The organism is Bradyrhizobium centrosematis (assembly GCF_045571495.1).
GTDB lineage: Bacteria > Pseudomonadota > Alphaproteobacteria > Rhizobiales > Xanthobacteraceae > Bradyrhizobium > Bradyrhizobium centrosematis.
The window spans coordinates 1,783,011-1,895,978 of record NZ_CP120703.1 but is presented as its reverse complement, the minus strand read 5'-3'; the positions used below and the strand labels follow the sequence as shown (position 1 = coordinate 1,895,978).

The following is a 112,968-nucleotide window of genomic DNA, read 5'->3' as shown; positions in this document are numbered from 1 at the left end:
CGACCTCCTCGCCCCATTCCGGATGCGGCCGACCAATCACGGAGACTTCGGCGACGGACTCATGCCGCAGCAACACCTCCTCGACCTCGCGCGGATAGATGTTGGTGCCGCCGGAGATGATGACGTCCTTGGAGCGGTCCTTCAGTGTGAGGAAGCCATCGGCGTCAAAGGTGCCCATGTCGCCGGTATAGAGCCAGCCGTCACGCAACGTGTTCGCGGTGGCGTCCGGGTTCTGCCAGTAACCGGACATCACGGTATCGCCGCGCACGACGATCTCGCCGATCTGATCCGCCGCAACATCGCGTCCCGTCTCGTCCACCGTGCGCACCTGCACGACGCCTTGGGCGATGCCGACCGAGGCGAGGCGCTCCTCATAGCGCGGATGCCCGACCTCGACATGCATCGACCTCGGCAGATAGGTGATGGTCATCGGCGTCTCGCCCTGACCGTAGATCTGGACCAGCTTCGGGCCGAACGCGTCGAGCGCCGCCTTGCAATCGGCGACATACATCGGGCCGCCGCCATAGATGATGGTCTTCAGCCCCGGCGCCGTGGCGCCCGCAGCTTCGGCGGCGACGGTCAGGCGGCGCACCATGGTCGGCGCGGCGAAGAAGGAGATGCCGTCGCGCCTTTCCGTCAACTCAAGAATCTCATCCGGCTCGAAGCGGCCGCTCTCCGGAATGATCTGCGCGCCCATGCCGAGCACATGCGGCACCATGTAAAGGCCGGAGCCGTGCGACATCGGCGCGGCGTGCAGCAGCGCCTCGCCAGGCACGATCGGATTGACCTCGGCGAGATAGTTCAGCGACATCGCCAGCAAATTGCGATGGCTGAGCACGGCGCCCTTGGGCCTGCCGGTCGTGCCGCTGGTGTAGAAGATCCAGGCCGGATCGGTGATCGCGACATCGGCGATGGCAATGGCGTCGGCCTTCCCGAGCCCGCGGTGCTCGGCCGATCCGATTTCGATGATCCGTGGCTTGGCGGTGCCGAGCGCCAGCGCCTCCGACGCGACATTCGCCATGTCTTCGGTCACGAAGACGAGTGCGGCACCCGAATTGTCGAGGATGAACGCGACCTCGCGCGGATGCAGCTTGGCGTTGATGGGCACGGCGACCAGCCCGGCATGCCAGCAGGCGTAGAGGCAAGCGACGTAATCGGGCACGTTCTTCATCAGCAGCGCGACGCGGTCGCCTTTGGCAAGACCCAAGCGCTGCCGCAGCGACGCAGCCAGCGAGGCCACGCTCGCGGCGAGCGAGCCGTAGTCGGCGACCGGCGTCAACCCCTTCAACAGTGCCGGCGCCGATGAATTGGCCTTGGCGGCGCGCAGGAGGTGGTGAGCGAGGTTCATGGCGTTCCTGCCGACCCGTGCACAGGAAGATTAATACGATTTGGCGAGGCCAAGCACCTTTTCGGCAATGAAGCTGAGCGCCAGCTGCGGGCTGACCGGCGCGATGCGCGGGATCAGCACCTCGCGCAAGTAGCGCTCGACGTGAAACTCCTTGGCATAGCCGAAGCCGCCATGGGTCATCACAGCCTGCTCGCAGGCCGAGAAGCCGGCCTCGCCCGCGAGGTATTTCGCGGCATTGGCCGCAGCGCCGCAGGGCATGCCCTTGTCATATTGCCAGGCCGCCGACATCACCATCAGCCAGGCGGCCTCGAGCTCGACCCAGTTCACCGCGAGCGGGTGCTGGATGCCCTGGTTCTTGCCGATCGGACGATTGAACACGGTGCGTGTCTTGGCGTATTCGGTCGCACGCGACAGCGCGAGCTTGCCCAGACCGACCGCCTCGGCCGCGATCAGGATGCGCTCCGGATTCATGCCTTCGAGAATGTACTGGAAGCCCTTGCCTTCCTCGCCGATCCGATCCTCCATCGGAATTTCAAAATCCTCGAAGAACAGCTCGTTGGAATCGACGATCTTGCGGCCCATCTTCTCGATCTCGTGGACCTTGATCTTGGTGCGGTCGAAATCGGTGTAGAACAGGCTGAGGCCGTGGGTCGGCGAGCGCACCTCCTCCAGCGGCGTGGTGCGCGCCAGCAGCAGGATCTTGTGCGCGACCTGCGCGGTCGAGATCCACACTTTCTGGCCGTTGACGATGTAGCGGTCGTTCTTGGCGACCGCGCGGGTCTTGAGCTGCGTGGTGTTGAGGCCGGTGTTCGGCTCGGTGACGGCAAAGCAGGCCTTCTCGCGGCCCTCGATCATCGGCGGCAGCATGCGCTTGCGCTGCTCCTCGGTGCCGAACACGACGACGGGGTTGAGGCCGAACACGTTGATGTGCACCGCGGAGGCGCCGGACATGCCGGCGCCTGATTCCGCGATGGTGCGCATCATGATCGCAGCTTCGGTGATGCCGAGGCCGGAGCCGCCATATTCCTCCGGCACGCAGATGCCGAGCCAGCCGGCATCGGCAAGCGCCTTGTGAAAGTCGTGCGGGAAGCCGCCGTCGTGGTCCTTCTTGAGCCAATAGGCATCTGGAAAACCTTCGCAAATCTTGGCGATGGCGTCGCGAATGGCTTCCTGTTGATCGGTGAGCGCGAAGTCCATGTTCTTGATCTCCTTCTTGGGAGCCGCCAGCTCCGATCCTAGCGCCCCATCTGCGAAGGCAGCCAAAGAATGATAGACGGAAACGCCACCAAAAGCGCGATCGCGATCAGATGCGCAATGAAATGCGGGAAGGTGCCGTGAAACACTTCCGCCACCGGCCGCTTGGCGTAACGGGCGACGATGAAGCAATTCAGCCCGACGGGCGGCGTGATCATGCCGACCTCGGCGGTGACGATCTTGATGACACCGAACCAGATCGGATCGAAGCCGAGCGTCTTGATCAGCGGCAGCACGATCGGCACGGTCAGCACCAGGATCGCGATCTGGTCCATGAAGGAGCCGAGCACGATATAGCCGAACAGGATCAGCGTGATGATCACCCAGCGCGAGGTCTGCAGAGATCCGATCCAGGCGACGAGATCCTGCGTGACGTGGGTGAGCGTGAAGAAGTAGCCGAAGATCGAGGCACCGACGAGGATCGTCACGATCATGCAGGTGCCGTGGCAGGCGCTGAGCAGCGCCTTGTAGAGCGAGCCGGGTGTGACCCTGCCCTTGGCGATGGCAAGGGCCAGCGCACCCGCCGCGCCAAGGGCCGAGGCCTCGGTCGGCGTCGCCACGCCGAGATAGATGGTGCCGGTGACGAGCGAGAACAGCAGCGCCATCGGGCCGACCTGCCACAACAACGCGAACCGTTCCCGCCATGAGACCGGCTCGACCCGAGGGGCGCGCGAGGGATCCTGCCAGACCAGGAAATAGATCGTCGCCATGATCGTGGCGGTCACCAGCGCCGCTGGAATGATGCCGCCGATCAGGAGCTGCCCGATATTGACCTCCGCGAGCAGGCCGAAGATCACCAGCGCCACGCTGGGCGGGATCAACATCGCCAGCGTCCCCGAGATCGCGACGACGCCGGCCGCCATCTTCGGCTCATAGCCCTGCCGGATCATCGCTGGCAGGCTGGTCGACGACAGCGTCGCGGCCGATGCCGTCGAGGTGCCGCAGATCGCACCAAACCCAGCGCCGGCAAGCGCGGTTGCCATGCCGAGCCCGCCGGGGATGCGGCCGACCCAGGCCGATGCTGCCTTGAACATGTCGTCGGCGACGCCGGACAGCAGCACGAGATCTGCCATCAGCAGGAACATCGGGATCGTGATCAATTCATAGGACGAGACCGTGGAGAGTGGCGCCGTCTGCAGAATACCGAACAGCGTGCCGGTGCCGCCGACCATCAGCAGGCCGACCGAGCCGGCAAATCCCATGGCAAAGCCGACCGGCGTGCCGATCGCCAGCAGGACAAAAAGCAATCCAAGCACGAGAATGACTGTCATCGCTGCCGCCGTTATTCGAAGGAGTGGGCTTCGCCGGTCTCGTTGACAGGCGGCAAGGGAAACAGGTCACGTCCGGAGACGAGGCTGAGCACGTTTCCAACAAGCTGCAGCGCCAGCCGCAGCACGAGCACGCCGCAGCCGAACGGCACCAGCGCGGCCGAAATCCAGGTCGGCCACGCAATGGCGCCGGCCAGCACGTCGTGCTGCTCGTAGTTCTCCAGCGCGCGCTCGAACCCGACCTTGCAGATCAGGACGAAGACGAACAAGCCGGTGAGTGCGGTGACGATCTCCGACAGGCGCCGGCCCACCGGCGGAAAGCGCGAGAGCAGGATGTCCACGCCGACATGCGCGTGAACCCGCAAGGTATCGGACAAGGTCAGGAAGAAGACGGCGGCCAGGAGATACAGCCCGATCAGGTCGTAGGTGAAGGAGAATGGGCTGTTCATGACGTAACGCATGAAGACGTCGGCCACGACCAGCGCCATGATCGCAAAGAGAGCGACCGCAGCGATCACCGTCAGCGCGCGCTCCAGCACGCCGAGCACATCCGTTGCCCGCTTGATCATCCCTGGCCCTCCCGTTTCGCTGCAATCGTGCCGCTATTTCGCCCCGGCAGCTGCGAGCAGATCTTCGAACTCCTTCAGCGCTGCAGAAGCCTGCTTGCCGCGGCCGTCCAGCGCCGTCGCCCATTCCTGCGCGACGCCCTTGAGCTTCTGCTTCATTTCGGCGCGCGTGGCATCGGGGAGCGCGGTGAAGCTGATGCCCTGGTCCTTCATCTTCTGCCGCGTGACCTCCTGCTCCTTGTCGACGTCGGCGCAGGCCTTGGGCGTGATCGCTTCCGACGCCGCGTCCATCGCCTTCTTCACGTCGTCGGGCAGCTTGTCCCAGACCGATTGATTGATCGAGTAGGCAACGATGAAGCTGCCGAAGCTGACGCCTTCGGTCGCGTATTTGACGAGCTTGTCCAGGCCGTAGGCAGCGACGCTGTCCATCGGGAAGAGCAGCCCGTCCATGGTGCCGCGCGACAGCGACTCATAGGCGTCGGGCGCCGCCATGCGCACCGGCACCGCGCCGAGCGTGCGCACCGTCAGATCCTGCGCGCCGCCGGTGGTGCGCAGCTTCAAACCCTGCATGTCCTTGATCGTCTCGACCTTCTGCTTGGCCGTCCACACCTGATAGGGCGGCAGCACCACGGCCATCAGCAGCTTGATCTTGTTGGGCGCATATTCGCGGCTGGCGAGGACGCCTTCCCGTGCCGCCTTCCAATAAGCGAGCGTGCCCTGGCAACTGGTCTGGAACGCGCCCGGCAATTGCGCGACCTCGGACAGCGGCATCTTGTCCGAGACATAGGACGGCCCGATGTAGCCGATGTCGACCACGCCGGACTGGGTCAGCCGCAGCATGTCGATGGCCTTGCCGATCTGCTGGTTCGGATAATGGGTGAAGGTCACGCCGCCATTGGTGCGCTTGGTGACGTCGTCCATCCAAGGCTTCAGCATCAGGCGCACAAGATAGTGATCTGCGGGGAAGCTATCGGCGACCTTCAGCTCCAGCGCCTGCGCCGGCCGAATCGAGACCGGCAGCGAGAGTGCCAGCGCCGCGGCCGCCCAGATCCAAATCCTCTTCATTCGCTTTCTCCCTGACGCGCCCTCACGCCGAGGCGACAGCCGATCACTGCCAACCGGTCCGGCTTCACTTCTTGCTTGATGAGGATGTACATATATGTGAATTTATCTGTCAAGTATATGAACTCTGCATAGGCCGATGCCTCGGCTGGAGACGCTCGCGAATTGACACCGCTGATTTCTGAACTCTAACTCCACATATATGAACTCCCACAGAGGGCCTCATGGGACCGCTCGCCGGCTTCACCATTCTCGACCTGACCTCCGTGCTGATGGGCCCCTATGGCACGCAGGTGCTGGCGGACATGGGGGCCGACGTCATCAAGGTCGAAAGCCCCGAGGGTGACATCGTTCGCCAGATCGGTCCCGGCCGCACGCCCGGCATGGGCGGGATGTTCCTCAATGCCAATCGCGGCAAGCGCAGCATCGTGCTCGATCTCAAGAGGACGGAAGGCCGCGAGGCGCTGCTGCGGCTGGCGAAGCGCGCCAACGCACTGGTCTACAATGTGCGCCCGCAGGCGATGGCGCGGCTCGGGCTCGACTATGAGACGCTGGCGGCGATCAATCCTGCGCTCGTCTATGTCGGCGCGTTCGGCTACGGCCAGTCCGGTCCCTACGCCGCAAAGCCCGCCTATGACGACCTGATCCAGGGCGCGGCGACCATTCCGACGTTACTCGCCGCCGCCGGCGACGGCACGCCACGCTACGTTCCGGTCACCATCGCCGACCGCATCGTCGGGTTGATGATGGTCAACGCGATTCTGGGCGGGCTGATGCACCAGCAGCGCACCGGCACCGGCCAGCGCATCGACGTGCCGATGTTCGAATCGATGACGGAGTTCGTGCTGGTCGATCATCTGGGCGGGCTGACCTATGACCCGCCGCTCGACCATGGCGGCTATGCCCGCCTGCTGTCGCGCTATCGCCGCCCCTACAAGACCAGCGATGGCCATCTCTGCGTGCTCATCTACAACGACAAGCACTGGCGCAGCTTCTTCGAGGCGATCGGGCAGCCGGAATTCCTCGATCAGCCGCGCTTCGCCAACCACGCCGCGCGCACCAGGCATATCGACGAGATCTACGAGGAGATCGGCCACATCTTCGCAACACGCACCACCGCGGAATGGCGCGAGCTCCTCGAGCGCGCCGACATTCCGGTGATGCCGATGCATACGCTGGAAACGATCCTGGACGATCCGCATCTCAATGCGACCGGTTTCTTCCGGATGGTGGATCACCCCGTGGAAGGTCGCATCCGCCAGATGCGCGTACCCTCCACCTGGAGCGTGACGCAGCCGGAAGCCGCCGGCCCGGCACCGACGCTCGGCCAGCATGGCCGCGACATCCTGCACGAGGCCGGTTTCTCGACCGACGAAATCGACCAGCTCGCAGAGCAGAAGGCAGTTCACCTGGCAGCGCCGCCTTGAGCGCGTGCGCTGGCCAAATCGCACGAGACAAAGGGAGGAAACCGCGATGGCCGGACTTTATTTCGAAGACTTTTCCGTGGGCCAGGAGTTCAGGCATCCGCTGACCCGGACCGTCACGGAGATGGACAACACCATGTTCAGCCTGCTGACCCTCAATCCGCAGCCGCTGCATATCGACGCGCATTTCTCCGCAAAGACCGAGTTCGGCCAGCGCATTTTCAACAGCCTTTACACCCTCGGCATCATGATCGGCATGACGGTCTATGATACGACCTTGGGCACCACCGTCGCCAATCTCGGCATGACCGACGTCACGTTTCCAAAGCCGGTCTTCCATGGCGACACCTTGCGGGCGACGACGAAGGTGCTTTCGTTGAGGGAATCCAAATCGCGCCCGCGGGCGGGCATCGTCGAGTTCGAGCACCATGCCTTGAACCAGAACGACGAGATCGTCGGCAAATGCCGCCGCATGGCGATGATGCACAAGAGGCCGGTCTGATGCGTTCGATGCTGTTCGTGCCGGGCGATTCCCCGCGCAAATTCGAGAAGGCGAGCGAAGGCAAGGCCGACGCGCTGATCATCGACCTCGAAGATTCCGTCGTCACCGAGAAGAAGGCGGAGGCGCGCGGGCTGACGCTCTCGATGCTGAAGAGCCGCCCCGGCCCGCACCAGCTCTATGTTCGCGTCAACGCGCTCGACACCGGCATGACACTGGCCGATCTCGCCGCAGTGTTGCCCGGCAAGCCGGACGGCATCGTGCTGCCAAAATCCCAACGTGGCGACGACGTGCGCCAGGTCGCGACCTGGCTCGAAGCCTTGGAAGCCGCGGCCGGCATCGCGGTCGGCACGACCCGCATCGTCTGCGTGGCGACGGAGACCGCGGGCTCGATCTTCGGCCTCGGCAGCTACAAGGGCTGCTCCCCCCGCCTTGCCGGCCTGATGTGGGGCGCTGAAGATCTCTCCGCCTCGCTCGGCGCCACCGAAAAGGCGTCCGGCGGCGTGTTCCACAGCCCCTACCGCCTCGCGCGCGATCTGTGCCTGATGGCGGCGGCCGCGGCCGAGGTTGCCCCGATCGACACGGTCTACACCGACATCGACAATCTCGCCGGCCTCGAGCAGGAGACGCGCGCCGCGCGCCGCGACGGCTTTTCCGCCAAGGCGCTGATCCATCCCAAGCATGTCGACATCGTCAACGCGGCGTTCGAGCCGACGGACGCCGAGCGGAGCTGGGCGGAGAAGGTGATCGCGGCGTTCGCGAGCAATCCCAATTCCGGCACGCTGCGGCTCGACGGCCAGATGATCGACAAGCCGCACCTTCGCGCCGCGAAGAAGATCCTCGGCCAGCCCTAGGAAGCAGGACGCAAAGCCCGCCATGATCGTTCGCCAAGCCGCAAACGTCCTGGAGATCATGGAGTTCTTCGCGCAAGCGAGGAAGCCGGCGACGCTTGCAGAGATCGCCGATCATTTCGGCTGGCCGCGCTCCTCGACCTTCAACCTGCTCGCGACGCTGTCGGAGAAGGGCTATCTCTATGAGCCACGACCGCGCGCCGGCTTCTATCCGACGCCGCGCTGGCTCGCCATGGCGCGGATGATCTCGGAAGTCGAGCCGCTGCCGCCGTGGACGCATCAGCTGGTCAGCGATCTCTCCGCCGAGACCGGCGAGACCGCTTCGATCGTGGCGCCGGCCGGCGTGATGGCCGTGTTCATCGACGTCGTCGAATCCGCTGCCGCGATCCGCTATTTCGCGACCGTCGGTCACCGCGTGCCGATCCACGCGACCGCCAGCGGCCGCGCGCTGCTGCTGCAATATTCTCAAGAAGAGCGCGACTCCGTCTATCGCAAGATCGAATTCAAGCAATACGGCCCGTCGACGCCGATCAGCATCGAGGCGGTGGAGACCGAGCTGCGCAACTCGATCGCGCGCGGTTACTGCCAGAGCTTTGGCGACTACAGCCGCGACCTTGCCGGCGTCGCGATCCCCTTGCCGATCGGCGACCGCCGCCTCTCGGTCGTCGTCGCCGGCCCCGAGTTCCGCATCGGCCCCAAGGTCGCGGACGTCGCGGCGCTGATTGCGCGGACCGTCGAGCGGCTGCGGCCGAAGCCGTCGGCGTGACGCCGCGACTTTGGAGCGTCTTCGAGCGAAGTGGACACCGGTTCGCGTGAAGGAAACGCGCCAAAACAAGGATCGAGAGCTTCGGTTCTGATTCAATCAGAACCGAAAATGCTTTAGTCGAAACCCTGTACGGGCGGCGGCGCGCTCTGCGCCGGCACGGCAGGCGCGGCTTGAACCGGTGGGGCCGGATTGCCGGCAGCTCTCATCTCGCCGCTGGCATCCATGGCCTGGCGCGTGCGCGTCGGGCTCCTGGCCGCCCGGCGGGGCGGCGCCCGGTGCGTTGCCGACTGCGCCCCCCGCATGCCCCACGAGCGGGCGATCGAAGGTCCGGCCGTATAACCGATCAAGGCTCCGGCGACCGCCCCCACCGGCCCCAGCACGACCGCGCCAGACACCGCGCCGAGCGCTGCATCGCCCGCGCGCTCCTGCGCAACCGCGCTCACGGGCACACAAGCCAGCATTGCGACAGCAGTGATCAGAGCCTTGGTCATCGGAGTGCCTCCCTCACGGGAAATCACTCGTTCTCAAATATGGCCACACGAGGTTCGCTTGCCGGCCAACAAATGGCAATCGGCCGGCGGAACCGCCCGCGAAGCGACGATGCCGGCACCGTCCAAACGAGCCAAACGTTGCCACAGTCGGACCGTCACGAGAGCTCGTCATGCCCGGGCTTGTCCCGCCCGCGGGGCCGAAGCCGGCAGGCGGAGGCGAAGGCCCGGGCATGACGATGCGGAGAGTGCGTGCGATCGCTCCGCCGCGCCGCCAGCTAAACGATCTTGATCGACATGTCCGGCAAGCCCTCGAGCTTGCACAGCAGCACGTCGCCCTTCACCACCGGGCCGACATTCTCCGGCGTGCCGGAATAGATGATGTCGCCGGCCTTCAATTCGAACGCCTCCGACAGTTTTGCGATCTGCTCGGCCACGCTCCAGATCATCTTGCTGAGATCCGAGCTCTGCCTGACGGTGCCGTTGACCGCCAGCGAGATCGCCCCCTTCTCGAAATGGCCGGTCTTGCTGGCCGGATGAATCGGGCCGAGCACCGCGGCGTGGTCAAAACTCTTGCCGATCTCCCAGGGCTTCTTCTCCGCGGCCATGCCGTTCTGGAGATCGCGCCGGGTCATGTCGAGACCGAGCGCGTAACCGTAGACGTGATCGAGCGCCTTATCGACCGGGATATTGGTGCCGCCGGACTTCAGCGCGGCAACCAGCTCGACCTCGTGATGATAGTTCTTGGTCAGTGACGGATAGGGATGGTCGGCGACCTCGCCGATCGCGACGTTCTGGATCGCGTCCGTCGGCTTCTGGAAGAAGAACGGCGGCTCGCGGTTCGGATCGGAGCCGCGCTCGATTGCATGTGCCGCGTAGTTGCGCCCGATGCAGTAGATGCGCCGGACCTGAAACACCTCCGTCGCGCCGACGATTGGAATCGTGACCATCGGCACCGGAAAGAGCGGCTTGGGGCCGGCCTGCGCTGCGGCCGGTGCGACCTCGGTCATTGAAACGGCGCCTGCCGCCGCGGCGGCTGCAAGCAGATCTCGTCGCGTGGGTGAGGTCATCTCGGGTGCTCCCTTTGCCTTTGCTTGGGCAGCGTCATGCGCGCCGATCCGGCTGATAATCGATATTTGGTGTGCCAGCAACATGGATCAGCGCGACGAGCGAGGTGCCCCCGTGCTGCGAACCGGCTAGCGGACCAACCGATTGCCTCCGGCGACGGCACTGCTTGTTTCCGGCGCGGGCGCAACTCTCACCACGGCGGTGAGCGGGGCGCCATTGCGCAGCAAGCTGAGCTTCACCTCCTCGCCGATGCGCGCGAGGCCGATCGTGTTGCGGAGCTGGGCCGCGGTGCGGATCGGGCGGTCGTCGGCCTGCGTGATGATATCTCCCTTGCGGAGCCCCGCCTGTTCCGCCGGCGAATTCGCCGCAATCTCCGCGATGACGGCGCCCTGAGTCAGCCCCTTGTTGATCGACGGATGCAGCTCCTTCAGCGAAACCCCGATGCGGCCGCGCTCGACGCGGCCATTGGCGATGATCTGCTCCATCACCCTGCGCGCCATGTTGACGGGAATCGCGAAGCCGATGCCAACATTGCCGCCGGCAGGCGAGATGATGGCCGAGTTGATGCCGACCAGCTCGCCGCGCAGGCTTACCAGCGCGCCGCCGGAATTGCCCGGATTGATCGCAGCATCGGTCTGGATGAAATCCTCATAGCCCTGCTTGCCGAGCCCGGTTCGTCCCAGCGCACTGACCAGACCTGAGGTCACGGTCTGGCCGAGGCCGAAGGGATTGCCGATCGCAAGCACGAAATCGCCGACGTCGAGCGCATCGCTGTCGCCGAAGGGAAGCGCCTTGAGGCCGGCAGGATTTTGAATCTGCAGCACGGCAACGTCGGTCGGCGGATCGCGCCCGACCACTTTGGCGGAAAACTGCCGGCTGTCCTTGGTCGTGATCTGGACCGTGGAGGTGCCTTCGACCACATGGTTGTTGGTCAGCACGTAACCGCGCTCGGCATCGACGATCACGCCGGAGCCGGTCGCGTTGACCTCCTTTTCGATCTGCCGGGGAACATCGAAGAATTCGCGGAACAACGGGTCGCGGTAGAGCGGATTGTCTTCGCGCACGCGGCCGTGCACGGAAATGTTGACCACGGCGGGTGTGACCCGGCGCACCAGCGGCGCAAGGGTCGGCACCGAGCCGCCGGTCTTCAGATCCGGGATTTGGCCAGCGGCGGGCTGCGATGACGTGAGCGCGAGCACCAGCAGCGCCAGCGAAAGCAAACGCGCAACATTCATCTTGGTCACCTGCCGCTAAACCGGGATGTGAATGGAGAACTCTGTGGCCTCAGTCGCGCGGTGCGCCGACGAGACCGCTCATGGAAAGAAAGGGAACAGCGAAGGCTGCCGAGACCTGGCCGAGCAGCACCAGCCCCAGAACGGTCTGCGTGAGCATCATGCGCTTCGCCCCTCGGCGGCGGCCCAGGGCCGCCGCAACCGCATCGGCACGCCGCCACCACGCGGCGGGTCGTCATTGTCGTTGTCACCGTCGAGCTTGCGCAGCGCGGCGAGGATGTCGGCGAGCCGGACCGTCCGGCTCATCCCGGGGATCTCGCGCAAGCCGGGACAGGATTCAACCGCGTACATGTCGGACGCCCAGGACGACAGGATGATGCGCTTCTCCGGCGTCGAGAGTTCCTCAGCAGCCAGGACATCGGTGGGCGAATCGTAATGGGCCGCGGGGTGAAACAGCGGGTTGAGAGTGCCGGCATTGGTGTTCACGTTGGTCATCGATGGTGCCTCCCCTCATGCTCCTTTCCAAGGGACGGGTTTGATGATGACGGGGCGGCGGCGACGATCGCCGCCGTCCCGCTCGATGTCAGTGCGTGTTGATCGCGATGCGCTTGACGCCTTCGCGCGCCTTCTCGGATTTCGGCAGCGACACGGTCAGAACGCCGTTCTTGAACGATGCCTCGGCCTTGTCCTCCTCGACGCCATCCAGCGGAATCTGCCGCTCGAAGGCGCCGTAATATCGCTCGGTAAAATACCTGCCTTCGCCGTTGCGCTCCGCCTTCTTCTCGCCGCGGAGCGTCAGCACGCCGTTGGCAATCTCGAGCTGGACGTCCTTATCGGTGAGGCCCGGAAGCTCGGCCGAGACGGTCAGCGTCTTATCAGTTTCGCTGAGCTCGACCTTGGGCCAGCCGAAGCGGCCTTCCATCAGCGGCGACAGGCTGGTCGGCCCGAAGCCGCGGAAGACGTCGTCGAACAGACGGTTCATCTCGCGATGAAGCGTCAGGAACGGGTCGAAATTGTCGCGCGCAGGTCCAAGCTCCTGTTTCCCTGACCAGGGAATGAGATCACGAAAACCCATGGTTCTCTCCTCCATGCACCGGGGAGCGCGGCCCACGCATCGGCGCGCCGCGCTCCGCCCTCTCGGTTGCTCGAGCGCTTAGGCCGCTTTCTTCTGCTCGATCTGGGAAGCCGCAGGCGCGGCACCCGAGATCGGAATCCGGCGCGGCTTCATCGCTTCCGGAACCTCGCGGACGAGGTCGATGATCAAGAGGCCGTCCTGGAAGGAGGCCTGCTTCACCTGGACATAGTCAGCAAGGTTGAACACACGCCGGAACGGTCGCGCGGCGATGCCCTGGTACAGATATTCCCGCGCAGCGGTCTCGGGTTTCCTGCCCTCGATCGTGAGCGCGTTCTGTTCGGCCGTCACCGTGATATCGTTGGCGCCAAAGCCCGCCACTGCAAGGCTGATCCGGTAATGGTCCTCACCCGAGCGTTCGATGTTGTAGGGGGGATAATTGTCCTCGGTCGCCTGGCGTAGCGTGCTGTCGACGAGGTCGGCCAGATGGTCGAAGCCGATGGTGGAGCGCCACAGCGGCGCGAAGTCGAAACTGGTCCTCATAACCAAGTCCTCCTGAGAGCAAGATGGATACGAAGGAGCGCGAGACTGGGTATCAGACGGGGTCCGAAGACCGGCCCGGCGCCCGTACCGGACCCAATCTGGCATCCGGCACACCGCTCTCGCGGCGAAAAACGACTTAGAAAACCGGAAAACGCTTTCAAGGGGGCGGCAAGAAAATTTTTCAGTCCGCCGGCCACGCCCAATTGAGCGCTGCAGTCTCACCGCGTCATTGCGAGGAGCCTTTGCGACGAAGCAATCCAGTCCGCGGAGAGATCCTTGATTGCTTCGCTACGCTCGCAATGACGGTCGTTGGGTTCACTAAAACCTAACGCCATATTCGTCATTGACAAATTCATTCGCTCATATCTAATTTACCTTCCGAGCGACCAGCCGCCTTGCGGCCAATAACAGAGAGGAAACAACGATGAGAGGGCTTCTGGCCTGCGCCATGCTCGCCGGCATGACTTCGGCTGCCATGACCACAGCAGCGACCGCGCAAATCTCCGATGACGTCGTGCGGATCGGCGTGCTGACGGATCTGTCGAGCTGGGGCCGCGACAACTCTGGCCCGGGCTCCGTTGAGGCGGCCAAGATGGCGGTGGAGGAATTCGGGCCCACCGTGCTCGGCAAGCCGATCGAGATCGTCAGCGCCGACCACCAGATGAAGACCGATGTGGGCGTGCAGATCGTGCGCGGCTGGTTCGACAATGGCAAGGTCGACGCCGTCGTCGACATCCCCAATTCCGGCATCGCCATCGCCGTGCACAACATGGTGCGCGAGCGCAATAAGATCGCCCTGCTCTCCGGTCCCGGCGCAAGCTCGCTGACCGACGAGCTCTGCAGCCCCAACACCGTGCACTTCACCTACGACACTTACGCGCTGTCGAAGGTGACGGCCTCCGCCGTGATCAAGGAAGGCGGCAAGTCCTGGTACTTCATCACGGCCGATTATGCTTTCGGCCAGCAGCTCGAGAAGGACGCCACGCGCTTCATCAACGAGATGGGCGGCGAGGTGCTCGGCGGCGTCAAGCATCCGACCAACACCGCGGACTTCTCCTCCTTCGCGCTGCAGGCGCAGAGCTCGAAATCCGACGTCGTCGCCTTCGCCAATGCCGGCCAGGACACCGACAATGCCATCAAGCAGTCCGGCGAGTTCGGCCTGGTCCAGGGCGGCCAGAAGCTGGTCGGCCTGTTGATGTTCGACACCGACGTGCACGCCATCGGCCTCAAAGCCGCACAGGGCACCTACATGACCACGGCTTCCTATTGGAACATGGACGAGGCGACGCGGGCCTGGTCCAAGAAGTTCTACGAGCGCACCAAGGTGATGCCGACCATGATCCAGACCGGCGTCTACGGCTCGGTGCTGCATTACCTGAAGGCCATCAAGGCGGCCGGCACGGACGATTCCGCCAAGGTGATGGCCAAGATGCGCGAGCTGCCGATCGAGGATATCTTCGTCCATGGCGGCAAGTTGCGCGAGGATGGTCGCGTTATCCGCGACATGTATCTGGCCAAGGTAAAGACGCCCGCGCAGTCCAAGGAGCCGTGGGACTATCTGGATATCGTCAAGACCGTGAAGGGCGAGGACGCCTTCCGCCCGGTCTCCGAGTCCAAATGTCCGCTCTTGAAGAAGTGAGGTGAACGATGACCGGCAACGAGCATAGCGCAATTGAGACTTACGAGTGCGACGTGCTCGTCGCCGGATCGGGTTGCTCCGGCATGTCGGCCGCGATCACCGCGCGATATCGCGGCCTCGACGTGCTGATCGTCGAGAAGGAGCCGCGCTTCGGCGGCACCACCGCGCGCTCCGGCGGCTGGCTCTGGATTCCCGGTACTTCGCTGGCGAAGGCCTATGGCATCGAGGAGACGCCGGACCAGGCCCGCACTTACCTGCGGCACGAAGCCGGCAACAATTACGATGCGGCCCGTGTCGATGCATTCCTCTCGGCCGGCCCCGAGGCAGTCGATTTCTTCACCACCAAGACGGCGTTGCGCTTCGACATGCCGCTGGTGTTTCCCGACTATCACGCCGAAGCGCCCGGCGGCGCGCAGGGCGGCCGCTCCATGGTGACGCGGCCGTTCGACGGCCGCGAGCTCGGCGACCTCATCAAGTCACTCGGCATGCCGCTGCCCGAGCTGACCGTGTTCGGCATGATGCTGGGAAGCGGCAAGGAGATCATCCATTTCATGCGGGTGACGAAGTCGCTGACCTCGGCGGTCTATGTCGCCAAGCGGCTGTCGCGGCATTTCATGGACGTGCTGCGGCATGGCCGCGGCATGACGCTCACCAACGGCAATGCACTCGCCGGGCGCCTCGCAAAGTCTGCGCTCGACCTGAAGATTCCGATGTGGCTGTCCTCGCCTGTGCGCGAGCTGACGGTCGAGAACGGCACCGTGACCGGCGCCATCGTCTCGCGCGAGGGACGCGAGGTGCGTGTCCGCGCACGTCAGGGCGTCGTGCTCGCCTGCGGCGGCTTTCCCCATGACGTCGAGCGGCGCAGGAAGATGTTTCCGCACGCACCGACCGGCGTTGAGCATTATTCGCCCGGCCCAACGGGCAACACCGGCGACGGCCTGCGGCTTGCGGAGGGCGCCGGCGGCCGTATCGAGGATCGCCTGCCGAACGCTGCGGCCTGGGTCCCGGTGTCGCTGACCACGCGCAAGGACGGCTCGAAGGGCGTGATGCCGCATTTCATCGATCGTGCCAAACCCGGCGTGATCGCGGTGATGCGCGACGGCAAGCGCTTTACCAATGAAGGCAATTCCTACCACGACTTCGTCCAGGCCATGATCAAGGCCGCAAAGCCCGGAGAGGAGATCGCCGCCTATCTCCTCTGCGATCACAAGACCCTCCGGACATACGGCCTCGGCTGCGTGCCGCCCTTTCCGATGCCGCTCGGTCATCATCTCGATACCGGCTACCTCATGCGCGGCGACACGCTGGAGGCGCTCGCGGCGAAGGCCGGCATCGATGCCGGAGCATTGGTCGAGACCGTCAGGCAGTTCAATGCCACGGCGCCGCAAGGTTACGATGCCGCTTTCGGCAAGGGCTCGAAGGCCTATAATCGCTACCAGGGCGATGCACTGCATGGCCCCAACCCTTGCGTCGCGCCGATCGAGAACGGGCCGTTTTATGCCATCAAGATGGTGATCGGCGATCTAGGCACCTATGCCGGCATCGTCACCGATGCGAACGCGCGCGCGCTTGACGCCGAGGGCCGGGTCATTCCAGGCCTCTATGCCGCCGGCAACGACATGGCAAGCATCATGGGCGGCAACTATCCGGGTGCCGGCATCACGCTTGGGCCGGCGCTGACCTTCGGCTACATTGCCGGACGTCATCTCGCCGACAGCGCCGCCAAGCGCGACGCGGCGTAAACGGAACGCCGGGAGGCGCATGAAGAGAGAAAGCCGCGGCATCCAATCCATCGAGGTCGGCGGAGAATTGCTCCGCGCGCTCGCCCGCAGCGGCGAGCCGATGATGCTGCGCGATCTCGCACGCGAGGCCGGCATGACGCCGGCCAAGGCGCATCCCTATCTCGCCAGCTTCTCCCGCATCGGGCTGATCGAGCAGGACGAGACCACCGGCCGCTACGAGATCGGCGCGCTGGCGCTGGAGCTCGGCCTGATCAGCCTGCGCCGGCTCTCCGGCGTGCACATCGCAAGGCCGAAGATCGCTGCGCTCGCGAGCCAGATCGGACATGCGGTCTCGCTCGCGGTGTGGGGCACGCACGGCCCGACCGTGGTCCAGCTCGAAGAGCCGGCCCAGCCGGTCCACATCGTCATGCGCGCCGGTTCGGTGATGGCCCTGCTAGAGACCGCGACGGGGCGTGCCTTCGCGGCGTTCCTGCCGGAGAAGACGATCAACGCCGCGCTCGAGAGCGGCCTCGATCGTCATGGCGTCGGCTACAACCCGAAACGCGCCGTGAAGGGCGCAAAGGTTGCCGAGATGCTCGCCGAGGTGCGCAAGCATGGCCTCGCCCGCGCACTCGGCGATCCCCTGCCCGGTGTCAACGCATTCTCGGCCCCCGTATTCGATCATTCCGGCCATGTCGCGCTGGTCATCACCGCGATGGGACCGGAAGGAACGTTCGATGCGCGCTGGGACAGCCCGATCGCGCATGCGCTGCGCGACTGCGCGGGGGGCATCTCGAAACGGCTTGGTTATGGAATGACGATCGCGGCGGAGTGAGGGGCACTTAGCCCAAGACGACCACCGCTGTCATGCTCCGCGAAAGCGGGGCATCCGGTACGCCGCAGCCTATCGGCTCTATCACTGCCGTTACGGAGTACTGGATCGCCCGCCTTCGCGGGCGATGACAGTGAGTGTGTAGCGGGCGATGGCAGCGAATGAGACCCCGCCGCCCTCTAGTTCTCCTTCACCGGCACCGTGTAGTTCAGGATCAGCCGTCCGCCATCCGGATAGATCGTCTGCCCAGTGATATAGGACGCATCGTCGCTGGCGAGGAACGCCACGACGGACGCCACCTCGCTCGGCTCGCCGCCGCGGCCCGCGGGCGTGCGCGACATCACGGTCTTGCGGGCGTCTTCGGAGGTGTAGATCGAAGACGCCACCATGTCGGTCAGGATCGTGCCCGGTCCGACCGCGACGACGCGGATGTTGTGCGGGGCGAGCGCGACGGCGGCGACCGAGGTGAGCTGCTTCATGCCGCCCTTGGACATCGCGTAGGTCGCCAGCGCCGGGATTGCCAGCAGCGCGTTCACCGAGGACATGTTGATGATGACCCCGCCGCCGCCTTGCGCGATCATCTGCCTGGCAGCTGCCTGCACACCGAAGAACGCGCCTTTCAGATTGATGCCGATGATCTCGTCGAATTCCTCTTCGGTGATGTCGAGGATGTCCCGGTTCCGGGCGACGCCGGCATTGTTGACCATGATGTCGAGCCGGCCAAATTCCTTCACGGCTGTGGCGACGAGCTGGTCGACATCGGCGCGCTTGGCGACATTGCCGACGACGCTGCGCAGGGCATCCGGCCGCCCGAGCTCGGCGGCCGTGGCAGCCAAGCCTTCGGCATCGACGTCCGAGATCACGACCTTGACGCCGTCGTCCAAAAATCTCTTCGCACAGGCTTTGCCGATGCCGCGAGCCGCACCGGTGATAGCGGCGACCTTGTCCTTGAGCTTCATGTGAGGGCCTCCTGGAAGCAGAACGCCGTTTCAGGCGTCAGTTCGCCGACGACCGCGCCGCCGGCATGTAGATTTGCGCGTAACCTTCCTTGATCGCAGCGGTGATGCGGTCGAGGCGGCGGTCGATGTGCTTTTCCAGCACGGAGACGCAAGTCGCCTCGTCGCGCGCCTTCAGGCCCACGACCACGGCGCGGTGCTCGCCTTGCGTATTGGAGCGGTTGGCGCGGTCCATGTCGATCCAGCGCACGAAGCGGATGCGGGCGTTGACATTGCGCAGCACGCGCAGCATCTCGGCATTGTCGGACATCGCCATCAGCCGCTCGTGAAAGGTCTCATCGAGCTCGACCAGCTCCAGCGAGGAGCGCTCGCCGGGATCGGGGCCGGTGGCTTCGAGGAATCTCAACAGCGCATCGATATCCTCGTCCTTGGCGCGCTTGATGGCGAGGCGGATCGAGGCGACCTCGATCGACTTGCGCAGCTCGTAGAGATCGAAGATCTCGTGCGCATCGAGCTCGCGGCAGAAGAAACCCTTGCCGGGCGTGAAGCGCAGGAAGCCCTCGGTATTGAGGCGGTTGAGCGCCTCGCGCAGCGGCGTGCGGCTGACGCCGAGGCGCTTGGCCAGCTCGCCCTCGTTGAGCCGCTCACCTGGCTTGAACGCGTAACTCACGGCCATCGCCTTGAGCTGTTCATAGACGCGATCGACGATGCTGTCGGAAGCCAATTCCACATTGCTCTTCATAGGCTTCATTTATGCAAAGGCGCGCGGTCGTAGTCCAGCGTGAAACCAGGTGATCATGGAATAGATGTCATAGACCGGCAACCCGATCTCGGCCTGAAGCGCTGCCGCATAAGGCGGCATGTTGGTGCATTCGAGCACGATGGCGCCGACATCGGGGTTCTTGGCGACGAGCTCCTTACCGGCCTCGACCACGTCGCGCTCGGCCAGCGCGATGTCCATGTCCTCCTTCTCGGCCTTGATCAGGACGCGGAAAAACTCTTTGCCGTTCTCGGTGCCGACCAGCGGCGTGTCGAGCGGCACGCCGGCGCCTTCGAGATGGGCCGGCGTCAAGGTCGAGCCCGACACCGTGACGAGACCGACACGTTTGCCCGGCGGCAGGGTCGCCTGCACCCATGGCACCTGCATCAATGATGAGGTGGCAACGGGAACACCGACGGCGGCGGCGATCTCCTTCTGGAACAGCGACAGGAAGCCGCAATTGGTGGTGATGGCCTCGGCCCCGAGCCGCACCAGATCCTTGGCGGCGTCGATGAAGTCGGGCAGCAGGCCGGCCGCGCTCTTCAGCACCACCTTCTCCGGCGACGCCCCGCTCACCACGCGATAGAGCACCGGAAACGGCCAGGTCGTGCCGTTGCCCATGTCGCCGGGAATGCGGGGGAAGCGCGCTTCCAACATCAAAATGCCGAGCGGCGCGCCATAGATGGCCTTGCCGCCGCGAGCGATCCGGGACGAATGGGCTGAACTGGTCATGCTGCGACCTCAGAGGAAACGTTCGGGCGCGAAGGGGAGAAGCGGAATCTCCGGCGTCTTGCCGCTGACGAGCTGCGCGACGAGCCGGCCGGTCCGGGCCGAGCCGACCAGGCCGACATGGCCGTGGCCAAAGGCATAGACGACGTCGCGCGAGGCGCGCGCATAACCGATGCAGGGACGTCCGTCGGGCATGCTCGGCCGGTGGCCGAACCAGGTCTTGATGCGCGAGACCGGAATATCCTTCGGCAGTTTCGGGAACATGCCGATCAGGTGGTCACGCAGGATCTCGGCGCGCTTCCAGTTCGGCGCGGCCTCAAGGCCTGCGATCTCGACGGTTCCGGCGGCGCGCAGCCCCTTGTTGGTCCAGTTCACCACCATCTTCGCGTCAGATGCCATCATCGAGCTGCGCGGCCCCGATTCCGGATGCTCGATCATGACGTGGTAGCCGCGCTCGGTCTCCAGCGGCAAGGGATCGCCGACCGAGGCGGTGAGCTGCTTCGATCGCGCGCCAGCCGCGACCACGGCAGCATCGCAAGCGATCTCCCCGATGTCAGTGAGAACGGCGACGAGCTTGTTGCCGTTGAGCCTGAGGCCGGTCGCCTTGGCCCGCACGTGCTTGGCACCGCCAGCAATCGCATGATTGGCGAGCGCTGCGACATAAGCGCCGGGATCGCGGCAGCGGCCGGCTTCTTCCACTACCACGCCAAAGGTGTAGCGAGGATGCAGGTCGGGCTCGCGCTGACGCATCTCGTCGGCACTGAGCTCGAGCCATTCGACGCCGACCTTCTTGCGCAGGCGCCAGCCGAGATCGTTGTCGAAATTGCCGCGCGAGGTGAAGACATGCATCACGCCGTTGCGCTCGATCAGCTCGGGGACGCCAGCCTCTTCCGCCAGCTTCCGGTGCAGCAGCGGCGCGTCCTTCAACAGGTCGCGCAGGGCGAAGGCCGTGGTCTCGACCCGCGCTTCGGTCCAGCCCGAGAGCAGATATCTGATCAGCCAGGGCAACGCCTTCGGCAAGTAGGACCAACGGATCGCAAGCGGCCCGAGCGGGTCCATCAGATAGCCCGGCACCTTCTTCCAGATGCCCGGCTCGGCCGGCGGGATCACCGAGTGCGACGACAGCCAGCCGGCATTGCCATAGCTCGCGGCCTGTTCGCCGCCGGGCTCGCCCGGATCGATCAGCGTGACCCGATGGCCCTCCCGCAGCGCCTCGATGGCGCTAATCACGCCGATCGCGCCGGCTCCGATGATCGCTACGTGGCGACCGGCAGCCATCGCTTTAAGCCTTCACTGCAGGCGTAAAATCCTTGCCGACCGAGATCGCCCTGGGATCGATGATGCAGTGGAGGATCGACGGCTTGCCCGAGGCCAGCGCGCGCTCGAACGCCGGTGCGAACTCCTCCGTGCGCTCGACGCGCTCGCCATGGCCGCCGAATGCTTTCGCGTACATCGCAAAATCCGGGTTCTTGAGCTGCGTGCCGACGACGCGGCCGGGATAGTCGCGCTCCTGGTGCATGCGGATGGTGCCGTATTGCGAATTGTCGATGACGATGACGACGAGCGGCGCGTCATATTGCACGGCGGTTGCGAATTCCTGGCCGTTCATCAGGAAGCAGCCGTCGCCGGCAAAGGCGACGACGACGCGATCCGGATATTGCCGCTTGGCAAGCACGCCCGCCGGCACGCCATAGCCCATCGAGCCCGAGGTCGGCGCCAGTTGCGCGGCAAAGCTGTGGAAGCGGTGATGGCGATGAATCCAGCCCGCATAATTGCCGGCGCCGTTGCAGACGATCGCGTCCTTCGGCAGGCGGTCGCGCAGCCAGGTCATGACCTGGCCATACTGGAACGTGCCCGGCAGCTCGCGCGCCTTCTCGGTCCAGGCGAGGTAATCGGCGTGCGCCTTGGCGGCCTCGCCCTTCCAGGCCACCGACCCGGCGGGCTTCAGCGTCTCGACGGCCGCCGCGAATGCAGCCGGCGTCGCCTGGATCGCCAGCGCCGGCTGATAGACGCGGCCGAGCTCTTCCGAGCCGGGATGCACATGGATCAGCTTCTGCTTCGGATTGGGAATCTCGAGCAGCGTGTAGGATGAGGACGGCATCTCCGACATGCGGCCGCCGATCAACAGGATCACGTCGGCGTTGTCGATGCGGGCCTTCAGGCCCGGGCTCGGCCCGATGCCGAGATCGCCGGCATAATGCGCGTGGTCGGCGTCGATCAGCGAGGCCCGGCGGAACGAGGTCGCGACCGGCAGGTCGAATCGCTCGGCAAAGCGCGCGATGCTCTTGGTCGCTTCATCGGTCCAGCGCGAGCCGCCGAGGACGACGAGCGGCGCCCTGGCGCTCGCGAGCATCGCACCGACGCGCTCGATGTCGGACGGCGCCGGCCAGCTCACCGCCGGCTCGATGCGCATGGCATCGGCAACGGCAGCGGTCTCCGTCAGCATGTTCTCCGGGAGCGCGATCACCACGGGACCGGGGCGGCCCTGCATGGCGACGCGGAAGGCCCGCGCCACCAGCTCCGGAATGCGATCGGGCCGGTCGATCTCGACCGCCCATTTCGCCATGGTGCCGAACACCGCCTTGTAGTCGAGCTCCTGGAACGCCTCGCGCTCGCGCATGCCGGTGTCGACCTGGCCGACGAACAGGATCATCGGCGTCGAATCCTGCATCGCGATGTGGACACCGTGGCTGGCATTGGTGGCGCCCGGACCACGGGTGACAAAGCAGATTCCGGGACGCCCGGTGAGCTTGCCATAGGCTTCCGCCATCATCGCCGCGCCACCCTCGGCGCGGCAGATCACGACGTCGATCGGGCTGTCGTGCAGTGCATCCAGCGCCGCCAGATAGCTCTCGCCCGGCACGCAGGTGACGCGCTCGACGCCTTGCGCGACGAGCTGATCGATCAGGATCTGGCCCCCGGTGCGGGTGTTGCGGATGGTCATGACGGCTCCTCAAAGCATTGGCGATGCGCAGTTATTCGGATACTGGGTAGGACAGGGCGCGGGGGCGCGCAAGATCGAAAGGCCGCTCGCACCCTGCGCAGACGTCATGCCGGTCCCTGCCGTTTGCACTCCAGCTCATTCGACGACCGCTCCCTGACCGGACCGCGGACAGTTGAGAGCTTCGGGATCGTCCTGATGGCGAGCTTCGATGAATTCCCCTACGATCAGTCAAAACTGAATCGCCTGGAGCATTGGGTATGCAGACCATCGGCCTGATCGGCGGCATGAGCTGGGAGAGCACCGTGCTCTATTACAAGCTGATCAACGAACGCGTCCGCGACCGCATGGGCAAGCTGCATTCGGCCCCGCTATTGATGTACTCCTACGATTTTCAGGGCATCAAGGAGATGCAGTACGCGGGGCGCTGGACGGAGGCGGCGGCGAGCCTGGCCGAGGTTGCGGGGCGCCTCGAAAGCGCCGGCGCGCGAGCGATCGTGCTGTGCACGAACACGATGCACAAATTGGCACCCGACATCGTCTCGAACCTGACCATTCCGTTCATTCACATCGGCGATGCGACCGCGCAGCGGATCCGGGCGAAGGACTACCGCCGGGTCGGGCTGCTCGGCACCAAATTCACGATGGAGGAGGACTTTTACATCGATCGGCTGCGCGCGCATGATCTTGACGTGCTGGTCCCTCCCCCAGAGGCGCGCGCGGATGTCAACCGCATCATCTACGACGAGCTGTGCCTCGGCATCGTCGCCGCCTCCTCCCGCCGCCGCTATCAGGACGTGATGACCGCGCTGGTCGCCCGCGGCGCGGATTGCATCATCCTCGGCTGCACCGAGATCACGATGCTGGTCGGCCCCGACGACACCTCGGTCGAGACGTTCGACACCACGGCCATCCACGCCGAGACGGCCGCCGATTTCGCGATCGGGTGATCGTCTCGCCTTCCCCCACAGCCCTGCCGTAACTCTGCGTCAGGGCCCATCAGACAGCGACGCTCAAGCGCATGCCGCCTCCATTAAAGCGCACCAACGACCCCGAGCGCACCAAGCGCGACATCCTCGAAGTGGCGATGGCCGAATTCGCCTCGGAAGGCTATTCCGGCGCACGCGTCGATGCGATCGCGGCGCGGATGCGCACCTCGAAGCGGATGATCTACTATTATTTCGGCGGCAAGGAGCAGCTCTACCTCGCGGTGCTTGAGGAGGCCTATCGCAGCATCCGCGCGCTGGAGGACCAGCTCGACATTGCCAGCTGTGACGCCCGCGAAGGGCTGCGGCGGCTAATCGAGGCGACCTTCGATCATGACGAGCGCAACCCGAACTTCATCCGCCTCGTCTCGATCGAGAACATCCACCACGGCAAGCACCTGAAGCAGAATGTGCAGCTGCGCCAGCTCAACGCCAGCGTGATCGCGACCCTTGACGGCATCCTTAAGCGCGGCCGCAGCGAAGGCGTCTTCCGCGACGACGTCGACGCCATCGACCTGCATCTGGCCATCAGCTCCTACTGCTTCTTCCGCGTCGCCAACCGCTACACCTTCGGCGCCCTTTTCGATTGCGACCTCAGCGAGCCCAAGATGCTGGCGAAGAGCCGGGCGCAGATCGTGGAGATGATCCTGGCCTGGCTGGGGGCGAAGGCTTAACAGCACCCCACGCATTCGGCGCTGAGATCCGCGACTGGCTCTCCCTCCACGTCATTGCGAGCGCAGCGAAGCAATCCAGAGTTTTTGTGTGGAGGGATTCTGGATTGCTTCGCTGCGCTCGCAACGATGCTGCCGATAGAGCTTATTCCCTCACCGATGCTCGATCGCCCTGATCGCGCCGCGGAGCTCGGCGAGGCCGCGGAGGCGGCCGATCGCGGTGTACCCGGGATTGGTGCGCTTGGTGGCGGCGAGATCGTCGAGCATGCGGTGGCCGTGGTCCGGGCGGAACACGATCCTCTTGTCGGGCGAACGTCGCGCGTTCTCCTTCAAGAGCGCCTTGAGCACTGCGACCATATCGACATCGCCGTCGAGATGATCGGACTCGTAGAACGACTGGCCGTCGGGCTCGCGCTTGGTGGCGCGCAGATGGGCGAAGGCGATGCGCGGGCCGAAGCGCTCGGCCATCTCGGGCAGATTGTTCTCAGGCCGCACGCCGAGTGAGCCGGTGCACAGGCAGATGCCGTTGGCCTTGGACGGCACGGCATCGAACAGCGCCTGATAGTCGTCGGCTGAGGAGGCAATGCGCGGCAGGCCGAACAACGGCCGCGGCGGATCGTCCGGATGCAAGGTCAGCGACACTCCTAGCTGCTCGGCGACCGGCGTCACACGCGCAAGGAATTCGACGAGGTGCTGCCGCAAGATCTTTGGCGTGATGTCGCGATAGGTCTCCAGCCGATCGCGGAATTGCGGGATCGTCATCGGCTCGGTGGTCGAGCCCGGCAGCGCGCTGGCAATGACCATGACGAGATAGTCGATGTCGGCCTGGCTCATCTGCTCGAACAGCTTCTTTGCGCGCGCTTGCGCTTCCGGCGAATAGTCCTGCACGGCGGCCGGACGCTTCAGGATATGCAGCTCGAAGGCGGCAAAGCGATTCTGGTCGAAGCGCATGGCGCGAGCGCCGTTCGGCAGCTCCCATTCGAGGTCGGTGCGGCACCAGTCGACGACAGGCATGAAATTGTAGCAGATGATCTTGATGCCAGCGGCAGCAACCGCCTCCATGCTCGCGATCCACGCCTCGATCGACTTGGTCGCCTTAGCCCCAAGACGCTTGACGTCATCGGGGATCGGAATCGATTCCACCACCGACCAGGTCAGCTGCGAGCGGCCGGGCTGGCCGTTCTCGATGAAGTTCTTGCGCTCCTCGACCGCCTTGCGCGTCCAGGCCTCCCCGATCCGCACCTGATGCAGCGCCGAGACGATGTCGCTCGCCCCGGCCTGCCTGACGTCATCGAGCGAGACGGGATCGTCGGGCCCGTACCAACGCCAACCTTCGAGCATCATGCTTCGTCTCCGATCAGTTCGCGGTCAGCACGACCTTGACGCTCTGCGAGCGGTCCAGCGCGAGCCGCAGCGCGTCGGGCGCGGTCGAGAGCGGCCGCTCGGCGGTGACCAGCGACAGCACATCGACGCTGCCGTTGCCGATCAGTTCCACCGCATTCATGAACTCGAAGCCGAACCGGAACGAGCCGCGCAGGTCGATCTCCTTCGCCATCACGGCATTTGACGGCGTCGGGATCTGGCCGCCGGGGAGATTGCCGATCTGCACCACGATGCCGCCGCGCCGGACGATGCCGATCGCGCTGGCAAGGCCCGCAGCCGTGCCCGAGACCTCGAAGGCGATGTCGTAGGGCCGCGAGGCGGCCTGCGTCTTCAGGCCCTCGTCTCCACCCGAGACGTTCTCGACATGCGATGCTCCGAGCCGGCTTGCGAAAGCGAGCGGCGCCGGGGCGATGTCGGCCACGGTGATGTCGGCCATGCCGGCGCGGCGCGCAGCGAGCATGGTCAAGAGCCCAATCGGGCCGGCACCGAAGATGATGCCGCGCTTGCCCTCGATGTTGCCGGCGCGCGCGACGGCGTGCAGGCAGACCGCGAGCGGCTCGGCCAGCGCAGCCGCCTGGTAGGAGACGTGATCGGGAATCTTCACGCATTGCGCGGGGATCGCGTCGAAATAGTTGGCGAAGCCGCCCTGCATGTGCGGCGTCTTCGAGGCCGAGCCCATAAAGTAGATGTTCTCGCACAGGTTCGGCCGGCCCTCGCGACAGGCGACGCAATGGCCGCACCAGCGCGACGGGTTGACGGCGACGCGGTCGCCGAGCTTCAGATTGGCAGCAGTGCCTGCGATCTCCACGACCTCGCCCGAGATCTCGTGGCCGAGCACCAGCGGCGACTTCACCACGAAATCGCCGGTGCGGGCGTGGCGGAAATAGTGCATGTCCGATCCGCAGATGCCGCCCGCGCCGAAGCGGATGCGCACCATGCCGTCAGCGAGCTTGTCGAGCGGATGCTCGATCATGCGCAAATCTTCGGGACCGAACAGGGTTGCGGCGAGAGCGGTCGAGGTCATTTGGAGAGTCCCATGTATTTTGGCAGCCAGAGGGTCAGGTCGGGAATGTAGGTGATCGCGATCAGCGCGAGCAGCAGCGGCACCAGCCAGGGCAGGATCGCGACCGTCGTGCGTTCGACCGAGAGCTTGGCGACGCGGGCGAGCACGAACAGCACCATGCCGAGCGGCGGATGCAACAAGCCGATCATGAGGTTCAGCGTCATGATCAAGCCGAAATGAATGGGATCGATGCCGAGCTTGAGCACGATCGGCAGCAGGATCGGCACCAGGATCGTGATCGCCGCCGTGGTGTCGATGAAGCAGCCGACGAACAGGATCAGCACGTTGGCGAGTGCCAGGAACACCCATTTGTTATGGGTGATGCTGAGCATCCAGTCCGAGAGCATCTGGGCCGCCTGCGACACCGTCAGCAGCCACGCGAAGATCGAGGCGGCGGTGACGATGAACAGCACCGAGGCCGTGGTCTCGATGGTGTCGAAGGTCGCTTTGGCAACGGTGCGGAACGTCATGGTGCGGTAGCGCACGAGACCGAGGAACAGCGACCAGATCACCGCGGCGACCGCAGCTTCCGTCGGCGTGAACCAGCCGAGCGTCATGCCGCCGATCAGGATCACCGGCGCCATCAGCGCCATCACCGCCGAGAAGTCGAAGTACCAGTCGATGATCAGCAGCGTGCCGAGGCCGATGACGACCGCGATATTGACCGAAAGGCCGGCGAGCACCATCAGCCAGATTGCCAGGGGGAAGGACAGCACGATGACGATCTCGAGGCCGGCCGAGCCGAGCTGCGGCCAGGAGAACGGCGTGTCGCTGCCCCATTTGTTCTTGTGCGCGAAATAGGTGACGGTCGCCATCATGAACAGGGTCAGGACCACGCCGGGAATGACGCCGCCCAGGAACAGCGCGCCGATCGAGACGTTCGCCATCATGCCGTAGATCACGAAGGGCAGCGACGGCGGGATGATCGGCCCGAGCGTGGCGGAGGCCGCGGTGACACCGACCGAGAACTCGGTGGAGTAGCCGTGGTCCTTCATCGCCTTGATCTCGATGGTGCCGAGGCCGGCGGCGTCCGCGATTGCGGTGCCGGACATGCCGGAGAAGATCACCGAGCCGATGATGTTGACGTGGCCGAGGCCGCCGCGCATCCATCCCACCAGCGCGACCGCGAATTTGTAGATTCGCCCGGTCACGCCGGCGATGTTCATGAGGTTGCCGGCCAGGATGAAGAACGGCACGGCGAGCAGCGGAAAGCTCTCGACCCCGGCGATCATGCGCTGCGCCAGCGTGACGTCGGGCGTCACGCCGCTGACCAGGATGTAGAGCAGCGACGACGCTGCCATGGCAATCGCCACGGGAACGCCGAGCAACATCAGGACGAGAAAGCCTCCGAGCAGCAGCAGCATGATGTTATATCTCCGATCCGTCGTAGGCACCGGGACGTTCGAGGACCGAGTAACCCTGCCGCCAGTTCTGCATTGCCACCTGCACGGAGCGTCCGAACATCAGGACGAAGCCGAGCAGCACGGCGTAATAGACGAAGTTCTTGGGGAAATTGATCGTGGTCATCTGCTCGTCGCCGATGATCTGGATGTAGACCCAGACCAGCTTGGTGGCGTAGCCGAAGAAGGCGATCCGGATCAGGTCGATCCCTGTCGACAATCCACGGCCCACGGGCTGCGGCAGATAACGGTAGACGAGGTCGACCTGGATGTGCCGCGACAGCCGCACGCACATCGAGGCGCCGATGAAGACCACCCCGATCAGGCAATAGGTCGCGATCTCCTCGGTCCAGGCGTAGCTGTCGTTGAGCACGTAGCGGGTGAAGAACTGGAGGAAGACGGCGAGCGCCATCACCCAGAAGATCGCAAGCGCCACCCAGTCCTCGAACGCGTAAATGCCGAGATCGACCTTCGGCGTCGCCTCCTCCTCGAAAGTGTGGGCGATCTCGTCCGCGGTGATCTGCCGGTGGATTTCGGCGGTGGACATAGTTGCTCCTCTTGACGTCATTCCGGGGCGACGCGCGAGCGTCGGACCCGGAATCTCGAGATTCCGGGTCTGGTCCTTCGGACCATCCCGGAATGACGACTCACTACTACTTGACCGCCTGGATCCGTTCCCAGTCGGCCTTGCGATAACCGAAGGTCTCGAACGCGACGTTCTTCAGCACGGTGTCGCGGAACTCGTTCTTGTCGACCTCGGTCACGGTCAGGCCCTTCTCCTTGAAGAAGGCGACCAGCTTGGCTTCGTTCTGCTTGATCTCTCCTGTGGCCCTGGCCGCGGCCTCCTGCGCCACGTCGGTGAAGATCTTCTTGTCCTCGTCGGAGAGCTTCTTCCACAGCGCGCCGGCAATCACTGTGTTGAGGTGATCGACGATGTGGCCGGTCAGCACGATGTGCTTCTGCACCTCGTAGAACTTCTTGGCCTCGATCGTGGTCAGCGGATTTTCCTGCGCCTCGACGGTGCCGTTCTGGAGCGCGAGATAGACTTCGGCGAAGGCGATCGGCGCGGTGTTGGCGCCGCAGGCCCGCGGCATGGCGAGGTAGGCCGGCACGTCGGGCACGCGCATCTTCAGGCCCTTCATGTCGGCGCAGGTCTTGATCGGCTTGTTCGACGAGGTCTGGCGCACGCCGTAATAGGTCACCGCGACGATGTGGTGGCCGCTCTTGTCCTCATAGCCCTTGGCGAGCTCCTTGAAGATGTCGCTCTTGGTGTAGGCGAGCAGATGATCGGCGTCGCGGAAGGTGTAGGGATAATAGGTGACGCCGATCGGCGCAAAACTCTTGGCCGCGAAGCTGGAGCCGGAGATGATGATGTCGACCGAGCCGAGCGACAGGCCCTGGTTGATGTCGGCTTCCTTGCCGAGCTGCGAGGCCGGGTAGACCTCGATCTGGTAGCGCCCGTTGGTGCGCTTGCCGATCTCCTGCGCGGCCCAGACCGAGGCGGTGTGGAACGGCTCCGAGGTCTCGTAGACATGAGCCCATTTCAGCTTGGTCTGGGCCATGCCGGTACCGCTCGCCGCCAGCAGCGCGGCGGCGGACATCACCGCTGCAATCGTCATCTTCCTCAACATCGACTTTTCCTCCATCGTTCAAGTCTGCTTCTTGTTCGCCCGCCCCGGCACGGATGCAGGCCGCCCAATCTCATCGCCGCTGCGCGCTGCTGCTCGCGGAGCGCTTCTTCTTCGGCGCATGTTTCGATTTCGACCGTTTCGCCGCCGATCTCACCGAAGCCGATCCCGCCGCGGTCTCGGCACCGAAATTCTGCGCAAAGCGCTCCTGAGATCGCACCAGATGAACGCGCATGGCTTCCCGCGCGGCGTCCGGATCATGCGCGGCGATCGCGTCGCGCACGGCGCGATGCTCGTCGAGCGCGGTGCGCCACGTGCCCGGGCTCTCGAAATAATGTGCAAGCTGCGCGAAATAGGGATTGAGACGCTGGTCGAACAGCTCGCCGACCACGCGCACCAGAACGGCATTGCCGAGACTTCCGGCGATCGCGACGTGAAAGGCGCGGTCGTGCACCATTGAGGCTTCGCCGGGATGCTCGACATTCTCCATCGCCACGAGCGAGGCGTCGATGCGGGCGATATCGTCCCTGGTCGCGAGGCGCGCCGCCTGTTCGGCGATGGCGCTTTCCAGGAATTCGCGCGCGCGCAGCAGCTCGAACGGCCCCTCGATGACGGCGGCGGGGGCCGGCGCGGCGACTGCGGCGGGCTCGATCACATAGATGCCGGAACCGACCCGGATGCGCAGCCGCCCCTCGACCTCGAGCGCGATCAAGGCCTCGCGCACCGTCGGCCTGGACACTTTGAGCTGCTCGGCGAGCTCGCGTTCGGTCGGCAAGCGGCTGCCGACCGCGTACTCGCCGCTGTCGATCAGGCTTCGCAATTGATCGGCGACCTGGCGATAGAGCCGTCTCGCCTCTACAGCTTCCAGCGGCACGCTGGTCCTCCCGAAAGGGTCCGTCAGGGTCGTCCAGACCCGTGGCCCGCCAATTTTGGAAAATTGGTCTTACCAATTGACCAGAGCATTGACCGAGGACAGACAGCATGTCAAGCAGCGGCAAAGCAAAAGGGAGACGTCCATGCGCCAGAGCTCGCTGCGCCTTGGCCGCGCCAATCTCGACCGGTTGGCACCTGCCATCCGCCGTCCGGCCTATGACCGATTGCGCGTCACGCCCGGCATCGTGCATTTGGGCTTGGGGGCTTTTCATCGTGCCCATCAGGCCGTCGTCGTCGACGATTGCCTTGCCGCGGGAGCGACGTCCTGGGGCATCGTCGGCGCCAGCCTGCGCAGCCCGGATACGCACGACGCCCTCGCCCCGCAGAACCATCTCTACACTGTTGCCGTGCGTTCGGCCGAAGGCACCGAGCACCGCGTCATCGGCGCGCTGCTCGACAGCGTCGTCGCGCGCGAAAATCCGGCAGCCCTGGTCGAGCGGATGACCGATCCCGCCACTCGCATCGTTTCGCTCACCGTCACCGAGAAGGGCTATTGCCACACGCCGCAGACCGGCGACCTCGACGAGCGGCATCCCGACATCGTGCACGACCTCAACAATTTCGATGCCCCGCGCTCGGCGCCGGGCTTCATCGTCGCCGCGCTGGCGCGGCGGCGGGCCCAGGGTCTTTCGCCCTTCACCGTGCTGTGCTGCGACAACCTCGCCGCCAACGGCCACACCGTACAGCGGATCGTGACGCAGTTCGCCGCGCTGCGCTCCAGGGATCTCGGCAAGTGGATCGCCGACACCGTCGCTTTCCCCTGCACCATGGTCGACCGCATCGTGCCGGAAACCACGGATGCCGACCGCGATGCGGTGTCATCCGCACTGGGCCTGCGCGACGCCTGGCCTGTGATGACCGAGCCGTTCACGCAATGGGTGATCGAGGATCGCTTCACCGCCGGCCGGCCCGACTTTGCGGCAGCGGGTGTCGAACTCGTCGGCGACGTCAAGCCGTTCGAGCTGATGAAGCTGCGGCTGCTCAACGCCAGCCATTCGGCGCTGGCCTATCTCGGCTATCTCTCAGGCTACGAGACCATCGCCGACACCATGCAGGATCCGCATTTCGCGCGCCTCGCCGCGGAGGTGATGGACGAAGCCGCGGTGACGCTGACGATGCCCGCGGGCACTGATCTTGCCGCCTATCGCACCTCGCTGCTCAAGCGCTTTTCCAATCCGGCGCTGCATCACCGCACCTGGCAGATCGCGATGGACGGCTCGCAAAAGCTGCCGCAGCGGCTGCTTGGTGCGATGCGGGATCGCCTCGCCAGCAAGCTGCCGATCACAACACACGCGCTCGCGGTGGCCGGCTGGATGCGCTACGTCACCGGCCGCGACGAGCAGGGCCGCGCCATCGACGTACGCGATCCCGTTGCCGCCGAATTCGCCGCCCTGGCGCGCGAGGCGGGACCGGTCGCCGAGCGGCTCGCGCCCGCGCTGCTCGGGATCGAGAAGGTGTTCGGCCCGCTGGGCGCCGAGCCGCGCCTGCGCGAGGCCGTAACCGCTGCGCTCGGCCAACTCTACCGGGTCGGCGCGCGGCAGGCGGTGGAGACGCACGTCTCGGCCTGACCATAAAACGGGCAATGCTGCACTGCGTCCAAATCGACGCGAATTCGAACGGAAGTCGCGCTTGATTTTTGCCGGGCCTTGCCCCACCCGAGAGCGATGGCAAAAGACAGCAAGGTCATCGCCGCCAACGCGGCCTTTTACGCCGCGTTTTCAACCGGCGACTTCGCCGGCATGGAACGGATGTGGGCGGACGACGACAGCATTTCCTGCATCCATCCTGGCTGGCCGGCCATCATCGGCCGTGCCACCGTGATCGGAAGCTGGCGCGACATCCTGCAGAACCCGCAGCGGCCGCAGATCGTCTGCGCCGAGCCGCAGGCCATCGTCGACGGCGACAGCGCCCGCGTGCTCTGCATCGAGATCGTGGACGGCACCGCGCTGGCTGCGGCGAACCATTTGCGCCGCATTGGCGACGACTGGCGCCTGGTGCATCACCAGTCGAGCCCGATCGCGCAGATTGTCGAGCAGGCTGAGGACGATAGAACGAGCCACCGCGTCCACTGACGGTGGCGGGGGTACGGGCGCGTCCTACTGTGCATGGGGTCGTTTTTCAGTTTCTTGTCTGACGACCCCGAGTTCCGAGAGGTCGTCCAGCACGACCCGTGCCGCGCTGAAATCCTCATCGCGGAAAAACATGCTCCGGCTGATCAGGACCGGAATGCCGGCGCGTGAGGCCGCAATCAGCCCGTTTGCGGAATCCTCGATGGCAACGCAGTCCGCCGCGTCCAGCTTCAGCCGCGCCAGGGTTTCGAGATAGACGTCCGGTGCGGGCTTCTTGTGCCTGACATCGTCGCCGGCGACGATGGCGTCGAACTGCGCCGCCCAATGTGTCCCCAGCGCCCGCGACAGCAGCACATCGATATTGCCGTGCGAGGTCGTTGTCGCGATCGCAAGCCGCTGGCCGCGCGCCTTGGCCGCGGCGAGCAGTTCGGTCACGCCCGGCCTCAGCGGACAGCAGCCGGTTTCGACCAGCTCGGCATAGCGCGCGGACTTGATGCGGTGAAGCTCGGTAATGTCCGCATCGGACAAGGCCGAGGCGATTTCAAGCCTTGCATGATAGGCGCGCATGCGCTCCTTGCCGCCGGTCACCCGCAGCAGGTCCTTGTAGACAGCTCGGCCCCACTCCCAGTCGAGACCGTGGCACGCGAAGGCATGGTTGAAGGCCTGCCGATGCAACTCCTCCGTCTCGGCGAGGGTGCCGTCGACGTCGAAGATCAGCGCGGCCGCGCGCCGGATCAGCGTGGTGGCATCCGCCAGCGCTAAGGCGAGCGCCTCTGCTTGCATGATCGACGCCTCCTCCCGACTGGCCGTGACGAGCGAGCATCTCCCGCCCTGGCGGGCGAGACAAATCGCAATATCTTTTGCCCGACCCAAAAATCTCTTATGAGCAAGCGACGACGCGGACGGGAACTTTCGACCTGCACGGGAGACGCATGCGGCTTTTCATTCTTGGCCTCGGCTATAGCGCCCGGCACTTCGCCCGCAAACACGGTGGCAGCTTCTCGCATCTCGCTGGCACCGTGCGTGATCCCGCGCAGCGGAACGACCTTGCCGGCATCGAGGTGCACGCCTTTTCCGGCAGCCATCCACGGCGGGAGACGGTCGAGCAGGTTCGCGCCGCCGATGTCCTTCTGGTGTCGATCCCGCCCGGCAGCGCCGGTGATCCCGCGCTCGCAGCTTTCGGCGACGTGCTGGCGACGGGCCGGCGCAAGGTGATCTATCTCTCCACCATCGGCGTCTACGGCGATCACGCCGGCGGCTGGGTCGACGAGACCACCCCGCCACAGGCGACGCTCGATCGCACCCGCATGCGCGTCGCCGCCGAGCAGGCCTGGATGGACATTGCACGCGGCGATGCAGCGGTGCTGCGGCTTGCCGGCATCTATGGTCCCGGTCGCAACGCGCTGGTGACGCTGCGCGCCGGCACGGCACGGCGCATCATCAAGCCTGGCCAGGTCTTCAACCGCATCCACGCCGACGACATCGCCAGCGCGATCGTGGCCGCCACTCACCACGGAAATGGCGGCACGTGGAATGTCTGCGACGACTTGCCAACGTCGCCACAAGACGTGATTTCCTACGCGGCGAAGCTGATGGGCGTTGCCTCGCCGCCCGAAGAGCCGTTCGAGACCGCGGAGATGTCGGCGATGGCACGCAGCTTCTATTCCAGCAGCGCGCGTGTCTCCAATGCGAAATTGAAGCGCGAGCTCGGCGTCGCGCTTGCTCATCCGACCTATCGCCACGGCCTCGACGCGCTGTGGCGCGCAGGCGAAGGACGATAACGGTTCCGACGTTGTCAGCCCGTCTCAGACGCGCCCTGCGCGTGCTTGACTTTGTTCCTGCGCGGTCGTGATCTAGGCATCACGCGAGCCAACGCATGAGCTTGCCTGGGAGGATGTAATGAACAAGACGATCGCCATGATCGCGGCAGCGGCCGCCTTCATCACGCTCGGCGCAGCACGCGCCGCACCATTGCCCGAAGCCAGCCCTGACGATGTCGGCTTCTCCAGACAGGGGCTCACCCGTCTGGACGACTTCTTCGCGCGCGAGATCGCCGCCAAGCGCGTGCCCGGCGCGGTCGTCGCCATCGCGCGTGACGGCAAGCTCGTGCACTACAAGGCCTATGGCCTGCTCGACCCGGATAAGGGCACGCCGATGCCGGTCGATGCGATCTTCGCGCTGGCATCGATGACGAAGCCGATGGCGGCGGTCGCGGGGCTGACCTTGATGGAGCAGGGCCGGCTGCCGCTGCAGGCCAAGCTGTCCAACTACTATCCCGGCTTTGCCGACATGAAGGTCGGCGTGACCCAGGCTGATGGCTCGCTCAAGCTCGAGCCGCAGGCCTCGCCGATCTTCATCCATGATCTCTACCGGCATACGTCAGGATTGATGTATGGCGGCCGGCCGGACTCATCGAGCCCGGTCGCGCGGCAATATCCTGACGGCGTCGCGCCGGCCATCGAAGGCGACACCCAGGCGTTTATCGACCGCATCACGAAGCTGCCGCTGGCGCATCAGCCGTCGACCGAATTCGAATACGGCTTCTCGATCGACGTGCTCGGCGCAGTCGTCGAAAAGGTGAGCGAGCAGAAGCTCGGCGACTATCTCGCCGCCAATGTCTGGCAACCGCTCGGCATGAAGGATGCAACCTTCCATCCGACCGACGCGCAGCGCCCTCGCCTCGCCCGCCCCTTCGCCAACGACCCGCTGACGGGCAAGCCGCAGGCCATCAAGTTGTTGGACACGCCGACCAAGTTCGACTGCGGCGGCGCCTGCTCGTTCGCAACGATGGGAGACTATCTCCGCTTTGGCCAGATGCTGCTCAACGGCGGCGAGCTCGACGGCCAGCGCATCCTCTCGCCGAAGACTGTGCATCACATGACGACCAACCATCTCGGCCCCGAGATCAAGAACAACGTGGCGAATATCGAGCCGCATCGCGGAGGCTTCGGCTTCGGCCTTTCCGTCGCGGTCCGCACCAGCGAGGGCCTGTCGTCGGTCCCCGGCAATCCCGGCGAGTTCACTTGGAACGGCGCCTACGGAACCCAGTTCTTCTGCGACCCCAAGGAGCGTCTCGTCGTCGTGGTGGGAACGGCGGCGCCGGGCGAGCTCAGGAAGTATTATCGCGAGCAGATTCAGGACATCGTCTATGGCGCGATGGTGAAGTGAGATCGCTGCGCATCGAAAGAGGAGGGGCGGCCGATCTGGCCGCCCCTTTGATGTCCGGCGTCAGCTCAAGACGCCGTACTTCTTGAACCAGGCCTGCGCCTGCTTCCAGGCATCTTCCGCGGCGTCCTTGCGATAGCTGCCGCGATAATCGGCGTGGAAGCCGTGCGGCGCCTCGGGATAGATCTTGAATTCGGCTGTCTTCTTGTTCTCGGCCAGCGCCGCCTTCATCTGCTCGACCTGCGCAACGGGAATGCCGGTATCGGCACCGCCATAGAGGCCGAGCACCGGTGCCTTCATCTCGGGCGCGAGCTGCATGGGGCTCTTCGGCCACAGTGGATTGGCGGGATCGACCACGGTGCCGTAGAAGGCAACACCGGCCTTCAGCGCGCCGCTATGGGCGGCGTATTCCCAGACCGTGCGGCCGCCCCGGCAGAAGCCGATGATGCCGAGCTTGGCGGTGTCGCCGCCCTGCGATCCCGCCCACGCCACCGTCGCGTCGAGGTCGGAGAGCAGCTCTGCATCCGGCTTGGCATTGACGATCGGCAGGAGGTCCTTGATCTCGGTGACCTTGGTGAGATCGACGCCCTTGCGGAAATAATAGTCGGGCGCGATGGCGAACGCGCCGAGCTTGGCGAGGCGCCGCGTCACGTCCTTGATGTATTCGTGCAGGCCGAAGATCTCCATGGCCACGATGATCACCGGCGCCTTGGTGTTGCCGGCAGGACGGGCGAAATAGACGGGCATCTCTTCAGAGCCGACCTTGATCTTGGCATCGCCGGTCTGCAGACCATTGGTGTCGGTGGTGATCGCCTCGGCGCGCACCGGCCCGGCCGCAAGCGTGTAGCCGGCCGCCACGGCCGCGGTGGCGCTCATGAATCCGCGGCGCGAGACCGGGGCGACTTTCGTCAATCCGACGACGTCGGATGTCATGGTGGTTTCGAAGCTCATCGGTCTATCCCTTCCTGCTGCCTATGCTGGTATCCCCGGAGGCGACGCATTCGCCGATAGTTGCCGGCCAAACGCAAATCACCAGCCTGCGAGCACGCGCGCATTCGGGCCGGCCCTGCCGTTGGTTCAGCAGCGCAGCTTCTGGGGCCAGCTCATTACGACAAGGCGTTGCCAATCTGGATGGCGAGGAATGCCGCTGGCGATGACGCCGGAGAGCTCGAGCATGTTGCCCGGCCGTGACTGCCAATGCTGCAGGTCTGACGTCAACCACGCTGCCAGCTCGAGTCCCGATGACGTTCTGAGTTTGCGTAGATCCGCGAGGGCCGGACTTAACCGTCTAGTCGCATTGCATCGCAACATCCATTAACCGAAAAAAACGGTTCCGTCCCGGCCGGCCATACCGCCTGGCGCCGGGACGGATGCGCATGTTCGCGCATTCCACGCACTCAGCCGCAACAAATGGACGGCGCAACGGGCACAATGACGCACTGTGTTGCTCGCGCGTGTGTGCATGCCCTCAATCGCATGCGCGCAAGTCGTGATTTGATTGAAATTTTCGAAGGACTCGAGCCGTCCGGTTTACTCGAACTTTCTTTGTGACGCCCTAGTTCCACCACCGGAAGTTCCATCTCCGGCAACGGAGAAGCCCCCGGGGACTTCATTCTCGTCCACTCAGATTGCGCTGCCCAAGGCTCAATTGAATAAAGCTTTATCCGACCTGGAACTGAAATGAATTTGGCTCGCGAATCGATTGAACTGTTGGAGCAGGTCGCGCGAATCCTGTGGTTCGAAGGCACCAAGCACGGCTTGCGCGACCGCGAATGGATGGCGCTGCGATTCCTCTCCCGGGCCAACCGCTTTTCCCGGACGCCTTCGGCGCTCGCGAGCTACGTCGGCACCACGCGCGGGACCGCCTCGTTCATCATCGGAGAACTCGAGCGGCTCGGCTATCTCGAGCGGAAACGCTCGGCCACGGACAAGCGCTCGGTGATGCTGAGCGTGACGCAGCAGGGCAAGAAGTTCCTGGTACGCGACCCCGTCAACGTTCTCGTCGAGGCGATTGCCGTGCTCGACGACGAGGTCAAGATCCGCTTTCGCGACACGTTCCGGCATGTGCTGGATCAGTCGGACGCGGCCGAGCAGCGGCACCACACCGACGTCTGCAAGCGATGCATCTTCCTGCGGGAGGATCGCACCGCCACCGACAACAAGACGACGGTCGAATTCAGCTGTCGCCTGTTTCGCGCGCCGATCGCGGAGTCGGAGGTCGATCTGCTATGCACCAGCTTCGAGCATCACCGCCAATAGAGGCGGCCATCGATCAGGGCGTCGCCTTACGTGACGAATAGACGACGCCGCCGCTTGTCTCCACCACCAGACGCCCGTTCTCGTTCCTGATCTCCTCGATGCGACCGAGACCTGGCACCTGCTGTCCCAGCACGGCCTCGATGACACCGTTCGGGCTCTGCAGGATCGCAATTCCTTCATAGGCCTGGCGGACCGACCACCCCTTGATCGCCTTCCGCGGCGCCGACGCGCGCTCGGACGGCGACACCGAGCCCGTGAACTCGGGTGCCGCGACCGAGGCCATCATCGTCCCTGGCTGTGAGGGGGGCTGCGATTGAACCGTGGCAGGCGCCGGTGCCGGCGTCTGGACCTGCGCCTGGGCGAGCTTGTCGAGCTTCGCCGTCGACGACGAGCTCACCCGCTCGATGCGATCCAAATTCTCGGCGAACCGGCCGAAACGATCATTGGTCGCCTTGCTCGACTGATCGACCGCGGTGCGCAGGCCGTCGAGATTTTCGGACACGCCCGACACCTGCTTACGCAGCTGTGCGACGGTCTCACGCAGAATCCTGATCTCCGTATTGGCCGCAGCGTTGTTCTGCGCGGGCTGCGTGGTGAGATAGGCGATCACGCCGGTGCAGGCGCAGACGACAAGCATGGCGGCGACCGCCAATGTCGCGAGCGGCACAACCCAGGTCGGACGGGGCGGCGGGGGCTTGGCCACGATCACGGCCGGCTTGATCACGGTCGGGGCAGGCTTGGGTATCGCCATCTTGTCGAGACGTGCCTTGGCACGAATACGTTTGAGTCCCTCGAGCGCCTCCTTCGCGAGAGCTTCGTCGCTTGCCGCGGCCGACACTCGCTTTGCGCCCGCAGCAGGCTTGGTCGCGCGCGCCGCATTGTCCTTGATATTGCGCGGCTCGGGAGCAGGCTTCACCGTCGCGGAAACATCAGCGGTCGCGCTGGGACGAGCTTGTCCATCGGACAACATGTGAAAATGCTCCGTTCGGTTCGATCTGTCGAACCGTGACGTTATTTGTCGAAGCTTGCCTGAAACGTGCGCATCGAGAGATCTTCATCATGCGCGATGCGACGAGAAATGGTTCGAACGCGCCATGCACGTGGCGAGAGTGCGACTCGAAAGACACACACTCGCCAAGATTTCGCCAAGCTGAGTCACACTGCGACATGTGAGTCGAATTGTCGCACGCGGAAAAGAGCGCGTGAGAGTCAATCCCGGGTTGAAAACTCCCTCACATACCTGAGCCGCTGCACGGCTCGAAATAGCTGTACTTGTACAGGGATACGGAACCTTACAACCATCACGATGCAAAACTAGTTTAACTTTCAAATCAACTGATACGTTTGAATATATCAAGAAACAACTCGAAACAAACCAACAGCATCAAGCACAAATAGCAATCGCTTTATTACGCACGCTTGATCGGAAATCGGCAATTGTTACGGTCCTACTCAAGTGATTCTCGCCAGTTGGCGAGGAGACCGACACAGTTTCAGTGGCGTTCGGACGCGATGAGCAACTTGGCGCAACTGTTCTAGGTCGTTTCTCAATCCGCCCCGCGAGGTGATCCGCAAGACACCCGCCGGGCCTCACACAGTAAGCGTTCAGTATCGAGTCGAAGTACCAGGCCTGCGAGACGCGGGCGCTGAATGCGTAGGGCTGCCCGCGAATATCGAAACGATAACAACGGTTCGCGGGAAGGAATGTCGTCAAACAGCATAATTGCCGAGTCGGTGCATCACATCAACCAACCGGCCGCAACAAGTGCGAAACAGGGGCGAAAGACTGATGTATATTATCGTTGATGATCGCGAAAGCGTCGCGAACAGCTACGTCGGAGGGCTTGTTCGCGAAGGCGTGTCGTCGATCGGATTCTCCTCCAGGGAGTTCTGGGACTGGCTGCAATCCGCGAGCGAGTCGGATCTGGCAGCGGTCGACGCCTTCCTTCTCGGAGATTGCGATGCCCGCGGAAGCCTGCCGCGGGCCATGCGCAAGCGCTCCTCGGCTCCCATCATCGCCATGAGCGGCCAGAAGATGCTCAAGAACACACTTGAGCTGTTCGAATCGGGCGTCGACGACGTCGTGCACGTGCCGATACACCTTCGCGAGATACTCGCCCGAACGGCCGCCATCGCGCGCCGCCGGGTGGGCGAGCTGCCAAGGCCTTGCGAGAGCAGGATCCAGGTCTTCTTCAACGGCCGTGATCCCGAGATCGCAGGCCACGCCCTCACCCTGCCTCGTCGCGAACTGCGGATTCTCGAATATATGGTCAGCAATCACGGAAAGTGGGTGACCAAGACGCAAATCTTCAACGCGGTCTACGGCATCTTCGAGTCCACCTTCGACGAAAGCGTGATCGAGAGTCACGTCAGCAAGCTGCGCAAGAAGCTCCGCGACCGCCTCGGCTTCGACGCGATCGTGGCCCGGCGTTACGTCGGATACCGCCTCGACATCCCGGCCGGCGAGGCTCTCGATGAGCCGATGCAGGAGATCGACGAGGTCGGCATCCTCCTGAACAGGGCGCTTGCCGTCCCGGCAGCGTACCCGGTCGGAAACTGACACAGCCAAAGCCTGGCGCGAACAGACAACGGCCTCCGCGAAGCAGCTTCGCGGAGGCCGTTGCACGTTCGGCTGCACGGAACCCACGGGAAGGGCCTCGCTTCGCGGCCCCGATCGAGGTGCGTTCCCCCTTGGAGTTGGCGAACTCAATTCGACCAACCGTCGCGCCTTACGGCTTCTGCTGGAATTCTTCCTTGGAAACGTAGTTGAAATCCTCGACCAGGACGTCCTGGACGATTTCAGCCTGCATCCGCTCGTTGACGCGCTGCTTGATGGCCGTGGTCAGGATGGAGAGGTCGTAGCGGGCGAGCTTCCTGAAGTCGAGACGGTCGTCGGCATAGATCCTGCGGAAAGCCTCGTCCACAACGAACGGCTCCGGCGGAACATTGAGCTGGTGCATGGTCCGCGCCTCCACGGTGTAGACGAACCGCGCGACGATATAGCCCTGAACGTTGCCGTTCTCGACCATGGGCACGCTCAGTGCCCGCGTCTTCTGGTATTGCAGCCCTTCAAGATATTCGTCCTTGGCCGGCAGAAGGCTGCCGTTTTCCTTCCAATAGGCCACGGCATAGCTCGTGCCCGCGGTGAGAATGCAGACCCAGAGCCCGGCCAACACCAGTCTGATCATTTTCCGTCCTGCGCTGCGCGACCGGTATAGGTGCCGTCCGACTCGGCCTCCTTGATCGCCTTGACGATGATGCCGGCGACCTCGCGCACCGCGTCATAGTGCATTTCGAGGATCGAGCGGTTGCGCTCGAGCTTTTCGCGCAGCCGCTGAATCTGCTCGGTGACCTCGGCTTCGCCGCCAAGATGCATCCGCGCGCGCATCAGGCGGACGAATTCGAGCATGCTCCGGCTCTTGCGCGCGCTGAAATCGTCGAAGTCGATCTTCTTGCCGGTGGCCAGCGCGACCGTCTCCTCCTCGACAATGCTCTCGAGCCGGCGGATTGCCGCCAAGAGGCCGCGCACTTCGTCCGATCTCACCGCATCGGCGCCGTCGGCCACAGCCTCGCTGCCCACGATCGGCAGCAACATGGGCAGCAGTGCATCGTTCGCTGCCGCTTCCGTCGGCATCACCTCTGTGTCCGCGACCGGCTGTTCGATCACCATGGCCGCCGCGCCTTCTTGTGCCTGCATAGAAAATTCACCCCTCACGTCTGTTACCCATTCGCCGATCGTCATCCGGCCTTGCCCGCGCTGTCCCGCCGTTCCGGACGCGCGGCGGCGAGCCGCTCGGCGATGCCGATGCCCTTGCCCTTTGCCAGCTGGTTGCCGAGCTGCTCCGCCAGCATCGACTTCCAGACGCCGCCGGCCGTGCCCTTGCCGAAGACTTCCTCCGAATCCTTCGGCAACATCGTCTCGACGAAGGTCTGGAGGATGAAGGCCTCGAACTTCCGGTACACCTCGCCGGATGCCGGCGCCTTGATCACGCGGACCGGCGCGCCGTTCACTGCGTCCGACTGCGCCTCGGCCACCTTCGTCGCAGACTGCTCGGCGGCCGCCGCGGCCTTGCCGACTTGCGCGTCCATCGTGGCGGCGAAATTGGCATCGGAGGATTTCAGCGCATCGAGCTTTGCGGTGGCCGCGCGCTGCGTCACGGGATCGGCGGCCTCGAGCACGTCGAGAACGAGGTCGGGTGTCGCTGTCACGATCATATCTTGTTCCGGTTGGCTGGCCGTGGCGTCCAGGCGCGCACGGCAGGGCTTTGTCCCGTTATCTCCTCGAGCACGCGCGTCTCCGCGTCGCGAAGCTTGTCGGCCAGCGCCACCTTCGCGACCTCCTCGAGCTGCTTCACGCGGCGGTTCTCGGCGCGAACCTGGTCGAGCTGCTGCGCGGCCTGCGCTTGAACCTCTCGCGCACCGACGCTCGTCCTGTTCAGGCGCCGCGCAATCGATTCGCTCGACGAGCCCGCCGGCGGCTTGCCGCCATTCAGCGCTCCCACCAGCCATTCCTGCTCGTCCTGCAGGCTTTGCTCCTGCTGCCGCAGCTGCGCGAGCTGCCATTCGGACAGCCGGAGCTGGAGCTTCATGAGCGATACCATCCGGCCGAGCTTGTCCGCGCGCGAGGTCACCACCGGTCACTCCGCGAGCCAGGACGAAACGCCGAGCATGAATTGCGTCAGCAGCTCGTCGCTGGTGAGGTAGAGCAGCAGGAAGCCGCCGAACAGCACGAAGGGCACCGAGATGAAGTAAACCGGAATCGCCGGCGTCAGCTTGTTGATCAGGCCGACCGCCAGGTTGACGATGACGGAATAGACGATGAAAGGGCTGGTGATCCGCAGCGTCAGCACGAAGGCCTCCGACAGGCGGCCGACTAGCTGGTCGAGCGCCATGCTACCGCCGATCCTGTTGCCGGGCTGCCAGACGTCGTAGGAGTTCATCAATCCGCGCAGCACCTGCCAATGCTGGTCGGTCATGAAGAACAGCGTGGTCACGGCCGCCATGATCAGCGGCACCAGCGCCGGCGCCGGATCGGTGTCGCCGACCGGCGTCCCCGGGATGTTACTCAGGCCGATCGCGCTCGCCATCACGGTCGCCATAGTCTGCAGCGCGAGGAAGAACACCCGCCCGCCGAGCCCGATGACGCTGCCGACCAGGAGCTCGGAGCAGATCAGGAGCGCAAGCGTGAGCGGAGCCGCATTATCGGTGAGAGGTTTCAGGACCGCGATCAGGATCGGCGCCAGCGCAAAGGTCGTGACCAGCGCCACGAACAGGCGGACCTGGGCCGGAACGTTGACGCTGGAATAGCCGGGCACCAGCATCAGGCAGGCGCCGATGCGGCAGAACACGATGAACGTCACCAGCACGCTGTCGGCAAGGGTGCTGATCACGATATGGCTCCGAGTGCCCGGATCTCCGCGCTGCGCGCGACCTCGACATGCGACAACACCGGCAATGTCGGGAACACCCGCTCCAGGATCATGCGGACATAGGGACGCGCTTCGGGCGTCACCGCCAGCACCACGCTGGTGCCGCTCTCGGTGAACTTGCGGATCGCGGCGCTGGCTTCGGTCGCGAACTGCTCGATCAGGCGCGGATCGGCGTCGAACTCGACGACGTCGCCCTTGGCATCGCGCTTCAGGCTCTGATGGAATGCGAGGTCCCAGCGATTGCCGAGACGGACGACGTTGAGCACGCCGTTGTCGGAGAGGTCGCCGCAGATCTGCTGGGCCAGCCGCGTCCGCACGTGCTCGGCGACCTGCTCCGAGCGCCGCACATGCGGCGCGATCTCGGCGATTGCCTCCAGGATGAGATGTAGGTTGCGAATGGAGACCCGCTCGCCCAGCAGGATCTTCAGGATCGCCAGCAGGCCCGAATAGGAGATCTGCGACGGGCAGAGATCCTCGACCAGGCGTTTGTATTCGGGATCGAGCCGGTCGAGCAGCGCGCGCATGTCCTTGTAGGACAAGAGCTGGGCGAGGTTCGCCCTGATCACCTCGCTCAGATGCGTGAGCAGCACCGACAGATTGTCCACCGGCTTGCAACCCTGCCGCTTGACCTCGTCCGTGAACGCCTCGGCCACCCAAAGCGCCTTCATCCCGAAGGCGGGCTCGATCACCTCCTCGCCGGGCACGTCAGGCTTGCCGTCCTTGTCGACCAGCACGAGCACCTCGCCGAGCCTGAGCTCGCCATGGGCGACGCGGGTGTCGTGGATCCGGATCTGGTAGCCCTTGGGGTCGATCGACAGATTGTCGGTGAGCTTGATCTCCGGGATGACGAAGCCGTACTGCTTGGCGAACTTCTTGCGGATCTTGGCCACACGGTGGGCGAGCTCGGTGCGCGAGCCCAGCAGATGGACCGAAAGATGGCCGCCGAGCGCCAGCTCGATCTCGGCCGTCTTGAGAGATTCCTTGACGGATTCCTTGGCGTCCGCCTGGGCGCGCTCGTCGGCCTTGCGCGCATCCTCCTTCTGCTTCAGCGCCGCCTGCCGCTTCGGCAAGGTGTAGCCGACGAAGGCCATGACGCCGCCGAGCAGTACGAAGGGCGCCATCGGCAGGCCGGGCATCAGGGCGAGCACGAACATCATCAGCGCCGCGGCGGACACCGCGCGCGGATAGCCGCCGAGCTGGCGCAGCACCGCCTGCTCCGCCGAGCCCCTGGTGCCGCCCTTGGAGACCAAGAGGCCCGCCGACAGCGACACGATCAGCGCCGGCATCTGCGACACCAGACCATCGCCGACGGAGAGCTTGGTATAGACGTCCGCGGCGCGCGTCAGGGTCAGCCCGTGATGGGTGACGCCGATGACGATACCGCCGAAAATGTTGATCGCGGTGATGATGAGGCCGGCGATGGCGTCGCCGCGGACGAATTTCGAGGCACCGTCCATGGCGCCGAAGAACGCGCTCTCCTCTTCGAGTTCGCGGCGGCGGCGCTGGGCTTCCTTGTCGTCGATCAGGCCGGCGGATAGGTCCGCGTCGATCGCCATCTGCTTGCCGGGAATGGCATCCAGGGTGAAGCGGGCACCGACTTCGGCGATACGCGTCGCGCCCTTGGTGATCACGACGAAATTCACCGTGACCAGGATCGCGAAGATGATCAGGCCGATGACGAAGTCGCCGCCCATGACGAACTTGGAGAAGCCGGCAACGACATAGCCGGCAGCCTGTTCGCCCTCCCCGCCCCGCGACAGGATCAGGCGCGTCGTCGCGATGTTCAGCGCAAGGCGCAGGATCGTCGCGATCAGCAGCACGGTCGGGAAGGCCGAGAAATCGAGCGGCCGCTGGATCCACAGCGCGACCATCAGGATCAGCGCCGACAGCGCGATCGAGAACGCAAGGCCGAGGTCGATCAGAATCGGCGGAATCGGCAGGAACAGGATCGTGAGCATGGTCACGATGCCGCCCGCGAAGAAGGCGTCGGCCCCAAGTCGGCGCGGATTGGGCAGGCTAGCAGCTAACGTATCGGCCATGGGTCACCGGCAGAGGGGTCCGCCCCGCAATCTGCCGCGCAAAGCTTACGCGAGGGTGGTGGCCCTGGCGATCAGAAGCCGTGCTCGATCCGCGAATAGACCATCTCGGTGAAGGTCGAAAGATGCGCGCCGATGAAGGAACCGGAGACGGCAACGACCAGCAGGATGACGATGATCTTCGGAACGAAGGTCAGCGTCACCTCCTGGATCTGGGTCAGGGCCTGGATCAGCGCGATCACGGTGCCGACCAGCATCGCGGCGCCGACCGCAGGTCCGGAGGCGACGATGATGGTCCAGATCGCCGCCTGGACGATGTCGAGAGCGTCCCGTTCGTTCATGACTGGCTGATCGTGAGCCCGGGCCCGACCGCGACCTTGGTGCCGTCCTGGAGGGTGGCGATGGAGCCGTCGCTGTTGATCGCGACCGAAACGACCTTGCCGCTGAAGCTGGCGCCGGTGGAGTCGGTGAAGCTGACGGTCTTTCCGATCAGGCTGTTGGCCTGCGACAAGGACTGCGACGACAGCAGCGCGTCCAGCTTCGAATTGGTCTGCATCGCCTGCTCGACGGTCGAGAGCTGAGCGAACTGGCTCATATATTGCGAGGTGTCCATTGGATTGGTCGGATCCTGGTTCTTCATCTCGGCGACGAGGAGCTGAAGAAAGGTATTGTAGTCGACGCCGTTGCTCGACGTCGTCGTGGTGGAGCCGGTCGTGTTGGCCGACTTGCTCGTGCTGTCGGTCGCGCTGTTGACGTTCATGTGTCTCTCCGCTGTCAGGCAGCCTCGACGGGGGAAATGGTGGCCGCGCCGGCCAGAATGACCTGCTCCACCGGAAACAGGGCCCGGATCCGCTTGAGCGCCTCGAAGTAACGGGTCGCCTGGACCAGCTCGTCGATGGCGCCAAGCCCGTCCAGCATCTCGCGGTTCTCGCACACGGCACACAGCGCCGCATGATGCTGGGTATAAAGCGCCGCGGCGTCCCGGATGTCGGTCGGGTTCATCAGCATGAGCTGGACGATGAAGTAGAGCTGCCGCAGCGCCGTGGTGGCATCGGACGCCTGCATGATCTGCCCTTCGAGCAGGAACATCACGTCGTTGACGAGCTCGACGGAGACCTTGCGGTCCACGCGCAGCACCGCACCGTTGATGTAGATTCGTTCGCCCGCCCGCAATGAGACTTTCATCAAAGCGCGTCTCGGATCAGGCGGTTGATCTCGATGAGCTGCATCACGTCGTTCGATCGCTCCTCGCGAAGGCGATCGGCTTCCTTGACGACCCACAGGCCGATCGAGATGATGTCGGCGCGCAGCTTGTCCGGCAGCCCGTTTTCCGGGTGCGAGAGATCCTCGATGAAGATCGTCCACAGCCGCCGCACGTAGAGCAGGCTCTCGACCAGATCCTCGAGGCGGAACACGCCTCTCTGAAGCCGCTCGAGCCGGTCGATGCCGAGGCTGAGCGCCTGCCGCTCGCGGCCCCGCGCCTCGTAACCGCTCTCGTCGACGACCGATTCATAGGCTTCAAACGTCATTAGAAGAACCACTCTGCGCAGGAGACCTGATAACAAGACAAAGGTGCGAAGTCCGACTTTAGAGATAGTTGATCAGGCTGATCTTCTGGAGCTGCGAGGTGAGCGCCAGCGCGGTCTGGATCTGGGTCTGCAGGGTGTTGACCCGGACCGAGGCCTCGGTTGGATCGACCGCCTCGAGCTTGATGATCTGATTGTTCAGAATGTCCTGCTGCGTCTTCAGCTTTTCGGTGGCGCCGGTCACTCGCTGCTGGACCGTGCCGACGCTGCCGCCGAGCGCAGCGAGGTCAGTGATGGCATTACCGACGAGGCCGATGGCCTTGTCCACGACGACCTGGAACGTATCCTGGTTGAGGTTCGCGTTCCCGAGATCCGCCATCATGGTGTAGGCCTCGGCCAGCTTGCGGAAGCCAGTCTGGTTGGCGCTGACGGACGTGTCGGCGATCTCGGTCGTGGAGACCCGGCTTTGCATGACCTGATCGGTCGCCGTCGACCAATTGGTGTTCCAGGCCGGGCTCGCGAACTCAGCATCGAAGCTGGTGTTGAGGAAAGTCTGCATCTGGGCCGGGGTAATGCTGCTCACGCTGGCCGAGGATTGGTTGAAGCCGAAGAACGTCAAGAAATCGGAGTCGACCCGGTTCTTGCTGGCCGAGCCGGCCGCGTAGGCCGTGATCGGCTGATTCTGCGTATTGATGCCGGAGAACAGGTACGAGCCGTTGTAGGACACGTTCAGCGCGCCGATCAGATCCTGAAGGTTGGAGGACGCAGGCGGCAGGATGATCCGACCGCCGCCGTCGGTACTGCGGGCGGCGATCAGGTCCTTGAGGAAAGACGTCGCGGTCGTGTTGAGCTGGGTAATGCGGTTCTGCGTCGTGTCCAGGCGCCCCAGGACCAGCGCGTTGGTGTCGATGAGCTGATCGGCGAAGCTGAAGTCCGCCCGCAACGTGACGTCGTTTCCGGTCGTGGCGCCGAGCGTGAGGCCCACATCGGCGAAGCGCCCGGTGGTCGCCTCCTTCGACGCCTTGCTCAGCGCAGCCTGGTTGTTCGTGATCGAGGACCTCAACGACGACGACAGCATCAAGGTCGAGATGTAATTGGCGCTCATCATGACTTATTTCCCCACGGCAGCCAGCAGGCTCTGCAACATCTGGTCGACGGTCGAAATGATCTTGGACGATGCCGAATAGGTGCGCTCGACCTGAAGCATCAAGGACATCTCGTCGTCCATGTTGACGCCGCTGACATTCGACAGCGCCGCGGTGGTGCGCTCGAGCATCGTCTTCTGGTAACTCACGTTGGAGTCTGCGGTCTTGCGCTGGTTTTCGATCCAGCTGGCCGACGACGACGCGAAGTCGCCCAGACTGCCGTTTGGCTTGCCCTGCGAGGTCGCATCGAACGGCTGCGCCGCGTCCATGCCGCTGATGAGCTGTTGCAGCCGGACCGAGTATCCGCCGTTGCCGGCGGTGTTGTACTGGTAGGCGACGTTGCCGCTGATCGCGCCATCCCTCAGCAGGTTCGGATTGCCGCCCTGGGCCGGATCGACAGACGCAGCAACACTGATCAGGCCGGCAAGGCCGACCGAGACGGTGGCGCTCGCCGGCATCGTCGGCGCGCCGGGATAGGTGAAGAGACCGGGAACGTCGGGCAGCGACGCGCCGGACTGATCGCTCTCCCTGAAGGTATTGATCAGGCCACGCGCGATTTCGTCGAGCTGATCCTGATAGGTGACCGTGGCCTTGTCGCGCAGGTCAGCCAGGCCCGCTAGCTTGCCAGTCTTGATCGGCATCACCGAATTGGCGCCCGTCACAGGCACGCCGTCGATATAGACCGCGTTGCCCGTGGTGCCGGCCGTGTAGTTGTTGGTCGCCACGAAGCTGACCGAGCGCGCCGTCTTGTCGAACATGACGACGCCGCTGTCGGTATAGAGCGCGGCATCGCCGTTGGCCCGGATCGACATCGAGACGCCGACTTCCTGCGACATCTTCGAAACGATGGCGTCGCGCTGGTCGAGATAGTCGGTGATGTCGTCGCCGGAGATCGTTCCCTTCACGATCGCGGTGTTGACCTTGTCGAATTGGGTGAGCAGCTGACTGATGTTGGCGACCGAGGTCGCCATGTCGGCGTCCGCGTCCGCGCGCACCGTCTGCACGGTCTTGGTTGCCTCGTTGAGCGAGGTCGCCATGTCCTTTGCGGACGTCACTGCGGCCTGCGCCAGCGTGGCGTTGTCCGGGGCGTTGGCATATTGCTGCAGCGCCTGCTTCAGCGCATTGAGCCGCGCCGTCGGCGACTGGCCGAGTTCCGGATCGTCCACCGTGGCCGATGCGATCTTTTGCAGGCCATCGTAGATCGCATTCTGCTTGGCCGACGAAGACGTCGCGGTCAAGACGTTGTTGTAGAGACCGGAGCTTGCGGCGCGCTGGATCGCCGCGACATAGACGCCGGTATTGGGCAGGTTGTCCAGCACGGCGATCTTGCGCGAATAGCCGACGGCGCTGGCACCGGCGATGTTGCGCGAGATCGCCGACGACTGGATGCCCGACGCCATGAGCGAGGCGCGAGCGGAGTCGAGAGCGGCGGTAAGGGACATGATCTGCTCTTGGCCGGGATGCGTGCCGAACGATTCAGCGCTTCAGGTTGACGACGACGTCGAGCAGGTCGGCGCCCGTCTGGAACGATTTCGAATTGGCGGTGAAGCCGCGCTGTGCCTCGATCATCCCGGTGAGTTCGTCGGCGAGATCGACGTTGGAATCCTCCAGCGCGCCGGACTGGACCTTGCCGAGCCCGCCGGTGCCGGCGTTGCCGGCTTGCGCATTGCCGGAATTCATGTTGGTCGAATAGACGTTGCCCGGCTCGGGCGTCAGATTGTCGGGGCTTGCGACGTCGGCGAGCATGATGGTGTAGAGCGTCGTCTGCTGCCCGTTCTTGAGCACGGCTGTGACGTATCCGTTCTCGTCGACATTGATCTTGTCGATCGCCGAGGGAACGCTGCCGTTGACGGTCGCCTTGAAGCTGAAGTCGGTCCCCACCTGCGTCATGTTCGACAGGTCGAGGGTCATGGCCGCACCGCCGGGGACAGTGAGCGCGAGAGTCGTCGGGCTCGCCGCGGCCAGCGCGCCTTTGCCGGTTGCGGTCGTATCGAAGGTGAAGGTGGTGGCGGCGCCGACCGACGCACCTGTCGCGGAGTCGTAAGCCTGAATCTGCCAAGTGTCCGCGCCAGCGGCCGTCGCCGTATGGGACATGTAGACGTCGAGCGTGACGGCCTGGCCGATATTGTTGTAGGCCACGATCGAGCTCTTCGACGAATATGACGCCGGGCCGGGAGGACCAGCGATCACGGCGGCCTTCGGATCGAGATTTCCGGTCGTCAGGGTGCCCGCGGTCGATGGCACCGGCACCTGCGAGACCTGGGCGATGTTAACGATCTGCATGCCGGACAGGCTGTTCTGCGAGAAATTGGTCACTTTGCCGGGCTGGCCCAGAAGATAGTAGCCGGCCGCGTTGACGAGGTTGCCCTGAGCGTCCGGCACGAACGAGCCGGCGCGCGTCAGGAACTGCTGCGTGTTGGTCGCGTTCGAGACCACGAAGAAGCCGTTGCCCTGCACGGCGAGATCCGTGGACGACGTCGTGAATTGCGTATGTCCGGCGTCGCTGATGGCGTAACGGACCTTCGTCTCGACGGCGCCGGAGTCGTAATTGCCGGAGCCGCTCTTCAGGATCAGCGAGGAGAATTCGGTCGAAGCCCGCTTGTAGCCGGTCGTGTTGACGTTGGCGATATTATCCGAAACCGTCGACAGCTTGTTGGACTGCGCGCTCATGCCGGAAACACCGGTGCGCATAACACCATACAGGCTCATGAAAGGGGCTCCTTTGGTAGGTTGCAGCTACAATGAGAGGTCTTGCTTGCGCGGGGCTGATGGTTCGGGACCATGCACAACTTCACGTCGTCATGTCGTTTTCGGCTGACAGAACGAGCGGGCCTTGTCGGTCCAGGCGCCGAAGCCGCTCGAGACGAGGTGCGCGACGATGTGACAGACATAGCGCTTCTGCGCCAGCTGATTGTTGGGGCCGGCGTTGTAACGCGCAACGGCCATGGTCCAGCTGCCTTCGCGCTGCTTCAGCTCTTTCAGAAAACGCGCAGCATAGTCGACGTTCCTGGCCGGATCGAACATCGCCCGCACCGAACCGAACTTGTCGCCGTGATAATAATGGTTGATCTGCATGCATCCGAGATCGATCAGCTTGATCCCTTTGCCTCGCATCGCCTCGAAATTCGCCATCGCGTCGTTGATGTCCTTGGCAAACACGGTCTGGCCGTCTGTGCCGAGCGCAAACGGATGCAACGCGCCGCGCCGTCCGGTCTCAGTGAGGCCGACTGCGTAGAGAATGCCGAGCGGAATCCCGTGCTGCTGCGCCGCGCGCGCCATCTCGCGCTCGCAGGGACGCGCAGTGTCGGTCGCCGCGGCCGCGGCGCCGGCGTTACAGATAAACAGGGCCGTGGCGATTCTGCTGGCCAACGTCCTGGTCATGACGCATCTCCTGATTGGACTGGCGCTCCTGCCGGGCCTGCCTCGCGCCGCCGTCGGACTGTCCCGACGATGTGCCGGTGCCGCCGAACGGTCCTTGCGACTGCGGCGAAGGCTGTTGCTGGCCCGAGAGCTGCGGCTGGGACTGGCCGGAGCCGCTCTGGAATCCGTCGAGCGAGCCGTGCTGGACGGGGGCGACGTCGGCGACATAGCCCGCCGACTGCATGAGATCGCGGATCTGGTCGCGCTGCTGGTCCAGCATCTGGCTCGTGTCCTTGCGCTCGGCCGCAAGATGGATGGACACTTCGGTGCCGACGAGGCGCAGGCGCACGGTGACGTTGCCGAGCGCAGGCGGCTCGAGATTGACGGTCAGGATCTTGAGCGGCTGATCCGGCGCATTGGTCTGGGAGGCCGCGAGATCCGGCGCTGCGGGCGCCGCAGGGCTTGCGGAGTCGTTCAGCTCGGCGACGACCACATTGGCGACCTGTTGCGGAACGTTGAATTGCGCCGGAGGCAGATGGGTCTCCTGCTGGACCACGGTGACCTTGGTCGTCTCGGGCAGTGCATCACGCCCCGCGGCCTTGGCCGCGCGCTCGACATTGGCCGTGACCGCCTCGAAGCCGGGTGTCGCGGGCATTGCGCGCGATGGCTCGCTGTCTTGCGCAGGCGAGGATTCCGGCGCGGCCGTTGCCTGCGAAGCCGCAGCTTGCGCGCGCGCAGCGGTCGGAGCGACGCTGGATGGGGGCGCATCGGCCTTTGCCGCCTTCGCCGCGCCCTGAACCTCGCGCTTCGTGGGGGAGGACCGCTCGTCGCGCGCGGGCGTGTCCTTGTCGGGAGATTGCAATTCGAGCTGCGGCTTCACCACAGGCGCAGCGGCGATCTCCTGCCCGACCGCCACCGCAATGCCGGACTGGTCCTGGATGTCGACGTTCGCGGCATGACGGGCCGGACGTTGCCTTTCCGACGACCTCACGGCCTTCTTGTCGGAGGCCTCCTCTGCGGGTTTAGACCGCTCGTCCGACGCGATCAGCTCGGGCATCGTCGCGTCGCTGGGCTTGTCATGCCCGGTCGGGTGGGCCAGACGCGTGCGCAGCGATCCGGTCTTCCCGCTGGTGTCGCGGCCATCCTCGTTCAGGGCCTGCTTGGCGAGATTCGAGACGGTGTGCAGCAGGTCGTTGAATGAGGAGCTCGCCTGCGGTTTCGCCCCGGCGCCCTTGGCCGAGCGCATGTTGAGGCTCTCGGCAAGACCCGAGAAAACCTGTCCGGAGGTTCCACTGAGCTTGGTCATGGACGGCGGTCCTTGGTGAGGAGTTCGAGTTCGCCGAGCTGCTTGCGCGCGCGCGCGAGCGTCGCGGTCGATGACGCCAGATCGAGCCGCGCCGGCGTTGCCGGCGGCTTGTCGGCTGCGGCAGCGGATCCGCCCGGGAACGGCTTGCGGATATCGAGTGCGAGCTGCACCGTGGCGTTCAGAAGGGGCACGTCGCGCTCGGGCAGCTTCGACCGGTCGACGGCCTTCAGCTCGGCGAGCCCCCCATCATATTCGTCGGCGAGCGCTCGCGATGCACCGCGGAAGAAATGGGCCCGCTCGCGTTCGGTGGAGGCGTCTGCGCTGAGCGTCAGCGCCTGCTCGCTGGCAAGCCGTGTCACGGCCAGCTGTCCACGCACCATCGCTGCGCGCGCGATCACGAGATAGAGCTTGAGGCGGCTCGCACGATCGACCTGCTCCAGCATGGCCGCGATCCGCGCAAAACGGCGCTCGTCGAGTGCCAGGCTCGATTGCGTCAGGCCCGTCGAAAAGCGTTGCCAGAAATCGCCGGCATAGATCGAGTTGCGGTAGTGGCGAAGATAGGCCAGCGTCAGGAACTCGAACTTGTCGAACTCCTCCGCCTGCCCCACCAACAGGATCTCGCGCCGCAGGGCCGCTTCCTCCACCAGCGTGCCGGGTAGCAGCAGGCGTGCGTCATCCAGCCGCTCGATCGCGAGCGATGCCTCGGCACGAGCGAACAGCGCGCCCTGGACCAGCGCAACCTGTCCGCCCAGCCCCGAGGAAAGCATCCGCGGCTTGACGTCCTTGAGCAGCTCCCGCGCTTCCTCCTGGCGGCCCTCGACATAGGCGAGCGCACCATTGAACAGCCGCTCGTCCACGTTCATCTTGTCGCGCGGCAGCTTGCGGACGATTTGTGGCGCGCCGCCGCTGAGGAGGTAGATGACCACGGCCTGGCTGTTCTGCGGATTGCTCCACACGGCGGGATCCGCGCTGAGAAACTTGTCTCCGATCTGCCGGATCAGCGCGATGTGGCTGCCGTGTGCGGCGGTGTCGCCATTGGCGATGCCGTCCTGCACCGCCTGCAACGCGCGGACGAGCTCGTAGGGCTCGCCTGGCTGGCGCGCGGCTTGAGCATGCACGTTCGCCGCCGCGAAAGGCAGGAGCAGCAGAACGGCGCAGACGAGCGGCCTGATCAAGGGCGCTTCTCACGGATCAGGATCTCGATCCGGCGGTTCTGCGCCGCTGCCGGATCGTTCGGAAGCTTCGGCCGCCGGTCGGCGTAACCTTCGACATGCTCGATCCGCTGTGCGTCGACGCCGGAGCGAACCAGCATGTAATAGGCCATCTGGGCGCGGGCGGTCGACAGCCTCCAATTGTCGTAGTTCTCCGAGCGATACGGTCGATTGTCGGTATGGCCGCGGACGATGATCATGCCCTGGCGTTTCGTCAGCAACGGCCCGATCTTGTCGATCACGCGGATGAGCTCGGGCCGCGGCTCGGCCGAGCCGACCGCGAACATGCCGAAGCTCGCATCGTCGGTCAGGCTGATCAGGAGGCCCTCCTCGACCTGACGCACCTCGGCCGCCGGCCCGGCGCCCGCCTTGATGTCCGACAGCGCGTCTGCGATCGCGGACTGAAGCTGCTTGATCGTCGGCTGCTGGGTTTGCGCCGCATCGCGCGGCTCGGATTCCTTCGTCGCATCGCTCTGGCGCGGCTGCGCGGCGGCGTTGGCTTGAACGGTGGTTTGGGCGCTGCCCTCGCGGGAGGATTGCGCCGGCGCAGGCCCCGGCGGCAGCAAAGGCGACAGGTTTGCGGACGAGGCGTCCGCGCTCGGAGCCACGCTTCCGCCGGCATCTTCCGCCTTGGCGCGCCGCGCCTGCGGCTCGCCCTGATTTGTGCTGGGCGCGCCGGTGCGCGCGGAGGCATCTGGCTCGCTCTCGATCATGGGATCCGCATCCTTGGCCGCTTGCGGCGCCAGCTTCCAATAGCCGGGGTCGAAGGGATCGCGGTAGGCATCGCCGCCCTTGAGGCCGTCCTCTTCGGCGGACGTCAGCGCGCCGGCGCGCCGCTGGCCCGTGGCCTGGTTCGTACTGTTCGCGATCTCGGCGAGCGTCGCATAGGGATCACGAAACAGGACCTTCTCCTCGAAGGAGGCCGGCTTCTCGGCCGTCGGCGAGTCGCCGCGGCGTTCCTCGTTCGAGCCGGCTGGCTGACGCTTGCCGTCCTGCCCTTCGAACGAGGTCGGCTCCTTCTTGGAGAGATTCTTGAGGCCCTTCGGGGCCGGCGCGTTCTCCGCGAGCTGGATTGGGTTGAAATAGCTCGCGACCACCTGCTTCTGGTCCTGGTTGAGCGCGTTGAGCAGCCACATGACCAGGAAGAACGCCATCATCGCGGTCATGAAGTCCGCATAAGCGATCTTCCATACGCCGCCATGATGCGCCTCCTCGGCGAAGGCGCTGCGCCGGCGGACGATCACGAGCTCATGCTTGACCTCTTCCATGGCGGGTTACCGGCGCGCGTCCTTCAGGCGCTCGCTCCAGGCCGTGATCTGTGTCTCGATCACGGTCTGGTCTGCCACGACGCGAACCTCTAGAGTTTCGGCGGGCTCGTACACGATGCCGGTCCGCCTGGAGGCCTCGAGCTGCGTCTTCACGAGGTCGAGCAGCTCGCTCGGGCCGGTGACCTTGAACGCCGGCACCGACGAATTGCCGGTGAGTGTCGCAATCTGCTCGACCAACGATCCGATCGCCTTGTCGCGGACCGCGTCGGTGAGGAACGGCAGCAAGATCCGCGCCACGGAGCTTGCGATGTTGGTTTCGATCTCGCGGCACGCCGCCTCGAAACCGCCGACGATCGCGACCGCCTGCTGGTCGGACCATTTGGCGCGTTCCTCGCCGAGCCGGATCGCGCTGCGGACGCGCTCCTCGGCAAGCTTGGCGTCGCCTTCCGCGACGCCGGCCGCGTGGCCGCGCCGGTAAGCGTCGTCCAGGAGATTCGCCGCCGGGGCTTCGGCCTTCGGCGCCGGAGGCGGTGACTGAAGCTGCGGCTGCGGCTGGGACTCGCGCATGACCTCCTTCGGCCGGGTCAGCACGTCCTGGATCTTGGGCGGCGGAGGCGGTGGCGACTTCGCCCTGCCGTTCGCGTCGAACTGCGTCAGTAGCTTTCCGATTGCCGCGTTCATGCCGCCTCCTCCCGTCGCATCCAGTCTTTAAGGATCGCTGCTGCCTGCGCCTGGTCGAGCCGAACGATCTGCTCCAGCCGTTTTTGCGGGGTTCGCTGCATCTTGCCTTCGAGATCCTCGACGAGGTTGAGCTCGGGGTCCTGACTCTCGGCCAGTGCAAGCGCCGCGGCAGCTTCGAGCTCAGCGGCCTCGGCGGCCTCGACCTGCTCCTGCTGCGCGCGATGGGTCAGAATGCCGTTGACCGCCGGCCGCAATCCGAACCAGACCAGCATCGATGCGACGGCCAGGATCGTCACCGCGTTGATGACGCTGCCAAGCTGCTTGTTGATCATCTCGACGAAGCTGATCGGAGGCACCGGCGCCAGCTCGCGCGAGCCCTCGATGAAGTCGACGGCCGTCACCTGAATCTGGTCGCCGCGCGCCTTGTCCAGTCCGCCTGCCGTCGCGGCGAGCTGGCTGATCTCGGCGAGCTTGCTGTCGACGATGGCCTGGTTGGTCTTGTCGCCGAGATCAGCGACCAGCCGCGCGCGATTGACCAGCACGGCGATGAAGAGCTTCTTCACCGAATAGCCATCGCTCACCGTCGTCGTGGTCTTGGACGAGACCTCGAAATTGGTGACGTCCTCGCGGCGGGTCTTGTCCTCGCTCGAATTCTTGCCGCCGCCAGCGTTCACCTGCTGATCGGGCAGATTCTGCTGCACCGTCGTCGGGGTCGAGCGATCGGCGTTCTGCGACGATTCCTTCTCGCGCACGTTCCGCACCGAGCGCTCGGCACGGCTCTCTGGATCATACACGGTCTCGTTGATCTGCTTCTTGTCGGTGGAGAGCTGCGGCGCGACGCTGACCTCGAAATTGTCGAGGCCCAGATATGGCGTCAGCGCCTTGCGGATGTTCTCCTGCACCATGCCGCCGACCGTCTTCTGCAGGCTCGCCATCTTGGTCGGAGCGGCGCTCGCCTCGTCCTCTTCGGCAAGCAGCATAGAGCCGTCAGCGTCCAGCACCGTGACCTTGTCGCGGCTCATGCCCGGAATCGCGGCAGCGACGAGATGACGGATCGACTGCGCCGTGCGTGCCTCGATCGCACCATCGGTCCGCAGCACGACCGATGCCGAAGGCGGCTGCTGGGTGGCGCGGAACGAACCGCGCACCGGCAGCACGATGTGCACCCGCGCCGCCTTGACGCCCTTCATCAACTGCACCGTGCGCGCGATCTCACCTTCCAGCGCCCGGAGCTTGGTGACCTCCTGCATGAACGAGGTCAGCCCGAGCGATCCGATCTTGTCGAACAGCTCGTAGCCGGAATTGGCGCTGGTCGGCAGCCCCTTCTCGGCCAGCAGCATCCGCGCCTGCATGGTCTGGCTCGGGCGCACCGAGAGCGCGTCGCCGGCCGTATTGACGTCGAAGGTGATGTTCTGCTCGCGCAGCGCCGCGCCCATGCGCGTCACGTCTTCGCGGGTGAGGCCGGTGTAAAGCGTCTCGAACTCAGGTCGGCTCAGATAATACGCGCCACCGACGACGGTGACGAGAACGGCGAAGCCGATCAGGCCCAGGGCCATCAGGCGTCGCGGCCCAAGCTCCAGCAGATTGTTGAGCAGTTGCTGTATCTGCGCACGACTGAGCATATGACCTCGTACCAATGCGAACATATCGGACACTCCGCCGCCAACCTTGTCTGAAGGTTGCGCGGGGACACGATTGGGTCAGTTCGCACGCACGGCGTTGCAATTTTACAAGGAGATCAGATCAGCTTGGCATAGGCCGATCGGGCACGTGGCCGCGCGATCGGTTGCCGGTGTGTTGCGAGAGGTCTGATGTCGGGTGGTCGAATTGGCGGCACGCCTTGTGCCGCCACATATTCCGCTCACGGCAGGGACCGTGCTCCCATGGGGAGCACGGTCGTTTTCGAAAGCGCCGCTTAGCCGCCGCGGAACAGGGACAGGATGCTCTGGCTGTTCTGGTTGGCGATCGAGAGCGCCTGAACGCCGAGCTGCTGCTGGGTCTGCAGCGCTTGGAGGCGGGTCGATTCCGCGTTCATGTCGGCGTCGACGAGCTGACCGACACCACGGTCCACCGAGTCCATCAGGGTCTTGACGAATTCGGTGTTGGTCGAGATGCGGTTCTTGACGGCGCCGAGATCGGCTGCGGCAGAGGCCACCGAGTTGATCGCAGCGGTGACCTGCGAGATGTAGCCGTCGAGCGTGGTCTGGTCGGTCGCCGAATCGGTCAACGCCGAGATGTTGATCGTGTCGACCGACGCGCTGCCGCTCACCGTGTCGAGGATGCCGCTCGTGCTCGCGGTATAGAGCGAGTAGTTGGCGATCGTGAGGGTGATTGACCCGATCGTGGGCGTGCCGCCGACGCGCGAGAACGACGACACCAGGTTGAAGGTCGCCGGCGTGGTTGCCGTCGCGCTCAACCAGTTCACGCCGTTGAAGGTTGCCGCATTGGCCGTGCCCTTCATCTGCTGCTGGATCTGGGTGATGTCCGCCTGGATTTTCTTGCGGTCGATACCGGCCGTCTTGGCTTCAACCAGCAGCGCCTGGAGCTTGGTCAGGCCGCCGGTCTTGTCACCGACAACCGCGGTCAGAGCGGTATATTCGGTGTCGACGGTCGCGGCCGACAGACCGAGCGAGTCGGAGACGGCGGAGAGCGCGGCGTTATCGGCCCGCATCGAGGTCGCAATCGACCAATAGGCAGCGTTGTCCGAAGCAGTGGCCACGCGCTGACCGGTGGAGATCCGGTTCTGCGTGGTGGCGAGCTGAGAGCTGACGTTGCGCAGGGTCTGCAGCGCGGTCATTGCAGCGGAGTTGGTAAGGAGGCTAGAGCCCATTTTGATGTCCCTTTGGAGATTGAATGAGATTGGGGACATACCGGACTTGCACCGGTACGAGAGGGCGGCGTCATGCCTTTGGGCCGCGCAAAAGCGGATGGAGGGCCCAACCTGTCGTAGCGGAGAGGTTAGCGGCCGAAGCTTGTGCGAGGCTTGTGGCGCTGTGCCCCAGCGGCAACAGCGGACCGAAATGACGACGTGCGCATGACTTCACGCCAAATAGAAAGGCCGCGCTTCGCAGGAGCGCGGCCTTCCGCAGATCGTTTTGCAGCTTAGCGGAACAGCGACAGGATGCTCTGGCTGCTGTTGTTGGCGATCGAGAGCGCCTGAACGCCGAGTTGCTGCTGGACCTGGAGAGCCGCCAGACGCGTGGACTCCTGGTTCATGTCGGCGTCGACGAGCTGGCCGATACCGCGATCCACCGAGTCCATCAGCGACTTCACGAAGTCCGTGTTGGTGGAGATACGGTTCTTGATCGCGCCGAGGTTCGCGGCGGCGGAAGCCACCGAGTTGATCGCACCGGTGACCTGCGTGATGTAGCCGTCGAGTGTGGTCTGGTCGGCCGCCGAGTCGGTCAGCGCCGAGATGTTGATCGTGTCGACCGACGCGCTGCCGCTCACCGTGTCCAGAATGCCGCCCGTGCTCGCGGTGTAGAGCGAGTAGTTGGCAACAGTCAGGGTGATCGAGCCCGTGGTCGGCGTGCCACCGACGCGAGAGTACGACGACACCAGGTTGACCGTCGCCGGCGTCGAGGCGTTGGTGCTCAGCCAGTTCACGCCGTTGAACGTCGCGGCGTTGGCCGTGCCCTTCATCTGCTGCTGGATCTGGGTGATGTCCGCCTGGATCTTGGTGCGGTCGATACCGGCCGTCTTGGCTTCGACCAGCAACGACTGGAGCTTGGTCAGGCCCGAGTTGCTGTCGCCGAGGACCTTGTTCAGAGCGGTGTACTCGGTGTCGACGGTTGCGGCCGACAGACCGAGCGAGTCGGAGACGGCGGAGAGCGCGGCGTTGTCGGCGCGCATCGAGGTCGCGATCGACCAGTAGGCGGCGTTGTCCGCGGCCGTCGCCACGCGCTGGCCGGTGGAGATCCGGCTCTGCGTTGTGGAGAGTTGCGAGCTGACAGACCGCAGGGTCTGGAGCGCGGTCATGGCGGTCGAGTTCGTAAGCAGGCTTGACATTGCGAATGTCCCTTTATGTACGCGTTACATTTTCATCAGGGGACATACCGGGCTTTCACCGGTACGGAGGGGCGGCATCATGCCTTTGGACTGCTGTGGGTGGGGTCCAACCCGCCGTGACGCATTGCTAGCACGCCGAATCTTGCGCGCGGATTAAGATCGCCTTGAATTTCGCAAGAATATCATATGGTTAGCATTACCCTCTGCTAACCATGCCCTGGCACTTTTCGCTAACCATAACGGTTCGGCCGGCGATCGCCGCCGCTTACGAGAACGAGCGCACCAATCCGGAGGCGAGCAGATTCCAGCCGTCGATCAGCACGAAGAACAGCATCTTGAACGGCAGCGCGAGGATCGTCGGCGGCATCATCATCATGCCCATGGACATGGTCAGCGTCGCGACGATCATGTCGATCACGAGGAACGGCAGGATGATGAGGAATCCGATCTCGAACGAACGCCTCAGCTCGGAGATCATGAAGGCGGGGATGATGACGCGCAGATCGACGCGCTTGTCGTCGAACTTCTTGCGAAAGCTCTCCGCGGCGAGCGACTCGAAGGTCTGCAGATCCTTGTCGCGAACGTGGGCCAGCATGAATTCGCGGAACGGATCCGTGATCTTCAGATAGGCCTGCTCTTCCGAGATCTCGTTCTTCATCAGCGGCTGGACGCCGGTTTCCCAGGCGCGATCGAAGGTCGGTGCCATCACGTAGAAGGTCATGAACAGCGCGAGGCTGATCAGCACCAGATTGGCCGGCGTGGTCTGGAGGCCGAGCCCGGCGCGCAGGAACGACAGCGCCACCGCAAATCGCGTGAAGCTCGTCACCATGATGAGCAGCCCCGGTGCCACCGACAGCACCGTGATCAGCGCCATCAGCTGGATGATCCGGCCGCTGGTCGAGCCGTTTCCGGGCGGCAGCAGCGAGTTGAGGTCCGGAATCTGGGCGAGCGCAACTTCGGGCAGCACGACCATGATCAAGGCGAGCAGCAGGACTTTCACTCTCACTGGATCACCAACGTCTCAATGATCAATTCGCGGACCTTGCCCGACGAGCGGATGCTGGCGCGTTCGGTCAGGTCGTCGCGCAGATGCTGGAGCCCGCGCGATCCCTCGAACTGCGCAACCGTCGCGGACCGCAGGTAAGTGACGATGTCCTCGCTGATGTGGGCGGCCAGGATGCCGGCGTCCTCGTCGCTCATGCTCTCGGTCACCATGGAGGCTTCGATACGTGCCCAGTTGTTAGCCGGCGCGGCGAGGTTGGTCACGATAGGGGACAATTTCCTGAGCCGCGCGCTGCCGGCGTAGCTCGAGGCGATCGGCGGCGGGGTCACGTTCTTCTTCGCGTCGGCGGCGCGCTCGGCCGCCGCAAACAGATGCAGGCCGGCGAGCGCGCCCGCACCGATCGCGACCAGGGTCAACGCCACGATGGCCGCAATCAGGCGCATGACGCCCCCTGCCCTCGCGACACGGCCAGACCGGCGCGAACTTCAGAACGGTGCCACGGCGTCATAGATCCGATGTCCCCATCCAGGCTGCTGCACGTCGGACAGATTTCCGCGACCGCCATAGGACACCCGCGCCTCGGCGATCTTGTCGTAGGAGATAGTGTTGGCCCGCGAGATATCGCGCGGGCGCACGATGCCGCCGACGTTGAGCACGCGCATCTCGGTGTTGACGCGAAACTCCTGCGAGCCGCTGATCATCATATTGCCGTTCGGCAACACGTCGGTGACGATGGCGGCGATCGAGAGCTTGATATCCTCGGTGCGGTCGATCTGGCCGTTACCCTTGATCTGGGTGTTGGTGCTGAGGTTGGCGTTGGCCTGGCCCTTGTCGTTCCATCCCGCGACGTCCATCAGCCAGTCGAGCCCGAACTTGACCTGCGAATCGCGCGAGCGGCCGGTCTTGTTGTCGAGCTTGGCCTTGTCCTGCATCGAGATGATCACCGTCACGACGTCGCCGGTGCGCCGGGCGCGGGGATCGCGGTAGAGATCGGTGCCGTCGTCCCAGGTCGAACGGTAGCTGACGGGCGTGCGCATGCGCGGCGTCACCGGGATCGGATCGGCCTGGGTTCGGAGGCCGCTGCCGACCGGCGACATTTGCGGGCCGGTCAGGACCTCGGCCGGATCATGGAAGCAGCCGGCCAGGAGCACGGACGTCAGGATGAGCGGGAGGATGAGGATCGGCTTCTTCATCTATTTGGTCTTTCCGTCGTCGACGCGACGCATGCCGCCAAGCAGGTCGGCGAGGTGCGCCGCGCGTGCCGTATCCATCTCGTTGAAGATCGCGCTCGAGCTCCTCGGGCTGAGCTTGGCGAGAACGGCGGCGGCGGTTTCATCCGCCATGCCGGCAATCTGTGTCGCCGCAGCTTCGGGCTTCATGCGCGAATAGATCTCGACAACGCTGGCTTCAGCCTTCTTCAGGAAGTCGTCGCGAAGCTCCATCCACTTTTCATATTCGGCGCGCTTGGCCTCGACCTCGGCGATCCGTTCGCGCAGCAGGGTCTCGGCCTTCTGCAATTCCTTGAGCTGCCAGGCCAGCCTCGCATCGACGGCAGGATCGGCCACGTTGCTGCAGAACATCGCAACTTCGTTGTCCGCAGACGCGGCGGCGGGCGGCAGTGCGGGCTTCGGCGGCGCCGTGGCGCTGCCGGGCTTGGCCGGACGCACCGGTACGGGCGCAGGTGCAGGCGCAGCCGCGGGTGCAGGCGTCTCGGCAGCAGGCACCGCTCCGGTGGCCGTAGGGCCCGGATCTTCGGCCGCCCATGCCGTGGCCCGGATCGGCGCATTGTCGTTTGACACTGCCGTGACCGGCTGCGGCTTCTGCGGACCGGCCGCGCGGGCGCGCGCGAAGGACAGCAGGTTGAGCGGCTTCGACGGCTTGGCCTCGTCCAGGGCGCGCACGGGCGAGGCACTCGCGAGCACTGATGCCGCGACCAGCAGGAGGAGTGTGGCTTTGTGATCCAGCTTCAGCATCGGTCCGCGTGCGATTCTCGGTCGAGACCCGAGCATTGAGCGACCAAGCTTGCACGACGCTTATGCATCATTGCACGATGACATCGGCCTGGAGCGCGCCGGCGGTCTTGATCGCCTGGAGGATCGCGATGATGCCCGAGGGTTTCAGGCCGATCTGGTTCAGCCCGCGGACGAGGCGCTGCAGATCGACCCCGCTGAGGATCGCCACCTGCGCTCCGGCCTCGTTTGCCTCGACCACGGTCTGCGGGACGACCACCGTCTGGCCTCGCGAGAACGGCGCAGGCTGCGACACCACGGGCAGCTCCGTGACACGAACCGTCAGATTGCCGTGGGTCACGGCAACGGTCGATATCCGCACATCGCGCCCGATCACCACGGTGCCGGTGCGTTCGTTGATCACGACCCGTGCTGGCGTGTCCGGCTCGACCGTCAGCTCACCGATCTCGGACAGAAATCGAACCGGGCCGATGTGGCGCGGCTTCGACAGCACGATGGTGCGGTAGTCGCGCTCGAAGGCGATCTGCGCGCGATAGCGTCCGCCGGCGTAGCGGTTAATGGCGTCGAGGATGCGCGTCGCGGTGACGAAATCGGGGTTCTTCAGCTCCAGTACCAGGAACTCCATCTCGTGGAGACTTCCCTGGACCTCGCGTTCGACCAGCGCGCCGTTCGGGATGCGCCCGGCCGTCGGCGTGCCCTGGCTGACGTTTTGCGCCTGGCCTCCGACACTGTACCCGGCGACCGTGATCGCGCCCTGCGCCACCGCATAGACGGCACCGTCCGCGGCGCGCAGCGACGTCATGACCAGCGTGCCGCCGAGCAGCGAGGTGGCATCGCCGAGCGACGACACGGTGACGTCCATGCGCTCGCCGGGCCCGATCGAAGGTGGCAGATCCGCAGTCACCATCACCGCCGCGACGTTGCGGGTGCGCAAGGTCGTGGGACGCGGGGGATTGTTGGTGCTGGTGGTCTCGTTCCTGACATTGATGCCCATGTTCTCGAGCATCGATTGCAGGGACTGCTCCGTGAAGGGCGCGTTGCGCAGCGTGTCGCCAGTGCCGTTCAGGCCGATGACGAGGCCATAGCCGACGATCTGGTTTTCGCGCAAACCCTTGATATCCGCGATGTCCTTGATGCGGACCGCGGCTTGGGCATTGACGGCCGAAAGCAGCAGGACGAACGCAAGCAGGAGTCTCGTCATGACCCATCCACGACCTTGACGGTGCCGTCCGGCTGGACGATGCCCCTGATGATCACCCCGGTATCAGTATTGCGCACCGGGATGAGCGCGCCGGCCGCCCCCGACTGCATTGCCGAGCCGTAGGTGACGATGGACAGGCCGCTGTCTTCGACCACGACCTTGACCATGGCGCCGCGGGCGACGGTCCAGGGATCTTCCACCGCATTGCTGGGAATGGGCTGACCAGGCAACAGCGCGCGCCGCGCCATGCGGCCGACCAGGACTTGGCGTGTTTCGATGAACATGGCAACGCCGAGCAGGCTCGGCGCAAAGGCTCGCTCGGCGATCATGTCGTCCCGGATCACCTCGCCGGCGCGGATCGAAACCGCCGGCACCGGAAGCCGCTTCTCCTCGGCGACGGCGGCACACACCGAGGCCAGAATCAGCAGCACGGCGGCCAACCCGCGCATGATCAGGCCCATCCTGTTCAACATCGAAACACCGGAACTAGCGCATGCCCTTCGAGACCGTCTGGGCCATTTCGTCCGAGGCCTGGATGACCTTGGCATTCATTTCATAGGCGCGCTGGGCCGAGATCAACTCGGTGATTTCCTTGACCGGGTCGACGTTCGAGGCTTCGAGCCATTTCTGGTTGATCTTGCCGTAGCCGGCATCGCCCGGCAGTCCGACGACGGGCGTGCCCGACGCCGTGGTCTCCTTGTAGAGATTGCTGCCCAGCGGTTCGAGGCCCGCTTCGTTAGCGAAATTGGCAAGATTGAGCTGACCGATCTGCCGCGGGTTCACTTCCGTGTCGAGCTTGGCAAATACCTGGCCGGTCTGATTGACCGTGACCTCCACCGTCCCCTGCGGGATCGTGATCGCGGGATCCAAAAGGTATCCGTCGATCGTGACGAGCTGGGCGTTGGCATTGACGTTGAACGAGCCCGCACGGGTGTATTGCACCTCGTTGTTGGGACCGAGCACCTGGAACCAGCCGCGGCCGTTGATCGCGAGGTCGTAAGGATTTCCGGTCTGCGTCAGCGCGCCCTGAATGTGCAGCTTGCGGATGGCCGCCGACTTGACGCCGAGGCCGAGATTGGCGCCTTCCGGGATCGGCGAGGAACCGGTGACGTTCGCCACGCCCTGCATGCGGTCCATCTGGTAGAACAGATCGGTGAATTCCGCGCGCGCCCGCTTGTAGGAGGTCGAGTTGATGTTGGCGATGTTGTTCGCGATGACTTCGATGTTGGTCTGCTGGGCGTTCATGCCCGTGGCCGCAATGGCGAGCGATTTCACTTAGTCCACTCCTCAGATCAAATCGACATCCGAACGACTTCCTGGTAGGCCTGCACGACCTTGTCGCGCACCGCGACCGCCGTCTGCAGGGCCTGCTCGGCCGACATCAGCGCCTCGACGACGCGCCGCGTCGATTCCTTGCCCTGCATCGCCGAGATCGACGCCGCCTCGCCCGCCTTCAGCGTTCCGATCGCATCGGTCGTCACTTGCTTCATCACCGATTCGAAGCCGACATCGTCAGCGGTCTGGACCGCCGTGGTCGCCGCAGGCGAGATGCCTTGCGTCTCGGTGGCGCGGCTCGCGGCCTGTCCTGCGGAGATCGCCGTGGATGAAATCGCCTCGAGCATGGTCAGCTCCTCAAGAGATCGATGGTCATGCCGAGCATCGACCTCACCTGTTTCACAACCTGGAGATTGGCCTCATAGGACCGGTTGACTTCCCGCATGTCGGCCATCTCGATCATCATGTTGACGTTGGGCAGCTTGACGTAGCCGGCCTTGTCGGCGGCGGGATGTCCGGGATCGTACTCGACGCGGTAAGGCGTGGTGTCGACGCCGATCTCCTTGACTTTCGCAAGCTGCGCACCCGCGGCCCGGTCCATCGCCGCATCGAATGTGATGGTCTTGCGCCGATAGGGATCGGCTCCGGCCGTGCGTCCCGTCGAGGTCGCGTTGGCGAGGTTCTCCGAGACGACGCGCATGCGCGTCGACTGCGCTTCGAGCCCGGAGCTCGCGACCGTCAGGGAGGCACTCAGTGAGTCCAGCATGTCAGTTCACCCTCAGGCCTTTGCGCTCGACAGGACCATGCGGTGAAACGACCGCACGATCGCCGAGTTCATCGAATAATCGCGATTGACGTCGCTGCCCTTGATCATTTCCTGCTCGAGGCTGACGGAGTTGCCGGAGTGAACCACTTCCCAGCTGTCCTTCTTCGCGGTCGCGCGCGTGTCGGTCTCGGCCGCGGACAACTGCATGTGCGAGGGCGACGTCGTGGCAAGCCTCACCGGCATGCCGTCGAGCACCTTGTTGAAGGGCTCGACGTCGCGTGCCCTGAAGCCCGGCGTGTTGGCGTTGGCAACGTTGGTTGCGATGGTCGACTGGCGGAGCTCGAGATAGCGCGCCTGCGACGATGCGAGTTCGAAGAGGTAAAGCGGTCCCACGACAGCTCCATTCCGGTCCATTCGGAGAGGAGCCTAGGGCGTTAAGCTTTCGTCAAGCTGTTGGGCCGGACGTCGTCCTCGGAAATCTACTGGACCTTCTCGGTCCGCGGCGCCTGCTTCGACTGGAGGAAGTAGATGATTTCGGCGACGGGGCGGAAGAACTCAGCCGGGATCACCTGATCGACCTGGACCGCCTCGTAGAGCGCGCGCGCCAGCGCCTTGTTCTCGATGACGGGGATCCGGTTCTGCTCCGCAACTTCGCGGATCTTCAGCGCGATCACGTCCATGCCCTTGGCCACCACGAGCGGTGCGGGATTTTCCTCGCGCTTGTAGCGCAGCGCGATCGCGAAGTGCGTCGGGTTCGCGATCACGAGCGTGGCGCGCGCAGCGGAGGCGATCATCCGCTGCCGCGAGCGGTCGCGTGCCAGCGAGCGCAGCCGAGCCTTGATCAGCGGATCGCCCTCGGCCTGCTTGTGCTCGTCCTTGATCTCCTGCTTGGTCATGCGCAGCTCGCGCCGCCAGTGGAAGCGCGCCCAGGCGAGATCGATCGCGACCAGGACGATGGTCGCGATGCAGATCGCCGAGACAATCCGCATCGCGATGTTGAGGATCATCTCCGGCAGCGCAACCGGGTCGGTGTACATCGCCTCGAACGCCTTCGCTTCCGACGAGCGCAGCACGAAGACAACCACGGACGTTACCGCGGCCAGCTTGAACAGCGACTTGGCGAACTCGACGAGGCCTCGCGTTCCGAAGATGCGACTCCAGCCGCTGATCGGAGAGATCCGCGACAATTCCGGCTTGATGCGCTCCAGCACGAAGCGTGGCGCGTTCTGCAGCAGCGAGGAGGCGAGCCCGAACACCATGAGGATGACGACCAGCGGCACCAGGAAGCGCAGCGCCTGCAGGCCGACCACGGTGAGCAGGTTCTGCGCGTCCGCGCCGGTGGAAAGCGGGAAGCCTTCGGGATCGTCGAGCAGGCTCTTCAGGGTCGGCGTCAATTGCTGCACGCCCTGACCGATCAGGAACGCCTGAATGACCATCAGAGCGGCCATCGAGGCAAAAATAGAGGCTTCCCGAGAGACCGGAATCTTGCCCTGTTCGAGCGCATCGCGGACTTTCTTCTCGGTCGGCTCTTCTGTCTTGCTCTCCTGATCGGATGTTTCTGCCATGCCCGTTCAGCGGTCAGCGGAAGACCAGCTCATCCTCCTGGTCGGGGTTGAGCTCGATTTCGCCCTTCTCCGCGAGGTCGAGCGCGAGGTCGGTGATCACGCGCCGCGCCTCCAGCACGTCGCGCTGGTTCGACGGTTCGCCGATCGCGAGCTCGGCCTCGACGACGCGGCGAACACGCGAGGCGACCGCGGACAGGATCAGCTCGCGGAAATGCTTGTCGGTGCCCTTCAGCGCGACCACGATGCGGTCGGTCGGAACCTGGTCGAAGATCATGGTGCGCGCCTTCGGTGCCAGGTTGATGACGTCGTCGAAGGTGAACAGCAGCTCCTTCAGAACCTCGGCTGACTTCGGCCGCTTCTCCGACAGGCTCTTCAGGATATCCTCGATATGGCCGCGCTCCATCTTGTTGATGATGTCGGCGACCCGGGCGTAGGTGTCGGCGCCGAGATTGCGGGCGAAATTGAGCGTCAGGTCTTCGTGCAGCGTCTTTTCGAGCACCTTCATCGCGTCATCGACGATCGGCTTCAGGCTGAGCACGCGCCGCATCAGCTCGTTGCGCAGGCTCGAGGGCAGTTGGCTCATCACCTTGGCGGCACAGGACGGCTTGACCCTGGAGAGGATCAGCGCTGCGGTCTGCGGATGCTCCTTGGAGAGATAGGTCGCCAGCGAGTTCTCCGACACAGACGAGACGCGGTCCCACACCGACCGGCTCGAATTGCCTAGCAGATCCGACATGATCGCCGACACCTGGTCGGCGGGAAGCACGTCGCCGAGCACGGCCTCGAGGCCGCCGAGGGTACCGAGAATGTTCGCGCCCATCGAGAATTGCTGCGCGAACTCCTCGACGATGGATTCGAGCTCCTGCGCCGTGATCGGCCGCAGCTCGGCCGCGGCCTTCGTGACAATGCGGATGTCCTGCGGCTCGAATTGCGCGAGCACGCTCGCGGCCGCCTGCCGGCCCATGGCCAGGAGGAGCGCCGCGACTTTTTCCGTTCCACCCAGCGTGGCAACGCCTCGCTGCTTGACGGGGGCGATGCCGACTTGTGCCGCCATGGTCAGCAATCGCCCTGGCCCAGCGGTCCGACGATCTCCGTGAGCGAGACGCCGAAGCGGGAATTGTCCTCTTCGACGACGACCACCTCGCCGCGGGCGACGATGCGGCCGTTGACGACGACGTCGACGGGTTCGCCGACCCGATGGTCGAGCGGAACGACCGCGCCGCGGCCAAGTTTCATCAGATTCGCCACCGGAATAGTGGCCGAGCCCAGCACCACCTGCATGGTGACCGGAATGCGCAGGATGGCATCGACATTGGCGAACTTTCCGCTCTCCTCCGCCGTGCGCGCGGCGATCTCCGCCAGCCGCTCCAGGGGAGTCGTGTCGGTGTGCCCCTCGTCGGAGGCCGTTGCTCGCGTGGCAGAGTCATAGTCGAAGGATTGCGCCATCTGGTATCGCCTCTTGGTATTCCGCTCCCGGAGCGTCGTGACGTTCCGATCGTATTGTTGCCGCCGGGCCCGGCTCTAGTGCTTGTTGACTTCGGTGCCGCCCGCGGACGCGGTCGCCACGAGCCCGCTGCGGGCATCGAGCGCAGCGATCGCCTCATGGGCCTGGTCGATCTTGGTGCTCAGCACGTTGGCGAGCCGCCCGAGATTGGCGGTGGAATCATGCGCCGCGGTGATGACGGTGTCGAACGCGCCCGCCGTCTCGTGGACGATGGTGGAGAATTCGCCCTGGTAGCTGCGCAGCCGCGCCAGCTCGCGGTGCATCCGGGTTACCCGCATGCTGGTGAAGGCGAGCGCAATCAGCAGCACGGCATCAACGAGATAGGATATCATCGACGAACTCCCGCTTCTGATCGACGGGATCTGCCACCTGCATGGCGTAATAGCCATCCAGCTGGCCGATCTGACACCAGAACAGCACCTGGTTGTTGCTTTCGAGACGGGCCAGCGTGCGCGGCGTGGCCTCGAGCTCGAGCACCTGCCCCACCTTGAATTTCACGACGTCCTCGAGCGAGATCATCTTCTCGTCGAGGACCGCGCTCAGCGTCACCTCGGTTCTCTGAACCTCGCTCTCCATCTGCTCGCGCCAGCGTGGATCGGTCGCGCGACCGTCGCTGACGACGACATGAGCGAGCTTCTGCCGCAGCGGGTTGAGCGCGGAGTGCGGAATGATCAGGAACATCTGTCCGCCGCGGTAGAGCGCCTGCACCATCATGTTCGCGCAGATCGACATGTTGCTGGCGCGACCGATCGCCAGCGACGCCATCGCCGTCTCGACCCGCTCCACGCGAAAAGTGACGTTTGACGTGCCGGCGAAGGCCCCCTGCAACGCCTTGGCGAACCGCTCGAACAGGGCCTGGACCAGCCGGATCTCGATGTTCGAGAAAGTGCGCTCGACATCGAGCGGCGGCTCTGCGCCGTCGGATCCGAACATCGCCTCGACCATCGTGAACACGAAGTCGCGGTCCAGCATGATGATGACGCGCGAGTCCCACTGCTCGGCGTAGAGCACCGCAGCGACCGCGTTGCCCTCATAGTCCTTGATGATGTCGCCGAGAGGGTCGTTGGTGATGCCGTTGACCGAGAAATAGCACGGCGTTCCGGCCATCGGCTGCAGACTGTCGGTGCACGATGCCGCCATGCGATCGAAGATCACATTCAGCATCGGCATGCGCTCGATCGATATGCCGGCGGCGTCCAGCAGATAGTTCGGGAGCTGCTTCTTCTGATCGACTTCGACGTCTTCCATCATGCGCGTGCAGCCTTGGGTTCAGCCTCGGTCGCCACGACCTTGGGGCCCGCAATCGTCTCGTTCTCGACGACGTCGATCGACGGCCGCTCGCTGCTCGCAATCATCTTGCGGCCGTGCTCGACCGCGATCTGCGGCATCGCGCCGTTCATGAACGCCAGCAAGGTCTGCTTGACGATGATGTAGGGGCGGCACTTCTTTTCGCGCGTCATCTTGATCTTGATCGCGAACGGCGAAAGGACGCCATAGGACAGGAAGATGCCGGCGAAGGTGCCGACCAGGGCCGCGCCGATGAAGCCGCCCAGCAGCTTCGGCGACTGGTCGAGCGCGCCCATCGCCTTGATGACGCCGAGCACGGCGGCGACGATGCCCAGCGCCGGCAGCGCCTCCGACACCGTCACCAGCGCATGATAGGGCATCAGCTTGCTCTTCACGATGGTGTGGATCTCCTCGTCCATCAGCGCTTCGATCTCGTGCGTGCGCGCATTGCCCATGATGATGAGGCGGACATAGTCGCAGATGAACTGGAGCAGCGAGGGGTCTCCTAGCACGTTGGGGAATGCCTTGAAGATCTCCGAGGACGCGGGATCGTCGATATGTGCTTCCACCTCGTTGCGGCCTTTGCCGCGCAGTTCGCGCATCAAGGCATGGAGTGCGCCAAGCAGGTCGAGATAATAGCGCTCACTCGGAACCGCGCCGGTGATGGCTTGCATACAGGCGACGCCCGTGTCCACGACCGTCTTCCACGGATTGGCCACGATGAAGGTGCCGACCGCGGTGCCCATGATGATCACGAACTCCCACGGCTGCATGAGCACGGCCAGGTGTCCGCCCATGGCGGCAAATCCGCCGAGCAGCGCCGCTACCGTGATGAAAACCCCCACGAAACTGCCCAACGCGCCGCTCCATCGCCGATCCCATCGGGAATATCTAGTCGGCGAGCCTTGCGCGAAGCTGGCTTGCTCCATCGTCAGCCTCGCGCAAGCAATTGACGGCAGCTTGAGGCGGGGTCGCAGCGGCGGCCAGAGGGGCGCGTGCCATGCTATCCACCATAGCGGACTACACCAGGCTGACCAAGGACATGGGCAAGTCGCTGACGCAGGTCGCGAAACAGCCCGATGTCAGCCGCGAGACCGATTATTTCCTGAGCCATATCGGCAAGGTGAAGACCATCGACGATTTCCTGAAGGACTATCGTCTCTACTCCTACGCGATGAAGGCCTATGGCCTCAGCGACATGACCTACGCCAAGGCGTTCATGCGCAAGGTGCTGACGGAGGGGGTTGCGAGCAAGGATGCCTTCGCCAACAAGCTCACCGACACCCGTTATCGGCAATTCGCCGCCGCCTTCAACTTCGCCGCCCTCGGCAACAAGGCGACCCAGACCACCGCAGCGACGACCGGCACGGCGACGCAATACGTCACGCAGACGATGGAGGAGAAAGCCGGCGACCAGAACGAGGGACTGCGGCTGGCGCTGTATTTCACCCGCAAGGCCTCCACCGTCACGACCCCCTATCAGATCCTCGCCGACAAGGCGCTGACGCAGGTGGTTCAGACCGCGCTCGGCCTGCCGTCGACGATCAGCGCGGCCAACATCGACGCCCAGGCCAAGATGATCACCGACAGGATCCAGCTCACCGATTTCAAGGACCCGGCCAAGGTCACCAAGTTCGTGCAGCGCTTCGCGGCGATGTGGGACGCGACCCAGGCCCAGAGCGACAGCTCGACCAATCCCGCGCTGGTCCTCATCGGCGGCGCATCCGCCTCGGCCAGCATGGATACCAACATGCTCACGACGCTTCAGAACATCAGGTTCAACAGGTAAGTCATGCAATCGGCCCTCTATGTCGGATTGTCGGCACAGGTCGCCCTCGAAAAGCGCCTGCAGACGATCGCCAACAACGTCGCCAACGTCAACACGGCGGCGTTCCGCACCGACGTGGTGAAGTTCGAGACCGTGCTGTCCAAGGCGGGCCCGAGCCCGGTGGCCTTCTCCTCGCCGGGCAACAACATCATCTCCCGCGAAATGGGCAACATCACCGAGAGCGGCAACCCGCTCGACGTCGCCGTGGCCGGCCAGGGCTGGATCGCCTTCGCCGGTCCGAACGGCACGGTCTATACCCGCGACGGCCGGCTCCAGATCGCCTCGAACGGCGATCTTCAGACCGTCAGCGGCTTTCCGGTCGTCGATTCCGGCGGCGCGCAGATCACGCTCGACCCGAACGGCGGGCCGATCTCGATCTCGCGCAGCGGCGCGGTCACCCAGGACAACAACGAGATCGGCACGATCGGCCTGTTCAACATCCCCGCCGATGCCAATCTCGAGCGCTACGGCAATTCCGGCGTGACGCCTGATCGGCCCGCGACCGCCATCACCGACTTCTCCCGCGACGGCTTCAAGCAGGGCTATGTCGAGGGCTCCGGCGCCAACCCGATGATGGAATTGACCAAGCTGATCGCGGCCTCGCGCGCCTTCGACGGCACCAATTCGATGATCGAGGGCACCGAGAGCTCGTTGCAGAACGCCATCCGGACGCTGGGCGAGCCCGGCAAGTAGATCGCGCCTCGCGCTTTAGGTTGTTGTTTAAGTATGATCTCTTCGGAAAACCGCTGCACACTTTTCCGGATCATGCTTCAGGATTGAGGTGGGACGGTTTCCTTGAACGCTCTTCGGCAACTCGAGTGGGCGCTGCTGGAGCTTCAGCAGAGCACTCCCCTGGCAAGCGTCAGCGGCGCGATCTCCGAGATCGCGCCGACGCATTTCCGCGTCTCCGGCCTGTCGCGCTTCGTCAGGCTCGGCGAGCTCATCGGGGTCAATTCGGCCGGCAAGCCCCAGATCGGTGAAGTGGTGCGGATCGACAGCGAGGGCATCGTCGCCAAGCCGTTCGACCGGCAATTCGCCGGCGGTCTCGGCTCGGTCGCCTACCGGATGCCGCCCTTGTCCTTTGCGCCGGATCCGAGTTGGAAGGGTCGCGTCATCAACGCTCTCGGCGCACCGCTGGACGGACAGGGGCCCCTCACCCCGGGATCCCTCGCAGTTTCGGCCGAGGCCGAGGCACCGTCGGCCATGAAGCGCGCACGCGTGCACAAGCCGCTGCGCACCGGCGTGCGCGTCATCGACCTGTTCGCGCCGATCTGCGCAGGCCAGCGCGTCGGCATCTTTGCCGGCTCCGGCGTCGGCAAGTCGACGCTGCTTGCGATGCTCGCCCGCAGCCAGGGCTTCGACACCGTGGTGCTGGCCCTGGTCGGCGAGCGCGGCCGCGAGGTGCGCGAGTTCATCGAGGACGTGCTCGGCAACGATCGCCAGCGCGCCGTCACCATCGTATCGACGGGAGATGAAAGCCCGATGATGCGGCGACTGGCGCCGAAGACGGCCATGGCGGTCGCTGAATATTTCCGCGACCGCGGCGAATCGGTCCTGCTCATGGTGGATTCGATCACCCGTTTCGCCCACGCCGCCCGCGAGGTCGCGCTCGCCGCGGGCGAGCCCGCGGTCGCGCGCGGCTACGCACCGACTGTCTTCACCGATCTGCCGCGGCTCCTGGAGCGCGCCGGCCCCGGCGAGGAAGGCTCCGGCACCATCACGGGGATTTTCTCCGTGCTGGTCGACGGCGACGATCACAACGAGCCGATCGCCGACACCATCCGCAGCACGCTCGATGGACATATCGTGCTCTCCAGGCACATCGCCGACCAGGCGCGCTATCCGGCCGTCGACGTTCTGGCCTCGGTCTCCCGCCTCGCCCACAACGTCTGGGACCCCGACGAGCGGGAATTGGTGAGCAAGCTGCGCGCCATGATCGCCAAATACGAGGACACGCGCGACCTTCGCCTGATGGGCGGGTATCAGTCGGGACGTGATTCGGGCCTCGACCAGGCGGTCGACATGGTTCCGAGAATCTACAGCGCGATGCGGCAGGACGCGTCGGCGCCACCGAGCGCGGATCCGTTCCGCGAGCTCCGGGACATGCTCAAGGGCGACTAACAGGAATGAGCAGACGCGCCGGAAAACAGTCGCACGGGCGATTCTGCGCGCCGCAAGCAACAACCGACGCGTGCAATTCCCTGGAGTTCCCTCGACGATTCTAGGGCGTCACGCTCAAGTTGTGGATGATATCGCGCAACGCGTCACCCTCTTGCACAAGCTTCGATCAGTTTGCGTCGAACGCAGACAAGATGCGCTCAGATCAAAGCGCCGCAGAGCCGCGTAAATGCCGCTTAGCGCACAACGTATTGCGCTCACCATCATGTGTTCTGAAGAGCAAGATTGTCTTGAACGTTACATTCACCTGCAACGACATCTGGGGCACGCGAGGGTCTCTACTTGATTTTGTTGAGAAGCTCATTCATCGTTTCCGGCGGAATATAAGAAACGTCTGCGCGTGACTTGAACTCAGGGGCTTCGGTTGAACTGTTCCGATCCATCGTCTGCTGGCGACGGCAACTCGGGCTCACGTGCGACGACGCTGTTGGCATGCCAACGACGCAGTCTCTCTCTCCGGAGCACGCGTCGCCCATTGGTGCGAATCGGGCGCGCTGAAATTCGTCTCTTCGAACGCGAGCTCGATGCGACGCGCTCGCCGGACAGCTGCACCGGTTTGCGGTCTTTCGAAGCATTCGTGAGCCAAGGCGTAAAGCGGCTTCGTGACGCCGCAGACGAAGTTCCGGGGACGAGGTAGGGTTCATGCCATTGGCACGAGAAGCCGTCGAGCTGCTGGTTCAAGCGGCGAGGGCTTGGTATTTCGAGGGCAACCAGCATGGATTGCGCGATCGGGAATGGATGGCCCTGCGCTTTCTCGGCCGCGCCAACAGGTTTTCGCGCACGCCCTCCGCGCTTGCCGGCTTCATCGGCGCGACCAGAGCGACTGCATCGCAAATCGTGAAGACGCTGGAGAGCAAATCGTTCCTGGTGAGAAAGCCGTCGCAGGAAGACAAGCGCTCTGTCGTCCTGCACGTCACCGCCCAGGGTGAGAAATGCCTGAGCCAGTACGACCCGATCAATCACGTCGTGAATGCGGTCGATGCGCTCGGGAGCGACGAATGCCTCAGGCTGCGGGACTCGCTTCGCGAGGTCCTCAATCACCTCGACGCGGCCCATCAGCGGCTCGATGCCAGCGTCTGCCGGGACTGCATGTTCCTCGCCGAACGCGGCCCGGGCATCGGCAAGGGTCGCGCAAACGCCGAGTTCATGTGCCGGTTGTATCGCGCACCGGTCTCGCTCGCGGAAACCGAACTGCTGTGCACCAGCTTCGAGCGCACCCGCGACCGCCCGAAGATCGAGGAGCATCTCGACCGCGCGCGAATCGCGAGCCAGGGCTGAGGCCGCTATTCCCTGAAGTGTGACTAAATCTAAATGAATCGTCATCGCGCTTTAGGTTGTTGTTTGCGCGTGATCGTTCCGGAAAACCGCTTCGCACTTTTCCGAATCATGCTTTAGCGACGTCGGCGAGGCCAGCGGATGGATTCGCGCCATGCGTGCGATCGGTGCGACCTCACCGCGGGAGAAACAGCCGCTCCGCGCGAGCTTGTGACACGCCTTCCCGTTCTCGCGGCTCAATTCACCCGAGCTTTGCTTGATCGTGCTGCCCACTTAGCCAGGAGGGCGCAGGGAAGGCCGGGTGCCGGCTCGCACCCGCGGTCCGCTGCGCGAAAGGCACGCGCAGGAAGAACCGCACAGCAGCATACAGGTGAAGCCCAACACACGGCCTTCCCTGCGCGGTGGTCGGACGGCTTATGCCGTGCTCTCCCGGGAGCCGAGTTCGTTCTGGCCTCCCTCGCCGTTCGAATTGGATGATGCCGTCCACCCGGTCGGGCTCGCGCGCATCTTCGATCCGGCTTGACCGTAGCAACGACGGCCAGGACCACACGGTTTTGCCGTACGCGCATTCGTTGGCGCCACAGGGTCTCCCGGCATTGTCGACATGGCCGGAAAAATGTTGGCGCGACGAATAGAACAGCGCCGCTCGTCTGCACGCGGGATTCAGGCTCACAGGGACTACCCGCCCTGCCCGCCCCATCTCGTGCCGACGCTGCCGCGTCCACCGCAAGCCCGGCTCGCGCATCGTGACGACAACATGATCGCCCCTCAAGGATGAGCCGGGATGAGCGACACATACGTCATTTCCGAATTTCGGTAAAGTGGAATATTTTTGGGCTGGCGGATTGACAGAGGGCGACACAGCCACGATCGCGTAGCCTCAGCTATCACGTCGCATAAGCACAAAAAAACACCCGGCGGTTTCCCGCCGGGTGTTCGTTCACGTCTTTTGACGAAGCTTACCAGTTGCGCTGAGCGCGGAGGAGCAGGGTGATGCTGTCCTGATCCTTCAGCTCGTACAGAGCGGCCGGCTTGGCCGTCGTGCCGGCACCCGCGTAACCCACGGTTCCGGAGTACTTCTGGTCGAGACGGGTCCAGTTCAGGTCGCCCGAGAACGTCAGGTTCTTGACCGGGGTCCAGCGGGTGATGATGCCGATCTGGCCGACGGCGAAGTCAGGGTTACAACCCGTGACACCTGCGAGACCACCGAACACGCCGCCAGTGCCGCTAGCGCCGCAGAGCGCGGTCTTGGCGACCGAGCCATACTGAGCCTGAGCATAGGCACCGTAGAGCGCGGTGTTCCAGTAGGGATCCCAGTTGTGGGTGTAAGCACCGCGGAAGCCCCAGGTCTTCACCGTCTCCTGCTGGCCGCCGGTGATGAACACGGTGTCCGGAGCATAGGCGAAGCCAACGCTCTGGTAGGCAATGCCCGAGCTGCCGAACATCGAGTAGCTGCTGCCCGCCAGGTTCTGGAAGTTGTAACGGGTCGCACCGTCGGTGTAGACGCCCTGGATGTTGATCACGTCACCCGCGCCGGTCGGGATGTTCTTGATCGACAGAGCGAGCTGAATCGCCCAACCCCACTTGTCGTCGGGGTGACCGGTGGCTTCGGTGGCGCCGTAGTAGGCAACGTGGTTGTCATGCGCAGCGACCGACGCCTGGAACAGACCCCAAGCCTGGTCGACGCGGACCATACCGACGAGGTTCGGCGAACGCGAACCGCCGATGGCGTTGGAGCCGTAGGTGCCGCCGATCATGCTGCCAGCGCTGGCGCCGGAGAGGTTCACGTTGCCGGCCTGGTAGTAGGCCGTCGCATCTTCAGCCGAGAACGCCGCCGTCACGCCCTGACCGAAGTCAGCGGTGTAGGTGAACTGGTTGACGCCAGTGACCGTGCCGGAACCGCCGACGAGGCTGTCGATGTTGTTGCCGGGATAGTTGGTCCAGGGCGCGTCGAACTGCGACACGGCCTTACCCATGGTGAAGCCGGCGAACTGGATGAAGGCGTAGTACACGCCGAGCGAACCGCCCGAGGTGTTGCCGTCGGTGCCGTTGATCGACGAACCAACGAGAGCCGGGGTCGCACCCGAGGTGTTGAGACCGAGATTGCCGGTGTAGACCGTGGCGCCAGTCCCGGAGCCCGAGCCCTGATAGCCGCCGGTCGTCCAGGTGAAGACCGCGTCGAAGTAGGTGCGGACGACGCCGTATTCGGTCGCGGTGCGCGTGTCGATGTTGAGATCTTCACGAGCGCGCATCGTGTAGTAGTTGCTGAGGCGGTTGTGCGCACCGGCCGGCGAGCCGTTCGAGATGCCGTACATGCTGTTGGTGTTGAACGCGACTTCGGCGCGCAGATAACCACCCAGCTTGATGCAGGTGTCGGTGCCCGGGATGTAGTAGAAGCCGGCGCCGTACAGCGAGCAGATCTTCACATATTCGACCGCCTTGGCCTTCACGGGGAGATCGGCAGCGAACGCCCCGGAGGCGGCCATCAGGCCGGCAGCCGAGCCGAGCAAAAGCGTCTTCGTCAACTTCATTAGGTAAACCTCCAGGTCGATTCAGGGGGCTCGGCTTCCTCGGCGGACACCGCTTCACCCTCATAATTTCCGTTCAATTCAGATCCGCACTGAAGGTCCGGACTGAAACGACAGCGAGGTGCCCCCCCTCCGTCGTGCTTCACGTATAGTTTAGAAAAACAACAGCCTCAATTTATTGATTTGGTGAATTGCGAGTTCGCCGGGAGATGTTGCCCGTGAGCAACAGAGGGGGTCAAATGTCCGCTTAACGCACTGAATAAAAAGTAAAAAGCCCTCAGGGGGCATCCCGAGGGCTTTCTTGGAGGTCTCACATCGCTGTCTGTCGACAGGGTCAAGAGCAGCAAAGATTGAGTGCAGCGAGACGTAATTGAATTAATTGACTTTTGCAAGCATCAAATCGCCGGGCCGTTTCAACAATGTCGCGCCTGTTGCCCTCGTCGGGACGCGACATAGGAGACGTGCCCGCGATATCCCGATAGAACACTGATCCAAGAACAATAAGAAAGGATCAACGCCAAACGGGGGGCAATGCGGCATGATCGAGAAGAAGCTCGACAAAACGATCAGGGAGTTCATCTGGAACATCGTCGAGATCCACGCACAGCTGGAGGACATTCACACCAGCTGGGCCGGACTGTTGGGCATTACCCAGCCGCAATGGCTGATCTTGATGGCCATCACCGAGCTGGACGGAGGACGAGGCGTTGCCGGCATCGAGATCGCGAACAAGTTGCGGGTCCACCCGGCTTTCGTGACCAACCAGACCAAGATCCTGGAAAAGGGCGGCTTCCTATCGCGGCAGCCGGCGGCGGACGATGCCCGCTTCATTCTGATGTCGCTGACGCCGAAGGCGAAGGCGGAAATCGAGAAACTGTCCAAGAGAAAGCTCGCCTTGAATTCGACGATGTTCAACGAGCTCGACGAGAAGACCTTGAGTGAGCTGAATGCCGCGCTCGCAACCATCGCCAGGAATGCGCGGCTGGCGGCACGATTGCTGGCTATCGACGCGTCGTGATCGGCCAATGCCCTCCCAGGCTAGAGGTATGTCACCGGTTGATGCGGACGGGCCGTCCCGAGCTTGCTGTCGAGCCATTCGAGCACGAAGTTGTCGATGGCGATGAAATTCTCGACCTCGCCGAGCGGGTGCGGCACGTTGTTGGGCACGACGACCGAGCAATCAGCTCCACTCTCCCGATAGCCGGCTTGCAGATCGAGCGCATCCTGCTCCCAGATCATCGAGCGGCTCCCGACGACCATGAGCAGCGGACACGGGAGCCGGCGCGACGGCAGCAACGAACCCGCGGAAGCTCCCTCAGGAACGGCCGGCCCGAAGCTGGTCATCCTCCGCAGCGCTCTCCGCATGACCGGGGTCGAGACACCGCCGTCGCACACCGCGGCCGCGATCCTGCGATCCGAAAAGGCCAGACGGGACGCGTGACCGGCGCCGGCCCCTTCGCCATAGATCGCGATCCGCCGCGAATCGACATCGGGACGAGCTTCCAGATAGTCCAACCAGCATTGAAGCCTGTGCTCCGGCCTGAAGGAGCGATGAACAGTCGAATTGCCGGCATTGACGAGCAGCAGCGACATGCTCCCGCAGAGCGAGGCCGGCAACAGCCTGCTCATCATCGAGCCCAAGTTGACGTCCCCGTCGCTGACGCAGATCACGGCCGGTGCGGTAGGCCCACGACGGAGCGCCGGCAGGAAGAAGCCGGCCAGCGCCCCCTGATCGAAGAAATCGATCTTGACGCGCTCAATCGCCAGACCAGCCTCGGCCTCGAAGCCTCTCAGGCCGATACCGACCTCGTCTGCGAGATCGGCATTTTCGACATCGCCCGGACAGGACAGAGTCCTGACGACCTCGAGGGCCGTCAGCGAGCATAGCCACGCTTCCCGCGCAATCTCGGCGGACCCAGCATCGCGCGCGCTTTCGGCCAAAGCGCGGTAGTCGTCTGCGAGCCGCAGCCAGTCTGAAATCCACAGATGCCGGTGCGTCTCACGCACCAGCTCCGCGACGGACAGGCTTTCGAAAAATTGTGAGGCGCGATCGCGCAAGCGGGCCAGGTTTTGCCCGGCACCATCGCACGGGCCGCAAGGCCAATGATCCCCTTCCATCCCCAATTCCCCCGAGCGGCGCCGTCAACAGTTGCCCGGACTTGCGTCCAGACCGGCCGGCTTCGCGTTCTGCACAGCGTCCTGCGCACCTGCTCGGTGCGATTGCGGGCGCACCGTTTCATCTTCGCGTCGCGCAGCGGGGGCACTGGGCGAGACGGCCGGCATTCCAAACGAGCCGACTTGGGCACGAAATCGAGGCCGGCTCAACTCAATCGTCACGTCCCAGCTCCATTGCTGATACACAGTTCGCCGCGCACACTTGCGATGCGGCCTTGTCGTTTCTTGTTGCGATCGGCGGATGAAGAGGACTTCACTTTGCCGACAGAACAGACATGCCTGTGTGTGCCGTCATTGTGAAACCACGATATGGTGAGTGATGCGGCGGATTGCCGCTTCATCGACGCCAGCTGGCGACATGACGAGGGGATGACAGCGAACAGGTCAACGCGCCGATCACCGGCGCGAAGTATGACCACGTATGCTGGCACCACAGAGCGCCTGGCCGAACGGGACATCCGACAGAGCTGTTTTCGGTGAAGGCGGTACTGGGATTGGGCGAGCGGCACGCGCCGAGACCGCGAGCGCTTTGACGCGTCGGCCGACGAACGAGCGGCCGTGACCGGATCGAGCGCGGTCCAGGCCGGCGCCCTCGGAGCGGAATGGTGGCCGGATCGCGCCTCCTCCATCCGGACGATCCAGACCCGGCACGCCCTTGTATGCATTATCCCAGTTGCCAGACCCGCGCAGTTCGCTTTACATGCCGGCAACTCGCCCGCGGATGACGGCCGGGGCTCAAAAATCGCACAAATTGTCAAAGGGACGGAGCATGGCGCGCAACATATTGATTCTCGGGGCTTCTTACGGCTCCCTGCTGGGCACGAAGCTGCTGATGGCCGGGCACAACGTCACCCTGGTCTGCCGCGCCAAGACCGCCGAGCTGATCAACCGCGAAGGTACCGAGGTGCGCATCAAGCTGCGGGACGAGGCAGTGCACCGGGCGATCTTCTCGCGCAACCTGCCCGGCAAGCTCGACGCGGTGACCCCGGCCAATGTCGACCTCTCCCGCTATGATCTGGTCGGCCTTGCGATGCAGGAGCCGCAATACACCAATCACACGGTGCGCGTGCTCATGGTCAAGATCGCGGCGGCGAAGCTGCCGTGCCTGTCGATCATGAACATGCCGCCGCTGCCCTATCTGAAGCGGATTCCCGCACTCGCCGACATGGATCTGGAGGAGGCCTACACCAATGCCCAGGTGTGGGAGCGATTCGAGCCGGGGCTGGTGACGCTATGCTCGCCCGACCCGCAGGCATTCCGTCCACCGGAAGAAGCCGCGAACGTGCTGCATGTCGGCCTGCCCACCAACTTCAAGGCGTCGGTCTTCGCCGACGAGAAGCACAACAAGCTGCTGCGCGAGCTGGAGGCCGACATCGACGCGGTGACGCTCGACGGCCACGACGTGCCGGTGAAGCTGAAAGTATTCGATTCCCTGTTCGTGCCGCTGGCGAAATGGTCGATGCTGCTGACCGGCAACTATCGCTGCATCACCCCGCACGAGCCGCAGTCGATCCGCGACGCCGTGCACGGCGACCTCAAGCGCTCGCAGACGATCTACGACCATGTCGACGCGATCGCGCGCAAGCTCGGCGCCGATCCGCAGGACCAGGTGCCGTTCGCGAAATACGCCAAGGCCGCCGAGAGCCTGCTCAAGCCGTCATCGGCCGCGCGCGCGGTGGCGAGCGGCGCGCCCTTCATCGAGCGCGTCGACCTGCTGGTGAAGCTGATCTCGCATCAGCTCGGCACGCCCAACGCCGAGATCGATCGCACGGTCGACACCGTGGACCAGAAGCTGAACGAGAAGATCGTGCAGGGCGGATCGGGCGCGCAGTGACGGCGAGCGGCGCGGCTATAACGGCCGCGCCCGATTCGTCCGAGTAGCGCGCCATTTGCGCAAATGTTCCATCCATGCGACGTCTGGCCAGACCACGGCTACCGCGCTATTCCGCCTTGCGGAGGGACTGATGCTGGTTCCCCGGAGCCGCAGGCAGCAGGCGGGTCATGGAAGACGGACGAATAAAGCAGACCATGGATCAGACGGCGTTGCAGGTCGTTCGCGCGGTGGAGGCCGGTGCGACGACGATGAAGGGGATCGTTGACGCGACTGGCTTGTCCCGTCTCAAGGTCGAACGCGCGTTGAGCGCGCTCGAGAAGCAAAAGCTCCTCATTCGCGATGGCCAGGGGTTTCGGCCGGCCAACCGGCAGGCCCCCGCGCCGCTGGCCCGGCAATGCGGATCGTGCAACGCCTGCTGCGACGTTCTCGAGGTAGCCGCGGTCGACAAGCCGGTGAACCAGCTCTGCAAGCATTGGCAGACGGGCACCGGCTGCACCATTTACGACCGCCGCCCGCAAATGTGCCGCTCCTTCGTCTGCGCCTGGCTGCAAGGGCATCTCGACGACGAATGGTTTCCCGCCAAGTCGGGCATCATCGTGCATTTCAGCCAGGATGCCGTGAACGTCACGGTCGACGACCATTGCCCCGATCGCTGGCGCGAGGAGCCGTATTTCAGCAAGCTCGCCGAATGGTCGCTGAACGGGATCAAGCGGATCGGAAACCGGGGCTATGCCACCCTTGTCGTCTCCGGGGCCGACCGCTTCCTGCTGCTCGGCCGCACCGTCGTTCCCGAGCCGACGCTGTTCGGCACGGCATTCGTGCCGCTCACGGCCGACACGTTCCGGTTCTGGCGGGCGAGATCGCCGGAACATCTGCAGCGACTGCACGAGCGCATCGCCGAGATGGAGCGGATCAGGCAGGAATTCGGCTCCTGCGCGATTCCCGAGAACGAGGACGACGATCCGCAGCCGCCCTACCGTCCCGCACTTCTACGGCAATCGAATCACGCCTGAACGCCGCCGTGGGCAACGCGGCATGATTTTCCCTGTGCGGCTCGACGCGCCGCGACGGGATTGATAAGCCCCAGTCCGCGAATGACGGGGACTTGAGTCGGGGACATGACGGTTGCGATCGAGATGGGGCAGACCACGGCGGGTGCCGCGGCCGCCATGGACCTCGAGGAACTGCTGGCGACCCGCCTCCTCGTGCAGGGCAATTCGGGCTCCGGCAAATCGCATTTGCTGCGGCGGCTGCTGGAGCAGAGCGCGCCCTGGGTGCAGCAGGCCATCATCGACCCCGAAGGCGATTTCGTCACGCTGGCCGAGCGCTTCGGCCATCTCGTGATCGAGGCTGAGGATCACACCGAGCGCGGCCTGCAGGTCGCCGGCGAGCGGGCGCGGCTGCATCGCGTCTCCACGGTGCTCAATCTCGAAGGCTTGGACGCCGAGAACCAGATGCGGCGCGCCGCGGCGTTTCTCGGTGGGATGTTCGACGTCGACCGCGACCATTGGTATCCGATGCTCGTCATCGTCGACGAGGCGCAGCTGTTCGCGCCGGCGGTTGCGGGCGAGGTCTCGGATGAAGCGCGCAAGCTCTCGCTCGGCGCCATGACCAATCTGATGTGCCGCGGCCGCAAGCGCGGGCTGGCCGGCATCATCGCGACGCAGCGCCTCGCCAAGCTCGCCAAGAACGTCGCGGCGGAAGCCTCCAACTTCCTGATGGGCCGGACCTTCCTCGACATCGACATGGCGCGCGCGGCCGATCTGCTCGGCATGGAGCGGCGGCAGGCCGAAGCTTTTCGCGACCTGGAGCGCGGACAATTCATGGCGCTGGGGCCTGCGCTGTCGCGGCGTCCGCTGCGCCTGAACATCGGCCCGACCGAAACGAGCCCGCGCAACTCGACGCCGCGCCTGATGCCGCTGCCGGAGGCGACCACGGAAGACATGCGCGCCGTGATCCTGGCCGCGCCGCCGCCCGACGCCAGCCGGCCGCAGCGGCGGCCGGCGCCGGATCTGCTGGAGCAGCTTCGCGCCGCAAAGGCGGCCGCCACGCCGGAGATCCGGCCCGAGGTGGTCGAGGTGGCGGTCAGCGCCGAGGAGCTCGCCGAGCGGCGCGAGCGCGTCGGTCGTACGCTGCGAGCCGTGCTCGCCGAGCCCGACGCGGGCTTCCGCGCGATCGGCGTGCTCTATCAGGAGTTCGCGGTCCGCTGCCGCATCGAGGGCCTCGGCTCGGCCGTGCCCGATCTGAACGAGTTTCGCCGCATGCTGACGCATGCGCGGGCCGGCCTCGGCACCGATCTCACCGAAGACGACGCCTGGCAGGAGGTGGCGCTGCGCGCCTCGATCCTGCCCGACGACATGCAGGGCGTGTTCATGATGATCGCGCGTGCAGCCAAGGAAGGCTGGCCGTGTCCCGGCGATGCCGCGATCGCGCGGGCCTACGGCTCGCATTCGCTGCGCCGGGCGCAGCGGCTGCTCGGCTATATGGAGGAGCAGGGCCTGATCGTCGTCCAGCTCGATGGCGGCGGACGCAGGATCGTGACGCTGGTCGAGCTGGCCTGGGCGACGGCGCCTGGCGATCCCAATGGCGACGACCTGCCGGCGGAGCAGGTCGCGCGCGCGGCTTCGGCTTGAACGTCAGGCGGCCTCAGTCCCGCCGAGATAGGCGTCGCGGATGCGCGGGTCGTCCTTCAACGCCCGTGCCGGGCCTGACAGCACGATCCTGCCGGTCTGCAACACATAGGCCTCGTGCGCGATCTCGAGCGCGAGGCTGGCGTTCTGCTCGACCATGAAGACGGAGACGCCCTCCTGGTTGATGGTGCGGATCAGCTCCAGCACGCGATCGACATAGAGCGGCGACAAGCCCATGGTCGGCTCGTCCATCACAATCATCCGGGGACGGCTCATCAGGGCCCGCGCCATCGCCACCATCTGCTGCTCGCCGCCGGAGAGCGAGCCGGCCCGCTGCGACAGCCGCTGGCCGAGCTTCGGGAACAGGGTGAGCATCCTGTCCAGATCCTGGCCGATCGCCTCGCGGTCGTTGCGCACGAAGGCGCCCATCAGGATGTTCTCGCGCACGCTCATGTCGGCGAACAGCCGCCGCGCCTCCGGCACCGAGCCGATGCCGCGGCGGACGATCTGCGGCGTGGACAGGCCGATCAGCGAGGCGCCGTCGAAGGCCACCTCGCCCGAGCGCGGCTTCACCAGACCCAAAATGATCTTCATCGTCGTCGACTTGCCGCTGGCATTACCGCCGAGCAGGCAGACGATATGGCCGCGCCCGACCGTGATCGACAGGTCGAAATGCACCTGCGCCTGGCCGTAGAAGGTGTTGACGTTGGACAGCGCCAGCAGCGGCTCGGGAGCTGGATTGGTCATGCCGCGCTCTCCTGCTCAGACATCGCTGACAGCCCGTGGCCGAGATAGGCCTCGATCACCTTGGGATCGCTGCGCACCTTATCGCCCGGCCCTTCGGCGATCTTCTTGCCTTCGTCCATGACGATGACGCGGTCGGACAGGCGCATCACCATCTCCAGCTTGTGCTCGATCAGGAGAATGGTGAGGCCTTCCGCCTTGAGCTCGGCGACGAGCGCCTGCATCTCCGCGGTCTCGGTCGGGTTCATGCCGGCCGTGGGCTCGTCGAGCAGCAACAGGCGCGGCTTCAGTGCGAGCGCGCGCGCGATCTCGACGCGGCGGCGATTGGCATAGGACAGGCTATAGGCGGGCTGGTCGATCCGCGGCAGCAGCCGCTCGCCGAAACGGGCGAGAATGGCCTTCACTTCCTCGCGCAGCCGCTCCTCCTCGGCCCTAACGCTGGAGGGTCGCAGCAGCGCCAGGCCCAGCTCCAGCAGCGGTCCGATCACCGGCAGGGCCGGCTTGACCGCACGCAAGCGCGTGTGGGCCCCGATCAGGACGTTGTCCATCACGCTGAGATTGCCGAAGACGCGGCCGAGCTGGAACGTGCGCGCGATGCCCTCGCCTGCGAGCCGTTCCGGCGGCAGGCCGGTGATGTCCTGGCCTTCGAAGTGAACTGTCCCCGCATCGGGCCGATCGAGCCCGGTGACGAGATTGAACAGCGTCGTCTTGCCGGCGCCGTTGGGGCCGATAATGCTGACGAGCTCGCCCTTGGCGAGATCGAGATCGATGGCATCGACCGCGGTGAGGCCACCGAAGCGGCGCGTCAGGCCGCGCAGGGACAGCATGCGTGCGTGATGCTCCGCCATCAGATCGTCCCCAGCAGGCCCTGCGGCCTGAACCGCACGAGCAGCAGGAGCACGATGCCATAGATCAGGATGCGGTACTCCGCCGCGATGCGGAAGACCTCGGGCAGTCCGACCAGCGCCACCGATCCGAGAATTGCGCCGACGACATTGCCGAGGCCGCCGAGGATGACGACGGTCAGCGCCAGGATCGATTGCTGCGTGTTGAAGGTTTCGTGGTTGATGTAGGAATAGAGGTGCGCGGCGATGCCGCCGCTGACGCCGGCGGCGAAGCCGCCGAAGATGAAGGCCAGCGATTTGTAGCGGTTCAGGCTGAGACCATAGGCGCGGGCGGCGATGTCGTCGTCGCGGATGGCACGGAAGCTGCGGCCGAGATGCGAGGTGAGCAGCCGCCCCTGCAACAGCGCCAGCACGAGCATCACCCCAAGGCTGAACCAGTAGATCGAGGTCGGGCTGACCAGATCGTAGCCGAACAGCGACAGCGGCGGGATGCCGGAGATGCCGATCGGCCCCCGCGTGACGCTTTCCCAGTTCAGGATCACCAGCGAGACGATCTCGCCGATGGCGAGCGTGGCGATCGACACATAATGGCCGCGCAGGCGGAACGAGGGCGAGATCAGCGTGGTGCCGAGCGCAGCACTCATCAGGCCGCCGCCGATGATGGCGAGGCCGGCGGGAACGGAGAAGGTCAGCGACAGCAGCGCCGACGTATAGGCGCCGATCGCGAGCAGCGCGGCATGTCCGAGCGAGACCTGCCCCATCGTGCCCGCGACGAGCGTCAGGCTGAGCGCGAGCATGCCGAGCAGCCAGGCATTGATCAGGGTCTGCAGCACGTAGAACGAGACCGGGAACAACGGCAGCAGGGCAAAGATCGCGGCCGCCAGAGCCAAGGCCCAGCGCGGAATGCGCACCGGGCGGCTCGGCGCGATGAACGTGCCGGTGAGCGGCTCCGGCGGCGCCTGCCGCGCGCTGGCAAACAGCCCGTTCGGCCGCAGCACGAGCACGACGACGAGCAGCAGGAACGCGAACAGGTTGCGGTAGCTGGTCCCGAACACCGCGACGCCGTAGCTCTCGACGAGGCCCAGCAGCAGGCTGCCGATCACCGCGCCCGGCACGTTGCCGGCGCCCCCGACCACTTCGGCAACGACGCCCTTGAGCGTCGCCTGCAGGCTCATCGCGGTGTCAATCTGGTTGTAGTACATGCCGACCAGCATGCCGGAGACGCCGCCGAGCGCAGCTGCGATGCCGAACACGGCCTGATTGACCCGATTGACGTCGACGCCCATCTGCATCGCGGCGTCACGATCCTGCGAGGCGGCGCGCACCGCCCAGCCGAGCTTGCTGTAGCGCAGGAACACGAACAGCAGCAGCGCGCTGGTGATGCCGACGCCGGCGATCAGGAGATCGAGCGGCCCGATCGTGCCGCCTCCGACCTGGAAGCGAACGTCCGGCAACTGGCTCGGCAGCGCGCGTGGATTGGGCGAGAAGGTCAGCATCACGAGCTGGTCGAGCACGAAGCTGATGCCGATGGTCGCGAGCAGTGGCGCGATCCGCACCGAGTTCTGCAGCGGTCGCAGACCGAACCGCTCGATGATCAGCCCGACCAGTGCGGCAGAAGCCGCCACCACGATGATGGTGAGCGGCAGCGGCGTATGCAGCTGCACCACCGCGACCCAGCCGATATAGGCGCCGACCAGATAGATCGAGCCTTGCGCGAAGTTGATCAGCCGGCTGACGCCGAAGATCAGCGCAAGCCCGACCGCAACGAGGGCGTAGACATTGCCGACGATCAGCCCGTTGATCGTGTAGTCGAGCCAGGAAGACAAATTGGTCCCCGCGTGCGAAGGAAAGCGGCCGGAGCGGTCGCTCCGGCCGTCAGGTCAGGTCGGCTTGCCGTCCCAGAGCGCGAACTGGCCCTTGCGGACGACGAGCTCAGCGTTCATGGCGCCCTTGACGCGCCGGCTCTCGACGTCGAACGTCGCCTGGCCGAAGATGACGCTGGAGACGTCCTTCACTTTCGCGAAGGCATCGCGGATCGCGCGGCGGTCGGTGCCGCCGATTTTCACCACGGCAGCGGCCATGTTCATCGCATCATAAGAATAGGCATTGAAGGCATCGGGCTCCTGCCCGTTGTACTTGGCTTTGAAGCCCGCGATGAATTTCTGCACCTCGGGCCTGGGATCCTGGGGGAAATAGCGCGTGCCGAGATGAACGTCCTCGACCGCCTCGCCGCCGAGCTCGATGAATTTCGGCGAATAGACCGAGCTCGCGGCACACATCACCTGCTTCAAGCCAACCTGGCGGGCCTGACGGGCGATCAGCGCGCCGTCGGAATAATAGGAGATCAGGATCAGCCCGTCGGGATTGGCGTCGCGCACCCGCACCAGCGTCGAGCGGAAGTCACGCTCCTCCGCGATGTAGCCCTCCGTCACCGCGATCTCGGCGCCGTATTCCTTCGCCGCCTTGACGAAATAGTCGCGGCTGGTGCGGCCCCAATCGGTGTTGAGGTGCAGCACGGCGAGCTTCTTGAGGCCGAGGCGCTTCACCGCATAGGCTGCCAGCAGCGGCTGCTCGTCGGCCTGGCTGACGGAGGTGCTCCACATGAAGTCGCCGCCCTTGGTGAAGTCAGGGTGCGAGTTGGTGAAGCCGAACTGCACGAGGCCGCCGCGCTGATAGATCGGCGAAGCCGCCATCGAGGCTGGGCTCGAGAAATCGCCGAGCTCCATGACGATGCGAGGATCGGAGACGAATTTCTGGGCGATCGCCACCGACTGGCGCGGATCGCTCTGGCTGTCCTCGAACTGGTAAGCAAGCTTGCGGCCGTTGATGCCGCCAGCCGCCATGATCTCATCGAGTGCGAGGTCGAAGCCCTGCTTCCACTGCGTGCCATATTGCGCGTTCGGCCCCGTGAGGGGACCGCTGACGCCGAGCAGGATCGGTTCGGACGATTGCGCGAGGGCGGCGCGCGAGACGGCGGTGCCCGCCATCATGGCAGCCAGCGAGCCCTTGACCAGGGTACGACGATCGATGTTGCTCATGCACGGCTCCATCCACTTCGGTTGAGACAAGCAGCAAGTTGAGACAAGCAGCAATTTCTATGCCGGTTCCCTATTTCGAGGGTTCGCCAAGCGACAACATCAGCCGGTTCGCCCAATTGAAGAAGGACGCACCATTGATGACGTCGACGATCTCGGCATCGTCGAGGCCGGCGTTGCGCAGCTCCGCGATATTGTCGGGACCGAACGCGATCGGCGTCGCGGCCAGCGCGACCGCGGCCTTGACCACCGCGTTCCAGCGCGCGCCGAGATCGGCCTTGACGCCTTCGTCGAGCAGCCGCTGCACGTCGTCGCGGCGCTTGGAATAGGTGCTGGCAAAGCGCGCATGCACGGAGGCGCAATAGATGCAGCCGTTGTAGCGCGAAGTCGCGGCAGCGGCGAGCTCGCGCTCGGCGCGCGGCAGGCCGTCGGCGACGTTGTAGAAGATGTCCTTGTCGGTCTTGGTGCGGGCTTCCAGCACTTCGGGGTCGCGCACCAGAAGGCGGAAATATTCCGACTTGGCACGGGCGCGGTCCACGAGGCCGGCGTAATGCCGCTCGGTCAGCTCGGCCTCGGGAAGCGGATCGATCCAGGAGACCCAACCGAGCTCATCCTGGGTGAAGGCGACGGGCGGATTGACGGGGGCGCTCACGATTGCGACCTCTTCTTATGCGTTCACGGCTGCGAGCGTGCGCAAGCCGCTGACGACGCGCAGCTGGAACGACAGGAACGCGACGAGCTGGGAGACGGTGACGATGCCGGTGGTCGACCAGCCGGCGGCGAGCAGCGCCTTCATGTCGTCCGCTGCCGCATCGCGGGGCCGAAACACCAGGAGATGCGCGTGTTCGAGCGCTGCTGCGAGCCTGACGCCAAGTGCCGGCTTGCTCGCCGCACTCACCCGGTAGATCAGACCGGCGGTGTTTTCGATCGACAACGGTCCGGCAGGATACGAGCCATACGGACCCGAGGTCCTGCCCCGTGCGATCTCGGCCTCGATCACCTCCAACAGGCTCGCCCCGGCCGGATTTGCGGCGAGCTTCTCACGATAGAAGGCGGCAACGGGCGACTCGCCATGGAGCCCGGTCACGAAGGCCGCAACCGCCGCGCGCTCTACAAGTGAGAAGTCGCTCGCGTCGATCGGCTCGAACAGCGAGAGGTAGCTCTTCTGCGCATTCTCGCGCGCCTGCAAGCGGCGCGCGCGGATGGCGTCCAGGGCTGACCCCGGCTCGATCCCGGCGAGTGTATCGATGATATCCTGGGTGCTCATCATTCAGCCTCGTGCATTCATTTCAACTAGACCGCCAGCGCGACGTCGGGCGCCGTCCGGGTCCAGCCCAATGCCGGCGCGACCTTCTCGGCGACCAGCTCGATCGAGCGCAGGACGTAAGGGTGCGGCGCATCGACCGAATGCACCTGGAAGACGAGATCGGTCACCCGCTCCAGCGTCGCGTCGCTGCGGAGCGAGGCGATGACGTGGTCGGCGTCGCCGACATGGGTGTCGAACGCCGTGATCATCTCCTCCAGCGTCTCGCCCGGTTTGGCGTGGCCGCCCTTGAGGAATTGCGGCAGCGCGCGCCGCAGACCGATATCGGCCAGGCGTAGAGCTTCGGCATGGTTGTCGGCGACGAAGACGCTGCGCGAGGCCATGATGCGGGGCTCGGCCCCCTTTTGCAGCGCTTCCAGATAAGCATCGATGACCGGGTTCTGGATCTCGGCGAGCGTGGCCTTCGGCGCCTCCTTGGTCCGCGGCTGGGTGCGCGACAGCAAGAGGCCGTCGCCCGCCTTGCCCGCACGCGCCCCGCCGGCGACCGAGAACGTCGCCTGCCAGATGCGCTTGTCCAGTTGCGGCCTTTGCGGATAGATCGTGTCGCCGCCGGCGAGCGGCTTGCCGACCAGCGCGGTGCGGACGACGTCCAGGTTGCGGGCAAAGATCTCGTTGCGCTGGGCGCTGTCGAGGCCGAAGGCGGCGAAGGCCGACGGATTGCCGCCGGTGCCGACGCCGAGCTCGAAACGGCCGTTGCAGAGGAGATCGAACACCGCGGCGTCCTCCGCCACCCTCACCGCGTTCTCCAGCGGCAGCGTGACGATGCCGGTGCCGAGGCGGATGCGCGAGGTCTGGGCTGCGACATAACCGAGGAACGTGAAGGGCGACGGCAGGCCGCCCTCGCGCTCGTGGAAATGATGCTGCGCGATCCACGCGGAATCGAGGCCCGCCTTTTCGGCGCGCACGATCTGCTCGGCCGCGAAACGATATCGCTCGGCGGGCGGGGCCTCGTCGAGAAGCCGTGTGAAGAACCCCAGGCGTTTCAGATTTGCAAAGCGTTTCATACGACCCCTGTCGGGCTGGGATGGCCAGGCCGCCGATGATGTCGGTTACTGCTGCTCCAGACAAGCCGGCATTGCGCAAGGCTCATACGCAGGGCTCGTACGCAGATTCCCCCGCCGGGATCGCTCCTGCGTGGGCTTTGACTGGGCAGACTGCCTACCAGCTCGGCAGCACCGCGCCCTTGAACTTGGTCAGGACGAATTCCTTGACCTCCGGCGTATGGTAGCTGTCGACGAGGATCTTGACCCAGGGCTTGTCCTTGTCGGCGGTGCGCACCGCGATCAGGTTGACATAGGGCCCCTTGGGGTCCTCGCGCAGGATCGGGTCCTTGACCGGATCGAGACCCGCCTGGGTTGCGTAATTGGTGTTGATCGCGGCGGCGTCGACATCGTCGAGTGCACGCGGCGCCTGCGCCGCATCGACCTCGATGAACTTCAGCTTCTTGGGATTCTCGGTGATGTCGAGCACCGTCGGCTTGAAGCCGGTGCCGTCCTTCAGCTTGATCACGCCCTTGTCGCGCAGCAGCAGCAGCACGCGGCCGCCATTGGTCGGATCGTTCGGGATCGAGACCTTGCCGCCCTCCGGGATGTCGGCGAAGGCCTTGTGCTTCTTCGAATACACCCCGATCGGGAAGTTCACGGTGAGGCCGACGGCCTCGATCTTGTAGCCGCGATCGGCCTTCTGGTTGTCCAGGTAAGGCTGGTTCTGGAACGAGTTGGCCTGGATTTCTCCGGCATCGAGCGCGGCGTTCGGCACCACATAGTCGGAGAATTCGAGGAGCTGGATGTCGAGGCCGCTCTTCGCGGCGATCGGCTTCACCGCCTCGAGGATCTGCGCATGCGGACCCGGCGTCACGCCGATCTTGATGGTCTCGGCGGAGGCTGCTGCCGACCAGGCGGCGAACACGGCCGAAAGGATCAGGGGAAGGCGAAACGACATCTGTGGTCTCCAAAGTCTGCAATGATTGGAACCCTATTCGCTTCTCCGCCGGGCGAAATCAATGAAATTGAAATCCATATTTGGCTGACGGCGCGGACGAGGCTTCTCCGTTCGAGCTGATGCGGGGAACGATTGCGCTGGCGCAAGCGTAAGGCGCATCACGCGCAGCAGCGCTGAAGCTGCCGACCAATCTGCTGCCGTCGGTGCCGGCGGCCGGCGTCGCCAGCCCCGGATGATCCATTCGACTCCGAGGCTCGTGTGTGGCAATTTCCCGGCGGCTGCAATCAATCTCCGGCGGGAGCAACATCGCGAAACTTGATGCGCCGGCAGCGGCCGGGGTAGCGTTTGCTTGCGGCCTTAGAACTTCCCCAAGTTCACTCAAGTTCGCACCGGATCGCCGCCCGGATCTCTCGGGCGGCGGTCCGGATCCTGGCCCACCGGGCCTTCTCCATATCGTCATTTCGTCGCAGGGCCTTGCCGCATGGCCGGCATTGCCGCCCCGCTCATCATGAAACATGATGGGTGGCCGTTGACGACTTGTCTTCGAGGTGGAGGCCATCCGATGAACGAAAACGAAATCCGTGAACGCATCGCAGAGGTGAAGCAAGGCAAGCTGTCGCGGCGCTCGTTCATCCGGGCCATGGCCGCGATGGGAATCGCGGCCCCGATCGCGAGCCAGATCCTGGTCTGGAATGACGTGGCCATGGCGGATGCCACCTTGCCGTACAAGCCGACCAAGGCCGGTGGCGGCGGCACGCTCAAGCTGCTGCTCTGGCAGGCGCCCACCCTGCTCAATCCGCATTTCGCGCTCGGCACCAAGGACCAGATCGCCTCGCGCGTCTTCTTCGAGCCGCTCGCCGGCTGGGACAAGGACGGCAATCTCATCCCCTGCCTTGCCGCAGAGGCCCCGACGAAGGCCAATGGTGGCCTTTCGGCCGACGGCATGAGCGTGATCTGGAAGCTGAAGCGGGGCGTGACATGGCATGACGGCAAGCCCTTCACCGCCGACGACGTCGTCTTCACCTGGCAATATGCCGCCGACCTCGCCACCGCAGCCTACACCACCGGCTCCTACAAGGACATCAAGGTCGAGAAGATCGACGACTACGCCGTCAAGGTGATCTTCAAGGCGCCGACGCCGTTCTGGGCCGATCCGTTCGTCGGCTCGGTCGGCCAGATCCTGCCGAAGCATCATTTCGGCGACTATGTCGGCGCCAAGTCGCGCGAAGCGCCGGGCAATCTGAAGCCGGTCGGCACCGGTCCGTACAGATTCGTCGAGTTCAAGCCGGGCGACATGATCCGCGCCGAGCGCAATCCCGACTACCACATCAAGAACCAGCCGCATTTCGACACGGTCGAGATCAAGGGCGGCGGCGACGCCGTATCTGCGGCGCGCGCGGTGCTGCAGACCGGCGAATACGACTTTGCCTGGAACATGCAGGTGGAGGAGGAGGTTCTCAAGCGCATGGAGGCTGGCGGCAAAGGCAAGCTCGACATCACGCCATCAGGCAATGTCGAGTTCATCATCCTCAACACGACGGACCCCTGGACCGAGGTCGACGGCGAACGCTCCAGCGTCAAGACCAAGCACCCGACGCTGTCCGATCCCGCGGTCCGCCGCGCCATCAATCTTCTGATCGATCGCGATTCGATCCAGAAGTTCATCTACGGACGCGCCGCCATTGCGACCGCGAGCTTCGTCAACGCGCCCAAGCAGTTCAAATCGCCCAAGCTCAAATACGCGTTCGACATCGACAAGGCCAACAAGATCCTCGATGAGGCTGGCTGGACCAGGGGCGCGGACGGCATCCGCGAGAAGGACGGCAAGAAGCTCAAATACGTGTTCCAGACCTCGACCAACGCCCCGCGCCAGAAGACGCAAGCCATCATCAAGCAGGCCTGCCAGAAGGCTGGCATCGATATCGAGATCAAGGCGGTCACCGCCTCGGTGTTCTTCTCCTCCGACGTCGGCAATCCCGACACCTATTCGAAATTCTACGCCGACATGGAGATGTACAACACGACGCAGCCGCAGCCCGATCCGGAACGCCTCTTGAACCAGTGCGTGTCCTGGGAGATCGCCACCAAGGACAACAAATGGCTCGGCCGCAACAATTCGCGTTATTCCGATCCCGAAGCCGACAAGGCCTACAAGGCCGCGCAGAACGAGCTCGATCCGGTCAAGCGCGCCGCGCTGCTGATGAAGGTCGACGAGATCTTCTGCGAGGCCAACGTGTTCCTGCCCCTGCTCTCGCGCCACGTCGTCAACGCCGGCGCCAACAATCTGATGATCGACATCTCAGGCTGGGACACGATCACGTGGAATCTGGCGGCGTGGTATCGGGTGTGAGGGAAGCCGCCTCGTCCTACTTGCCGCTGCCCGGGCCCGACGAGCCGGACGTGGAATTGCTTGTCGCGGGCTGGCCGGTGCGGTCGCGGCCCGGGCTCGGCCCGCCGGCAGCGTTGTTGCCGTAGCTGTTGCCCTGATTGGTGTTGACCGTGCCGCTGGCATTGGTGCCCGCGGTGCCCTGCACGCTCGAGGAACTGGTCGTGGTCTGCCCCGCGGCGGAGCCGCCCGAATTGCTCTGTGCCAAAGCGAACGGGAAGCTGGCGAACATCAGGCTCAGGAACATCGCGATGTACTTCATCATCTATTCTGGCTCCTTTTTCGGAACGGGTCGGCGGCTTCGTCGTAGCCGCGCCGGCTGCTGTAGAACATCAACGCCATCAGGCCGCAGCCGATAACGAGCGAAAAGAACGAGCCGAGACCAAGTGCGATCCAGCCGTTCTCGTCCATGGCGACGTCGTCGACGCCGTTGGTCGCATTCCAGGCCCAACTGATGCCGAGCGCGACCAGGACAAGCATGGCTAGCAGGGCGGCGATGAGGATCACCTGACCGAGATTGAGACTTCGCATGGTTGGCTCCCTTCGGCGGGCAACTGCAGGGAGAGGCGGCGGTTCCTAAAGCGCGCAGGGGATGGGCGAGCCAAGCGACTCATCACATATCCGGCGCCGAGACGCGACACCTCTGCAATGCCCCCACGATCATCTTTCCACTGTGTGCTCCAAGTCACAGCAGAATCACGCGCCCTCGCCTACAAACACCGCGCATGGCCGCAAACAAGGTAACGGCGGTACGCACGAGGCTGCGGAGGCAATCAACAGCTACGGACTTTTCGAGGCCGCTAGGGCGAGGAGCCCGGCGGCTTTTTTCTTTGATTGCGCCGCACCACACCCGCCATCGCGCGGGCAGCTATCGTTTCGAGGACGCGTCGGAAGGCTTCCGCTCCTCACGCTCGCCCTCGATCTGCCGCTCGGCTTCGAGCCAGAAATCCAGCTCGCGACCCGCCGGCCGTCCGGCCTGCTCCCAGAGCTCGTAGGCACGCGCACGCACCTGGCCGCGGCGCATCATGCGGCGGAGCTTGCGGGTCAGCTCGTCGGCGAAGCTCCTGAAGCGCTGGACGGTGCTTTCGTCCTTGACGAGCGCAGCCGCTCGCGTGGCGAGTTCGATCTGGTGCTCTAGTTTTTTCTGCTCGTCCACCGCTGATGCTGCCGTGGGAAAGGATTGTTGTCAGAGCCTGTGCTGTCAGACACTGAATTCCTTACGGGGATGGTGCGTTCCCTCGGCAACGGCGCGGCGGATGAGGAGCGCGCGTGGCGCGTAGCATGGGATGAGCGAAAGCGAACCCATGGGCCAAGATGAAGCGTGAGGGGTTTCGCTTTCAAGTCACGTCGCTAGTGCCACGTCGTATCGGCTTCGACGATCACGACGCGGATCTCCGGGTCCTCGGTGGTGTTGCAGGTGCAGGGCATGCCCTCGCCGCAGCGACAGCCGCCGAGCTTCTCGCTCCAGACCCGGAGCGGATGGTTTTCGCAGACCCATCCCAGACCTTGGCAGAATGGGCAATTCTTGGCGGTCACAGCGTATCCGGGGTCCGCAACGTGTTGGACTTGTCCTCGTTGCGAAGCTCCTGCTCGGCTGCATGCCAGAATTCCTCCTCGCGGCCTTCGGGCTTGCCGGCCTGCTCCCACAGGCGGTGTGCGTATTCCCTGATCTCTTGCTCGGTCGGCTCGGACAATGGCGTCTCCTCTCGTAAAGCACGGCCTGCCCAGGGGGGTATGGGGGCTTGGAGGCAGGCCGTGCAGGCCAGCAATCGGCGGCGAGGCTGGCCCGCGGATTCAAGCCTCAATCCTGCGCGAGAGTTCCTCGTCGCAGGCGAGGCTCGACGCGCAATGTGACGTCGCCTCAGAACCTGTCGTGAGCAGTTGCAGCAATTCGGCGCGCCCCCGGTAGCGCAGTCGCGTGCTCGTGCGGTCCTGGCGCTGTGTTCGAGCTGTCGGGAGGTGAGGCGACTTATTGGTCCGCTGGTCCCCCCAGTGGCGACGGCGCGACGTCGAGCCGGACCGCGACACCGCTGAGGTCCCGGCCTGGTGCCGGATAGAGCTTCATGACGAGCGGATCATGGCCGGGTACGATGTGATCCGCATCCGGCGCGGCTGCCCGCAGCTTGTCGAAACCCGCCAGCATGTCGCCGACATGAAAGGCGGTCGTGAACGGGCGCTCGCTGGCCATGTTCTCGTAGAAATGACTGACGTCGGAGGCGAGCACAACGAAGCCCCGGCGGGTCCTCACCCGGACGAACTGAAGGCCGGCCGAATGCCCGCCGGCCGCATGGACCGTCAGCCCGGGCGCAATCTCGCCATCACCATCGTAGAACAGGACGCGGCGCGCGTAGTTGAGACGCACGATCCCACAGACATCCTCGACCTCGAAGGAATGCGACAGCCGCGGATATTGCATGTAGCGACCGGTGGCATACGCGAGTTCGCGCTCCTGCAGATGAAATCGCGCGTTGGGAAACCGGTCGAAATTACCGGCGTGGTCGTAGTGCAGATGCGTGAGGATCACATCCCCGACCTCGGCTGCGTCGATGTCGAAGGCGCGAAGCGTTTCGACCGGGCAGCGCAGGAACGTACGCTTGCGCCGCTTCGCGATCGCGGCGTTGAATCCGGTGTCGATGACGAAGACGCGTCCGCCTCCCCTCGCCAGCCACATGAAATAGTCCATCGGCATCGGCCCGTCGTGCGGGTCGCCGCCGATGAAGTGCTCGCTCCGCTGCGCATCCCGCGTTGCGTAGCGGATGGCAAAGAGCTCGTAGTCCGGCTCGCTCATCGCTTCCACCAGCCTAATGGGCGCGTTCAGGACTCCGCGTCGACTTCCTTGAAAGCCTCGCGCGCGTTGCGGAAAGCGTCGATGCCGGCGGGCACGCCGCAATAGACGGCGACCTGAAGCAGGATCTCCTTGATCTCCTCCTTGGTCAGCCCGTTCTTCAACGCGCCCTTCACGTGCAGCTTCAGCTCGTGCGGGCGGTTCAGTGCGCCAAGCATCGCCAGATTGACGATCGAGCGCGTGCGACGGTCGACGCCGGGCCGCGTCCACAGCGCGCCCCAGCAGAATTCGGTGGACCATTCCGCCATGGTGCGCGTGAACTCGTCGGCGCCGGCGATCGACTTGTTGACGTAATCCTCGCCCAGCACCTCCTTGCGAACCTTGAGGCCCTTTTCGAACAGTTCGGTCTTGCTCATGATCGTCCCTTTCAGGTCTTGAGAGAGTCTAGGTGGAAGTTGGTTGGCGCGTCCCGGAAGGCGGCCGCAACGATCGCAGGAGTTCGGCGAAGTCATCAACCGTATCGAGCCGCCAGACAGCGTCGATGACGCGGTCCGCATCCCAATCGCTTTGACCGGTCCGCACCCCCTCCCGCAGCTTCTCTTCGATCTCGCGGTCCGACAGCGGCGCAGCCAGGCTGCCGCGCGGCGACGTCACGGTCTCCGTGAACACCTCACCGGCCGACAGTCGCAAGGTAACTCGCGCAGCCCCGTCCGGCATTTGAGCATCGAGCTCCGCCCTCACCTTCTGCCGCATTTGCGCGATATCGGGCCTGATCACCGTCGCTTGCGCGAACTCGGTCACACCTGCCTTGCCCAGCAGCAAGCCGCAGGCCACGCAATGATGGATGCTGACCCGCGCGTCGCGCTCGTTGTTGACGGGACGATCGCCGCGCGCAAGCAGCAGGGCCGAGCCCTGCACCGTCACCGACTCGACCCGATCGACGCTGCGGCCGATCCGCTCGCGCAACGTGAGGCAGGCATCGATGACCGAATGGAACACGATGCCGGCGGGATAGGGCTTGTAGGTGTTCTTCGCAATTTCCCAGGTCTCGCCGAGGCCATCGAGCAAGCGAGGCAGATCCGGCTCGTCTCCCATGGTGCGCGCCCAGCCAAGCGGGCCCTCGATGGCGCGGGGCGCAGCCTCGTATCCCTGTTGCGCGAGGAGTGCAGCGAACAGCCCGTTGCGCGCGGCGTTGCCCACACTGACATTCTTGGCCGCGCTCGGCAGGTTCTCGACATTGCCGGCCGACTGGCTCGCGGCAATTCCGATCGCGTTCGCAATGCCGTCCGCGGGCAGGCGCAGGAGCTTCGCGCACGCCGCGGCAGCGCCGAAGATTCCGCAGGTCGAGGTGATGTGCCAGCCGCGCGCATAATGGCGCGGCGAGACTGCATTCCCGATGCGGCATTCGACGTCGACACCGAGAATGAACGCCGTCAGCACCTCACGCCCCGACAGTTTTCGCGTCTCCGCCGCAGCGAACAAGGCGGCGGCGACCGGCGCGGCGGGATGAATGATGGTCTCGGGATGGGTATCGTCGAAGTCGAGCAGATTGGCCGAGACGGCATTGAGGAACGACGCGCAGAGCGCGTCCACCGGCTGCGAGTGACCGATGATGGTCGACGTCCCGGCGCCACTGAACGGCATCAGTGTGCGCATCGCTGCGGTGACGACGGGGTCACGCGCAGAGCCGAGCGCGGTGGCAAAGAAATTGAGGATCGATCGTCGCCCCTCGCGGCTCTGCGCCTGCACGTCCGTCCATGACGTCGCCGCGACGAAATCGGCGAGCGTCCTGCTCACGCTGGGAATTGGATCTTGCGGCACGCGGGGCGTCTTCCTCGTTTTCCCGGACCATATGACGATCCGCGGCAAACTGTCGATCCCAAATGTTATGCTTGACAGCTTGTCTGACAATCATAACAATCCCGCCCGCTGGCGCGGGGGCCCGCGGCCAGGACGACGGCGACCGGAAAGGCCGGCCGGCGACAACGGTTGACCAACGAGATCAAGAAAGGCGCGCCCGTCACGGGATTGCGCGACAGGGAGTAGACGATGGCGGGAGAGATCCTCGGCGTGATCGGCACGGGCCGCATGGGCGGTCCCATGGCGGGACGATTGATGGACGCGGGGTATTCGCTCGTCGTCTTTGACACGCAGGCCGAAGCAACCCAGCCGCTGGTCAAGCGCGGCGCGCTGCTCGGTAAGTCGCCGGCCGACGTCGCCTCGCGCGCCGACATCGTGCTCGCCAGCCTGCCGACGCCCGACATCGTCAAGGCCGTCACTCTCGGCGAGAACGGCATCAGCAGCGGCACCCGCGCCATGATCGTCATCGATCTCTCGACCTCCGGTCCCGGCGCGGCGAAGCTCGTTGCCGAAGGCCTGAAAGCCAAGGGCATGACGCTGGTCGATGCGCCCGTGAGCGGCGGCATCAAGGGCGCCGTGAACGGCACGCTGGCCGTCATGGTGTCGTGCCCACAAGCGACTTACGACACCGTGCAGCCGATCCTGAAGAATTTCGGCAAGCTGTTCTACACCGGCGACAAGCCCGGCGTGGCGCAGACCGCCAAGCTGGCCAATAATCTGATGGCGGCCGCCGCGCTGGTCATCACCTCGGAAGCCGTCGCCATGGGCGTCAAGGGCGGTGTCAACGCAAAGGTGCTGATCGACATCATCAACGCGAGCAGCGGTCGCAACAGCGCCTCCGAGGACAAGTTCCCGCGCTCTGTGCTGCCAGGCACTTTCGATTTCGGCTTCACCACGGGACTTTCCTACAAGGACGTTCGGCTCTGCGTGGACGAGGCCGAGGCGATGGGCGTGCCGATGGTCTGCGGCGCAGTGGTGCGGCAGATGCTCGCAATCACCAACGCCAAGTATGGCGCCTCGTCCGACTTCACCTCGATCGCAAAGGTGCTCGAGGAGTGGGCCGGCGTCGAAATGCGCGGCTGATCACGCAAACCCAGAAGGGAAGCGATTGCGATGACGATCGGTCCGACCGGATCAGGCAAGGTCTCGCTCGCGCGGCAGATGGCGCGGAGCGTGCTTGCGCTGGATCTGGACGATTTCGGGCCTGACGTCGTCGCCAAGACAAAGCTCTGTCTGCTCGACTTCCTCTCCTGTGCGTTCGAGGCCGGCCAGCATCCCTGGAGCCGCCAGGCCGTGGCGATCGCACAAGGCGGCGGCGGAGCTACGATCATCGGAACGTCGCAACTTTCCTCGCCGGCCGATGCCGCCTTCGCCAATGCCGTGATGGGGCATGGCCTCGTGCGGGAAGACATGCACGCGGCCAGCATCGCGCACCACGGCGTGGTGATTTGGCCAGCACTGCTCGCGCTGTCGGAACAGGCGCCGCTGCCCGGCGCAAGGCTGCTCGCTGCGGCCATCATCGGCTATGAGACCGGCGCGCGGATCGGCCGCGCCTTGCTGACCACCGATCTCGCTCGCCTGCATCGTCCCACAGGCCTCGTGGCCCCTCCGGGCGCGGCGCTCGCCGGAAGTTTCGCGCTCGGCCTCTCCGAAGACGCGGCAACCAGCGCCATCGCGATCGCAGCCAACACCTCCAGCGGTCTGAATGAATGGCCGCATGCCGGCGGCTCCGACATGTATTTCCATCCCGGCTTTGCCGCCAGCAACGCGATCAAGGCGGTCGGCCTCGCCGCAGCCGGCGCTTTCGGCTCCGAGACCATCCTGGAGGGCGAGGCGGGGCTGTTCGCCGCATATCGTCGCCAGGCCGCGCCGGACAGCATCAGGCTGTTCCCGGACGGAGAGTGCGAGGTCATGGCCGTCTACAACAAGCCTGTGCCGGCCTGCAACTTTGCGCAGACCGCCGCTCAAGCCGCGCTCCGCGTCTCGCACGAGATCGCCAGCACCGACGAGGTCGACCGGGTCGTCATCCGCGCGCCGGATGTCGCTGTTCGCTATCCCGGCTGCGATTCGATGGGCCCCTATCGCAACGCGCTGCAGGCCAAGATGAGCATTCCCTTCAGCGTTGCGGCGACGCTGGCGCGAGGCGAAATCGAGGAAGAGAACTATTCCGAGCTTGACGATGCCGAGATCATTCGTCTCGTCGCGATCACGGATCTCAAGGCCGATCCCGGATTCACCGCCGCCTTCCCCGGCAAGCAGGGCGCGGACGTGACCGTGCATCTGCGCAGCGGCCGAACGATCCGGCACGCGCTGCCCGACGTCATCGCGGCAACACCTTCAGAGATTCGCGCACGCTTTCGCGCTGCCGCGGCCCGAGTTCTCGGTGGGGATCGCGCACACCGGCTCGAACAACTCATCGACGATTGCGAGCAGCTCGGCAATGCCGGCGCCATTGCAGCGCAGTGCCGCCTGGACACGGAACGGGTTTTACGATCGGCATCATAAGAAATGCCGGAGAGCACGGGGGAAACATGGTCGGCTTGGAGGCCAGTCTAGCATCGTCCGCAGCGCGGAGACGTGGCTGATGGAAGGATTTCTGCAAGCGCTCGCCGCGGGACTCTTGATTGGCGCCGTCTATGGGCTGATGTGCGTCGGGCTCGGCCTGATCTTCGGCGTCATGCGCGTCATCAACTTCGCCCACGGCGATTTCATGATGCTCGGCATGTACACCGCCTTCTATCTGTTCACCGCCGCCGGCGTGCAGGCGGTGTTCGGCAATACGGTCGGGCCGTTCGTCGCAATCTTGCTGGCCGGACCTGTGCTCGCCGTGTTCGGCTATTTCGTCCATCGGACGCTGATCTCGCACGTCTCGGGGACGCGCACCGCCTCGCTGGAGGGCGAAGGCCACTACGCCCAGCTCATCCTCACGCTCGGTATCGCGCTGATCCTGCAGAACGGCGGCCTCATCGTGTTCGGCTCGGTGCTGGCCTCGATCCGCACGCCGCTCTCGAGCTCGGCCTGGGAACTCGGCCCCTTCTTCGACATCAGCATCTTCCTCAACAAGGCGCGCAGCATCGACATGATCGTATCGCTGGCGATCATGATCCTGCTGTCGCTGCTGATCACGCGGACACGGATCGGCAAATCGCTCCGCGCCGCCGCGGACAATCCGACCGCCGCGACCTATATGGGCATCGACGTCGACGGCGCACACCGCACCGCCTTCGCGCTCGGCTGCGGCATCACGGCGATCGCCGGCGGCCTGCTCGCCACCAACTATCCGTTTCATCCGTTCGTCGGCCTCGAATATGTCATCGTCATGTATGCAGGCGTCGTGCTCGGCGGCATGGGCAGCATCATCGGCGCCTTCTGGGGCGGCATGACGATCGGCCTCGTGCAGCAGATGTCGACGCTGATCCTGCCGACGCAATTGCAGAACGCCGCGATCTTCGCCGTCTTCCTCCTCATCATCTTCTTCCGCCCCCAGGGCTTCTTCGGGCGGATGGTGGAGAGGACGTGACCATGCTCCGGATGCGCTCCTTTCTGCCGCCCCTGCTCTTCACCATCGCCTATGCGGCGCTCTCGCTCGGCGTCACCAATTCCTACTACCAGCTTATCCTGACGCTGGTGCCGGTGTGGGCGGTGTTCGGCCTGTCCTGGAATCTGCTCAGCGGCTACACCGGACTGATTTCGTTCGGCCATGCCGCGTTCTTCGGCATCGGCGCCTATGCGACCGCGCTCGGCCAGATCTACTTCGATATTTCTCCCTGGCTGCTGATCCCCGTCGCGGCCATGCTCGGCGGCATTGCCGGGCTCTTGATCGGGTTTCCGACCTTTCGCCTCCAGGGTCACTATTTCGCCCTGGCGATGCTCGCCTACCCGCTCGCCATCCTCTACGTGTTCGAGTGGCTCGGTTTCCAGGAGGTGACGCTTCCGATCAAGCGCGATGCGCCGATCGCCTATATGCAATTCGCCGATCCGCACGTCTATACGCTGCTGGGGTTGGCAATGATGCTGGCCACCATCCTGCTGACGCAGGTGATCGAGCGCTCCCGCTTCGGCATGGCGCTGCTCGCGATCAAGCAGAACGAAGCCGCGGCCGAAGCCGCCGGCATCAACACGCTGGCCTGGAAGCTGCGCGCGATCACGCTCAGCGGCGCGATCGCCGCGGCCATCGGCGGCTTCTACGCGCAGGTGCTGCTGGTCGTGACTCCGCAATCGGTGTTCGGCATGCTGGTGTCGGCACAGGCGCTGACGGTCGCGATGTTCGGCGGCGTCGGCACGGTGTGGGGCCCTGTGATCGGCTCGGTGATCCTGATCCCGCTCGCCGAGATCCTGCATGCCGAGGCCGGCGCGCGTTTCCCCGGCATCCAGGGCGTGATCTTTGGCTTCGCCATCGTCTGCGTCATCCTGCTGGCGCCGGAAGGCCTGTTCTGGAAGCTGCGCGATCTCCTGCGCAAGCGGATCGCGCCCAAGGCGGCTGCGATCGACGTGCCCGAAACATCGGCCGCCAACGTCACCACACTGAAGCCCGCCCCGCGGCAGCGCGCCGCCACGGGCGAGGTCGTGCTCGAAGTGAAGAACCTGTCGCGGTCCTTCGGCGGCCTCAAGGCCGTGCAGGATGTCGGCTTCAAGCTGCATAAGAACGAGATCCTCGGCATCATCGGCCCCAACGGTGCCGGCAAGACCACGCTGTTCAACCTCCTCAACGGATTCCTGAAGCCGAGCCAGGGTGAGGTGCTGATCGACGGTCGCAACATGTCCGGCCAGCGGCCGCACGTGATCTGCGAGGCTGGGATCGGCCGCACCTTCCAGGTCATGCGGCCATTCCTGCGCATGTCGATCCTCGACAACGTCGTGGTCGGCGCCTATGTACGCGCGCGCTCCGACGAGGAGGCGCGCAAGCTCGCCGCAGATGCCGTCGCGCGCGTCGGCCTCTCCACCGTCGCCGATCGTGTCGCCGGCGAGCTCTCGACCAAGGAATTGCGATTGATGGAGCTGGCCCGCGCCATCGCCGGCCAGCCGCGCATCCTGCTGCTCGACGAGACGCTGGCAGGCCTCGGCCATGGCGAGGCCGACGAGGTCGTCGCCGTGATCCAGCAGCTCGCGCGCGACGGCATGACCATCGCGATCATCGAGCACACCATGCAGGCGATGGTCCGCCTGGTCGACAGGTTCCTCGTGCTCGACCATGGCGCCGTCATCACCGAGGGCTTGCCGGAGGTGGTGACGCGCGACAACCGCGTGATCGAGGCCTATCTCGGCAAGAAATGGGTGGGCCATGCTGCGAATTGAGGGATTGAGCGCGGGCTATTCGGCCAAGCCCGTCCTGAACGACATCTCGATCGATGTCGGCGCCGGCCAATTCGTCGCGATCGTCGGCCCCAACGGCGCCGGCAAGACCACGCTGTTCAAGACGATCTCCGGCATCGTCAAGCCGAGCGGCGGCACGATCACGTTCGACGGCGTCGATCTGCTCGCGGTGCCGCCGCCGCAGCGCGCCCATCTCGGCATCGCCCACGTCCCTGAAGGACGCCAGGTCTTCCCCTCCCTGACCGTGATGGAGAATTTGGAGATGGGCGCGATGACCGAGAGCGGCCGCCGCGACTGGGAGAGCAATATCGAACGCATCTTCGAATGGCTGCCGGTGCTGAAGGAGCGTCGCAACCAGTTCGCCGGCACGATGTCCGGCGGCCAGCAGCAGATGCTCGCGATCGGCCGCGGCCTCGCCTCCTCGCCGAAGCTTCTGATGCTGGACGAGCCCTCGATGGGGCTCGCGCCCTCCACCGCGGACTTCATCTTCGAGCGGCTGATCGAGATCCGCCGCCAGTCCGGCCTGACCATGCTGCTGGTCGAGCAGCGCGTGGCGGAAGCGCTGGAATCGGCCGACCACGGCTATGTCCTCGAAGCCGGCCATGTCGTGCTCGAAGGCAATAACGACACGCTGCGCGCCGACGATCGCGTACGCAAGGCCTATCTCGGCATGTGACGACGATAAAAACAAAGACCAGGGAGCAAACAAAATGACCAAGACATCGAAGGGCAAGACATCGACAGGCCTGACGCGCCGGACCGTCCTGTCCGGCGCCGCCGCCGTGGGCCTTGCCGGCGTGGCGCGCGCACAGGCGCCCGGCGAGATCAAGGTCGGGCTGATCGTGCCGCTGTCGGGCATCTACACCCGCCCGGGCCAGGTGATGAAGATGGGCGCCGAGATGGGCATCGAGCACATCAATGCGCAGGGCGGCATCAAGGCGCTCGGCGGCGCCAAGCTGAAGCTGGTCGTAATCGATTGCGGCGACACCACCGAGAAGGCCAAGAACGCGGCGCAACGCATGATAGCGCAAGAGCCCGACCTTGTCGCCGCAACCGGATCCTATCTTTCCTCGTTCACGCTTGCGGTCACCGAGGTGACCGAGCGCGCCGAACTGCCAGTCCTGACGCTGTCCTATTCGGACCTTCTGACCGACCGCGGCTTCAAATACATCTTCCAGACCGCCGCCACCGCCAGCCGCCAGTCCGAGCTCGGCCTGCCGACGCTGATGAAGCTCGCCGAGAACGCTTCGGGCAAGAAGCCGAAGACCGTGGCGATGTTGATGGACAACACCGCGACCTCGGTCGCCACCGCCAAGGCGCTGAAGGAAAAACTGTTCGCGCAGGAGGGCCTCCAGCTCGTCGTCGAGGAGGTCTGGACCCCGCCGCTGTCGGATGCGACGCCGCTGATCCAGAAGGTTCGCTCGGCCAAGCCCGACCTGCTGCTGTTCATGCCGAACGCGGTGTCGGACGCCAAGCTTGGCCTCGAGAAGATCAGCGAGTTCGGCCTCGGCCAGGGCAAGATCCCGACCGTGTCCTTCAGCATCACCATCGCCGAGCCGGACATGCTTCAGAGCGTGAGCCCGGAGACAGTGCAGGGCATCATGACCATCGTCGCCAATTGGGGATCGAAGGGCCACGAGGCTCTGATCGCCGAGCTCAAGGCCAAATACAAGGAGCCCTGGATGACGCAGAACGTCATCTCGACCTATGGCGACATGTGGCTGATGAAGGAAGCCCTGGAGAAGGCCGGCAAGGCCGACCGCAACGCGGTCGCGCAGGCCTTCCGCACCATGGATGCCGGCCCGTCGAAATATTATCCGGGCGGCCAGCTCAAGTTCGACGAGAAGGGCCGCAGAATCGGCGCCGGCGTCGTCATCGTGCAGTGGCAATCGGGCGTGCCAGTGACCGTTTATCCGCCCGAGCTCGCGCAGGCACAGCCGTTCTGGCCGAAGAAATCATCATAGAGCCGCGCACGATTTTTCAGGGAGGAGAATTGTCATGACTGCCAAGAGCAAGATCGCGATCTCTCGCCGAACATTGCTGGCCGGCGCCTCCGGCACTCTGATCGCATCCCGCGGCTGGGCCCAGCAGCCGTCGGAGGTGAAAGTCGGCCTGCTGGTGCCGATCTCGGGTCTCTATGCCCGCCCGGGAACGGTGATGCGCGAAGGCGCCGAAATGGCCATCGACCACATCAACGCGCAAGGTGGCGTCAAAGCGCTTGGCGGCGCCAAGCTGAAGCTCGTCGTGCTCGATTCCGGCGACACGACGGAGAAGGCCAAGAACGCGGCCCAGCGCATGGTGGCGCAGGAGACCGATCTGGTTGCGGCCAGCGGCGCTTATCTGTCCTCCTTTACGCTCGCGGTGACCGAAGTCACCGAACGCGCAAACCTGCCCATGCTCACCCTCTCCTACTCCGATCTCATCACCGATCGCGGATTCAAATACGTATTCCAGACCGCCGCCACCGCAGGTTCACAGGCGAAACAGGCATTGCCCCAGCTCATCAAGCTGGCGGAGACGGCCTCGGGCAAGCGACCGAAGACGGTCGCGATCCTGACCGACAACACGGGCGCCTCGATCGCCTCCGCAAAGGCGATGCGCGAGGGTCTGCTGGCGGAGAACCAGCTGCAGCTGATCGTGGACGAGACCTTCACGCCGCCGCTGGCGGATGCGACATCGCTGGTGCAGAAGATTCGCTCCGCCAAGCCCGACCTGCTCTTCTTCCTCCCGACCGTGATCTCGGACGCAAAGCTGCTGCTCGAGAAGATGAACGAGTTCGGGCTCGGCCAGGGCAGGGTGCCGACCATTTCGTTCGGCATTGCGATCGCCGAGCCGGACATGCTGCAGACCGTGAGCCCCGAACTGCTTCAGGGCGTGCTCACTTGCGTGGCCAGTTGGGGCGCCAAGGGTCACGAGGCGCTGATCGCCGAGTTGAAGACCCGTTACAAGGAGCCGTGGATGACGCAGAACGCGATCTCCACCTATGGCGACATGTGGGTGATCAAGGACGCGCTGGAGAAGGCCGGCAAGGCCGATCGCGTCGCGGTGGGCGAAGCGCTGCGCACCATGGATGGCGGTCCTTCCAAATATTACCCGCTGGGCGAAATCAAGTTCGACGAGAAGGGCCGCCGTGTCGGCGCCGGCATGACCATCGTGCAGTGGCAGTCTGGCGTGCCGGTGACGGTATTCCCGCCCGAGCTCGCGCTGTCAAAGCCGTTCTGGCCCAAGAGCTGATCTAAGACCTGACAACGCCCGAACAAGAAACGGAGAACAGAATGGACAAGGCGACCTATGACCGCGGCCTCGAAATCCGCAAAAGCGTGCTCGGCAGCGAGTTCGTCGACAAGGCGATCGCATCCGCCGACGACTTCAACCGCCCGATGCAGGACCTCACCACCGAGTATTGCTGGGGCTATGTCTGGGGCCGCGAAGGGCTGACACGCAAGACGCGCAGCTTCCTCAATCTCGCGATGCTCTGCGCCCTCAACCGTCCGCACGAGCTGAAGACCCACGTCCGCGGTGCCCTCGCCAACGGCGCGACCAAAGAGGAGATCCGAGAGGTCTTCATGCAGGTTGCGATCTATTGCGGCGTGCCGGCCGGCGTGGACGCCTTCCGCAACGCGAAGGAAGTCTTCGCCGAGCTTGACAAGACGTAGCGGAGCGCGGCGGCAATGAAGGGCAAATGGGCACTCGTGACCGGTGCGACGGCAGGCCTTGGCCTCGCCGTGGCCGAGGGCCTGGCCGGCGCGGGCGCCAACATTGTCCTGCACGATCTCGTCGCGCCCAAGCAGGCCGCAGACGACCTCCACGCCCGCTTCGGCGTCGAGGTCATCCCCGCCGCTGCCGACCTGGCCCGGCGCGATGCCATCGAGATCATGATGGCCGACTTGCTCGGCCGCTGCGGTGCCATCGATATCCTGGTCAACAACGCCGTCGTCAGGCATTTCTCCGCCATCGAGCAGTTTCCGCCAGATCGCTGGGATCAGGCGCTCGCCGTGAATCTGTCGGCGCCGTTCCACCTGATCCGCCTTGCGCTGCCGGCGATGAAGCAGCGCGGCTGGGGCCGGATCATCAACATGGGCTCGATCTATTCGAGCCGGGCGGTCGAGGACCGCATCGACTATGTCACTACCAAGACCGCACTCCTCGGCCTGACGCGCGGGGTGGCCATCGAAACGGCGCGCAGCGGCATCACCTGCAACACGATCTGTCCGGGCACGCTGCCGACGCCGGCAATCCTGAACAAGATCGCGACGATGGCGGAGAACAACGATCGTCCGGTCGACGACGTGACCCGCGACTATCTCGGCGAGCGCCAGCCGACGCAGCGCTTCATCGAAATGGATGCGGTCGCGGCCATGGTCGTCTTTCTCTGCGGTCCCACGGCAAACGACATCACCGGCGCCAGCCTGCCGATCGACGGCGGCTGGTCCATTGCCTGAGAGCATGAAATGGGAGTGTTGCGATGACTGAAGGATCGGGCCAGAGCGTCGTGCTGACGGGCGCCGCCGGCGGCATGGGGCGCGCCATCACCAAGGCGCTGCTGGAAAGCGGCCGCCGCATCGTGCTGGTCGATCGCGACGCCAAGGCCCTTCAGGAGCTGGCGGCGACGACGGGCAGCGCGGTATTCCCGATCCAGCTCGACGTCAGCGATGCAAAGGCCGTCGATCGCCTGCCGGAGGCGATCCCGGCGCATTTCAAGCCGGTCGATGTTCTCATCAACAATGCCGGGCACGATATCGGCGGGCGAACGCGCTTCGACGTCGGTTCTCCGGACGATTGGTCCAGCATCATCCAGACCAATCTGATCGGCCTGATGCGCGTCACCCGCGCGCTCCTCCCCGACATGGTCCGGCGCGACGCCGGTCACATCGTCAACATCAGCTCCATCAACGCCGTCCGTATTATTCCGGATATGGCAGCCTACAGCACCAGCAAGGCGGGCGTGCACATGTTCACCGAGACCCTCCGGGGTGAGCTTGCGGAGACCGCGATCCGGGTCACCGAGCTCCAGCCCGGCCTGACCCGGACCAACATCATCCTGACCCGCTACCGCGGCGACAAGCAGAAAGAGAAGGACTATTTCGACCAGTTCAGGATGGCGCTCGAGCCGGCCGATATCGCCCGTTCGATCGTCTTTGCCCTGGACCAGCCCGCTCACGTTCAAATTGCCGAAATGATGATTCTGCCTGTAAACCGGTACTAACTTTTCCCAACCAAGGCCCGGACATGGAAAGACGTAGCGAGTTGCAGTCGACACTCCGCATCGAGGACGTACCGACCGTCCGGGCGATGGTGGCGCAAAAGCTGCGCGAGGCGATCATGTCCGGCACGCTGAAACCGGGCCAGCGCCTGGTCGAGCGCGAGCTCTGCGAGATGATGGGCGTCAGCCGCCCCTCGATCCGCGAAGCGCTGCGTGCCCTCGAGGCCGACGGACTGGTCAATACGGTCCCTCACCGCGGCCCCGTGGTCTCCACGATCAGCCTGGAGGAGGCGCGGCAGCTCTACGCCGCTCGCGCGGTGCTCGAAGGCTTTGCCGGCCGCGAATGCGCCAGGCTTCACGATCCGGAGGTCGCTCGCCGGATCGGGGAAGCCCTGACGCGGCTGAAGGCAGCCGCCGCCAGGCAGGATCTCGTCGGCTGCCTCGAGGCCAAGACCGAGTTTTACGCCGCACTGATCGGCGGCTGTCGCAATGCTTTCATCGAGCGCGCGCTCAAACCGCTGCATGACCGGATCCAGCTGCTGCGGATCACCTCGATGTCGCAGCCGAAACGGATCAACAAGAGCCTGCGCGAGGTGACTGCGATCTGGCGCGCGATCCAGAACGGCGACCCGGATCTCGCCGAGCGCTGCTGCGTCGACCACATCAATGCGGCTGCGGTGGCCGCGCTCGACATGATCGAAAAATCGTCGGCGGCCAAGGAGGCGGCGCCTTCCGACGACTAGAACAATGCCGCCAGGGAGTGTTCGATGCCGTATCTCGTACGATCGCTGATCCTGCTTGTCCTGCTCTATCCCTGCGGTGCGGCCATCGCGGACGACTACCCCTCCCGCCCGGTCACGATGATCGTGCCCTTCTCCGCCGGGGGTCCCGGCGACGTCATCGCACGCATCCTCGGCAGCGCGATGAGCGCGACGCTGAAACAGTCCATCGTGATCGAGAATGTCGTCGGCGCCGGCGGTACGCTCGGCACCAACCGTGTCGCCAAGGCGGCCCCTGATGGCTACACGCTGCTCCTGATGCATGTCGGCCAGGCCACCGCGCCTGCCCTCTATGCCAAGCTGCCGTTCGATCCGGTCGGGGACTTCGCTATGATCGGGCTCGTCACCGACGTGCCGATGATCCTCGTGGCGCGGCCGAACTTTCCGGCCAAGAATCTCCAAGAGCTCATCGCGCAGATCCGCAACGCCGGCGACAAGATCACCTTCGGCAATGTCGGTCTCGGCTCAGCCTCGCAGCTCTGCGGTCTGATGTTCATGAGCGCGACGGATACCAAGCTCACGCCCATCTATTACAAGGGCGGCGGGCCGGCACTGAACGATGTCATCGCCGGCCACATCGACGTCTATTGCGATCCCGCCACCGGACCGACGCCTTATATCCAGTCCGGCACCATCAAAGGCTACGCGATCACCAGCAAGAAGCGCGTGGCGACGCTGCCAGACGTTCCAACCTCGGCCGAAGCCGGCGCTCCGGAATTCGACGTGACCACCTGGTACGGCCTCTACGCCCCGCACGGCACCCCGAAGCCGGTCATCAACCTGCTTGTCGGTGCACTCCAGACCGCGCTCAAGGATCCCGCGCTCGTCAGCCGCTTCGCCGAACTCAGCATGGCTCCTGTCGACGCCGAGCGCGCGACGCCCGAAGGGCTCGAAGCTTTCCTGAAGGCCGAGATCGGCAAATGGGGCAGGATCATCAAGGCAGCCGGCATCGAGCCGCAATAGGTCAGTTGAAGCTGATCGAGCCCGTTGCTAGCTGTAAGAGATACCTGAGGCGACGCGAACGGCGATCGAGCAGCTGCGCCGCTCCCAACGAACTTCTGACTCTCTTGGACAGCCCCTGTTCACCGGATGCAAAAACCGCATCCATGTCTGGCAGCGCGGGGAATATTTCGTTCAATCGCATATCTACTGGGGTTTTCTAATCTGCATCTTGACTGGCATGCGTCC

Annotated in this window: 117 protein-coding genes (2 of these 117 running past the window's edge); 37 read left to right on the top strand and 80 right to left on the bottom strand. The window is 64.7% G+C overall.

The genetic code is table 11. The features are described 5' to 3' along the window. The 5 genes in view from P6U31_RS09125 to dctP are tightly spaced (at most 38 nt apart) and all read right to left on the bottom strand, a layout consistent with a single transcriptional unit that may run on beyond the window. Positions 1-1,348: the 5' portion of a class I adenylate-forming enzyme family protein gene (locus tag P6U31_RS09125; protein ID WP_407187871.1), read on the bottom strand. It extends 206 nt beyond the left edge of the window; only the first 1,348 of its 1,554 coding nucleotides appear in the window; the start codon lies at positions 1,346-1,348; its stop codon lies off the left edge, out of view. Positions 1,349-1,378: 30 nt separating this feature from the next. Beyond that, positions 1,379-2,545 carry an acyl-CoA dehydrogenase family protein gene (locus P6U31_RS09120; protein WP_407187870.1) on the bottom strand — a complete coding sequence of 389 codons (1,167 nt, stop codon included), beginning with the start codon at positions 2,543-2,545 and terminating at the stop codon, positions 1,379-1,381. 38 nt (positions 2,546-2,583) lie between these two features. Further along, complete coding sequence (locus tag P6U31_RS09115; RefSeq protein WP_407187869.1) at positions 2,584-3,873, bottom strand: TRAP transporter large permease; 1,290 nt, start codon at positions 3,871-3,873, stop codon at positions 2,584-2,586. Positions 3,874-3,884: 11 nt separating this feature from the next. Beyond that, positions 3,885-4,439 carry a TRAP transporter small permease subunit gene (locus P6U31_RS09110; RefSeq protein WP_407187868.1) on the bottom strand — a complete coding sequence of 185 codons (555 nt, stop codon included), beginning with the start codon at positions 4,437-4,439 and terminating at the stop codon, positions 3,885-3,887. Positions 4,440-4,472: 33 nt separating this feature from the next. Beyond that, positions 4,473-5,501, bottom strand: coding sequence for a TRAP transporter substrate-binding protein DctP (gene dctP, locus P6U31_RS09105; RefSeq protein WP_407187867.1), 1,029 nt, complete (start codon positions 5,499-5,501; stop codon positions 4,473-4,475). A gap of 221 nt (positions 5,502-5,722) precedes the next feature. Between dctP and P6U31_RS09100 the strand changes: the two genes are divergently transcribed. Genes P6U31_RS09100 through P6U31_RS09085 form a run of 4 tightly spaced genes read left to right on the top strand, consistent with a single transcriptional unit; the run spans position 5,723 to position 9,038 of the window. Next, a complete protein-coding gene (locus P6U31_RS09100) occupies positions 5,723-6,925 on the top strand; it encodes a CaiB/BaiF CoA transferase family protein (protein ID WP_407187866.1) in 1,203 nt (400 codons plus the stop codon). 46 nt (positions 6,926-6,971) lie between these two features. Then, positions 6,972-7,424, top strand: coding sequence for a MaoC family dehydratase (locus P6U31_RS09095; RefSeq protein ID WP_407187865.1), 453 nt, complete (start codon positions 6,972-6,974; stop codon positions 7,422-7,424). After that, entirely contained in the window at positions 7,424-8,275 is an 852-nt protein-coding gene (locus P6U31_RS09090; RefSeq protein ID WP_407187864.1) for an HpcH/HpaI aldolase/citrate lyase family protein, read from the top strand. The genes P6U31_RS09095 and P6U31_RS09090 overlap by 1 nt, the downstream gene beginning before the upstream one ends. 22 nt (positions 8,276-8,297) lie before the next feature. Beyond that, on the top strand, positions 8,298-9,038 hold the full coding sequence (locus P6U31_RS09085) for an IclR family transcriptional regulator (RefSeq protein WP_407187863.1): 741 nt from the start codon (positions 8,298-8,300) through the stop codon (positions 9,036-9,038). 113 nt (positions 9,039-9,151) lie between these two features. Here the strand turns inward: P6U31_RS09085 and P6U31_RS09080 are convergent, their stop codons facing one another. The 6 genes from P6U31_RS09080 to P6U31_RS09055 form a co-directional block, all read right to left on the bottom strand. Then, complete coding sequence (locus tag P6U31_RS09080; protein WP_407187862.1) at positions 9,152-9,529, bottom strand: hypothetical protein; 378 nt, start codon at positions 9,527-9,529, stop codon at positions 9,152-9,154. 275 nt (positions 9,530-9,804) lie between these two features. Further along, positions 9,805-10,596 carry a fumarylacetoacetate hydrolase family protein gene (locus tag P6U31_RS09075; protein ID WP_407187861.1) on the bottom strand — a complete coding sequence of 264 codons (792 nt, stop codon included), beginning with the start codon at positions 10,594-10,596 and terminating at the stop codon, positions 9,805-9,807. A gap of 126 nt (positions 10,597-10,722) precedes the next feature. Continuing rightward, entirely contained in the window at positions 10,723-11,829 is a 1,107-nt protein-coding gene (locus P6U31_RS09070) for a trypsin-like peptidase domain-containing protein (RefSeq protein ID WP_407187860.1), read from the bottom strand. A gap of 156 nt (positions 11,830-11,985) precedes the next feature. After that, entirely contained in the window at positions 11,986-12,321 is a 336-nt protein-coding gene (locus P6U31_RS09065; RefSeq protein WP_407187859.1) for a hypothetical protein, read from the bottom strand. 88 nt (positions 12,322-12,409) lie between these two features. Then, complete coding sequence (locus tag P6U31_RS09060) at positions 12,410-12,901, bottom strand: Hsp20/alpha crystallin family protein (protein WP_407187858.1); 492 nt, start codon at positions 12,899-12,901, stop codon at positions 12,410-12,412. A gap of 78 nt (positions 12,902-12,979) precedes the next feature. Further along, entirely contained in the window at positions 12,980-13,441 is a 462-nt protein-coding gene (locus tag P6U31_RS09055; RefSeq protein ID WP_407187857.1) for an Hsp20 family protein, read from the bottom strand. A gap of 424 nt (positions 13,442-13,865) precedes the next feature. On the opposite strand from P6U31_RS09055, the gene P6U31_RS09050 reads away from it, so the two are divergent. Genes P6U31_RS09050 through P6U31_RS09040 form a run of 3 tightly spaced genes read left to right on the top strand, consistent with a single transcriptional unit; the run spans position 13,866 to position 17,636 of the window. Next, entirely contained in the window at positions 13,866-15,080 is a 1,215-nt protein-coding gene (locus P6U31_RS09050) for an ABC transporter substrate-binding protein (RefSeq protein WP_407187856.1), read from the top strand. 8 nt (positions 15,081-15,088) lie between these two features. Then, positions 15,089-16,822, top strand: coding sequence for an FAD-dependent oxidoreductase (locus P6U31_RS09045; RefSeq protein WP_407187855.1), 1,734 nt, complete (start codon positions 15,089-15,091; stop codon positions 16,820-16,822). Positions 16,823-16,841: 19 nt separating this feature from the next. Continuing rightward, positions 16,842-17,636: an IclR family transcriptional regulator gene (locus tag P6U31_RS09040; protein ID WP_407187854.1), complete on the top strand. Its 795-nt coding sequence runs from the start codon at positions 16,842-16,844 to the stop codon at positions 17,634-17,636. A gap of 176 nt (positions 17,637-17,812) precedes the next feature. Here the strand turns inward: P6U31_RS09040 and P6U31_RS09035 are convergent, their stop codons facing one another. Genes P6U31_RS09035 through P6U31_RS09015 form a run of 5 tightly spaced genes read right to left on the bottom strand, consistent with a single transcriptional unit; the run spans position 17,813 to position 23,022 of the window. Beyond that, the gene (locus P6U31_RS09035) at positions 17,813-18,592 is read right to left on the bottom strand and encodes an SDR family NAD(P)-dependent oxidoreductase (RefSeq protein ID WP_407187853.1); all 780 of its coding nucleotides are present in this window, start codon (positions 18,590-18,592) and stop codon (positions 17,813-17,815) included. A 37-nt stretch (positions 18,593-18,629) separates the two neighbouring features. Next, on the bottom strand, positions 18,630-19,319 hold the full coding sequence (locus tag P6U31_RS09030) for a GntR family transcriptional regulator (RefSeq protein WP_407187852.1): 690 nt from the start codon (positions 19,317-19,319) through the stop codon (positions 18,630-18,632). 21 nt (positions 19,320-19,340) lie between these two features. Further along, entirely contained in the window at positions 19,341-20,081 is a 741-nt protein-coding gene (locus tag P6U31_RS09025; protein WP_407187851.1) for an aspartate/glutamate racemase family protein, read from the bottom strand. Between the two features lie 9 nt (positions 20,082-20,090). After that, a complete protein-coding gene (locus P6U31_RS09020) occupies positions 20,091-21,356 on the bottom strand; it encodes an NAD(P)/FAD-dependent oxidoreductase (RefSeq protein WP_407187850.1) in 1,266 nt (421 codons plus the stop codon). Between the two features lie 4 nt (positions 21,357-21,360). Further along, positions 21,361-23,022 carry a thiamine pyrophosphate-binding protein gene (locus P6U31_RS09015; protein ID WP_407187849.1) on the bottom strand — a complete coding sequence of 554 codons (1,662 nt, stop codon included), beginning with the start codon at positions 23,020-23,022 and terminating at the stop codon, positions 21,361-21,363. Positions 23,023-23,279: 257 nt separating this feature from the next. Between P6U31_RS09015 and P6U31_RS09010 the strand changes: the two genes are divergently transcribed. Next, complete coding sequence (locus P6U31_RS09010; RefSeq protein WP_407187848.1) at positions 23,280-23,969, top strand: aspartate/glutamate racemase family protein; 690 nt, start codon at positions 23,280-23,282, stop codon at positions 23,967-23,969. A 71-nt stretch (positions 23,970-24,040) separates the two neighbouring features. Beyond that, entirely contained in the window at positions 24,041-24,679 is a 639-nt protein-coding gene (locus P6U31_RS09005) for a TetR family transcriptional regulator (protein ID WP_407187847.1), read from the top strand. 150 nt (positions 24,680-24,829) lie between these two features. Here P6U31_RS09005 and uxuA read toward each other — a convergent pair whose 3' ends face one another. From uxuA to P6U31_RS08975, 6 genes are all read right to left on the bottom strand, one after another. After that, the gene (uxuA, locus tag P6U31_RS09000) at positions 24,830-26,020 is read right to left on the bottom strand and encodes a mannonate dehydratase (protein ID WP_407187846.1); all 1,191 of its coding nucleotides are present in this window, start codon (positions 26,018-26,020) and stop codon (positions 24,830-24,832) included. A 13-nt stretch (positions 26,021-26,033) separates the two neighbouring features. After that, the gene (locus P6U31_RS08995) at positions 26,034-27,083 is read right to left on the bottom strand and encodes an L-idonate 5-dehydrogenase (protein WP_407187845.1); all 1,050 of its coding nucleotides are present in this window, start codon (positions 27,081-27,083) and stop codon (positions 26,034-26,036) included. Beyond that, entirely contained in the window at positions 27,080-28,486 is a 1,407-nt protein-coding gene (locus tag P6U31_RS08990) for a TRAP transporter large permease (protein ID WP_407187844.1), read from the bottom strand. Before P6U31_RS08990 ends, P6U31_RS08995 begins: the two co-directional genes overlap by 4 nt. Before the next feature lie 4 nt (positions 28,487-28,490). Then, complete coding sequence (locus P6U31_RS08985) at positions 28,491-29,069, bottom strand: TRAP transporter small permease (RefSeq protein WP_407187843.1); 579 nt, start codon at positions 29,067-29,069, stop codon at positions 28,491-28,493. A gap of 106 nt (positions 29,070-29,175) precedes the next feature. Then, a complete protein-coding gene (locus P6U31_RS08980; protein ID WP_407187842.1) occupies positions 29,176-30,153 on the bottom strand; it encodes a sialic acid TRAP transporter substrate-binding protein SiaP in 978 nt (325 codons plus the stop codon). 70 nt (positions 30,154-30,223) lie between these two features. Further along, complete coding sequence (locus P6U31_RS08975) at positions 30,224-31,024, bottom strand: FadR/GntR family transcriptional regulator (RefSeq protein WP_407187841.1); 801 nt, start codon at positions 31,022-31,024, stop codon at positions 30,224-30,226. Between the two features lie 142 nt (positions 31,025-31,166). Between P6U31_RS08975 and P6U31_RS08970 the strand changes: the two genes are divergently transcribed. Together P6U31_RS08970 and P6U31_RS08965 are read left to right on the top strand one after the other, a co-directional pair. Next, positions 31,167-32,651 (top strand): mannitol dehydrogenase family protein, encoded by a 1,485-nt coding sequence (locus P6U31_RS08970; RefSeq protein WP_407187840.1) that lies wholly within the window; start codon positions 31,167-31,169, stop codon positions 32,649-32,651. Between the two features lie 96 nt (positions 32,652-32,747). Then, positions 32,748-33,155 carry a nuclear transport factor 2 family protein gene (locus tag P6U31_RS08965; RefSeq protein ID WP_407187839.1) on the top strand — a complete coding sequence of 136 codons (408 nt, stop codon included), beginning with the start codon at positions 32,748-32,750 and terminating at the stop codon, positions 33,153-33,155. Between the two features lie 24 nt (positions 33,156-33,179). On the opposite strand, the gene P6U31_RS08960 is transcribed toward P6U31_RS08965, so the two are convergent. Beyond that, positions 33,180-33,935 (bottom strand): HAD family hydrolase, encoded by a 756-nt coding sequence (locus P6U31_RS08960; RefSeq protein ID WP_407187838.1) that lies wholly within the window; start codon positions 33,933-33,935, stop codon positions 33,180-33,182. A gap of 149 nt (positions 33,936-34,084) precedes the next feature. Between P6U31_RS08960 and P6U31_RS08955 the strand changes: the two genes are divergently transcribed. Together P6U31_RS08955 and P6U31_RS08950 are read left to right on the top strand one after the other, a co-directional pair. Next, positions 34,085-34,933 (top strand): SDR family oxidoreductase, encoded by an 849-nt coding sequence (locus P6U31_RS08955; protein WP_407187837.1) that lies wholly within the window; start codon positions 34,085-34,087, stop codon positions 34,931-34,933. A gap of 118 nt (positions 34,934-35,051) precedes the next feature. Next, entirely contained in the window at positions 35,052-36,320 is a 1,269-nt protein-coding gene (locus P6U31_RS08950) for a serine hydrolase domain-containing protein (RefSeq protein WP_407187836.1), read from the top strand. A 60-nt stretch (positions 36,321-36,380) separates the two neighbouring features. Here P6U31_RS08950 and P6U31_RS08945 read toward each other — a convergent pair whose 3' ends face one another. Next, on the bottom strand, positions 36,381-37,268 hold the full coding sequence (locus tag P6U31_RS08945) for a dienelactone hydrolase family protein (protein WP_407187835.1): 888 nt from the start codon (positions 37,266-37,268) through the stop codon (positions 36,381-36,383). A 729-nt stretch (positions 37,269-37,997) separates the two neighbouring features. On the opposite strand from P6U31_RS08945, the gene P6U31_RS08940 reads away from it, so the two are divergent. Next, complete coding sequence (locus tag P6U31_RS08940; RefSeq protein WP_407187834.1) at positions 37,998-38,576, top strand: MarR family winged helix-turn-helix transcriptional regulator; 579 nt, start codon at positions 37,998-38,000, stop codon at positions 38,574-38,576. Positions 38,577-38,589: 13 nt separating this feature from the next. Here P6U31_RS08940 and P6U31_RS08935 read toward each other — a convergent pair whose 3' ends face one another. Then, a complete protein-coding gene (locus P6U31_RS08935) occupies positions 38,590-39,546 on the bottom strand; it encodes a hypothetical protein (protein WP_407187833.1) in 957 nt (318 codons plus the stop codon). Positions 39,547-40,365: 819 nt separating this feature from the next. Here P6U31_RS08935 and P6U31_RS08930 point away from each other — a divergent pair. Next, positions 40,366-41,136 (top strand): winged-helix domain-containing protein, encoded by a 771-nt coding sequence (locus P6U31_RS08930; protein WP_407187832.1) that lies wholly within the window; start codon positions 40,366-40,368, stop codon positions 41,134-41,136. A 169-nt stretch (positions 41,137-41,305) separates the two neighbouring features. Here the strand turns inward: P6U31_RS08930 and P6U31_RS08925 are convergent, their stop codons facing one another. The 37 genes from P6U31_RS08925 to motA all read right to left on the bottom strand — a co-directional run bounded on the left by P6U31_RS08925 (position 41,306) and on the right by motA (position 71,974). After that, on the bottom strand, positions 41,306-41,764 hold the full coding sequence (locus P6U31_RS08925) for a hypothetical protein (RefSeq protein WP_407187831.1): 459 nt from the start codon (positions 41,762-41,764) through the stop codon (positions 41,306-41,308). Then, positions 41,761-42,273, bottom strand: a complete 513-nt coding sequence (locus P6U31_RS08920; protein WP_407189801.1) for a flagellar biosynthesis protein FlgN — start codon at positions 42,271-42,273, stop codon at positions 41,761-41,763. Before P6U31_RS08920 ends, P6U31_RS08925 begins: the two co-directional genes overlap by 4 nt. 41 nt (positions 42,274-42,314) lie before the next feature. Next, complete coding sequence (locus P6U31_RS08915) at positions 42,315-42,791, bottom strand: rod-binding protein (RefSeq protein WP_407187830.1); 477 nt, start codon at positions 42,789-42,791, stop codon at positions 42,315-42,317. After that, positions 42,788-43,207: a hypothetical protein gene (locus tag P6U31_RS08910; protein WP_407189800.1), complete on the bottom strand. Its 420-nt coding sequence runs from the start codon at positions 43,205-43,207 to the stop codon at positions 42,788-42,790. Before P6U31_RS08910 ends, P6U31_RS08915 begins: the two co-directional genes overlap by 4 nt. Before the next feature lie 6 nt (positions 43,208-43,213). Beyond that, positions 43,214-43,966 carry a flagellar biosynthesis protein FliR gene (gene fliR / locus P6U31_RS08905; RefSeq protein WP_407187829.1) on the bottom strand — a complete coding sequence of 251 codons (753 nt, stop codon included), beginning with the start codon at positions 43,964-43,966 and terminating at the stop codon, positions 43,214-43,216. Beyond that, positions 43,963-46,044 carry a flagellar biosynthesis protein FlhA gene (gene flhA, locus P6U31_RS08900; RefSeq protein ID WP_407187828.1) on the bottom strand — a complete coding sequence of 694 codons (2,082 nt, stop codon included), beginning with the start codon at positions 46,042-46,044 and terminating at the stop codon, positions 43,963-43,965. Before flhA ends, fliR begins: the two co-directional genes overlap by 4 nt. A gap of 71 nt (positions 46,045-46,115) precedes the next feature. Next, positions 46,116-46,382, bottom strand: coding sequence for a flagellar biosynthesis protein FliQ (fliQ, locus tag P6U31_RS08895; protein ID WP_027572776.1), 267 nt, complete (start codon positions 46,380-46,382; stop codon positions 46,116-46,118). After that, on the bottom strand, positions 46,379-46,801 hold the full coding sequence (gene flgD, locus P6U31_RS08890; protein ID WP_407187827.1) for a flagellar hook assembly protein FlgD: 423 nt from the start codon (positions 46,799-46,801) through the stop codon (positions 46,379-46,381). The genes fliQ and flgD overlap by 4 nt, the downstream gene beginning before the upstream one ends. Before the next feature lie 14 nt (positions 46,802-46,815). Further along, a complete protein-coding gene (gene flbT, locus P6U31_RS08885; RefSeq protein WP_407187826.1) occupies positions 46,816-47,226 on the bottom strand; it encodes a flagellar biosynthesis repressor FlbT in 411 nt (136 codons plus the stop codon). Beyond that, positions 47,226-47,570 (bottom strand): flagellar biosynthesis regulator FlaF, encoded by a 345-nt coding sequence (gene flaF, locus P6U31_RS08880; protein WP_162308721.1) that lies wholly within the window; start codon positions 47,568-47,570, stop codon positions 47,226-47,228. Before flaF ends, flbT begins: the two co-directional genes overlap by 1 nt. 58 nt (positions 47,571-47,628) lie before the next feature. Next, entirely contained in the window at positions 47,629-48,675 is a 1,047-nt protein-coding gene (locus P6U31_RS08875; protein WP_407187825.1) for a flagellar hook-associated family protein, read from the bottom strand. 3 nt (positions 48,676-48,678) lie between these two features. Then, complete coding sequence (gene flgK / locus P6U31_RS08870; RefSeq protein ID WP_407187824.1) at positions 48,679-50,154, bottom strand: flagellar hook-associated protein FlgK; 1,476 nt, start codon at positions 50,152-50,154, stop codon at positions 48,679-48,681. A gap of 34 nt (positions 50,155-50,188) precedes the next feature. Further along, positions 50,189-51,421, bottom strand: a complete 1,233-nt coding sequence (locus P6U31_RS08865) for a flagellar hook protein FlgE (protein ID WP_407187823.1) — start codon at positions 51,419-51,421, stop codon at positions 50,189-50,191. Positions 51,422-51,511: 90 nt separating this feature from the next. Then, positions 51,512-52,093, bottom strand: coding sequence for a lytic transglycosylase domain-containing protein (locus P6U31_RS08860; protein ID WP_407187822.1), 582 nt, complete (start codon positions 52,091-52,093; stop codon positions 51,512-51,514). Beyond that, positions 52,044-53,378 (bottom strand): flagellar hook-length control protein FliK, encoded by a 1,335-nt coding sequence (locus P6U31_RS08855; RefSeq protein WP_407187821.1) that lies wholly within the window; start codon positions 53,376-53,378, stop codon positions 52,044-52,046. The genes P6U31_RS08860 and P6U31_RS08855 overlap by 50 nt, the downstream gene beginning before the upstream one ends. Then, positions 53,375-54,553 (bottom strand): chemotaxis protein, encoded by a 1,179-nt coding sequence (locus tag P6U31_RS08850; protein ID WP_407187820.1) that lies wholly within the window; start codon positions 54,551-54,553, stop codon positions 53,375-53,377. The genes P6U31_RS08855 and P6U31_RS08850 overlap by 4 nt, the downstream gene beginning before the upstream one ends. After that, positions 54,550-55,857 (bottom strand): MotB family protein, encoded by a 1,308-nt coding sequence (locus P6U31_RS08845; protein ID WP_407187819.1) that lies wholly within the window; start codon positions 55,855-55,857, stop codon positions 54,550-54,552. Before P6U31_RS08845 ends, P6U31_RS08850 begins: the two co-directional genes overlap by 4 nt. A 6-nt stretch (positions 55,858-55,863) precedes the next feature. Next, positions 55,864-56,538 (bottom strand): hypothetical protein, encoded by a 675-nt coding sequence (locus tag P6U31_RS08840; protein ID WP_407187818.1) that lies wholly within the window; start codon positions 56,536-56,538, stop codon positions 55,864-55,866. After that, positions 56,535-58,160, bottom strand: coding sequence for a flagellar basal-body MS-ring/collar protein FliF (gene fliF, locus P6U31_RS08835; protein ID WP_407187817.1), 1,626 nt, complete (start codon positions 58,158-58,160; stop codon positions 56,535-56,537). Before fliF ends, P6U31_RS08840 begins: the two co-directional genes overlap by 4 nt. A gap of 293 nt (positions 58,161-58,453) precedes the next feature. Beyond that, positions 58,454-59,368: a flagellin gene (locus tag P6U31_RS08830; protein WP_407187816.1), complete on the bottom strand. Its 915-nt coding sequence runs from the start codon at positions 59,366-59,368 to the stop codon at positions 58,454-58,456. A gap of 272 nt (positions 59,369-59,640) precedes the next feature. Next, complete coding sequence (locus P6U31_RS08825) at positions 59,641-60,546, bottom strand: flagellin (protein ID WP_407187815.1); 906 nt, start codon at positions 60,544-60,546, stop codon at positions 59,641-59,643. Between the two features lie 265 nt (positions 60,547-60,811). Beyond that, positions 60,812-61,552, bottom strand: a complete 741-nt coding sequence (gene fliP, locus P6U31_RS08820) for a flagellar type III secretion system pore protein FliP (RefSeq protein ID WP_126255035.1) — start codon at positions 61,550-61,552, stop codon at positions 60,812-60,814. After that, positions 61,549-61,992 carry a flagellar basal body-associated FliL family protein gene (locus P6U31_RS08815; RefSeq protein ID WP_128927540.1) on the bottom strand — a complete coding sequence of 148 codons (444 nt, stop codon included), beginning with the start codon at positions 61,990-61,992 and terminating at the stop codon, positions 61,549-61,551. Before P6U31_RS08815 ends, fliP begins: the two co-directional genes overlap by 4 nt. A 42-nt stretch (positions 61,993-62,034) precedes the next feature. After that, the gene (flgH, locus tag P6U31_RS08810) at positions 62,035-62,742 is read right to left on the bottom strand and encodes a flagellar basal body L-ring protein FlgH (protein WP_407187814.1); all 708 of its coding nucleotides are present in this window, start codon (positions 62,740-62,742) and stop codon (positions 62,035-62,037) included. Then, positions 62,743-63,522 carry a MotE family protein gene (locus P6U31_RS08805; RefSeq protein WP_407187813.1) on the bottom strand — a complete coding sequence of 260 codons (780 nt, stop codon included), beginning with the start codon at positions 63,520-63,522 and terminating at the stop codon, positions 62,743-62,745. A gap of 67 nt (positions 63,523-63,589) precedes the next feature. Continuing rightward, the gene (flgI, locus tag P6U31_RS08800; protein ID WP_407187812.1) at positions 63,590-64,720 is read right to left on the bottom strand and encodes a flagellar basal body P-ring protein FlgI; all 1,131 of its coding nucleotides are present in this window, start codon (positions 64,718-64,720) and stop codon (positions 63,590-63,592) included. Beyond that, on the bottom strand, positions 64,717-65,181 hold the full coding sequence (flgA, locus tag P6U31_RS08795; RefSeq protein WP_407187811.1) for a flagellar basal body P-ring formation chaperone FlgA: 465 nt from the start codon (positions 65,179-65,181) through the stop codon (positions 64,717-64,719). The genes flgI and flgA overlap by 4 nt, the downstream gene beginning before the upstream one ends. 25 nt (positions 65,182-65,206) lie before the next feature. Beyond that, positions 65,207-65,995, bottom strand: a complete 789-nt coding sequence (gene flgG, locus P6U31_RS08790) for a flagellar basal-body rod protein FlgG (RefSeq protein WP_407187810.1) — start codon at positions 65,993-65,995, stop codon at positions 65,207-65,209. A gap of 17 nt (positions 65,996-66,012) precedes the next feature. Beyond that, on the bottom strand, positions 66,013-66,342 hold the full coding sequence (locus P6U31_RS08785; protein ID WP_407187809.1) for a flagellar hook-basal body complex protein FliE: 330 nt from the start codon (positions 66,340-66,342) through the stop codon (positions 66,013-66,015). Positions 66,343-66,344: 2 nt separating this feature from the next. Continuing rightward, positions 66,345-66,761, bottom strand: coding sequence for a flagellar basal body rod protein FlgC (gene flgC / locus P6U31_RS08780; protein ID WP_407187808.1), 417 nt, complete (start codon positions 66,759-66,761; stop codon positions 66,345-66,347). Between the two features lie 12 nt (positions 66,762-66,773). Next, positions 66,774-67,175, bottom strand: a complete 402-nt coding sequence (flgB, locus tag P6U31_RS08775; RefSeq protein ID WP_370134681.1) for a flagellar basal body rod protein FlgB — start codon at positions 67,173-67,175, stop codon at positions 66,774-66,776. A gap of 65 nt (positions 67,176-67,240) precedes the next feature. After that, positions 67,241-68,326 (bottom strand): flagellar biosynthesis protein FlhB, encoded by a 1,086-nt coding sequence (gene flhB / locus P6U31_RS08770; protein WP_407187807.1) that lies wholly within the window; start codon positions 68,324-68,326, stop codon positions 67,241-67,243. Between the two features lie 13 nt (positions 68,327-68,339). Beyond that, the gene (locus tag P6U31_RS08765; RefSeq protein ID WP_407187806.1) at positions 68,340-69,380 is read right to left on the bottom strand and encodes a flagellar motor switch protein FliG; all 1,041 of its coding nucleotides are present in this window, start codon (positions 69,378-69,380) and stop codon (positions 68,340-68,342) included. Positions 69,381-69,382: 2 nt separating this feature from the next. Beyond that, positions 69,383-69,772 (bottom strand): flagellar motor switch protein FliN, encoded by a 390-nt coding sequence (gene fliN, locus P6U31_RS08760; protein ID WP_407187805.1) that lies wholly within the window; start codon positions 69,770-69,772, stop codon positions 69,383-69,385. A gap of 75 nt (positions 69,773-69,847) precedes the next feature. After that, positions 69,848-70,162 carry a hypothetical protein gene (locus P6U31_RS08755; protein WP_407187804.1) on the bottom strand — a complete coding sequence of 105 codons (315 nt, stop codon included), beginning with the start codon at positions 70,160-70,162 and terminating at the stop codon, positions 69,848-69,850. Continuing rightward, entirely contained in the window at positions 70,143-71,081 is a 939-nt protein-coding gene (locus tag P6U31_RS08750) for a flagellar motor switch protein FliM (protein WP_407187803.1), read from the bottom strand. The genes P6U31_RS08755 and P6U31_RS08750 overlap by 20 nt, the downstream gene beginning before the upstream one ends. Further along, entirely contained in the window at positions 71,078-71,974 is an 897-nt protein-coding gene (motA, locus tag P6U31_RS08745) for a flagellar motor stator protein MotA (protein ID WP_407187802.1), read from the bottom strand. The genes P6U31_RS08750 and motA overlap by 4 nt, the downstream gene beginning before the upstream one ends. A gap of 143 nt (positions 71,975-72,117) precedes the next feature. Here motA and P6U31_RS08740 point away from each other — a divergent pair, with 143 nt between their 5' ends. From P6U31_RS08740 to P6U31_RS08725, 4 genes are all read left to right on the top strand, one after another. Beyond that, positions 72,118-72,906 carry a DUF1217 domain-containing protein gene (locus tag P6U31_RS08740; protein ID WP_407187801.1) on the top strand — a complete coding sequence of 263 codons (789 nt, stop codon included), beginning with the start codon at positions 72,118-72,120 and terminating at the stop codon, positions 72,904-72,906. A gap of 3 nt (positions 72,907-72,909) precedes the next feature. Further along, on the top strand, positions 72,910-73,638 hold the full coding sequence (gene flgF, locus P6U31_RS08735) for a flagellar basal-body rod protein FlgF (protein ID WP_407187800.1): 729 nt from the start codon (positions 72,910-72,912) through the stop codon (positions 73,636-73,638). A 102-nt stretch (positions 73,639-73,740) separates the two neighbouring features. Beyond that, entirely contained in the window at positions 73,741-75,066 is a 1,326-nt protein-coding gene (fliI, locus tag P6U31_RS08730; RefSeq protein ID WP_407187799.1) for a flagellar protein export ATPase FliI, read from the top strand. 699 nt (positions 75,067-75,765) lie between these two features. After that, a complete protein-coding gene (locus tag P6U31_RS08725) occupies positions 75,766-76,401 on the top strand; it encodes a MarR family winged helix-turn-helix transcriptional regulator (RefSeq protein ID WP_407187798.1) in 636 nt (211 codons plus the stop codon). A gap of 956 nt (positions 76,402-77,357) precedes the next feature. Here the strand turns inward: P6U31_RS08725 and P6U31_RS08720 are convergent. Then, a complete protein-coding gene (locus P6U31_RS08720) occupies positions 77,358-78,929 on the bottom strand; it encodes a porin (RefSeq protein ID WP_407187797.1) in 1,572 nt (523 codons plus the stop codon). Between the two features lie 535 nt (positions 78,930-79,464). Here P6U31_RS08720 and P6U31_RS08715 point away from each other — a divergent pair. Beyond that, positions 79,465-79,944, top strand: coding sequence for a MarR family winged helix-turn-helix transcriptional regulator (locus P6U31_RS08715; RefSeq protein ID WP_407187796.1), 480 nt, complete (start codon positions 79,465-79,467; stop codon positions 79,942-79,944). Between the two features lie 20 nt (positions 79,945-79,964). On the opposite strand, the gene P6U31_RS08710 is transcribed toward P6U31_RS08715, so the two are convergent. Continuing rightward, entirely contained in the window at positions 79,965-80,933 is a 969-nt protein-coding gene (locus P6U31_RS08710) for an alpha/beta hydrolase (RefSeq protein WP_407187795.1), read from the bottom strand. Positions 80,934-81,870: 937 nt separating this feature from the next. Here P6U31_RS08710 and P6U31_RS08705 point away from each other — a divergent pair. The 3 genes from P6U31_RS08705 (at position 81,871) to P6U31_RS08695 (ending at position 85,568) form a co-directional block, all read left to right on the top strand. Beyond that, on the top strand, positions 81,871-82,935 hold the full coding sequence (locus P6U31_RS08705; protein WP_407187794.1) for a ketopantoate reductase family protein: 1,065 nt from the start codon (positions 81,871-81,873) through the stop codon (positions 82,933-82,935). Positions 82,936-83,129: 194 nt separating this feature from the next. Beyond that, on the top strand, positions 83,130-83,948 hold the full coding sequence (locus tag P6U31_RS08700) for a YkgJ family cysteine cluster protein (RefSeq protein ID WP_407189799.1): 819 nt from the start codon (positions 83,130-83,132) through the stop codon (positions 83,946-83,948). Between the two features lie 105 nt (positions 83,949-84,053). After that, on the top strand, positions 84,054-85,568 hold the full coding sequence (locus P6U31_RS08695) for a helicase HerA domain-containing protein (RefSeq protein ID WP_407187793.1): 1,515 nt from the start codon (positions 84,054-84,056) through the stop codon (positions 85,566-85,568). A 3-nt stretch (positions 85,569-85,571) separates the two neighbouring features. Here P6U31_RS08695 and P6U31_RS08690 read toward each other — a convergent pair whose 3' ends face one another. From P6U31_RS08690 to P6U31_RS08655, 8 genes are all read right to left on the bottom strand, one after another. Beyond that, positions 85,572-86,312 (bottom strand): ABC transporter ATP-binding protein, encoded by a 741-nt coding sequence (locus P6U31_RS08690; RefSeq protein WP_407187792.1) that lies wholly within the window; start codon positions 86,310-86,312, stop codon positions 85,572-85,574. After that, positions 86,309-87,157, bottom strand: coding sequence for an ABC transporter ATP-binding protein (locus P6U31_RS08685; protein ID WP_407187791.1), 849 nt, complete (start codon positions 87,155-87,157; stop codon positions 86,309-86,311). The genes P6U31_RS08690 and P6U31_RS08685 overlap by 4 nt, the downstream gene beginning before the upstream one ends. Then, positions 87,157-88,980 carry an ABC transporter permease gene (locus P6U31_RS08680; protein WP_407187790.1) on the bottom strand — a complete coding sequence of 608 codons (1,824 nt, stop codon included), beginning with the start codon at positions 88,978-88,980 and terminating at the stop codon, positions 87,157-87,159. The genes P6U31_RS08685 and P6U31_RS08680 overlap by 1 nt, the downstream gene beginning before the upstream one ends. A 54-nt stretch (positions 88,981-89,034) precedes the next feature. Then, positions 89,035-90,192 carry an ABC transporter substrate-binding protein gene (locus P6U31_RS08675; protein ID WP_407187789.1) on the bottom strand — a complete coding sequence of 386 codons (1,158 nt, stop codon included), beginning with the start codon at positions 90,190-90,192 and terminating at the stop codon, positions 89,035-89,037. Positions 90,193-90,262: 70 nt separating this feature from the next. Beyond that, positions 90,263-90,841 (bottom strand): alkylhydroperoxidase domain protein, encoded by a 579-nt coding sequence (locus P6U31_RS08670; RefSeq protein WP_407187788.1) that lies wholly within the window; start codon positions 90,839-90,841, stop codon positions 90,263-90,265. A 15-nt stretch (positions 90,842-90,856) separates the two neighbouring features. Further along, a complete protein-coding gene (locus P6U31_RS08665; RefSeq protein ID WP_407189798.1) occupies positions 90,857-91,456 on the bottom strand; it encodes a CMD domain protein in 600 nt (199 codons plus the stop codon). A 26-nt stretch (positions 91,457-91,482) separates the two neighbouring features. Further along, entirely contained in the window at positions 91,483-92,517 is a 1,035-nt protein-coding gene (locus P6U31_RS08660) for a putative FMN-dependent luciferase-like monooxygenase (protein ID WP_407187787.1), read from the bottom strand. A gap of 154 nt (positions 92,518-92,671) precedes the next feature. Continuing rightward, positions 92,672-93,454, bottom strand: a complete 783-nt coding sequence (locus P6U31_RS08655) for a MetQ/NlpA family ABC transporter substrate-binding protein (protein WP_407187786.1) — start codon at positions 93,452-93,454, stop codon at positions 92,672-92,674. 562 nt (positions 93,455-94,016) lie between these two features. Here P6U31_RS08655 and P6U31_RS08650 point away from each other — a divergent pair. Next, positions 94,017-95,804, top strand: coding sequence for a peptide ABC transporter substrate-binding protein (locus P6U31_RS08650; protein ID WP_407187785.1), 1,788 nt, complete (start codon positions 94,017-94,019; stop codon positions 95,802-95,804). 16 nt (positions 95,805-95,820) lie between these two features. Here P6U31_RS08650 and P6U31_RS08645 read toward each other — a convergent pair whose 3' ends face one another. The 8 genes from P6U31_RS08645 to P6U31_RS08610 form a co-directional block, all read right to left on the bottom strand. Next, positions 95,821-96,105: a hypothetical protein gene (locus P6U31_RS08645; protein ID WP_407187784.1), complete on the bottom strand. Its 285-nt coding sequence runs from the start codon at positions 96,103-96,105 to the stop codon at positions 95,821-95,823. Beyond that, a complete protein-coding gene (locus P6U31_RS08640) occupies positions 96,102-96,371 on the bottom strand; it encodes a hypothetical protein (RefSeq protein ID WP_407187783.1) in 270 nt (89 codons plus the stop codon). Before P6U31_RS08640 ends, P6U31_RS08645 begins: the two co-directional genes overlap by 4 nt. A gap of 337 nt (positions 96,372-96,708) precedes the next feature. Next, positions 96,709-96,996, bottom strand: coding sequence for a DUF2934 domain-containing protein (locus P6U31_RS08635; RefSeq protein ID WP_407187782.1), 288 nt, complete (start codon positions 96,994-96,996; stop codon positions 96,709-96,711). 194 nt (positions 96,997-97,190) lie between these two features. Beyond that, entirely contained in the window at positions 97,191-97,376 is a 186-nt protein-coding gene (locus tag P6U31_RS08630) for a hypothetical protein (RefSeq protein ID WP_407187781.1), read from the bottom strand. After that, positions 97,373-97,534 (bottom strand): DUF2934 domain-containing protein, encoded by a 162-nt coding sequence (locus tag P6U31_RS08625; RefSeq protein ID WP_407187780.1) that lies wholly within the window; start codon positions 97,532-97,534, stop codon positions 97,373-97,375. Before P6U31_RS08625 ends, P6U31_RS08630 begins: the two co-directional genes overlap by 4 nt. A gap of 275 nt (positions 97,535-97,809) precedes the next feature. Continuing rightward, on the bottom strand, positions 97,810-98,628 hold the full coding sequence (locus P6U31_RS08620; protein ID WP_407187779.1) for an N-acyl homoserine lactonase family protein: 819 nt from the start codon (positions 98,626-98,628) through the stop codon (positions 97,810-97,812). A gap of 26 nt (positions 98,629-98,654) precedes the next feature. Next, complete coding sequence (locus P6U31_RS08615) at positions 98,655-99,041, bottom strand: carboxymuconolactone decarboxylase family protein (protein WP_025037872.1); 387 nt, start codon at positions 99,039-99,041, stop codon at positions 98,655-98,657. Between the two features lie 28 nt (positions 99,042-99,069). Next, positions 99,070-100,422, bottom strand: a complete 1,353-nt coding sequence (locus tag P6U31_RS08610; RefSeq protein ID WP_407187778.1) for an MmgE/PrpD family protein — start codon at positions 100,420-100,422, stop codon at positions 99,070-99,072. Between the two features lie 252 nt (positions 100,423-100,674). On the opposite strand from P6U31_RS08610, the gene P6U31_RS08605 reads away from it, so the two are divergent. From P6U31_RS08605 to P6U31_RS08545, 13 genes are all read left to right on the top strand, one after another. Then, positions 100,675-101,568, top strand: a complete 894-nt coding sequence (locus P6U31_RS08605; RefSeq protein WP_407187777.1) for an NAD(P)-dependent oxidoreductase — start codon at positions 100,675-100,677, stop codon at positions 101,566-101,568. A gap of 30 nt (positions 101,569-101,598) precedes the next feature. Next, positions 101,599-102,990 carry an MmgE/PrpD family protein gene (locus P6U31_RS08600; protein ID WP_407187776.1) on the top strand — a complete coding sequence of 464 codons (1,392 nt, stop codon included), beginning with the start codon at positions 101,599-101,601 and terminating at the stop codon, positions 102,988-102,990. Between the two features lie 79 nt (positions 102,991-103,069). Beyond that, the gene (locus P6U31_RS08595) at positions 103,070-104,005 is read left to right on the top strand and encodes a branched-chain amino acid ABC transporter permease (RefSeq protein WP_407187775.1); all 936 of its coding nucleotides are present in this window, start codon (positions 103,070-103,072) and stop codon (positions 104,003-104,005) included. Between the two features lie 2 nt (positions 104,006-104,007). Further along, a complete protein-coding gene (locus P6U31_RS08590) occupies positions 104,008-105,780 on the top strand; it encodes an ABC transporter permease subunit (protein ID WP_407189797.1) in 1,773 nt (590 codons plus the stop codon). Then, positions 105,767-106,474, top strand: coding sequence for an ABC transporter ATP-binding protein (locus tag P6U31_RS08585; RefSeq protein WP_407187774.1), 708 nt, complete (start codon positions 105,767-105,769; stop codon positions 106,472-106,474). The genes P6U31_RS08590 and P6U31_RS08585 overlap by 14 nt, the downstream gene beginning before the upstream one ends. A 34-nt stretch (positions 106,475-106,508) precedes the next feature. Continuing rightward, entirely contained in the window at positions 106,509-107,762 is a 1,254-nt protein-coding gene (locus P6U31_RS08580) for an ABC transporter substrate-binding protein (RefSeq protein ID WP_407187773.1), read from the top strand. Between the two features lie 34 nt (positions 107,763-107,796). Then, complete coding sequence (locus P6U31_RS08575) at positions 107,797-109,032, top strand: ABC transporter substrate-binding protein (RefSeq protein WP_407187772.1); 1,236 nt, start codon at positions 107,797-107,799, stop codon at positions 109,030-109,032. Positions 109,033-109,073: 41 nt separating this feature from the next. Further along, positions 109,074-109,454: a carboxymuconolactone decarboxylase family protein gene (locus P6U31_RS08570; protein WP_407187771.1), complete on the top strand. Its 381-nt coding sequence runs from the start codon at positions 109,074-109,076 to the stop codon at positions 109,452-109,454. Between the two features lie 15 nt (positions 109,455-109,469). After that, positions 109,470-110,240: an SDR family oxidoreductase gene (locus P6U31_RS08565; RefSeq protein WP_407187770.1), complete on the top strand. Its 771-nt coding sequence runs from the start codon at positions 109,470-109,472 to the stop codon at positions 110,238-110,240. A 23-nt stretch (positions 110,241-110,263) separates the two neighbouring features. Then, complete coding sequence (locus P6U31_RS08560; RefSeq protein WP_407187769.1) at positions 110,264-111,004, top strand: SDR family oxidoreductase; 741 nt, start codon at positions 110,264-110,266, stop codon at positions 111,002-111,004. A 23-nt stretch (positions 111,005-111,027) separates the two neighbouring features. Then, positions 111,028-111,744: a GntR family transcriptional regulator gene (locus tag P6U31_RS08555; protein ID WP_407187768.1), complete on the top strand. Its 717-nt coding sequence runs from the start codon at positions 111,028-111,030 to the stop codon at positions 111,742-111,744. A gap of 24 nt (positions 111,745-111,768) precedes the next feature. Continuing rightward, on the top strand, positions 111,769-112,743 hold the full coding sequence (locus tag P6U31_RS08550) for a tripartite tricarboxylate transporter substrate-binding protein (protein WP_407187767.1): 975 nt from the start codon (positions 111,769-111,771) through the stop codon (positions 112,741-112,743). Between the two features lie 217 nt (positions 112,744-112,960). Then, positions 112,961-112,968, top strand: partial view of a hypothetical protein gene (locus P6U31_RS08545; protein ID WP_407187766.1) — the 5' portion only. Its footprint extends 595 nt past the window's final position; the window shows 8 of its 603 coding nt (coding positions 1-8); the start codon lies at positions 112,961-112,963; the stop codon falls past the right edge of the window.

Coding starts and splice junctions, on each gene's coding strand:
- P6U31_RS09120 (WP_407187870.1), bottom strand. CDS start 2,545: ATGGACTTCGCGCTCACCGATCAACAGGAAGCCATTCGCGACGCCATC.
- P6U31_RS09115 (WP_407187869.1), bottom strand. CDS start 3,873: ATGACAGTCATTCTCGTGCTTGGATTGCTTTTTGTCCTGCTGGCGATC.
- P6U31_RS09110 (WP_407187868.1), bottom strand. CDS start 4,439: ATGATCAAGCGGGCAACGGATGTGCTCGGCGTGCTGGAGCGCGCGCTG.
- dctP (WP_407187867.1), bottom strand. CDS start 5,501: ATGAAGAGGATTTGGATCTGGGCGGCCGCGGCGCTGGCACTCTCGCTG.
- P6U31_RS09100 (WP_407187866.1), top strand. CDS start 5,723: ATGGGACCGCTCGCCGGCTTCACCATTCTCGACCTGACCTCCGTGCTG.
- P6U31_RS09095 (WP_407187865.1), top strand. CDS start 6,972: ATGGCCGGACTTTATTTCGAAGACTTTTCCGTGGGCCAGGAGTTCAGG.
- P6U31_RS09090 (WP_407187864.1), top strand. CDS start 7,424: ATGCGTTCGATGCTGTTCGTGCCGGGCGATTCCCCGCGCAAATTCGAG.
- P6U31_RS09085 (WP_407187863.1), top strand. CDS start 8,298: ATGATCGTTCGCCAAGCCGCAAACGTCCTGGAGATCATGGAGTTCTTC.
- P6U31_RS09080 (WP_407187862.1), bottom strand. CDS start 9,529: ATGACCAAGGCTCTGATCACTGCTGTCGCAATGCTGGCTTGTGTGCCC.
- P6U31_RS09075 (WP_407187861.1), bottom strand. CDS start 10,596: ATGACCTCACCCACGCGACGAGATCTGCTTGCAGCCGCCGCGGCGGCA.
- P6U31_RS09070 (WP_407187860.1), bottom strand. CDS start 11,829: ATGAATGTTGCGCGTTTGCTTTCGCTGGCGCTGCTGGTGCTCGCGCTC.
- P6U31_RS09065 (WP_407187859.1), bottom strand. CDS start 12,321: ATGACCAACGTGAACACCAATGCCGGCACTCTCAACCCGCTGTTTCAC.
- P6U31_RS09060 (WP_407187858.1), bottom strand. CDS start 12,901: ATGGGTTTTCGTGATCTCATTCCCTGGTCAGGGAAACAGGAGCTTGGA.
- P6U31_RS09055 (WP_407187857.1), bottom strand. CDS start 13,441: ATGAGGACCAGTTTCGACTTCGCGCCGCTGTGGCGCTCCACCATCGGC.
- P6U31_RS09050 (WP_407187856.1), top strand. CDS start 13,866: ATGAGAGGGCTTCTGGCCTGCGCCATGCTCGCCGGCATGACTTCGGCT.
- P6U31_RS09045 (WP_407187855.1), top strand. CDS start 15,089: ATGACCGGCAACGAGCATAGCGCAATTGAGACTTACGAGTGCGACGTG.
- P6U31_RS09040 (WP_407187854.1), top strand. CDS start 16,842: ATGAAGAGAGAAAGCCGCGGCATCCAATCCATCGAGGTCGGCGGAGAA.
- P6U31_RS09035 (WP_407187853.1), bottom strand. CDS start 18,592: ATGAAGCTCAAGGACAAGGTCGCCGCTATCACCGGTGCGGCTCGCGGC.
- P6U31_RS09025 (WP_407187851.1), bottom strand. CDS start 20,081: ATGACCAGTTCAGCCCATTCGTCCCGGATCGCTCGCGGCGGCAAGGCC.
- P6U31_RS09020 (WP_407187850.1), bottom strand. CDS start 21,356: ATGGCTGCCGGTCGCCACGTAGCGATCATCGGAGCCGGCGCGATCGGC.
- P6U31_RS09015 (WP_407187849.1), bottom strand. CDS start 23,022: ATGACCATCCGCAACACCCGCACCGGGGGCCAGATCCTGATCGATCAG.
- P6U31_RS09010 (WP_407187848.1), top strand. CDS start 23,280: ATGCAGACCATCGGCCTGATCGGCGGCATGAGCTGGGAGAGCACCGTG.
- P6U31_RS09005 (WP_407187847.1), top strand. CDS start 24,041: ATGCCGCCTCCATTAAAGCGCACCAACGACCCCGAGCGCACCAAGCGC.
- uxuA (WP_407187846.1), bottom strand. CDS start 26,020: ATGATGCTCGAAGGTTGGCGTTGGTACGGGCCCGACGATCCCGTCTCG.
- P6U31_RS08995 (WP_407187845.1), bottom strand. CDS start 27,083: ATGACCTCGACCGCTCTCGCCGCAACCCTGTTCGGTCCCGAAGATTTG.
- P6U31_RS08990 (WP_407187844.1), bottom strand. CDS start 28,486: ATGCTGCTGCTGCTCGGAGGCTTTCTCGTCCTGATGTTGCTCGGCGTT.
- P6U31_RS08985 (WP_407187843.1), bottom strand. CDS start 29,069: ATGTCCACCGCCGAAATCCACCGGCAGATCACCGCGGACGAGATCGCC.
- P6U31_RS08980 (WP_407187842.1), bottom strand. CDS start 30,153: ATGTTGAGGAAGATGACGATTGCAGCGGTGATGTCCGCCGCCGCGCTG.
- P6U31_RS08970 (WP_407187840.1), top strand. CDS start 31,167: ATGCGCCAGAGCTCGCTGCGCCTTGGCCGCGCCAATCTCGACCGGTTG.
- P6U31_RS08965 (WP_407187839.1), top strand. CDS start 32,748: ATGGCAAAAGACAGCAAGGTCATCGCCGCCAACGCGGCCTTTTACGCC.
- P6U31_RS08960 (WP_407187838.1), bottom strand. CDS start 33,935: ATGCAAGCAGAGGCGCTCGCCTTAGCGCTGGCGGATGCCACCACGCTG.
- P6U31_RS08955 (WP_407187837.1), top strand. CDS start 34,085: ATGCGGCTTTTCATTCTTGGCCTCGGCTATAGCGCCCGGCACTTCGCC.
- P6U31_RS08950 (WP_407187836.1), top strand. CDS start 35,052: ATGAACAAGACGATCGCCATGATCGCGGCAGCGGCCGCCTTCATCACG.
- P6U31_RS08945 (WP_407187835.1), bottom strand. CDS start 37,268: ATGAGCTTCGAAACCACCATGACATCCGACGTCGTCGGATTGACGAAA.
- P6U31_RS08940 (WP_407187834.1), top strand. CDS start 37,998: ATGAATTTGGCTCGCGAATCGATTGAACTGTTGGAGCAGGTCGCGCGA.
- P6U31_RS08935 (WP_407187833.1), bottom strand. CDS start 39,546: ATGTTGTCCGATGGACAAGCTCGTCCCAGCGCGACCGCTGATGTTTCC.
- P6U31_RS08930 (WP_407187832.1), top strand. CDS start 40,366: ATGTATATTATCGTTGATGATCGCGAAAGCGTCGCGAACAGCTACGTC.
- P6U31_RS08925 (WP_407187831.1), bottom strand. CDS start 41,764: ATGATCAGACTGGTGTTGGCCGGGCTCTGGGTCTGCATTCTCACCGCG.
- P6U31_RS08920 (WP_407189801.1), bottom strand. CDS start 42,273: ATGCAGGCACAAGAAGGCGCGGCGGCCATGGTGATCGAACAGCCGGTC.
- P6U31_RS08915 (WP_407187830.1), bottom strand. CDS start 42,791: ATGATCGTGACAGCGACACCCGACCTCGTTCTCGACGTGCTCGAGGCC.
- flhA (WP_407187828.1), bottom strand. CDS start 46,044: ATGGCCGATACGTTAGCTGCTAGCCTGCCCAATCCGCGCCGACTTGGG.
- fliQ (WP_027572776.1), bottom strand. CDS start 46,382: ATGAACGAACGGGACGCTCTCGACATCGTCCAGGCGGCGATCTGGACC.
- flgD (WP_407187827.1), bottom strand. CDS start 46,801: ATGAACGTCAACAGCGCGACCGACAGCACGAGCAAGTCGGCCAACACG.
- flbT (WP_407187826.1), bottom strand. CDS start 47,226: ATGAAAGTCTCATTGCGGGCGGGCGAACGAATCTACATCAACGGTGCG.
- flaF (WP_162308721.1), bottom strand. CDS start 47,570: ATGACGTTTGAAGCCTATGAATCGGTCGTCGACGAGAGCGGTTACGAG.
- P6U31_RS08875 (WP_407187825.1), bottom strand. CDS start 48,675: ATGATGAGCGCCAATTACATCTCGACCTTGATGCTGTCGTCGTCGTTG.
- flgK (WP_407187824.1), bottom strand. CDS start 50,154: ATGTCCCTTACCGCCGCTCTCGACTCCGCTCGCGCCTCGCTCATGGCG.
- P6U31_RS08865 (WP_407187823.1), bottom strand. CDS start 51,421: ATGAGCCTGTATGGTGTTATGCGCACCGGTGTTTCCGGCATGAGCGCG.
- P6U31_RS08860 (WP_407187822.1), bottom strand. CDS start 52,093: ATGACCAGGACGTTGGCCAGCAGAATCGCCACGGCCCTGTTTATCTGT.
- P6U31_RS08855 (WP_407187821.1), bottom strand. CDS start 53,378: ATGACCAAGCTCAGTGGAACCTCCGGACAGGTTTTCTCGGGTCTTGCC.
- P6U31_RS08845 (WP_407187819.1), bottom strand. CDS start 55,857: ATGGAAGAGGTCAAGCATGAGCTCGTGATCGTCCGCCGGCGCAGCGCC.
- P6U31_RS08840 (WP_407187818.1), bottom strand. CDS start 56,538: ATGAACGCGGCAATCGGAAAGCTACTGACGCAGTTCGACGCGAACGGC.
- fliF (WP_407187817.1), bottom strand. CDS start 58,160: ATGCTCAGTCGTGCGCAGATACAGCAACTGCTCAACAATCTGCTGGAG.
- P6U31_RS08830 (WP_407187816.1), bottom strand. CDS start 59,368: ATGGGCTCTAGCCTCCTTACCAACTCCGCTGCAATGACCGCGCTGCAG.
- P6U31_RS08825 (WP_407187815.1), bottom strand. CDS start 60,546: ATGTCAAGCCTGCTTACGAACTCGACCGCCATGACCGCGCTCCAGACC.
- P6U31_RS08815 (WP_128927540.1), bottom strand. CDS start 61,992: ATGCGCCTGATTGCGGCCATCGTGGCGTTGACCCTGGTCGCGATCGGT.
- flgH (WP_407187814.1), bottom strand. CDS start 62,742: ATGAAGAAGCCGATCCTCATCCTCCCGCTCATCCTGACGTCCGTGCTC.
- P6U31_RS08805 (WP_407187813.1), bottom strand. CDS start 63,522: ATGCTGAAGCTGGATCACAAAGCCACACTCCTCCTGCTGGTCGCGGCA.
- flgI (WP_407187812.1), bottom strand. CDS start 64,720: ATGACGAGACTCCTGCTTGCGTTCGTCCTGCTGCTTTCGGCCGTCAAT.
- flgA (WP_407187811.1), bottom strand. CDS start 65,181: ATGGGCCTGATCATGCGCGGGTTGGCCGCCGTGCTGCTGATTCTGGCC.
- P6U31_RS08785 (WP_407187809.1), bottom strand. CDS start 66,342: ATGCTCGAGGCGATTTCATCCACGGCGATCTCCGCAGGACAGGCCGCG.
- flgC (WP_407187808.1), bottom strand. CDS start 66,761: ATGCTGGACTCACTGAGTGCCTCCCTGACGGTCGCGAGCTCCGGGCTC.
- flgB (WP_370134681.1), bottom strand. CDS start 67,175: ATGGACCGGAATGGAGCTGTCGTGGGACCGCTTTACCTCTTCGAACTC.
- flhB (WP_407187807.1), bottom strand. CDS start 68,326: ATGGCAGAAACATCCGATCAGGAGAGCAAGACAGAAGAGCCGACCGAG.
- P6U31_RS08765 (WP_407187806.1), bottom strand. CDS start 69,380: ATGGCGGCACAAGTCGGCATCGCCCCCGTCAAGCAGCGAGGCGTTGCC.
- fliN (WP_407187805.1), bottom strand. CDS start 69,772: ATGGCGCAATCCTTCGACTATGACTCTGCCACGCGAGCAACGGCCTCC.
- P6U31_RS08755 (WP_407187804.1), bottom strand. CDS start 70,162: ATGATATCCTATCTCGTTGATGCCGTGCTGCTGATTGCGCTCGCCTTC.
- P6U31_RS08750 (WP_407187803.1), bottom strand. CDS start 71,081: ATGATGGAAGACGTCGAAGTCGATCAGAAGAAGCAGCTCCCGAACTAT.
- P6U31_RS08740 (WP_407187801.1), top strand. CDS start 72,118: ATGCTATCCACCATAGCGGACTACACCAGGCTGACCAAGGACATGGGC.
- flgF (WP_407187800.1), top strand. CDS start 72,910: ATGCAATCGGCCCTCTATGTCGGATTGTCGGCACAGGTCGCCCTCGAA.
- P6U31_RS08725 (WP_407187798.1), top strand. CDS start 75,766: ATGCCATTGGCACGAGAAGCCGTCGAGCTGCTGGTTCAAGCGGCGAGG.
- P6U31_RS08720 (WP_407187797.1), bottom strand. CDS start 78,929: ATGAAGTTGACGAAGACGCTTTTGCTCGGCTCGGCTGCCGGCCTGATG.
- P6U31_RS08715 (WP_407187796.1), top strand. CDS start 79,465: ATGATCGAGAAGAAGCTCGACAAAACGATCAGGGAGTTCATCTGGAAC.
- P6U31_RS08705 (WP_407187794.1), top strand. CDS start 81,871: ATGGCGCGCAACATATTGATTCTCGGGGCTTCTTACGGCTCCCTGCTG.
- P6U31_RS08700 (WP_407189799.1), top strand. CDS start 83,130: ATGGATCAGACGGCGTTGCAGGTCGTTCGCGCGGTGGAGGCCGGTGCG.
- P6U31_RS08695 (WP_407187793.1), top strand. CDS start 84,054: ATGACGGTTGCGATCGAGATGGGGCAGACCACGGCGGGTGCCGCGGCC.
- P6U31_RS08690 (WP_407187792.1), bottom strand. CDS start 86,312: ATGACCAATCCAGCTCCCGAGCCGCTGCTGGCGCTGTCCAACGTCAAC.
- P6U31_RS08685 (WP_407187791.1), bottom strand. CDS start 87,157: ATGGCGGAGCATCACGCACGCATGCTGTCCCTGCGCGGCCTGACGCGC.
- P6U31_RS08675 (WP_407187789.1), bottom strand. CDS start 90,192: ATGAGCAACATCGATCGTCGTACCCTGGTCAAGGGCTCGCTGGCTGCC.
- P6U31_RS08665 (WP_407189798.1), bottom strand. CDS start 91,456: ATGAGCACCCAGGATATCATCGATACACTCGCCGGGATCGAGCCGGGG.
- P6U31_RS08660 (WP_407187787.1), bottom strand. CDS start 92,517: ATGAAACGCTTTGCAAATCTGAAACGCCTGGGGTTCTTCACACGGCTT.
- P6U31_RS08655 (WP_407187786.1), bottom strand. CDS start 93,454: ATGTCGTTTCGCCTTCCCCTGATCCTTTCGGCCGTGTTCGCCGCCTGG.
- P6U31_RS08650 (WP_407187785.1), top strand. CDS start 94,017: ATGAACGAAAACGAAATCCGTGAACGCATCGCAGAGGTGAAGCAAGGC.
- P6U31_RS08645 (WP_407187784.1), bottom strand. CDS start 96,105: ATGATGAAGTACATCGCGATGTTCCTGAGCCTGATGTTCGCCAGCTTC.
- P6U31_RS08640 (WP_407187783.1), bottom strand. CDS start 96,371: ATGCGAAGTCTCAATCTCGGTCAGGTGATCCTCATCGCCGCCCTGCTA.
- P6U31_RS08620 (WP_407187779.1), bottom strand. CDS start 98,628: ATGAGCGAGCCGGACTACGAGCTCTTTGCCATCCGCTACGCAACGCGG.
- P6U31_RS08615 (WP_025037872.1), bottom strand. CDS start 99,041: ATGAGCAAGACCGAACTGTTCGAAAAGGGCCTCAAGGTTCGCAAGGAG.
- P6U31_RS08605 (WP_407187777.1), top strand. CDS start 100,675: ATGGCGGGAGAGATCCTCGGCGTGATCGGCACGGGCCGCATGGGCGGT.
- P6U31_RS08600 (WP_407187776.1), top strand. CDS start 101,599: ATGACGATCGGTCCGACCGGATCAGGCAAGGTCTCGCTCGCGCGGCAG.
- P6U31_RS08595 (WP_407187775.1), top strand. CDS start 103,070: ATGGAAGGATTTCTGCAAGCGCTCGCCGCGGGACTCTTGATTGGCGCC.
- P6U31_RS08590 (WP_407189797.1), top strand. CDS start 104,008: ATGCTCCGGATGCGCTCCTTTCTGCCGCCCCTGCTCTTCACCATCGCC.
- P6U31_RS08585 (WP_407187774.1), top strand. CDS start 105,767: ATGCTGCGAATTGAGGGATTGAGCGCGGGCTATTCGGCCAAGCCCGTC.
- P6U31_RS08580 (WP_407187773.1), top strand. CDS start 106,509: ATGACCAAGACATCGAAGGGCAAGACATCGACAGGCCTGACGCGCCGG.
- P6U31_RS08575 (WP_407187772.1), top strand. CDS start 107,797: ATGACTGCCAAGAGCAAGATCGCGATCTCTCGCCGAACATTGCTGGCC.
- P6U31_RS08570 (WP_407187771.1), top strand. CDS start 109,074: ATGGACAAGGCGACCTATGACCGCGGCCTCGAAATCCGCAAAAGCGTG.
- P6U31_RS08565 (WP_407187770.1), top strand. CDS start 109,470: ATGAAGGGCAAATGGGCACTCGTGACCGGTGCGACGGCAGGCCTTGGC.
- P6U31_RS08560 (WP_407187769.1), top strand. CDS start 110,264: ATGACTGAAGGATCGGGCCAGAGCGTCGTGCTGACGGGCGCCGCCGGC.
- P6U31_RS08555 (WP_407187768.1), top strand. CDS start 111,028: ATGGAAAGACGTAGCGAGTTGCAGTCGACACTCCGCATCGAGGACGTA.
- P6U31_RS08550 (WP_407187767.1), top strand. CDS start 111,769: ATGCCGTATCTCGTACGATCGCTGATCCTGCTTGTCCTGCTCTATCCC.